This window comes from Aporhodopirellula aestuarii (genome assembly GCF_023701485.1).
Lineage (GTDB): Bacteria > Planctomycetota > Planctomycetia > Pirellulales > Pirellulaceae > Rhodopirellula > Rhodopirellula aestuarii.
On sequence record NZ_JAMQBK010000043.1, the window covers coordinates 1 to 115,343 of the forward strand.

Sequence of the window (115,343 nt, forward strand, 5' to 3'; positions counted from 1 at the left end):
GGAAAAAGTCGAGCTTAGAATGGCCCTGCAGAAAGATTGATATGGAATCTCCTCGCGTGCCGGCCGCGTTTCTCGTCAATCGTAGCTTTCTCCCTTGACGCGAAACTCTTCCGGCGGTGCATCGTTTAACTCCGGATGTTCCTTCAGCAATTGCTCGATATCGGACGCGCTGTAGGTTCGGGCCGGTTTCTCGTCCGCACAGCCCGCGAAGCCTACCACCGACAATATCAAAACAAGAAAGGAACAGATGCGAATCTGCATGACGAACTCGAGGCTAAAAAAGAGTAAGAAGATAGGCCAGTTCTAGAGGGACGAATCGGATTCCGTCGCTCTGCGGCACAAGGAAACATAAAAACAATCGTTGGCACGCAGGCGTGCCCGGTGATCCAGGCACGCCGTCGACAGGTTGGTGCGTCGCGTCAAAACGCTTCGCTGATTACTTCCGAGGAAGCGCGAGTTCCAAGAGATCCCCATAGCCCGAAGGGGCTCGCTGAACCGGCAACCGACAATGGGTCCGTGTTGACGGACGCGTCTGAGACCATGGCTCGGGTTGACGGGCTTCCCGCCTCGATGGAGTCCGTGATGAATTTCACGGCACCATCGCCCATCAAGATATGAGCGCCCCCTTGGTGTCGGCTGCTCGGTGGGCACAATCCCTCGGACTGGTACCAGTCCTGGTCGAAACACAACTCACGGTTGGGAGGCAGGACCGTGTAGACCCCGGTGTGGATATGCAGTCCCCAGGCCCAGCGATAACCACGTCGGTTGTCGACGTTTGGATTGCTGGCGAATGGTGCACTGGGGCCCCAAAACAAAGGTCGCTCAGGATCGACAAACGACTCGCAAGCGATCGCGCCGCCGGGCGATTTGATCGGTCCCGTTGCCCCGGTTGTGCCATTCACATGCCTTGAGCGTTTGTCATCATCGCCAAGGTCGGTAATGAACTCGCCCATCGCGATCGTGTTAGACAAGCCATCGAGCACATCGCGAAATGAGGATTTGAGCTGGCACTTGAAAAAGCCTCGATTGCTGACATTCGCGGATTGGATGACTGCCGACGAATTCATCACCCCATAGATCGAGTACGCTGCCCCGTAATTAGTCCGGTGCACCGAGTCTCCCATGCACACCCCGTAATTGGTGCGTCCCATCGCGGGAAGCCCGATACCAGGGTCGCTGGGGCATCGGAAGGTTGGGACATCTGATTCGTAAGGATCGTACGGACCAGCCGTCGCCGTAACGAGACGGCTGAACACGCGGCCGGGGTAAGGCCCCATGGGAGCGTAGATGTTGCCAGCACCAATTTCCCCAGCGGGGACTTGGTAGGGATTCGAGATTTGCTCCCAGAGTGCTTGCTGTTCAATGAACGGCGTAAGCCCGACCAACGCGGATAGTTCAAGACTATTGCTTCCGGGGGCATATTCTCGCCTGGTACTGGTGTAGGTCCCTCCGCCTTGGTTCGGCAACTGCTGATAGGTCGAGTGGTAATTGTGTATCGCCAAGCCGATCTGCTTGAAGTTGTTACTACAGCTCATCCGTCGGGCCGCCTCGCGAGCGGCCTGAACCGCGGGCAGCAAGAGCCCCACGAGCACGCCAATAATCGCGATCACCACTAGCAGTTCCACCAACGTGAAACCACGATTCAGTCTTTTTCTAGCCACGATTCACTTTCCGCAAAAACAAGTATTAGGGTCGAAACGAGCGAATGCTCTACGTAATGCGAAATCTCAGCCTGCTGTGCTAAGGACCGTGCGACTTGGGGGCGAGGCACTAAGTCGAAAGAACTCGAAGGTTGCAGTTCGACATCTTCGCTCAATTTAGGTTGGTGCCTTACTTTCATATTGGATGAATCAATCGGTTCCTCGCATAGATGCGCACACCGGAGATGCTTGGTGCGCAACCAGCGTGAACGCGCGTCTAGCGATTGGTCGGTGCAGCTTCCCAACGTCCGTTTGTAAGGCAGTTTCAGAACGTGTCCAACGTATCCGTCATGCAGCACGTAACAGGTTCGTGCTCACCCACCGTCGCCCATTTGCTCCGCAAATGGAATCTAGTACGCCGCCCAATCGCCCCAGACATGGCCGCCGTAGCAAACAACACAACTTGGCATAAAAGAATACGTGGCACCTTTTGGTGACGCTGTCGATGACACACGTCCACTTCCGCGGCATCTGTGCGCTATGCCTCACTCACGGTTTTGGAGAGGCAGGTCTTCCGCCCACTCTCTCACCGTATACTGAGCACCATGGGCGATTGCAAATCAGTTACTCGTGGGGCGTTCCGAATGGCGACAGCTTCCGATTAAAACGGCGAGAACACTTCCCGAGTCATCGGGCCAGCCAAAGATGTATTCGGCTTTGACATCCCTGAAACCGAGCGATCGGCTCCCCACGCGGCGTAAATTCCATCGTTCGACGAGTGCGTTATTGTTCGGATGAGACCACCACGAAGGATTCGAAGAGCACGAAGGATGGAGTTCGACGGTCCCTTGAGACGCGTGTCGAATTTGCGTCGAGGAGCATCATGCGTTGGACCTGGGCTTGGCGACTTGGGCGGAAGCGGGTTTGAGCCACGTTGGGCACAGAGGTCACCGAGGATCCAGTCTCGCCTCTTCTCGGTGCTCTCCCTGTGTCCTCTGTGGCGGATTCGTTCCCAGAGCCGGCGCTGAGCTGTCGATACGCCTGAATTTGCACTGCCTGCGGATTCTGCGGTAAGATCAATCGCCATGACGGTCAGCGGGCGTTTTTGCCACCGAAGACAAATAACCAACGGCAGACAATCGAAAGGTGCCGAGCGACTGAAGGGTGGGACACTCGCTCTCCGCTCACCCAGCAGGCCGAGGAAACATGGCCCGATACCTGGAAAAGTTTCTTGGCACTGGTTGTTGTCAGGACGCAAACGGCGGCGAATCAATCAGTGCTGTTTCGCAATAACGAATCCATTCAACTGGCAATCCAACAAGACCATGACGGAAAGTGATCGTACCCTAATGAAACGCTTGCTCATTCTATTTCCTATTCTTCTCCAGCTAGTCGTAGCGTCCATCTGCTCCGCGGAGCAGACTTCGACGGATGTTTGTGTCTATGGCGGGACTGCGTCAGGAGTCGTGACTGCCGTGCAGGTTGCCCGCATGGGCAAGAGTGTGGTTTTGATCGAACCCGGACAAACGATCGGAGGCATGACGTCGGGCGGTTTGGGCAACACGGATATTGGCAAACAAGCCAGCATCGGTGGCGTGACTCGTGAGTTCTATCAATCGATTCGCGATTGGTATCAGGACCCGGCACACTGGAAGTTTCAGGACAAGGATGAGTACCAGTGGAAGGGGGACCGGGTCACGGAAGATGCTTGGTTCGTGTTCGAACCCCATGTTGCGGAACTCAAACTCAACGAGATGCTTGAAGAAGCCAGGGTTCCCGTCGTTTATGGCGAAAGACTCGATCTGAACGATGGAGTCAAAAAGGAAGGGGCGAACATCGTCAGCATTCGAATGGAATCAGGGCGGGAGTTCGCCGCCAAGGTGTTTATCGACTGCAGCTATGAAGGCGACCTAATGGCTGAGGCGGGGGTTTCCTACACCATCGGACGCGAGCCGAACTCGCAGTACGGCGAAAGCATCAACGGCGTCCAAGCGACCGAACCCCCTCGTCGCGGCCCCAAGCCACTGGACCCTTATGTCATCCCCGGAGATCCGAGCAGTGGCATCATCAAGGGGCTTCAACCCGATGTTGTTGGCAAGAATGGAGACGGCGATAAGCGAGTCCAGGCTTACAATTACCGGCTTTGTCTAACCAGTGTGCCAGAGAATCGGGTGCCGTTTGAAAAGCCCGAAGGATATGACGAATCGGAGTACGAATTGCTGTTGCGTTGGTTTCAAGCTGGAAACACGCGAAACGTTCCACTTGGCTCCAACCCCATCCCCAACAACAAGACCGATACTAACAAGGCGGGCTGGATTTCAACCGACTACATCGGCATGTGCGACGACTACCCGGATGCCGACTACGAGAAACGCAAGGAAATCACCGACGCTCACATTCGCTATCACAAGGGTTTCCTCTGGACGCTGGCGAATCATCCACGCGTCCCGGAGAACGTCCGACGCCGAGCCGCGAAACTCGGGTTCGCCAAAGATGAGTTTGTCGACAACGGGCACTTCCCGCATCAATTGTATGTTCGCGAAGGGCGCCGGATGTTGGGCCGGATGGTGATGACGGAACACGAGCTGCGGAAAAAACGCAAGGTCGAGGATCCAGTCGCTCTCGGGTCGTATGGGATGGACAGCCATCCGACTCAGCTTTGGGTCGATGCGGACGGAGCCCTGCACGCGGACACGCCAAAATGGACGGGCGTCGGTGGTCCTTATGGAATCAGCTATCTCGCGATCACTCCCAAAGCCGAGGAATGCTCCAACCTGCTCGTGACGACCTGTATCTCCGCTTCGCACAGCGCCTATGGATCGATCCGAATGGAGCCGGTCTACATGATGCTCGGACAGGCCTCGGCGACAGCGGCGGTGTTGGCCATCAATGGCGATTCATCCGTTCAAGATGTTCCCTATGAAAAATTGAGTCAGCAGCTTCTCAAAGACGGGCAGATCCTCGTGCCGTAGTAACGAACGGTAGAACAAGTGCTCGAATGTCGTGGATCGCTCTGCCGATCCACGATAATAAACGCACGAAGGCCACCAAGATTCCTATCGCGTCTCTTCTCGGTGCTCTCCGTGTTCTTTGTGGCAAATTTTCTCTGTGGCAAATTTTTGCCCGGAGCAGCTGTTACGCGGTCGCGGTGTTCGAATTTGCACTCTTTGCAGATTCCGCTGTAAGATCCATCGCGATGGCCGTCGACCAACGTTTTCGCCACAAATGACGATGGAATTATGGCATCACCCCAAGTGATCGATCCGGTTCTTGGGGCGGTAGAAACCAATTGAAGGTCGAAGGTCGCTCGGTTCTGCTCGCCGTTGGCCAGCAAAGGAATACTTGCAGTCTCGTGTCCACTCGCCTCGTCATCGTGTGGATTCTTTCGTTGGTGGGTTGCTCCGACCCGCAGGCTCAAAAGGACGTCTCCACAGCACAGCAACTCAGCAACGACAGATCCTGGCATTCCAGTTGGTGTGAAAACCACTTGGCCAGCGACCGTCAACACGCAGAAGAATGAAATTAGAGCGATCAACCAATTGGCTGACGCTGTCATGGTCACCTACTATCCGCTCAATAACGATTTTACGGTTCGGCCACCAAGCGTCATTGGCAACGAACCCGATCAGTTGGTACAGATTGCTGGCGACAGATCGGTGTACCTCCTGGAAGTCGGGTACCCGCGTGGAAGGGACAGCAAGAGTTTCTAAACAGCAACAAGCAGAATTCATCGACGCCATCTTCGCCGCGTGGGACAAACACGTTGACTCCAACCAGATGGTCAACTTCGTCTGGCTTTGTGACATGCCCACGGCGAAAGTCAATACAATGACAAAATACCATCTCGTGAAGACGCCAGCGTTCGCATCATTCCTGGCAACCCTTGGCCTAAAAACGTACGAAGGAAAGGACAAGCAAGCGTTCTTGCGCGTCAAAGAGTGTGCCAAATCGCGAGGCTGGGAATAGACACCAATGCCACAACAGCATATTGAAGAACAATTAGGTGAGCCGGAGCCAGGAATCCGGTGACATCTGAATACAATACGTAACGTTGCCGCCCGGTTTCGTGGTCGCTCAGCGACGGACGAGACGACCTCTGATGGAGAAGAAAGTGAACAGTACGGCTAAGTTTTCAACGATCACGCAAAGTGCGTTGATCCTCCTTGCAATCATCTGCGTACCGCGTCTGGTCAGTGCTGCCGAGATCTACCTGACCCCGCATGGCGCTGGACGCAACGACGGCACGAGTTGGGAGAATGCGTTCGACCAAGATTCACTATCTAGTGTGGTAAACGAAACGATGGAGGCTGGCGACCGGTTGTTGTTGGGTGGGGGGACGTATAGAGACGTTCGGCTGACAATCTCCAGCGGTGGCGTTCCGGGATCGCCGAAGACCATCGTCGGCGTGGACCGCGGGGAGGGGCTGCCCGTCTTCGTATCGTCTTGGTCGGAGGAGAAGCCGGATAAAGGGGCGACGGCGGTACGCATTGAGCCCGGTGTCGGGCATGTGGTTTTTGAGGGGCTGCGAATCGAAGACTACGAGATCTGTGTGCTGGTGCCTGCGGCCAAGAATGGAGCAAGCTGTGAGCAGTTGGTCTTCAATGACGTGGACATGAAAAGATTTCGGCATGGATTCTACCTTTCCGATTGCGACAACCTGCGGCTGCAGGACTGCGACCTCCGCCGGTACACCAAGCATGGTTTTCGCTTTGACCAAGGCTGCAACCGTGTCGTTGTGCGACGGTGCACGGCAGACTGCTCCGAGGGAGACAGCGATTGGGAGACGAAGACAGAACTGTTTCCATTCGGTTTTATCGTGAATAATGGTGGCGCTGCTAACACGGAGTTCCTGTTCGAGGACTGCCTTGCACGCAACAACAGAATGCCGCTTCAGAAGAAGAGGTACAAAAACGGCGATGGCTTTGTGGTCGAAGGAAATGCGTCAGACGTCCGCTTCGTGTGTTGTCGGGCCATCCGCAACCAAGACGGCGGGTTTGACTTGAAGGTCAACGACGTCCGGCTCGTCGACTGCGTGGCGCTTGGCAACTCAAGAAACATCCGGATCTGGAAGGCCGCCACGCTCGAGAATTGCTTTTCCGGGTGGGCATCCTGTGGGCTGTGGTGCAACGGCGGTCCGATCATGGTTCACCGGACAACCTTTCACGAATTGCGCCAGGCGGCCGTGCAGACCGATGATCAGGCCAGGGAACCGGTGACGCTCAGTGAATGCCTCGTTTCATCCTGCGGGCAGGTCCATCGCAAGACTGCGCGGGGAAAAGTTGTCCTTAACGAGACGACGGTCGTCGAAGAAGACGCTGGGCAGTCACCGGACTATGTGCAGCCGAGTCCCGATTGGGACGGGCTGGGAGATTTACTGAACAGCCGCACTCATCCCAACATTGGATACCATCGGTCACGATCCAGTAACGCCACTCGCTGAACGTAACGCCGGAGCAACGTGAGCCACGGACACGCGGTGGTTCCCGTCACAAACCCGAGTTAGGCAACCAACTCACCGGAGTTTAGGAAGCTCAGTTGCTGACGGACATGTCGCTTTGAGGCGAGGAGGACGGGGGCTGCTCCGTTTCAACGCGGTCAAACTCAAGGGCGGGATCAAATGGTGCGTCTTGTGATCTTTTTGCCTTCGCGTTCTCCGTGGTTTGCCCTCTTCTCTGATCGGACGTTGACTGAGGTGCCCTGAGATCGTCCGAGCACGCGTATTCGATATCGGTTGATATCGAGACGCAGCTCACATAACACTTCGCTGTGTTGGACCATCGGACTTCCAGTGATTGCCCCGCGAAACCTTCGGTCAGCGTCCGGCGGAACTGCTACGCGGTCAATTGAACCGCAGAGGGCACGAAAGTCACCGAGATTTCTGTCGCACCTCATTTCTGTGATCTCCGTCTAAGAAAAGATACGTGGACTCAACTACGGATTTAAGTCATGAAAGCTTTTACGGTTTGCAGCACAACAAATGCCCCGCTGCAAAACACGTTCATCGATTCCGTTTTCATGACGTTGCGTGATGTCCGATTGAGTGACTGAGTTGCCTGCCACGTTCGAAGATCCGATCTACTCGTTCTTAATTAGTTCAACCATGGCTTTACCCATGCCAAGGGCGACGTTCATGTACGTCTTCGCGTTTCCGCCATAGTGACTATTGGAGGCACCACCCATGCTCAGCGGATTGGTGTAAACCGTGGCGACATCGCCCTCGAGGACCGGATACTTTTGCGGGTTACTGATGGCGAACATGGCGTCGATGATCAGCTTTTCGTTTCCCTCTGCTTTTTCCTTATCCGTTTGACCGAGAGTTGCGCATACGAACTTAGCTTTAGGGGCATTGAAGTCTTTTCGCAGCGAAGCGATCAGGTTATTTAAGTTCTTCTCGTACATTGCGGCGTGACCGGTGTTGTATCGGTCCTTGTCTCCCTGCCACCAGAAGAAGCCCACGATTTCGTAGCCAGTTGCATCGGGGTAGAAGTCATTCAGGTTTTTTAACACATCTTTCGCACGAGCGACATCGCCGTCGTACTGCACGCCTGCCTTCCAGCCGATCGGTTTGGGCTCGGTCCCCTTTTCCCACTTATCCGGACTCTGACCGTAGCCGGCGAAGACAAACGTCGTCTTCTCTAATTGCTTTGTCTCCCGGTTCTTCACTTCCATCTCGAATTCGTACGATGGGCTGCCTGGTGGAAGCAGATCCCAACCGAGGCTGCGATTGCCGATCGAACTTTTAAGAATCAGCACCGGTTCGTCCAAAGCGTTGCCGAGGTGATGTCCGATGCCGGTTTCGATACCGATCTTGCCGCCGGAAACGGTCAGCCAATCGTTTCGTTTGACGCTCGTCTTGCCGGGGCCACCACTGCCCATCACGTGCACGTTGCGAACGTCTTTGCGGACGGTCCAGTTGCCCGAGTCGTCGACCATGAACGGGTAGAGTTCTTCGACTTTGACCGCATGCTCGAGTGAGCCTTCCGCGTCGCCTTTGACCTTGCCCATTTCAAGCGTGTTGGACTGGCCCATGATGATGAAAACCTTCACCTTCTGAGTCATGTCCGCAGGTTTGCCGTCGGGGTCGGGGAGCTCGTTGGCGGTGAGGGGTATTGTGAAAAGGATCGCTGTGGCAACGAATATCGACGCGATCGAAAGTTGCTTCTTCATAGTGAAATCACTTGTAGCCAAGGTTGGTGTCAGACGATGTTTTGCCAAGTGGAAAGAAGCCCGCAACACCGTTGGTGATGTTCTATGCGCTGCAGTTCGCTGACGCTTTGGTTTTTCATGCATGTTCAATCGGGCTTATCATAACATGCTGAACCATCGGTTTTGGGGAAACAACATCGTCTTTGTCAATGCAATGCGGACCCCCCCTGCGAATTTGAGTCCTAGAGCGTTTTGTGGTGCGTCCGGGTAATCAGATGAACCAGGGAATCGACGTACATTTCCCCTTTGCGAGATCGTTGACCAGCAGCCGTATCAGTTTCAATTCATCCGTTGATGCGGGCTGCATCGAAAGGGCTTGCACAGCAAGTTTTGCGGGTGATCCCTTGAACGCCAACGAGAGCAGGTGTTGCACTCATGGCCGCTGCGTCGACTCGGCCGCACATGACGCTCGATCGACGTGCGATGGATATGATTCATTGTGAACGACAAGATCTTTGTCTGTTTCGTCTTACAGGATTGCCAATTTCAAAGTACAGGCGGTCTCGTTCGGAAACGCTTTGCCCATCGCGGGTCCGCCCGTTCGCAAAATCTGCAGGAGCTTTCATTCCCTATCGGTGGGATTGGGGGATCCGGGGTTGAATGCCTCTTCGTGGTCATTCGTCTAATAGGCGACGTCTGGCGTAGGGACTCATCAGCAATCGTCGTCAAGAGAGATCAATTGCTTCGGTTCGCTTGGTCCAACCTCTATTCCAGTTAGATCATCAACAGCACGATACCGGTGAGGATGCCGAGTACGCAGGCGGCTTTGTGGAAGATGTTGACTTCGCCTGCCATGCGACTGCCAAAAATCAGTGCCACCACGACGCTGGAGCGACGGAGTGGTGAGACGATCGAAATCAGCGCGTCGGGGTCGGCGAGGGCAGAAAAGTAGGCCATGTCAGCGGAGAGCAGCAGCGGGCTGATCAGCAGGACGGAGGTTCGCAGTTCAAAGCGGATCTGTTTTTCCGGCGCACCGTGTTGTTGCACGCGATACCATCGCAGCGCCAGCGGCACCATCACGGGGACGAGATAAACGCTGAACCACGCCTGCACCGTCGCGGGACGCAAGCCGAATTCTTGGAGCAGAAGTTTGTCGTAGACCGAACTGCATGCACCCAAAACGGTTGCCACGATCATCCACCAAACGGCGCGGTCGGTGCGGAATCGGATTCCCTCTTTAGCGCCGACGAGGGATAAGGCCCAGAACGACCCGAGCACGACGGCGATGCCGATCCATTGCAGAGGTGCGGGCCGTTCGGTCAGGAAGACGATCGCAATGAAAAGTGTCCACAACGGGCTGGTTGCTCGGATTGGTGCGGCGATCGAAAGCGGCAGATTTTTAAGTGAGAAAAACGCGAGGATCCACGACGCGCCAACCAGGACCGCTTTCGCCGCAAGCGCGAGATGTTCGATGCCATCGATCGCATCGACTTCTAGCAAACGTGGGAACTTAATCGAGGGGAGGAAGGTTTGCACCAACAGCATCACCGTCCAGATGATCGCGCTAACGCTGACACTGACCAGGAGCACCATGGGAACGGCATTTCCACGAACGGAAACTTTCTTGGCGACGTCGTATAGACCCAGCATCAACGCTGAAACGAGCGTCAGGATCATCCATGACATATTGGGCTACGGTGCTGAATTGAGAGGGTGGTCGGCGAGCGTCGGGTTCTTCGTCTCAACCGGTGTGCGTTGGCGATTGGCTTCAAATACCGTTTCCCACCACAACGCGGAGTCAGCTTGGTTCCATCGGCTCGATTCAGGCAGGGCGTCGAGCCGGGCAACGAGTTCATTCACCGAGGAGGGGCGTGCTTCGGGATGCAGCGAGAGGCACTCCATGATTAGGTCTTGCAGGCCATTGGGCAAGACGCGTCCGAGTCGGGTTTCGGGACGAACCGGTGCGCGTTCGAGTTGTTTTAAGCACAGGTCAATCGCAGAGTCGCCGTCGTAGGTTGTTTGCCCGGTAAGCAAGGCGTATCCCACCGCGCCGATCGAATACAAATCGCCCGACATGCTCGCCGCGGAAGGATCGCGAATCGTTTCGGGCGCCATGTAGAGTGGTGTGCCCGTGATCGCGTCACTGCGAGTCATCGTGATCGCCACGGTGTCTTCGACCCGGCCGAGGTCCTTGACCAAACCGAAGTCGAGCACTTTGATGAAATCCCAAGAGTTCGTTTGTGCGCTAAGCAGGATGTTTGCGGGCTTAATATCACGGTGGATCAGGCCAGCGTCATGGGCTTCGGCAATCGACCCGCAGATTTGCAACAACAGGTGAACCACACGGGCGGGATTTTGAGGTCCGTAGAAATCGATGAGTTGTTGCAGCGAAATCCCATCGATGTATTCCATCACGTAGTAGAACACGCTGTCAGTGTCGTGTGTCCCCTTGGGCGAACGTTCCGCAAACAGTCGGTGGGCTTGCCCGTAATCGTAAATCGCGATCGTGTTGGGGTGGCGGAGCGTCGAGGTCAGTTGCACTTCGCGGCGGAATCGTTCGATCGATTGTGGTGAAAGGTCTTCGCCTTCGAGTACTTTGATCGCAACGTCGCGGCGGAGGTATTGATGGCGACCGCGGTAGACCGAGCCCATGCCACCGGCGCCCAGAAGTTCGGTTAGTTCGTATTGTCCTAGACGCCGTCGACCTTGGTCGCGGTCTTGTAAACGCTGTTGCAGTCGGGCGGACCACAGTGCCAATCCGGCGACGCATAGCCCGGCCAAGGTGAGCAATCCGAACAGACCGACGATCACACGTTGGAGAATTTTGACGGGGCCGAATGCTTCGTCCGCATCGATCTCCATTGCCATTCCGAGGTCGTATTCGGGCAGCCACTGCCACGCACCCACGACTTGAACTCCTCGGTAGTCATTGTATCCATCGGTGTCGACGCCAGAGGAACCGCGTGTCGCTCGGTCTGCCATTCGGGTCAACGGTCGATCGGCGAGTTCCTCGGGCGAAATTTCGTCCGGTGAACTGAGGTAGGTGCCGGGGTCGCGAATGAGGACGGGGGGCCACGGCGTGGCGGAGCCCGGAGGGACGTCGGTCGAAACGAAATGCGACAGTCGGTCTTCGAATCGGCTTCGGGTCAGCATGCGGGCACGTCTGTCGAACAGGTAGGTTGCGTCCGTCGGAGTGATCGACATGTGGGCGCTGAGGTATCCGCGAGGATTGATTACCCATCCGAAGGTGCCGATGAGTTGGCTTTGCTCGATCAGCGGTGACAGCACCATCAGCGTCGGTTGGACGGGAGCGTCGACCGGGGCGGGCGGCAGGACGAGTGTGGAGACGTCCCGGAGCAGATGGTTTCGATTGAGATCGGACCAGTGGCAATCTGTGCCGATGCGTGACGAATCATTGGACGCGACAGTGTGTCCGTCGCGGTCTGTCAGGACCCACCCGATTGCTCGCGGGTGCGGTGGAATCAGTTTGTCGAGTTTCTCGACGTAGGCAGATGATCCGTTGGAAAGGGCGTCTTTGTCGCTCGCTTCGAAGTCGGTAAGCGATTGGGTGAACGCTTGCCGAATCGCTGGTTTTGCGAGGAGTTGTTCCGCCTCCCGCTCGAGTTCGACGAAGTGCAGTCGAACGCGAGCCACGTTGCCAACCAATATTGACTGGATTGAACGCCCAGCCAGTCGTCGCATCGAACGATCTAAGACTTGGGTGACCCAAATCATCGTCGTGAACATCACGACGAGATAGGCTGCCGCCAGCCACGACACCAATCGACGATTGGTACCGGTTTTGATTCGGGCTCCCAGCGTCTCGCTATCGTTAGAGCGACGCGACTCCATCTAATCCTTCTCTTGTAGTTGCGCAATCGAGGCGAGGTCTTCAAGGGTGGAAGTGTCGCCTGCGAGTTCACGTCCGGCGGCGACATCGCGCAACAAGCGTCGCATGATTTTTCCGCTCCGCGTTTTGGGCAATGCCGATGTGAAACGGATGTCGTCGGGTTGTGCCAACGCACCGATCTGTTTTCGGACGTGGAGTTTGAGTTCCTTTAAAAACTCGTCGTTGATCTCGCGGTCAGTCGTTGTGACGAAGGCTGCAATGGCCTGACCTTTGAGGTCGTCAGGGCGGCCGACGACAGCAGCTTCACAAACGTTCGGGTGCGAAACCAATGCGGACTCCACCTCGATCGTGCTCAGCCGGTGCCCCGAGACATTGATCACGTCATCGATCCGTCCCATGATCCAGTAGTAACCGTCGTTGTCGCGCCGCGCGTTGTCGCCGGTCAGGTATTGTCCCGGAACGTCCATGAAATATTGTTCGACGAATCGTTTGGGATCACCCCAAATGCCACGCAGCATTCCCGGCCATGGTTGGGAGATACAAAGTTTGCCGCCGTTTTCGCTGTCGACTTCGTTGCCGATTTCATCGACGATTTTTGGGATGACTCCGGGCAACGGTTTGGTACAGGACCCCGGTTTGGTCGGAGTGATGCCGGGCAATGGGCTCATCATGATGCCGCCCGTTTCGGTCTGCCACCATGTGTCGACGATCGGGCAACGGCCACCGCCGATCTTTTCGTGGTACCACATCCAGGCTTCGGGGTTGATGCCTTCGCCGACGCTGCCGAGCAATCGCAGGCTCGAGAGGTCGTGCTTGTCGACGTGCTCGTCGCCCCACTTGATGAAGGCGCGGACGGCGGTCGGTGCGGTGTAGAGAATGGTGACTTTGTATTTTTCGACGAGTTCCCAGAACCGGTCTTCGGCCGGATGGTTCGGGGCGCCTTCATACATCAGGCAGGTTGCGCCCGCGGTTAAGGGGCCGTACACAATATACGAGTGTCCCGTGATCCAGCCGCAGTCGGCGGTGCACCAGTAGATATCGTCGTCGCGGTGATCGAAAACCCATTCGAACGTTCGGCGGGCCCACAAATTGTAGCCCGCGGTGGTGTGGAGGATGCCTTTGGGTTTTCCGGTGCTGCCGGAGGTGTACAGGATGAACAGCGGCGTTTCGCTTTCGAGCGGTTTAGCGGGCAGTTTGCCGGGTTGCGAGTCGACGACGTCATGCCACCACACGTCACGTCCGGATTGCATCGGGGTGTCATCGCCACCGGTGCGGCGGAGGACCAAACATTTTTCGACGGTTGTGGATTTTTCGAGAGCCTCGTCGACAGTTTGTTTGAGAGGCAGGACTTTGCCGCGACGGTACAGGCCGTCGGAGGTGATCATCAGTTTAGCGGAGGCGTCGTTGTTGCGATCGGCGATCGACTCGGCGCTGAACCCGGCGAAAATGACCGAATGGATCGCGCCGATTCGGGCACAGGCGAGCATCGCGATGGCGAGTTCGGGCGTCATCGGCATGTAGATGCTCACCACGTCGCCTTCGCCGATGCCGAGTTGCTCGTATGCCTCGGCACATTTAGCGATTTCGGTTTGCAGTTCGCGGTAGGTCAGCGTGCGTTGGTCGCCCGGTTCGCCTTCCCAAATGATCGCAACCTTGTCGCCGCGACCGGCTTCGACGTGGGCGTCGACGCAGTTGTAGCTCGCATTCGTTTTTCCACCGATGAACCATTTTGCGTCGGGCGCCTCCCATTGGCAGACATCACCGAACGGTTCGAACCAGTGCAGGTGCTCGTTGGCTTGGTCACGCCAGAACGCGTCGGGGGTGTCCCTGGCCGCTGCATAGAGCGATTCGTACTGCTCGACAGTCGAAATGACGGCGTTTTTGGCGAATTCGGCGGATGGCGGGAACAAGCGGTCTTCGGTCAAAACGTGGTCGATCGAGCCACCTTGAGAAGCGTCGGCGGGCGTTGCGGACATCAGCAATCTTGGGGGAGAGGGAGAGGCGGGAAATGGAAAGTTCACAGTCTAGCATCTGGCGCGAAAAGCATGGGGTAGGTAAATCAAAACGAATGTTTGAAACAGGTGTTTAACTTTTGGCTCCGGCTAGTCATGCTATGTCTGTCAGCGCGTCCCAACGACTCCTTTCCTCCTCTTCCGCGTTCAGCATGCCTTCATCCCAGCACGATCCACCCGTTTCCGATGAGGCGTCTGTTACCGACGATCTCGCCATGGCCGGTGATCCGACGGCCCGATTGATCTCGGCGGCCGGTCCGGTTTTCGCCCAACGCGGTTTTGACCGGGCGCCGGTGCGAGAAATCGCCAAAGTTGCGGAGGTGAACGTCGCTGCGGTCAATTATTACTTTGGCGACAAGATGGGGCTTTATCGTGCCGTGCTGGCGGATATCCGAAATCGACGTCAGCGTGAATTTCCGGCTCCCATTGTCGGAAACGATCCTCCTCAGGAAACTCTGCGGAAGCTCGTCCGCACATTGCTCTCCCGGATGCTCGCCGCCGACAACGGATGGGAAGCGATGTTAATGATGCGAGAAATCCAGCAACCCACCACCGCATTGAGCGAGGTGATCCGCGAATATTTCCAACCGATCCACGACGCACTTTGTCAGACGATTGAGCAACTGATCGCTCCCTTGAACACGGCCGACGCGGAGCCGACGCGGTCTTGGCAAAGTGAGGCGTTGGTCTCGCAGACCGCCTTCGGGGTGGTCGGGCAGTGCTTGCATTACCTCGTCGGAAAACCGGTCATCGAACAACTCGTCGATTCCGAAACGCGGGCGAAGTACTACGACCCGGAATCGCTGTGTCGACAGATCACCGCCGCAACGCTCGCCGCTTGTGGGCGGGCCGACATTGTCAGCGTCCGCCAGCAAATTGACCGCGACAGTAACTCGGACCACGGCAACGAGCACGATTCTGCTCAGCCGGCAACAGGTCACACGGCCTAAAAACGAACATCAACGAAGCGTTTAGAAACAAAAGAAATGAGTCGTCATGAGTATTGAATCGACTGAAGAACAATCACCCTCACCGGCGGTCGGGAAACCGTATGGCGGATCGGACAAGAGGTTGCCCGAGGACGCCAAACACTCGTCATCTTCGGCGAACGGCGACGCTGTGAAAGCGAGCCTTGCGGGTGAGGCGCCGGTTGAGGTGCACAATCCGGACTTGCCGGTTCATCCCACTCGGAATTTGCCGAAGTGGTTGATGTTCAATCTATTTGTGCCGATCGCGTTGCTGGCCGCCGCCTTTGGCCTCGTCTGGTATCTCGGCACGGTCGAATCGCCCGCGCGGCCGCCGATCGACGATACTCCCGTCGGCCGGTTGTTTGCGTTGCCTGCCGTCGATGTCGTTCCCGTCCGGTCGCTTAAGAGCACCGGCGAGAAACTGCATTTGAGCGCCGATGGAACGGTTGTTCCGTTTCGCGAAGTCAGTTTGGCAACGGAAGTGGCCGGGCAGATCGTTGAGAAATCCCCGCTGTGTGAAGCCGGGAAATACGTGACCAAAGGTCAGGTGCTGATGCGAATCGATCCGACCGACTATGAGCTCGAGGTCAAACGTCTGCAGCGCCAACGGCAACAGGAATACGAGGCCCTCGGCGAAGTCGATCAGGAAATGGTCAACACGAAACGTTCGATGGAGCTCGCCCGCGCCGACATCGAATTGCAACGACGCGAGCTGAAGCGTCAAGAGGCGCTTCCGAATCAGTTCGCCAGCCAAGGAGAATTGGATCAGGCCAGGCGGGCCTTGTTGGCAGCGGAACAGCAACTGGTCTTGTATCAAAACCAACTCGACCTTGCACAAAAACGTCGAACGCGATTGGAGTCGGCTGAACGTTTGGCGGCGATGCAACTTGAAGCGGCGGAAAACAATCTGCGCCGAACCGAAATCGTCGCGCCGATCACCGGCGTGGTTGTCAGCGAGCAAGCGGAAATAAACACGTTCGTCGCTCGTGGCAGTCCGGTCGTGACGATCGAAGACACGTCCAAAGTCGAAGTGGCTGCGAAGCTGCGGATCGATCAGCTTTACTGGGTCCTCAATCAACGCAGCACTGGCAGCGGCTCATCGGATCCGCTCGACCCGGCGTCGTCTGGTTCACAAGACCGAGGCTATCGATTGCCACCCACGCCGGTCGTCGTGAGCTATGTCGTCTCCGGCCGTGAAGGATTGGTCTACCAGTGGACGGGTAATTTGATCGGCTATGACGGCATCGGGCTGGACCAACAAACGCGGACGGTGCCGGTGCGGATCGTGGTCGATGATCCTCAAGACTTTCATGTGATGCGCGATGGCAAGATGGTTCAGAAACTCAACGCGTCGGACGTGGTCGCCGGCCCAACCGCTTTGGTGCGAGGTATGTTTGTCAAGTTGAGATTGGAAATTGACCCGGCCGTTGAGCTAGTTGTGCTGCCCAGTGAGGCACTCAAGCCCGGAAATCGAATTTGGCAATTCGTTCCCGATGCGAGCGTATTAGACGTTTCGATTGCAGCACCGGAGGAAGAGTCGCCGGGCGAAGAGTCCAGTGGCGAGCAGCAAGGCGACACCGAGGTGACAAAAACTTCCGCGAGTGAGACGGTTGCAATCGGTCCGCAACCGAACACAGCTGAACCAACCGATGCACCGGAAGCTGAAGGATCCGAAGCCGATGTGGAAGCGAAGGAGCGACCGGACACCGATCCGTTGGCGCACTTCGACGCAAGTGCTTGGATTCCCGGGAACCTGGTGATTCGTCAAGGGATTCGCCCGGTTGATAAATTTATTTCAACAGAAGAGTTCAATTCGGCAATGGTCGCCGGGGACTCCGACGAAGAAGACGACGGCTCGGGGCAATGGTGGATTTGTGAGGTGCCAGACAACACGCTCGTCCAAGGTTCGTTTGTCGTGGTGTCGCCAGTCGGCAATTTACGTAGCGATGTGTTTCCCGTTCGTGCGTCATCGGAAGTGGTCGGTGAAGTCAAATCGGCATCGGGTGAACTCGCAGAGTTGACTCTCCAAGGCCCGGCGGTCGTGTCGGACGATAAAAACGGAACGTCGTCCGGATCGGGAGCGAACAGGGAGGCCGCTGCTGCGGCTGACAAATTGAACAATGCCGTGACGGGGGTGAGTCGATGAGACAAGCCATCGCGTGGGCGATCCACAACGCGCCCGGTATGAACGTGGTGATGTTGGCACTGGTGTTGATCGGTGCCGGCGCGTTTATGACGATGCGGCGGGAGGTCTTTCCTGAATTCGAACTCGAGGTCGTGATGATCTCGGTGCCGTATCCCGGTGCGACGCCGCAGGACGCCGAAGAGGCGATCTGTCAAAAAATTGAAGAAGCGATTCGTTCGATCGATGGGATTAAGAAGGTCACTTCGATCGCCCTCGAAGGCACGGGGTATGTTCTCGCTGAATTGCGTTCGGATGTCGAAGACGTGCAGAAGGTGATGTCGGAGATTGACCGCGAAGTCGACCGCATCCCGAGTTTTCCCGATCTCGCCGAGGATGCGAGCGTGGAACAAATCACGTTTCGCGATACGGCGATCCGCGTCGGCGTCATCGGTCCGAATGACCGTTCGCGTCGTGGCGAACTCGCGCTGCGTGACGTGACCGAGCGGGTGCGAGCGGAGATGCTGCTGTTGCCGAGTGTTTCGGTCGCCGAACTGATGGGCACGCGTGATTATCAGATTGATGTGGAAATCCCCGAAGCGACATTGCGTTCGTATGGGCTGACCTTGGACCGCGTCGCCGGCATCATCCGTGCACACAATATTGAGTTGCCGGGTGGGCAACTGAAATCGCAGGGGCAGGAGATTCTGCTGCGGGCGAAGAATAAGGGCCGCGTCGGGCCTGAAATCGAAACCATTCCGTTGATCACCGAACCCGGAGGCGTGGTCCTGACGGTTGGTGATCTCGGTGTCGTTCGTGACGAGTTCGAAGACGTCACCGCGGTGGGTGAGATCAACGGTGAGCCGGCGCTTGTGATCAACGTGCAGCGTACCAAGAGCGAAGATTTGCTCGCGTTGGTTGACGACGTGCGGGGGTATGCGGAGAAAGCGGAGTTGCCGTCTGGATATCGTCTTGTTCTGTGGGGCGATACGAGCGTGGACGTGCGTGACCGGATGTCGTTGCTGCTCCGCAACGGTGCCCAGGGTTTGGCACTGGTGTTCTTGGTGTTGGCGCTTTTTCTGGAAGTGCGTTTGGCGTTCTGGGTGGCGTTGGGGATTCCGATTTCGATCATGGGTGCGGGTGCGGCGCTGTCCTACGGCGACCAAACGCTCAACATGTTGTCGTTGTTTTCGTTCTTGATCGCACTCGGCATCGTGGTGGACGATGCGATCGTGATCGGCGAAAATATCTACGCTCACCGGCAGATGGGCAAAACGCTCATGGATTCGGCGGTGGACGGTGCGACAGAGGTGTTGCCTAGTGTGACAGCGTCGATCGCGACGACCGTGATCGCATTTTCGCCGATGTTTTTTGTTTCGGGCGTGATGGGCAAATTCATGGCGGTGATCCCCTTTGCGGTGATCGCGATGTTGATCGTGTCGCTGCTGGAGAGCACGTTTGTGCTTCCGTGTCACTTGGCTCACTCCCACGCCGGGTTCTTTCGTTTTGCCGCGATCCTGACTTATCCGCTGCGTCCGTTCATGTTGTTGCTCTTGTGGGTAAACTCGCACGCGAGCGATGCGATGGAGTGGTTCGCCGAACATATCTATGTTCCGACGTTGAACTTTTGTTTGCGTAACCCGGTGTTGCCGATCGCGATCGCCGTTGGGATGTTGGTTGGTACTTTTGGGATGGTTCGTGGTGGCATCGTGCAGAGCGTGTTGTTTCCAAAAACGGATAATAACTATCTGCAGGCGACTGTTGTGTTTCCCAATGGGACGCCCGCGGCGGCCACCGACATGGCGACGCGGCGGATGGAAACTGCGTTGGCAAAAGTCAGCCGTCAGATCGCCGAAGAGCGTGCCGCGGAAGAAGGCCGTCCAATTGAGGCGATCTACCCACCGGCACAAGGCAGCTACGTCGGTCCGGTGCGGTTGGCCTACCGTGAGGTCGGCGCGATTGCCAATACCCAGGGGCCGATGGGCGGACAGAACAACAGCGGCAGTAACGCGGGGCAGATTTTCGCGGAACTGCACGGCACCGAAATCCGCGGTGTGCACAGCGATGAGTTGATCAACCGTTGGCGACGCGAAGTCGGCGAAGTTCCCGGTGTTGAGAAGATGACCTTTGGCAGCGTTGGCACTGGGCCCGGCGGGAAACCCATCGAATTCAAACTGCTCGCCTCAAGTGAGCACATCGATGAGTTGCTCGAAGCGACCGAGACGATGAAGACGCGAGTCGAAAAATTTGCCGGCGTGTATGACATCTCCGATGACAATACGCCGGGGAAATGGGAGTTCCAATTCCGCGTGAAAGACAGTGCGCTTTCGACCGGAGTGACGCCAACGGATCTGGGGCAGACGGTACGTAACACGTACTACGGAGCCGAAGTGATGCGTCTGCAACGGGGCCGCCATGAGGTCAAGTTGATGGTCCGGTATCCCAAAGACGAACGCGCGTCGTTGGTCAATTTTCGAGAGATTCGGGTCAGCGACAATAACGGCACGATGCGGCCGATCGGTGAACTCGCGGAGATTGATCTCAAACGCGGGTTCTCAGAAATCAACCGTGTCGATCAACAACGCAGTATCACGATATCGGCGGACCTCGACGAAACGACTGCGAATGCGGATTTGATTATCGGTGAACTCAAACGGGATTATCTGCCTGAGTTCGCACGGATGTATCCCAGCGTCTCGATCCGCTGGGAAGGGCAACAGGAACAGAGTCGTGAATCGGTGGGCAGTTTGTTGGTCGGATTTGCGGTCGCCATCCTTTGCATGTTTGTGCTCTTGGTGTTGCAGTTCCGTAGTTACGCCCAGCCGCTTTTAATTTTGGCGATCATCCCGTTCGGTATGATCGGAGCGGTGTGGGGGCACGCGGTGTTGGATCTGCCGTTGACCCTGTTCAGCATGTTTGGATTGGTCGCGTTGGCGGGCGTTGTGGTGAACGACTCGATCGTGTTGATCGACTTCATCAATTCACGCGTTCGCGCCGGCGAACCACCGCTCGAAGCGTTGTTGCAGTCGGGCCAACGTCGTTTCCGGCCGATCATGTTGACCAGTTTGACAACGATCGCTGGACTCGTGCCATTGTTGATGGAGAAGTCGTTTCAGGCGCAGCTGTTGATTCCGATGGCAACGAGTCTGGCGTTCGGCCTGATGGTGTCTACCGTCTTGGTCCTGTTGTTGGTGCCGGTGCTCTACATGCTCTACCTGGTGGTGTTGCAAGCATTCAACATTTCATTTGTGGAGATTCAGGAGTAATGCGGAGTCGAGAAGTCGGCGCATTTCCGCGACGGCTTCCTTCATTCCCACCATCACGGCGCGGCTGACGATGCTATGGCCGATGTTGAGTTCACGCATGCCTTCGATGGCTGCAACCGGGCGAACGTTGGCGTAGGTCAATCCGTGGCCGGCGTGCAACCGCATACCGGCTTCAGTGATTTGCCGGCCAACGGTTCGTAGGCGTTCAAGTTCCGTGGCCGCTTGCTCACGCGAAGCCACCGCGTACGGGCCGGTATGCAGCTCCACCGCTTGGACACCTAGTTTGGCCGCGGCTTCGATCTGTCGTGGATCGGGATCAAGAAAGAGACTCGTTTGGATCCCGGCGTCGGCGATTCGTTTGACCGCATCACTGACGCGGCCTCGGTCGGATGCGACGTCCAGCCCGCCCTCCGTCGTGACCTCTTCGCGGCTTTCGGGAACGAGCAACGCCCAGTCGGGTTTGAGTCGACAGCAGATGCCGAGGACTTCATCGGCACACGCGAGTTCGAAATTGGTGCTGACGCGGACCGTTTCCATGAACAGTTCGACGTCACGGTCTTGGATGTGGCGTCGGTCTTCCCGCAAGTGAAACGTGATTCCATCGGCGCCGCCTTGTTCGGCCAATGCGGCTGCGATTACCGGATCCGGTTCGGTTGTGCGACGCGCCTGACGCACGGTCGCAACGTGATCAACATTAACACCTAAGGAGATGAAAGAGGGCATGGTTTTGGTGGGGCTAGGTATTGGCTGTGGGGACAGGTTGCAGGGCAACGGCAGGCGAACGACCTGAAACCTGTTTGCCTGCGTTCACCTCTAAAATAACTATTTCAATAGCCCATCGACATAGTCGATCTCATACGCGATGTCTCGGGCCATCGCTTCGTTGCGTGACATCGAGTCGTCGATGGCGAGTGCGCCGGTCCTTTCGGAGTTGGGGAGGACCGACCAAGCATAGGTCTCGACTTCGAGGTGGCCGGTGAACTCCAGCACAGCGCGGTTCGATCGTGAGCCTTTGGGCAGGGGAGTGGCGAGTTGCTCGACCGCATCGAGGGCTTCGTTGATTTGATCACGCGTGGTGGTCAATTGTCCGAACTTCTCAAGAAAGACGGGGACGTGAAAATGGATCAACCAGCGTTGATCGGTAATCGGAGTCGAAGAAACGCTGTCGAGCAATTCTGGTAGGTCTTGTGATAATTCGAACTTCCCGTTTGCGGTAAGGCGTCCGGTTTGATGGAGGTAGCGGTCTTCAGCAAATCCGCGCAATTGATCCAGGACAGCCTGGTGGTCGGAAGGTTCGATGTTTTTCCAATCGGCGACGATCGCGCTACTGATTTGGACTTTGCCCAACACAATCCCTGCATCGGCGTAGCGTTGCAGCGTTTCGCGTTGGTCCTCCATCATTACCGCCGAATGACAAACATCGTGGCAAACGCCGATGTAGCGACGGTGCGTCGGGTCGGGGAGTTCTTTTTTGAACCATTTGACGATCTCTTCGGATCGTTGGAGCAGGCAGCCCGGTTCGGGTTCGATCGCGACGATGATCCGTTTGCCGGTCCGGTTCTCGAGCATCCGCAGGTCTTCGGCCAAGCGGCGGAGGTTGGTGCCGGCGTGAAGTAGTTCGTCTTCGCTGACATCTCGCCAGATCGTTTCCGTCTCGGTGGATTCGAGTTCGTCGATCTGGCGGGGCCAGCCCAGCGGCAGGGTGCTGATCGTGCCCGTCGTCACGTCTTCGGGGAGCAGTTCGCCAAGAATTTTGGCTAGATCGCGTGTGTAGACGACGCGTTCGTCCTGCCACCACGTCGGCTGATAGACAGCGTGCTTGACGCGGTCGCCGTGAAAATCGTCGAATGGGAATCCGTTGATGGTGTACGCGAGCAGTTTGTTTTTCTTGATCGCGTTTTCCAACGGCGGCATGCCGTGACGACGCAGTGCGACCGAGGCTACCGAAGGGATCCACAGTCCGATTCCCAATGGTCCGGTGGACTTGGCGCGGCGACGGGCGACTTCGGCGGAGACTGATTTGAGGTTATCGCAAATCGCGTCAACTTCAATTCCTGGATGGATGTTCGTGCAGTAACCCAGTGTCCAATGGGAGCGAGGTGCAGATGGCATGGATGAATTGGTTGGCGAAGTGGTGATTCGTGCCTCCGACCTGTTCGGCAGCGAGTGGTAAAGGGTAAGCTGCCGAGGCTGACTTGTCGCCCCGCCATCATTTTTCCTTTCTGCGTGGATTCCCTATGTCTCACCTAAACGCTGAAATCATCGCCATCGGTGACGAAATGATTAGCGGAGCCCGGATCGATACCAACACCGCTTGGTTGAGTCGCAGGTTGGCAGAGTTGGGCGTTGATGTGCACTACCACAGCACCGTGGGCGATACGTTGTCACATAACACGGATGCGTTTCGGATCGCCGTCCGGCGTGCGGACATCGTTGTCGCGACAGGTGGGCTCGGGCCGACCCGGGATGATCTGACTCGCGAAGCGATCGCCGAGGCCCTCGGACGTCCCCTGCAACTCGACGAAGCCTCTCTGAAACATATCGAATCCATGTTCTCCAAGCGTGGGCGTGACATGCCCGAACGCAATCGGTGTCAGGCGATGTTCCCGATCGGGGCGACGCCGATCGTGAACCCACAGGGAACGGCCCCTGGTGTCGAGGTTGCCGCGACGCGGGCGGACGGAACAGAGTCACACATCTTTGCACTGCCGGGGGTGCCCGATGAGATGAAAACGATGTTTGACAACTCGGTCGCTCCAGCGATCCTCTCGCTCAACCACGGGGGACGCCACATCCGCCACAGCGTGATGAAGTTTTTCGGTATCGGCGAAAGCGATATGGAAGAACGACTCGGGGACATGATCGATCGTGCGCGTCAGCCGCGTGTTGGTATCACGGTCAGTTCGGCGACGATTTCGCTGCGGATCAGCGCGATGGCTGACAGCGTAGACGAGTGTGAAAAAATGATCGCGTCGACGCGTCAGGAGATTCTCGAACGTGTCGGCGATCTTTACTTCGGCGACGGTGAAGGTTTCGAACAACATGACGCCGTCGAAGCGATGCTCCGAGAGCAAGAACGGCGTTTGGTTGTGATCGAGCTTGGTTACGCCGCGCCGCTGGGCGATTGGTTCGCTGCGCTTGGTGATTCACCGGTGTTGGCCGGCGGGTTATCGCTCGTCGGTAGCGATGATCTGTTGCGATTCGCGGGCCAAGGGGTGACAGCGCAAAGTGTCGAGACGTCGGGAGCGGACAATCGTCAAAGCGAGTGTTTCAAAGTTGTTAGGGAGCGATTCAACGCCGACTGGATTCTGATGGTTGATGGCTATCCCGACCTCAACGCACCTATGAACGGTGTCATGCCCGCGGCACCAGTCACGTTTACCGTGTGTGATCCACAAGGCAATGTGAGTTCAACGGACAGTCGATTGGGAGGGCATCCCAGTATCGTGCATCCGCGAATTGCGAAGTCGGCGTTAATGTTTCTAAGGGCACAGCTAAAAGAGTTCGCGGCCTAGAGGGGCGACGTGTTGTGCGTGATCAATCGCGTCGTCGATCGCTGAACTGTGACCTGTTTCAGGAAAGCCAGTGGAGTGATTTGAGTTGGGCGTTCAACTCACGCGACCGGACGTTGTTCCACGAGGGCGGTGGCGGGCATTCGAACGTCATCATTTCACGCTTCGTCGGGTGTTCGATCGTTAGCCGAAAGCTGTGCAGAGCGATGCCGGATTGCCACGCCGTTTGGCTGCCGTATTTTCGGTCGCCGACGATCGGCCAGCCACGGGCGGCGAGTTGAACGCGGATTTGGTGTTTGCGACCGGTCAGTGGCGCCACGGCGATCACGTTTCGGTCATCACCCACCGTCAGCGTTTGATAGATCAGCGAAGCCGGTTTCGCACCCGCTTGGTGCGTGCGAGTTGCTCGCATCCGGTGTGCTTGGTCATCTTTGTAGATTAGGTCATCGAGCCGGCCCTCGGGGGCCAACGGCGCCGCACGGTTCGGTTCGGGGCGTGCGACGGCAAGGTACGTTTTGCGAATCGACGTCGGTGCGACTACTTTCTTGCCACTCTGGTTTTCCAAGTGGGCGGCGTGTTGGGAGAATTGCGAGTTCAGTCTCGCGGCCGCTTTGCTGGTCCGGGCGAGCACAATGACGCCGGAGGTTACCGAATCGAGGCGGCTAACGATGCCGACGTAAACGCCATGCGGTTTGTTGTATTTTTGCTTGAGATAGGCCGCTGCGAGAGAGTGCAGTGTGACGCGATCGCCGTCGCCCATGGTAGCCAGCCCGGCGGGTTTATTCACGACGAGCAGATGGTTGTCTTCGTAAACGACGTCGAGATGCGATTCAACCGATTCGTCCAATCGATTAGGCAGAGGTGGCATCGTTACTGCTGCTAGGGGTCGTGTCAGCGTCGCTCGATTGCGAGCCAGCGTTATCGTCCGCCGGTGAGTTTGCGATCAACTCGAAGCGGTTGCTGTGGATCCATCGTTCCCAAAATCGGGCTTTGTGAAGTAGGGGATCGTCGGCAGCGACTTGGTGACGTTTTCCGCGTCGGGTGCGGAGCAGCAGGGTGCCGTCATCGCCGACCGAATCGATGACCCAGAATTTCTCAACGGTGTAGCGGTACAGGTTTCCCCGGGGTGCCGCGTGGATGTTTTCCGCCCGCGGCCCAGGGCTCGTACTGCTTTTTTGCTTGCGGTAGATCACCCAATCGCCAGGTTGATAATGGTGTTTCGACGTCATCTGTCTATCCAGGTTTCGTAAGTACGCGAGCTTGTGTTGTACCCTCAGCGGCGGGGGGACGCTACGGTTCTGATTTGTTGAGGCGTGTCATCCGATTTAGAGTAGACTATATTTCCGGTCTTTCCGAAGCCTTTCACCTTAGCTGAATCACCGTTTCCACATGATCTACTTCATCTGTTGGGTCGTCTTTCTCGTCGGGGTCATTCTTTCCGTCATCATCGCACACGTGATGGGCAATCGCGGCAAGAAACCATCCGATCCTCAATTGGCCGAGGGTGGTGGATTCAATGAAGCGATGCCGATGGACGAAGATGGCGATGTCATCGAAGAGCCGCAGGCGTTCGAGGAAGTCGTTGAGTTTGACGCCGCCGGTGGCGAGCCGGCCGACGACTTCGCAGCCTTTGAGCAAGAATTCAAATAAGATAACGAACCAGATCGAGTGATATCAACATCGCTTACTGGTCGTCACGCCAAGTCGGGCGTTTCCGCCGCGCACGCGGGTGGTGGAAGACAATTTCGTACGGCGAGTCGCTCGCTTTGAGTTTTCGCCCAGCCGGTCGGTGAGTCGGGCGGACTACTTTCGCTCGCAGCTTTTTAGTCGCTTCATAATGATCGTCGTCGAGTTCGAATTCGACGTACATCTCGATCTGCGGGACGATTCGCGGGTCGGATTCCCAGGCCATTTTGTGAAAAAACACGTCTTCACGAAAATCTTCGGCGCGGATGAATCCGAATTCGTTGTCCTCGCGGATGAATTTGATCTCACCTAGCCGTTTCTTTTGGATCCGAAACGGCTTTTCAGGTTGGTCCTCGTCGTCTCGACGGCGTTTCGATGAGAAACCAGATAGCGGACGATCGGACACGAGAGACTTCGCAGAAATGAGTCAGAGGCTGGATTGGGCAAGCCAAAGATCTTAGTTCAGTTGGTGAGAGTCGGCAACGTGTTCTACGCCTAACCAACGTGACACGCTGCTCGCCGTCGCCGAACGGATCAGTTTCGGCCATAGCCATTCGTCGGCGGTCGAGAGAATGTCGGCTTTTGCAGGGATGCGATGCCAGACGCCGGCGGCGATCTCATCGGACAATTGTTGTTGCGTCCAACCGAGATGACCGACGATCAACCGGTACGGGTGTGGCTGTCCAGCTTGCATCAACGCTTCCAAATGGTCTCGTTGGGCGGCGACAAAGATCCCTTCACCGGCTTCCGCTTCGCCCAATTCGGGAGCACCGTGGACGGCGACGATGGGGCCGGAGAGCGGACCGCCGAAGTGGAGCGACTTTCCGAGGAGCAGTTTGCCCGCATCGCTGTCGGCGGAGGGGCCCACCAACGCAACGAATGGTTGCTGGGGCGCATCGCCCTCGCGGATGACTGCCTCAGCTTCCGCAGTCGCGTCATCTTGGTAACAGAACTCGCTCTCGGCGGCTTCGTCTTGGTCCAGCAGATGGGCCAAACGATGCGAAGCCGAGACCGGGGCCGATTCACTGGCGGGGGGAGACGAGGGCGCATTACTCGCCGGTTCCCCGGTCGCTTTGATGGCGATCGGAGCAAGGTGGAGTGGACGATTAAGCATCAAGCCGATCGCTGTCTGCTCATCTTCATAAACGAGCAGACACACACCTCGATTCAAAATCGTGCCATCTACGTCTGTGGATGCGACCAACAGATCGCCCACCTGTGAATTTCGCATTACAACTTTTCCAAACGGGGACACGGCTGACAACAACAGTCGCTAGGTTTTCAAACCGCAAAAACACACGGCTACAAACCCGTTTTCTACGCGTGTTTTTGCCGGTTCGTCTGATGGCCGCCATGAGCGAAAGGCGTCCTGGACCATGCCACCTTGGCAGACACGGAAGAACTATTTCCTATATATGGCAAGCGGCGCGCCAAAGCCGCCCGAATTCGGCCCGAACGGGCACTTCCCCAACAAGCGTAGAGCAATGAATGGATCCAACGGAGACAAGGTCCCCGCCGGTCGAATCGACCAAATGAGAAGAAATTACACACTCGGCGGCCTATTAGAAAAGGACGTCGATCCGGACCCGATGGTTCAGTTTCATCACTGGTTTAACGAAGCGGCCGGGCACCAAGCCACCGCCGATCAGGCGGCCGCGGAAGCCGAAGATGCAACGCCATCCGGGATCCCACCCTGGTTCGAACCCAACGCGATGACGTTGGCGACGGCCACCCCGGAGGGAGTCGTCTCGAGCCGAATCGTGTTGCTCAAGGGCGTTGAGCAGGCCCAGTTCGTGTTCTTCACGAATTACGATTCGATCAAGAGCGAACAGATCGCCGTCAACCCGGTCGTGAGTCTCTGTTTCTTCTGGCCTCATCTGCAACGTCAGGTCTTGATCGCAGGCCGGGCCGAGCGGATTTCGCGGCAACGTTCGGAAACGTATTTTCATTCGCGACCACGTGAGAGCCAACTCGGGGCTCACGCGAGCACGCAATCATCGGTGATCGAGTCGCGAGAGTTCTTGGAATCACGGATGGAGGATTTGGCGAAACAGTACCCCGAAGGCACCACGATTCCACTGCCTGACAATTGGGGCGGGTTCGCGGTCACGCCGACGCAAATTGAATTTTGGCAAGGCCGGGCGAGTCGTCTCCACGACCGGATTGTTTATCAACGCCCACTCGATCAGCCACCGGGAACGCCTTGGAAAATATCGCGGTTGTCACCGTGATGTTTTGCGCGTGATGCGGTTACCGTGCTTGTTTCCATATCGGATGGTTGACGATCACGTTGGTCATTTCGTCAACGAGTTGTTCGATCGGCCGTGCGGTCATTTCCACGCTCGCGTCACGACCGGCTTTTTTGTCATCGGTTGGGACACCATTCGCTTTGGCGGACTCTGCGGGTGTGTGGGTGGCGATGCCGCGCATCTCACCGAATGAGCGGAACCAAGTTTCTTGGCGGCGTGCCAATCGTCGAGTATGAAATAAAATCTGTTCGGCCACCACGCTCCAATCGGGCTCGGTGAGCTTTGGTTCATTGTCCGGGAGCGATTGCCACTGGGCGAACTCGGAGCTCTCGAGGACCTCGCGATAGCCGACCGCGGTGCGTGCTGTTTTCGAAAGCTCGGCGAAGTTCTGTTTGAGTCGCCTGATCTCGTCGACCAATCCGGCGGCGAACATGCGTTCGACTCGTGCTGCGATTCTCCGGTGCAGAACCGCGCGTGGGGTTTGTAAAGTGAAAACCAATCCTTCTTCGGGTGAACGTTCGACATCGAATTGGTGTTGCCGGTGGCTGATCGGTGTGCCGACGTGTCGGGCGAATTCGAGGGCGCGGATCATTCGCCGCACGTCGCTAGCGTCGATGCGGGCTGCCGAGAGCGGGTCGACCTGTTGAAGCCTTTGACGCAACGCTTCGATGCCGTATCGCTTCACGTCTTCCATTACGGAACTGCGAAACGTTTCATCGGCGGGCGGTCCAGGATCGAACCCACGCAAGATCGCCTTGAGGTACATCGGCGTGCCGCCGACGAACATCGGCCGGTTGCCCCGTGCCCAAATTTCTTCGACGCAGCGATGGGCGGCGGTGAGGTACTCCGCGACACTGTATTCGTGGTCCGGCTGCACGACATCGATGAGATGATGAACGACCCGTCGCTGTTCCTCAGCGGAAGGTTTGGCGGTGCCAATGTCCATCTGGCGATAGACGGCGATTGAATCGAGCGAGATGATTTCGATCGAAGGACCGGCCGTCTTTGCGAGAGCTTTCGGTGCCGTTTCATCCCGCGTAACCGATCGATCTGTCAAAGCCTCAGCGACCCGCAAAGCGAGCTGTGTTTTTCCCGATGCGGTCGGACCGGTCAGTACCAACACTCGGTCGAGGAGGGCGGGAAAGCAATCAAGAGAATCTCGTTCGGGCGAAAGTTCGGGCGTCATGGAAGCAAAAAAAGAAAGTCCAAACGGGTGTCGCTGATGTGGTAGAATGAAGTGTCGTGCAGCGGCAGCCTTAGGGAAAGGGTGTTGACGCGGCATCCTGGTGCAAATCGACACGTGTCAGTCTTCGCACCGAGTGACCCACCCCAGGTGCTTTTGGCCCCCCCGTATCAATCTCCTTCTGGATCCGACTTCAATGGGCATGACCTATTTTCGCCGATACCGAATGGAATTGAATCTGCGCGGTTTCCGCGCCGAATGGAACCATGAATCTCTCGCCGGGTCGGGATACCAATTAGTCGGATATGACAACGGTTTGATTCGCGAGCACGCCCAAGCGAAATACCACAGCTTTTGCCGCGAGATTGATGCCGACGTGTTTCCCTGTTTGGGACGCCGTGACGGATGTTTGCGTCTGATGCGCGAGATCACGTCGAGGGCCGCCTTTGTGCCGGGAGCGACCTGGTTGCTACGTTACCACGATCGGCCTGGGGGGCGGGGAATGCCGGTCGGAACGGTCCAAGGGATCGAGCAGGAGGGTTGGGGGGCGATCCAGAACCTCGGGGTCATTACGGAACACCGCGGCCGTGGCTTGGGACGCCTGTTGCTGGTCCGTGCCGCCGCTGGATTCCAAGCCGCAGGTCTCGACAAAATGCACTTGGAAGTCACGACCGCGAACACGGGAGCGATCCGATTGTATGAACAAGTCGGATTTCGCCGCGCCAAGGTGGTCTACAAAGCCTGTGAAATTGTTGGCTGATCCGGTTCCCGGTGCGTGACGTGTTCACCCGACGAACGGTGACGTCGTGCGACATCGACGTTTGTTCGAGTCCGCGTCAGGCCTGCGGCGAATTGCTAAAGATCAATCGCCGGACCATGAGCAACGACTCTCGCTGACCGCCACGCAAACGCTTGGCCCGATTGGCTCGATCGATCGCTTGATCAAATGTGGCGGGCGACAGAAATAGTTCGGCGGTTCTGCCGAGTTTCGCCATCCGGGCAACGTGATCGAGGACCACTCGCTGTTGCAGCCCGATGCGATGGGCGCGGCAGAGTTCCAAAGTCAAGTCATCGGATATCGGAATAGCCGGAACGCGGAGTTGTGCGATTGTCCAATATGCGGCGAACGCGACGACCAGGAGCAGCAGCACGGCGGCGATCACCCACCAAGGAAACGAACCGGTCGGTGCGAGTTCGCGAAACTCAGGTGCGAGTTCACTTTGCCGAGTTTCCGCTAGCAGCAAACCGCCGACGCTCAGGGCGTCGATGAGGTTTTGGCAGATCGGATGGAGAGTCACATGGCACATGTTCATACTGCGATTCCTCGCCGAGATAATGATTCTTTGGCCGCATCCCGAAGCGAGCCGAGGGGTGATGTTGTGAGTTCTTTCAGCAGGTTTGCGGATGAGTCACAAGTGGCCGTGCCCAGTGCTTCCGCGGCGGCCAATCTCGCTCGCTGATGATCGGTGTGGACGATCATTTTGAATGGTTCGATCATCAACTCGACGAGACCGAGCGTTTGGGCAAATTCGATCGCTTCGAGTCGGCGACGCATGACGGCATGACGCAGTCCGTCGCGAACAACATCGAGCGTGCTCGAATCGATCTGCATCAGCATCCTGCCGATCCTCAATCGCACATCGGTACTGAGGGTCGGAAACAGTGGCAACATGTTGTTGATGTTCAATTCACCCAATAACCGCTTGGCCGGTTTTGCAAAACGTGCGTTGGACGATTGGGCCCAGCGGATCAGTCGCAGGCACACTTCAGCGGCACGATCCTCAAACGATTCCGAAAGGGAAAATCCTTGCGCGGCATCGGTTGTGTCTGCGGTAGTTTCATCGGATGCGACGGCACCTGACGCGGTGTTGGGATTTTCATCAGCAGAGGGTTGCAGCATCGCGTCGATCCGTTCGCTGTGAACGGCTTGTAACCAATAGTCCAATTTTGGCACCTCGCAGCGGCTCAAGCAAATCGAGACTGAATCGCATGCGTGTTCGCTATTGGCGGTCGGAACACGATGCCGTTCGAGGATCTCGAGCAGCACCGCGATTGTTTCGGGGGCGTGCTGCATTGCCATGGTGTAGGCATGCGCGATCGCCGAATCTCGATCGGTTCCCAGCGTCCGCAGTAGCGACACGCCTCCACGCAGGCAGTCGGGTAAACCGAATTCTTTGAGGTTGGCGAGCGTCACGGGAAGCGGTTCGGGCGAGATGACCTCAAGCAGGGTTTCGCAGTACATCGCGTCGCAACGTTGCAGCATCAGACCGAGGACACACTCCGGAATCGTTCGTCGGCGGATGAATCCGGCGAGCAGTTCCATGACCGCTTGCAGACGACTGCTTCGAAGTCGACGCAATATCAACGTGCGGCAGGGACTTTCGTTCTCGAGGCAACTGCGCAGGGCGGGATCGTTCCACGTGCTCAGCACCAAGAACGCATCGAGAAGTTGTTCGTTTCTGTGTTTTTGAAAGTTCTTGGCGCAGTCCAGCAAGTGGGCGGTTAACGCGAGTCGCGATCGTTCAACATTCGGATCAGTGCGTTGACCGGCATATTGGCGCCGGGCATGCTTGCCCCACGTGTTGGAGAGCACCAGGACGGTATCAACGCAGTATTCACGAACGACATGCGAAGTGTTTTTCCAGGCCGCATCGATCAACTGCGGCATGGCCTCGCGGATCGCGAGTGCCGACACGATTTGCGTCAACACTTTCGCTCGTTCGATGCCAGCTTCCGCGTCGGCAGTTTTGCCATGGATCAGTTCGGTTTCGAGTTCGGTGACGACTGTTGCGGCGAACCGCTCGCGGTGCGTGGTGGTTGCTTCCACGATCTCGTCACGATACTTCGTCCAATTTTCAATCAGCAATTCGTGAGATCGGTGGCACGGTCGAATCGCGAGCGTCCGGAAGCAGCGTTGACGCGTTTCAGCGTCACCGCCAGCAATGCCACTTGCGAGGACATCGACGGACTCGGGGCGGGTTGATACGGCTAGAATACGGTAAGTGGTTTCGAGCGACATGGTCTTGGTGGGTACCACGAATTGGTTCTGATTGGTTGCGTCGATAGTGAACCGTAGGTTGGCTTCTGGCTACCATCTGCCACCTGTTTGGGGAATCCAGTCGCGTTGAGTTCAACCCGTCGGCATGGCCGTCTTTATCCACATAACCCGCACCCGGACGCCTCGCGATGCACGTTTTCCTGATCGCACTTCTCACCATGGGGATGTGGGGAGTTGCGACCATCGGCCACGTCGGCGCCGGCGAACTGCCGGTCGTTACCTTGTGCGCCGAAGCCAGCCAAACGCATGAAGTAAAAGGTTTTTCGTTCGATGGCTGTGTCGCGGTGCTGCGCAGTGGAGACGCCACGCAGCCTCTCACGGTGAATTTAAAGATCGAGGGTACGGCGGAAAACGGACTTGATTACGAATACATTCCACGGGAGATCCGGTTTGCTGGGGGAGAAAAGGTTCATCGGATTGCGGTGCATCCGATCAGCGATGACCAAAGCGAGGATGCCGAGACGGTCGTCCTGAGTTTGCTGCCTGACAACGAGGCATATCGCCTCGAAGCACCAAGTCGTCGATCGGTTACCGTTACCATCGCGGGCGAAATCGCACGTGAAATCCGGGGCGAAACACTGTTGTTTGAGCAATCTTCGCGAGCGGCCGAGTGGGTGGGGAAACCATCGTCGCAACAACGAATTGCCGTCTTTGAGGACGAGCTCCCGTTCGCGACGGCCGAAGCCGTCCGCGTGGATCACGAGGGTAATCCATGGGAAGTCGCACTCCGGTGGCCGCTCGAGAACACGGTTGGGGTGGGTGACGAAATACTCGTCAATTTGTTTGCGCGAGCGACCAGTGATTCAGGTAGCAACGCGAGCGGGAAGTTCACCGTCCGTTTGCAACACGATCGCCCGCCCTACAATGGCAGCGAGAAGGTTTATTGGGTTGGATCAGAATGGAAACCCATTTTGATGCGAACCACCGTGACCGAACTCTTGCCGGGCGGCGAATCATCGCTCAGCATCCGGCTGGGCTACGGAAAGCAGAATCTCGAGATTGGTGGGTTGCAGTTCTGGAACTTTGGCCGAACACCGCCGCCGCATCTGCCAGAACCGATTCACACCTACGATGGACGCCGCGTGGACGCGCGATGGCGTGATGGTCTGGCAGAACAGACCCAACGCGTGCGATGCCAGCGGGTGCAGTTTCGGCTAGACAAGGATCATGACCCGGCTAGCCGTTACCGATTGCGGTTGGTCAAAGCCGAGTATGAAATCGGCACGGCGGTGAATGCGAACTGGGTCGCTCCTACGACGGGAAAATATTCGTCGACAGAGGACGCGCACCGATACCAAGCATTCGTCAAAAAAAACTTTGATCGCGTGACGGATGAGAACTCACAGCAATGGGCTGCCTGGGAGCAAAACCCCAAACGGGCGATTGAAACGGCCGTCTGGGCGATCGAAAACGGACTGACGCTGAGAGGGCACAGCGTCTTTTGGGGCGATCCGATTAAATGGCCGTCGCCTCCCGATTTGTGGACGGACTATCAAAAGACGCTGGCGTCCCGACGTTACGGGAAGAATGTCGCGATGACGGAGATGCGACGACGAATCGCGGCTCATCTTCGCGAAAACGCACTCGTCGCTCTTTCGGGAAATATTCCTGGAACGCCAGACCCGATCATCGCGCAGTGGGATGTGCTCAATCATCCGATCTTGCATGATCGAATGTGGGAGATCACCGGATGGGAGTTTTTGCGTGCTGCCATTCGTGAAGCTCGAACGCTCGCGAATCCGAAGACGCAGTTTTTTGTTAACGAGGATCAAGTGTTGAGCCGTCCTGGGCATCCCAACGCAGATCCACTGTCCCGTTTGCTGCAGTCGTTTCTAGAGGCGCAAGTACCGATCGATGGTGTGGGATTCCAATGTCATTTTAAGAGCGATCAGTTACCGGCGATTGCGAGCATCCGGTCGACGCTTCAGCGTTTCGCAAAGCTCGGATTGCAACTTCACGTCACCGAATTCGATGTCGACAACGATTCGATTGACTCGCAGACACAGGCGGACTTCACGCGTGATTTTCTCGACCTCCTTGCCGCCGACGATGCGGTGACCTCGACAACCGTTTGGGGCTTTTGGGAAGGCGAACACTGGCGAAGCGAAGAAGGAGCCGCGATGATCGACAAAGGCTGGAATCTACGTCCCAACGGTCAGGTTTTCTTGGACCACGTCGATCGCGGCTGGCACGATTTGCGTCTTCCAGCTCCTGACGCTGGGACACAAATGCGCCACTGCGAATCGACACTTCGGCGGGGAAATTACGATGTCCAGTGCCTCAATTCTGAGGGGCATGTGCAGCAAACTTGGCGAATCACGGTTTCTCGCGATCGGACCGAATTCGACCTGATAACTCAATAAATCCAATTCACGCGGGTGTCGTCGGGGTGATCGCAGGCAGCCGGTCCGGCGTGTTTTGAGTGATTTACCTACCCTTTCGGCGTTATTCGCTTATGGACACTTGGAGGCGAGGAAATTCGAGATCGGGTAAGGTTGATACAACCCGCACAATCATTCGTTTACCGGGGATGATCAGGCTCAATCGAGGCAGCCCCTTCGCGAGCTGCTGTTTCAATAACTAACATGGGGTTTGTAATCCCGGAACCCGATGGCTCCATTCCTTCCTTTTACAATCTGTCACGACTCCATGATTGCTACCGAACCTCAGGCAAATACGACAGCCAATATCAAGCCGATTCGTAAGATTTGTTGCATCGGTGCGGGATATGTCGGCGGACCGACGATGGCGATGATTGCCAAACAGTGTCCCGATATTGAGGTCAAGGTCGTTGATATTAATGCGGCCCGGATCGCTCAGTGGAACAGTGACGAATTGCCAATCTATGAACCGGGGTTGGACGACGTTGTGGCTGAAAGCCGCGGACGGAACCTGCATTTCACAACGGACGTGGATCGCGCGATTGCGGAAGCGGAAATGATCTTCATTTCTGTCAACACGCCCACCAAACACTTCGGTGTCGGTGCCGGACGTGCAGCTAATTTGGAGTTCATCGAAAAATGCGCACGCAAAATTGCGGAAGTTTCAGAGGGACATAAGATCGTTGTCGAAAAATCGACGCTCCCCGTGCGCACTGCAGAAGCGATCAAGACGATCCTCGCGGGTGCTTCGACCGGTGCGACGTTCGACGTACTCAGCAATCCTGAGTTTCTGGCCGAGGGAACCGCAGTCGAAGACTTGATTTCGCCGGATCGAGTTCTGATCGGTGGAGAAAGCAAAGCAGCCGTGGACGCGCTCGTCGATGTCTATGCCCACTGGGTTCCGCGTGAACGATTGTTGACGACAAATTTGTGGAGCAGTGAGTTGTCCAAACTCACCGCAAATGCTTTCCTGGCACAGCGTGTTTCGTCGATCAACTCCATCTCCGCGTTGTGTGAAGCGACCGAGGCGGACGTAGACGAAGTTGCGATGGCGATCGGGATGGATTCGCGAATCGGGCCGAAGTTCTTGAAGTCTTCGGTAGGCTTCGGCGGTTCCTGTTTCCAAAAAGATATCCTCAACCTCGTTTATCTCTGTGAATACTTCGGGCTGCCCGAGGTTGCGGAGTACTGGGAACAAGTCATCAAGATGAACGACTACCAAAAGAGTCGCTTCGTCAATCGCATCGTGCGAACGCTATTCAACACCGTATCGGACAAGAAGATCGCAATTTGGGGCTTCGCATTTAAGAAAGATACCAACGACACGCGTGAATCGGCGGCGATTTATGTTTGCCGCGATCTCTTGCGGGAGCGTGCGAAGCTATCGATCTATGATCCGCAGGTCGACGCGGAACAAATCCGTCGCGAACTCGCCGACGTGATGCGAAACGGCGATTCCGAACTGAGCGCCGCATCGGCAAAACTGATTGAAGAAAACGTTGAAATCGTCTCGGACGTCGACGCCGCCTCGAAGGATGCCCACGCGGTCGCGGTACTGACGGAGTGGGACGAATTTGTCGACGCCGATTTTGAACGGATCCACGACGGAATGAAAAAACCAGCGTTCATTTTCGATGGACGCAATATCCTCAAAAACCTGCCGTTGGCCGATATCGGATTCATCTATCAGGGCATCGGTTTTTCGCGATAATGGGTGCTTGGTCATCTGAGTCTTCAGCCATCACGGTTGGCTGTCGAATCAGATTGGTTCCCCGAAACCGTTGAGCGAGAACGAGATGCCGAAGCACGAAACCATCAACTACCTTGAATTTCCGTCACGCGATCTCGAGGCGACGAAGGCATTTTTTGAATCGTGTTTCGGGTGGACGTTCACCGACTATGGTCCAGACTACGCGGCGTTTTCAGACGCTGCGGTCGACGGCGGGTTCTTTCGGTCCGATGCCGTGGCGACCACCGCGACCGGTTCCGCGTTAATTGTTTTCTACAGCGAAAAGCTAGAAGAAACACTCGAGAAGGTGCAGCAATGTGGCGGCACAATTCTGAAACCAATCTTCTCTTTTCCTGGCGGTCGACGATTCCAATTCGCTGAACCATCCGGCAATGAGTTGGCGGTTTGGTCGGACCGCTAGTCGAGTGAAGCGGACGCGTTTGGAGAGACGAGCAGTTTAGCTGACCATCATTTGAATTTCGGTGAGATACTTTTTGGGGTTTCCCCGAAAGATCATCCCGGGGCCTTTGTGATAAATCTCGCGGGTGGGCATTTTGATTTCAACGCCTTTGGCTTTGGCGTGTTCGAGAATCTTTTCGTATGAGCGGCCGAGTTCCTCGTAGGGACCTAGGTGCATGAGTGACAGACAGTCACCTCCGGCGAGTTCGCGGACGGAGATTTCATCCGTTGATTCACCGCGTTGGATCGGCATCACGACTTCGAAATTGGCGTCGTCGACGCGCTGCTCGCTGTCGTGATGCAGCAGCATCGGTTTGCCGCAAATGAATCTACCGAATTTGCTACTGATCTTGGCGAAGCCGGTACCGCAATCGCTGTATTTTCCCTTCATGCGAACGCTAGCGACCAGCATCGGATCGATTCGTTTCTCTTCGACTTGGTAGGTCGCCTGTTGCATTTTCGCGGTCGCCTGAGTTCAGGCGAGTAGGTCCTTCACGACCTCACCGTGGACGTCGGTCAATCGGAAATCACGACCTTGGAACCGATAGGTAAGACGTTCGTGATTGAGCCCGAGTTGATGTAAGATCGTGGCTTGCAAATCGTGAACATGAACCGGTTTTTCGGCGACGTTGAATCCGAGTTCATCGGACGCTCCGTATTCGAATCCGGCCTTCATGCCGCCGCCGGCCATCCACATCGTGAAGGCGTCAGGGTAGTGGTCGCGTCCGAAAACGTTGCTACGCGCGGTGCGGCCTTCACGGAAGGGGGTGCGTCCGAATTCTCCGCCCCAAACAACGAGCGTGTCTTCGAGGAGCCCGCGTTTTTTCAGGTCCCTGATGAGTGCGGCGATCGGTTGATCCATCGTGGCACATTTTTGCGTCAACCCATCGGTGATGCCTCGGCTGGCATTTGTTCCATGGAAGTCCCATCCCCAATCGAACAACTGGACAAATCGCACGCCGGACTCAACCAAACGCCGCGCCAGCAAGCAATTGTTTGCGAGGCTGGACTCGCCAGGCTTGGCCCCATACTCGTCGAGGGTTTGTTGGCTCTCTTGCGAGATGTTCATCACATCGGGAACGGAAGCCTGCATTCGAAACGCCAGTTCGTACTGGGCGATCCGTGTCAGTGTTTCGGGGTGCCCCATCTTCGCGGCTTGCATTTCGTTCAGATCACGAAGTGCATCGAGGCTTTTGCGACGCAGGTCACGATTCATGCCCGAAGGGTCGGAGGAATACAGCACCGGATCGCCTTTGGATCGACACTGCACGCCTTGATAGACCGAGGGAAGAAAGCCGCTGCCGAACGAATTGCTGCCGCCGTTGGGTTGCACGCCGCTGGAGATCAAAACGACAAAGCCCGGTAGGTTTTCGTTTTCGCTGCCCAAGCCATACGTGACCCACGACCCCATCGAGGGCCGTCCTGATCGCGGCGAACCGGTAAAAACGAGCAGTTCCGCGGGGGCGTGGTTGAATTGGTCGGTGTGCATCGAGTGAACCACGCACATCTCGTCGGCCACGTCGTGTAGATGGGGGATCGCATCGGACATCCACATCCCGGCTTTGCCCACACGTGACCACTTGCGTGGAGAGCCCATGAGTTTTGGCACACCCGACGTGAACGCGAACTCTTTGCCTTCCAAGAACGCGTCAGGGCAATCCTGGCCATCGCGTCGGACGAGTTCCGGTTTGTAATCGAACATGTCGAGGTTCGGCGGTGAACCGGTCATGTGCAGATAGATCACCCGCTTTGCTTTGGGAGCAAAATGGGGCGGTTGCACCGCAATCGGATTATCAGCCGGGCGGCCGGCGTCGGCAGAATCGGCGAGCAGACTCGCCAGTGCGATGCCACCCAATCCTGCGGTGGATTGCTGCAGGAAATGTCGCCGAGTATTTAGATGAAGGGATTCGATTCGTGGGTCCATGATTTCGCCTTATCGTTTCATCAACATTTCATCGAGATTCAAAATCACGTTGCTCAACACGGTCCATGCGGCATACTCAATCGCTGCGGATTCGCTGTCGGACACGCTTTGTGGCAATGGCCCCAACGGTTCGGTAGCCATCTTGATCGCCTCGTTAGGGCGATCCGAATAGAACGCGATTAGTTCATCAAGCAACTCTTCCAAGCGAGCCGTTTCCGATTCGCTCGGCTCACGCAACAGTGTCTGGTGAAACGCGAACTGGATTCGTTCGGAGTCCGCCTCGCTCGACGGCACGGTGCGTCTCGCCAATCCCTGGGCGGCTTCGATGTAGACGGGGTCGTTGAGCGTGACGAGTGCTTGCAGTGGGGTGTTCGTCCGGATTCGCCGCACGGTGCAGACCTCTCGGTTCGGCGCGTCGAACTGGGCCATTGAAGGGTACGGGCTCGATCGTCGCCACATCGTGTAGAGGCCACGCCGGTAGCGATCTTCGCCGTTGCTCGTTTGCCAATCGGTAGCCGAACCGAAGGCCGCCTTGAGTCCGAGGTCGGGCTGCACGGGCTTAACCGGAGGCCCGTACATTTTGGGGCTGAGCAAGCCGCTTGCGAATAACGCTTGGTCGCGAACGAGTTCCGCGGATGCGCGGAAACGTGGGCCGCGTGCACAGAGCCGGTTGGCCGGATCTCGCTGGAGCAGTTCATGCGTTGCCACCGAGCTTTGACGGTAGGTCGCCGATGTCACCATCAGTCGCAGCAACGCTTTCAAATCCCAGCCGCCATCGCGTAGTTGCACGGCCAAGTAGTCCAGTAATTCGGGGTGCGAAGGCAACTCGCCTTGCGAGCCGAACTCTTCGCTGGTCTCGACGAGGCCGATGCCGAAAATTTGCTCCCAGTGTCGGTTCGCAATCACGCGCGGTGTGAGCGGATTGTTTTCATCGATCAGCCAACGGGCGAGGTCCATGCGATCAGGTCGTGAGCCGTGCGTGTCGTCGGGTAATGGATGCAGCGAAGCCGGGACCCCTTCGCTGACTTCATTGCCAGGGCTCAAGTAGCTGCCGCGAAGGTGGACGTGGGTGGTGCGTCGTTTTGATTCGGGCAACTGCCGCATGATGGGGACGGTCGTGTCCGGTTTCATTGCGGCGAGTTTCGATTCCAGCTTTTGGATTTGCGCACGTTCGTTTTTGAGCAGCGGTGTGATGCTGCGGAAGTATTTGCTGATCTTTGCGTCGTCCGTTGAGGTCTCGTTCTTGGTTGCGAGGATGCGATTGCGAACGTCTCGTGGAATCACGGCCCATTGCGAGAAATGTTCGTCCGACGTTGCGAGCAATTGGAACTTGGTCGTGCCGACCGGGATCGATGCCAACTCGATGGTAACGGTGCCGCTTGATCGATCATTCGGTGGGGCGATTGCGAATGATTGCTCGGAGACGGTGGTTCCGTCGCCGGATAGAGCTTCAACCGGAGTGAGTTGCAAGTTGACTTTGCCGTCGGTGGCGTATTCACCTTTCGGGGCAGGCGTTTGTTCCGGAGTATGCGTCCAAACCGTTTTTCGGTTCTCATCGAGCAACGAAATCTGGAGCCCGGCGAGACGCCCCGCAATCGCTTTGCCGCCATCGGTGCGATTCCATATGGCGACCGATTCGATCGGCTGAGTCGAGCCGAAATCGACTTCGAGCCAAGGGGCATTTTCGATCTCGGTGTGGGTGACGGAACCCGCTTTGAAATCACCGTCCGTATTTCCGTCGATGGCGTACTGGACGTTTCCACCCGAACGCGTCGAACTTTGTGTCGCGGTGCCGCGTGAGGCAACGTTGTCACCGCCGACGAATGCTTGAACCTCGGCGAGATGCAAAATCTTCTTTTTGCCGGGCAATTCAATCCGGAGATATCTCGCGTCGATCGTTGAGAGATGGTCGGGTTTCCAGAAGGCAGAGATCTGTGTGGGTTTAAAGAGGTTTTTGTATTGCTCAGGGACGCGTAGTTTAAATCCCGTCATGCGCTCCGTCACTGGAATCTGCACCAGGCACCGCGAGTTTGCCGGCGTATCGTCCTCGGTGGTCACCCAACCTGCTTCGTCAACGCTGAGAGAATGTTCGGGCAATGTTGCCGAGACGGGGCGAAGGACTTTCCAGTCGGGCTGGGCCTTTACGGAGGCGAGCCATTCGTTCTGGGCGTTTCGCAGTTCGGGTGTGGGGCGGTCGAGGTTCGATTCAAGTTCGGCGATGCGTTCTTGCAGTTCTTGCTTGGTTCGAAGTCGTTCGTCGGCCCAAACATCCAACACGGGGCGTTCGTCTTTGCGATCCGCGTCTTCGGTGTTGTTGAAGAACGCGAAGAACTGAAAGTACTCGTCGTGTGTAATCGGGTCGTACTTGTGCGTATGGCACTGTGCGCACGCGATGGTCGTTCCCATCCATACCGCCATGGTTGTGTTCACGCGATCGACGACGGCAACGTTTCGGAATTCCTCATCGTTCGTGCCGCCTTCGTTGTTGGTCATCGTGTTGCGATGGAAGGCGGTCGCAATGAGTTGATCCGGCGTGGGGTTTTCGAGCAGGTCACCGGCGATTTGTTCGATCGTGAATTGATCGAACGGTTTGTTCTCGTTAAGCGACCGGATCACATAGTCACGATATGCCCAAATCGTTCGCGGCGGGTCATCGGCGTAACCGGATGAGTCGGCGTACCGGGCGAGGTCTAACCAAACGCGTGCCCAGCGTTCACCGAACGATGGCGAAGCGAGTAGTTGATCGACGAAGCGTTCGTAGGCGTCAGGACGGGGATCGTTGGCGAACGCGTTGGCGTCTTCCCAGGTCGGAGGTAAACCGGTCAAGTCCAACGAAACGCGGCGGGCTAAAGTGAGGCGATCGGCACACGGCGAAGGCGTCAAACCTTCGGCTTCGAGTCTCGCGAGTATGAATCGGTCGATGTCGTTGATCGGCCACTCATTATTTTTGACCTCGGGAAGCTCAGGTGGCTGGGGTCTGACATACGACCAATGCTTGGCGTAGCTGCCGCCTTGTTCGATCCACCGGCGAACGAGTTCGACTTCCTCGGGTGCGAAGGCACGTCCTTTGCCCTCTGGTGGCATCCGCAGGTCTTCATCATCGGTCGTGAGTCGTTCGAGCAGCTCGCTGTCTTCAGGTGCACCGGGCACGATCGCGGCGTATCCGCCGAGGTCTTCTCGCGAACCTTCTTCGGTATCGAGTCGCAGACCGGCGGCACGCTCTTCTTCATCGGGGCCGTGACAGATCAAACAGTTGCCCGAAAGCAGCGGGCGGATATCGCGATTGAAATCAACGGCTTCGTCAGCGATGCAAGGCATCGCATATGTGATCGATAGAGCGACCGCGGATAAGATCCGACAGCGACGCGTTGTTATTGAAAACATTGACAGAGCGGTGGGGGGGAGGCAGGGGCGGGTGAGGCAGGCGGTGGGCACTCTCGCGTAATACGAGTGGAACGGCAGGTCAGTAGCTCTCTTTCACTACTACCGTGGTGCGGCAAATTATACCCGCAAAGTTCCAATTTGACGCTGAATTCGCGGTTAACGCGTTGAAACCACAATACTTTGACGGGTTTTGAAAGTTGTCGCTGGAAAGAAATCGAAAAATCCTGGCGACTGTGGAGAAGGCGTTTTCCGGTCGCTGCCGCGTCCGAGCCTCACTCAGGCGGGAAGGTGAAGTCAAAAACGCAACTTCAAAGCACGCGAGTCGCGTCGTTTCTATTTTCGGCGTAGTGATCCGAAAACGAACGCGTGGAGAAACACGCGTCAAAAGAAACCCCGCCAGACATGAGCATCTGGCGGGGATTTGGAAATCGTATCTGTCGATACTCGATTGTTATGCTTCGTCGAGCAAGTCGACTGCGGCGAAGGATTGCCCTTCGAGCATCGCGAGTGAGGCGCCGCCACCGGTGCTGACATGACTGACTTGATCAGCGAAGCCGAGTTGTTCGACTGCCGCGGCGCTGTCACCACCGCCAATGATGCTGGTCGCGTCGCTGTCTGCGACGGCTTGAGCAACCGCTTTGGTTCCGGCATCCATCGGTGGCTTTTCGAACACGCCCATCGGGCCATTCCAGACGACGGTCTTGGAACCTTTGATGATGTCGCTGTATGCCTTGGCGGTTTCAGGGCCGATGTCGAGACCTTCCATGCCGTCCGGAATCTCACCGGCTTTCACAACGACTTTGTTGCAGCCAGCGATGTTTCCAAAATCATCGCCACAGTGCGTGTCAGTTGGCAGGTGGAGTTTGCCGTCGGCTTTGGCGAGCAGTTCTTTCGCCAACTCGACTTTGTCTTTCTCGACGAGGCTGTTGCCCACCTTGCCGCCTTCGGCCAGTGAGAACGTGTACGCCATCGCACCGCCGATCAGCACCGCGTCGCAGATGCCGAGCAAGTTATTGATCACGTTGATCTTATCGCTGACCTTGGCACCGCCGAGGATCGCGACGAAGGGGCGTGCCGGGGAGCTGATCGCGTCGGAAAGATACGCGATCTCTTTCGCGACGAGGTGACCGACGACTCGTGGTTTGCCTTCCATGGCTTCGGGGACTGCGACCATCGAGGCGTCTTTACGGTGGCAGGTTCCGAAGGCGTCGTTGCAGTACACGTCGGCCATCGCGGCGAGTTTGCCGGCGAATTCGGCATCGCCTTTTTTCTCGCCAGGATTGAATCGAAGGTTCTCGAGCACGAGAACTTCACCGGCGCCGAGGGCGGCGGCTTTGGCTTTGGCGTCGTCACCAACGGTATCCGAGGCGAAGTGAACGGGGCTGCCGAGCATCTCACCCAAGCGGGTGGCGGTGGGGCGGAGTGAGTATTTTTCATCGCCTTCTCCGCCGGTGGGGCGTCCGAGGTGGCTCATCAGGATGAGTTTACCGCCACGCTCGATCACGCTCTTGATGCTGGGCAGGGCCATGCGGATGCGGCGGTCGTCGGTGATCGAGTTCTGCTCATCGAGCGGGACGTTGAAATCGACCCGCATGAGGACAGTTTTGCCTTGGACGTCGGTCTGGTCGATTGTTTTCTTGGCCATCGGAAGGAGTGCTCCGGTTTCTTGGGAAAAAGCGAGTAAGTTCGAAATTGGATTGAAATTCATTCGAGCGGGCGGCCCAGTATCGGACAGATTCCCGTGGTCGCGAAGGGGCCGATGGTTTTTCGATATCCTCGGCACGGTTTCCTCACGTCTTACCATCCGCGTAACCGAAACCAGAGAGTGCATCCCTGCGGTTTGGTTGGAATGAGCCGCAACCGGTGCCGGTCTGTCGCGACTTTGGTGGAACATGTCGCGATCGTTCCGTGAAATGAACGCAAAATCAATGCAAGTTAGGGGGCGGTGCTGGTGATATCCACACCCATGATGGACGATTCATGCACGCGCTTTACGAAACGAACGGTTTGGGCGCTGGTCGCCGGATGTTCGATTTGGCTGATCCTTGCCGGAGATTTGCATGCACAAAACACCCCAGCGCGTCGCTTTCCGAGCGTACCGGGCTGGGGCGGCAACTCCGATAGCGAGCCTCGCGTGGGCTCGGTCGCCCACCGCCGGGCAATCCTGGACTCCCTGCCTCTGGATCGTTTGACTCCAGCGGCTCGTACCCAGATTCTACAAATTGCCGAGAACCCGACACTCTTTCGCCAGCTACCTAGCCAAGCGATCAGCTGCGATCAGGACATGTTCCTATTCCTCACCCGCAATCCCGACGTTCTGGTCGGTTTGTGGGATCTGATGGGGATTACGAACGTGCAAAGTCGACGCGTCGGCCCGTATCAAATCGAGGCCAGTGACGGTGTCGGGACGGTGTGCAAAGTGGATCTGGTCTATGGCGACACGAAGCAGCACATTTTCGTGATTGACGGTTCCTATGACGGCAAAATGACACCTACGCCAATTCGGGGGAAAGGCGTTTTCGTCCTGCGGTCCACCTACGCCCAAGGATCCGACGGGCAGACCACGGTTTCGGGCACGCTCGATTGTTTTGTTCAGCTCGAAAGCCTTGGCGTCGACCTGATCGCTCGCACGCTCAGTCCGATCATTGGTCGATCAGCGGACAGTAATTTCATGCAGACCGCCCATTTCATCGCCCAGGTGAGTCAGTCAAGTAGCCACAATCCGTCGGCGATGCTCGACATTGCCGATCGGCTACCACAAGTCGAGCCGCCGGTTCGCAAAGCGTTCGCCGAAACGATCGTGACCGTTGCCCGCCGCGGCCAGTCGGGAGCCCATTCCCATTCGGCGCGACAGGCGGCCGCGGGCCAAAGTGGCTCTGAAACGCGGGAAATGGCTCGTTCGCGATCGGCAAACGACGGATACAATCGCTAGCGGATCGTGAGTGACCGCGTCGATTGACCGCAGACTTCAGTCGCGTCGCTGATCGAGAATGACCACGTGATTCGGCGGAAAATTGTCCATCGGTGGCCAACTGCGCAGCGTCACTGTCCGTCTTTGGCCATCTCGGTGTGTTCGCATTTGATCCGCAGGATCTCCGCCAGATCCAATAACTGCCGGAGTGAGTCGCAGTGGGCGGTGAAGCGGAGACGTGGACGAATCGCGTCGGTCAAGGCACGTCCGCCGACAAACAACGCCACCTCATCGCTGAGTGAATCGGCCATACGGTTTTGGTCGGCGATGAATTTTTCTTCGTCTTCAATGGTCGAAACGCTGAGCCATACCAGTTTCGGTTTGCAATCGGCTGCCGCTTGTAGAAAACTCTCAAGTGGTAGGTGATTGCCCAGGTTGGTCGCTTTCCATCCAGCTTCTCGCAGCGTGAGTTCGACTAACGCCGTTGGCAACTGATAGGGATCCCCTGCGGGCGAGCCGCCGATCGCGATTGGCGCGTCAGGACAAACAGCGGGCAGCGACTGATAGAGGTCGAAAATTAGGCGAAGTGCAATCTCGCAGGCACGTCGTTCCTGATAAACGTCGATACTCTGGCACTGCCATGCGCGGCCCAGCCCATACATCGCGTCGGCGATCAGACACTCGGCCGCCTGGCTTCGCGTCGCCCCTTCAGCAATGTACTCGTGCAACAGGTTGCAGCAAGCGCTGTATTCACCACGGGCGAGCGCGTCGCGAAATGCCTGATTCCTAGGAGAATTTTTTCCCTCCAAGCGAACCGTTCGCGATGGCGGCATTTTCGGTAAACCCAGCGATTCCGGGCTGCAAAGGCTTCGTTGAGAGTGTGTGAGAAAACGCTGTAACGCCTCGAGTGAAATCTTTCGGTGGCCTCCCGCCGTTTTTTCGATGGAAATGGCACCGCAATCGCACCAGCGTTTCACAGACGACTCGCTAACGCTTAAAGCGCAAGCGACTTGTTTCGGCGAAAAGAGAGGTTGTTGTGCAGCCAATTTTTCAATTTTCGAGAAGTGAATGACGGCCCCGCACTCCAAACGGTCATTTTAGAGTGAAGTACCTACAAAATGAACGTTTTTGGCGTTTGATTTCGTGCAGATGATCAAGTGTAACCCATCGTCAAATCGGATCGAGCCTCAGACACGAGCCAGACATAAGTCAAGAACTTTCGCTGTTTTCAGTATTTTCCTCCATTCCGCTTGCTTTGGTTCCCTTCCACGGATATATCTAGATCAGGTGAACGTTTTTGTTTTAGAAAACGTTCATTGGTCGAGGTGATCGCGAGCCATGGGTTCCATGTCCGCCAGAGTTTCCGTCCTAACGAGCAGCTTTAGGTAAAAAATCATGAGTTCATCCACCAAGTCCAAGACGCGGAAGGCGGCAGCGGCGCCACAGCGGTTCGAAGGGGTGACGGCCTCGTCCTTGGCGGCACGTTTACCTGCGTGGTTGCAGTCTCCCGAACTGGAGGTGGCGATCGCCGAGACTCGCGAGCATGTTCGTGATTTGACGGACGCCGATACCAGCGAGCTTCGAGCGTTGACGAAGCAACGCCTTCGTCAAGAAATCGACTTCATTGGCAATGAACGATTTCGTTCGGCTCGCGAAGGCAAGCGGATCTTTTCGGCAGAACTTGGACTCGCCGAGCGTCAGACGGCATTGGGGATCGCAGCGATCCGCCGCAGCGGAGTCGATCTTCCGATTCACCTGGGGCGTCTTTGCGAGGCCCCGCTATTGACTCCCGAGCAAGAACGCCTGCTGTTCGAGCGAATGAACTACTTGTTGCAACAAGCCGCGATTCATCGCAGCGTGTTGAATCCCGAGCGACCTTCGCGTCAACGCCTTGAGCTGATCGAGTTGTACGTCGCGCTGGCGGATTGGCACCGTGACCGGATCGTCGAAGCCAACCTGCGACTGGTGTTTTCGATCGTCAAGAAGTTCGTCAATGCGAACAACAGCTTTGACGAATTGTTGAGCGACGGGATCATCGCGTTAATTCGCGGCGTGGAGAAGTTTGATTTTGACCGTGGGTTCCGCTTTAGCACGTATGCGACGCAAGTCGTCCGACGTAACGCCTATCGCACCGTCGTGACGAGGCAGCAGGAACGCCAGAAAGTAGTGGGTGGGTTGCAAGACATGGACATTGATATCGGTGAAGAAGAACGGACTTCGGCTATCAGCGAAACTCGTTGGCATGAACTGCGAAGTCGACTAAGTGTCATGCTCGGCGATTTGGATCGACGCGAAAAGTTCATCATCCGGGCGCGTTTCTCGCTGGGGTCACACCGTCGCGTGCACACCCTGCAGTCCCTTGCCGATCGCTTGGGTGTTTCGAAAGAACGTGTTCGACAACTCGAGCGTCGGGCCATGGACAAACTCCGGGCAATGGCAGGCACGACCGATCTGGCAGAGCTCGAAAACTAACCGACAACTCCCGGTGGCGGGAAATCGATGAAAGTCGCACCGACGTTCGCCACGCGGACGTTGGGACGCGATTGAAAGTTGAAGGGGTGCCTGGCTCAGGCGAGGATGCCTTCGACGATGTGGCCGTGAATGTCGGTGAGTCGCATGTCGCGGCCGCTGTATCGGTAGGTGAGCTGGGTGTGATCGAACCCGAGCAGGTGCAAAATCGTGGCATGCAAATCGTGCACGTGCATACGATCTTCCACGGCGGTTAAACCAACCTCGTCGGTGGTGCCGTGGATATGTCCCGCTTTGACGCCACCGCCTGCCATCCAAATCGTGAAACCGTCGTCATGGTGGTCACGTCCCGGTTTGGGGCCGAGTGGTAATTGAACCGTGGGCGTTCTGCCCATCTCACCACCCCAAATAACGAGGGTGTCTTCGAGCATGCCGCGTTGTTTGAGATCCGCGAGCAATGCCGCAAGCGGTCCGTCGCATTCCGACGCCAAACGGCGATGGCCGGCTTCGAGATTGGCGTGGGAATCCCATGGTTGTCCGGCACCATGATAGACCTGGACGTAGCGAACGCCCCGCTCAGCCAAGCGTCTGGCGATCAGCAATTGTCGCCCTTGTTGGTTGTCGCCGTAGGCTTCCAAAACGTGTGCCGGTTCGCGGCTGATGTCGAACGCATCGGATGCTTCGTCTTGCATGCGAAACGCGAGTTCGAGTGATTGGATGCGAGACTCGAGCGAGTGGTCGCCGGGGCGATCGGCCAAATGCAACGCGTTGAGTTGTTGTACCAATGAGATCTGTTGTTTTTGCTGTTTCGCTAGCAGGTACTCGTTTTGAATGTTGGCGACAAGGAGGTCGGGATCGTTGTACTGCGAATCGACATACGTGCCCTGATAGATCCCGGGCAGGAATGCGCTTCGCCAATTGGCCGTTGCCGCGGTGGGCAATCCCTTCGGGCACATCGCAACGAATCCGGGAAGGCTTTGGTTTTCGGTCCCCAATCCGTACAACGCCCACGATCCGACGGCGGGGCGTGGGCGCACGATGTCGCCGCAGTTCATCATCATTAGCGCCGGTTCATGATTCGGCACATCGGTGACCATCGATCGGATGACGCAGAGGTCGTCGGCGTGTTGGGCCAGTTGGGGAAACAGTTCGCTGATCGGGATGCCTGCCTGTCCGTGCTGTTTGAACTTGAACGGCGAGGCGTGGGCGACTCCTCCGAGACGGCGGTTCTTTTCGAGTTTTTCCCCTAGCGTTTTGCCCTGCATCTTTTTCAGCATCGGCTTGGGATCGAACGTGTCGACTTGCGACGGCCCGCCGTTGGCGAAGACATGGATCACGCGTTTGGCGCGAGCCGGGTAGTGAGGTTGGCGGGGCGCGAGCGAACCGGCGCTGTCATCGGATGCTTCCTCGGCCAGCAAGCTGGAGGCGGCCAGCATGCCGAATCCCATTCCCGACTGCCGGAGCAGCGAACGTCGGGACAACGTGAGCGGTTTGTGATCAGTGAACATCGCAGATCAATCCAGATAGAAGAATTCGTTCGTCAGCATCAATGCTTGGGCAAGCTGTTCCCAACCATCGAGTTGCGGTGCGGGTGGCGGTGAAAAGTCTTTGGCTGCGTCCCAACGTTGTCCCTTTGCCGGCCCGGCGATGCAGCGGATTTGAGGTGACCACAGGAAGTTGTCGTTGGACGCGCTCTTGCCAGCTTCCACGATAAAATCAATCACCGTTCCGACCTGCACGTCAACCTTCTCTACTTTCGTTTCCGATTCACTCGCAAACGCGGGCCACGACGGAACCGTTTCAAGTGCGTCGCTTGCAATTTTTGCGATGACTCCATCCCCCTTGTCTCGCGAGTGTGTCAGTTTGCCGGTGATGGTGACGGTGCCTTGGATTGGGGACACCCATCGACGTATCGTTGCTTTGTCGGTCGTCCGTGGAGTGTTTCCGCCTAGAGCAGTCAGACGGGCGTACCCGACCTGCGGATCGGGAAGGGTACTGCTGAATTGATAATGTTGGCCGCTCCAGTGATTGAGCGGATGGAAATCGACATGGGTTCGGTCCACATTGCCGAGGCCGTATTGCCAAACAGCAGGACGTTCACCGCCAACGGTCCCCGCGTTTGTTAGAAACTGACGCACGAGCCGTTGTTCATCGTCCGTGGCATTTCGGGCGAGCACGTGTTGGTAGATCGCATCGATCGCCGCCGCGGTTTCGGATTCGTTTTCTGGATGGACCAAGCTTGCCAGTTCTCTCGCACACTGCACGACGAACGGATGGTTCATCACGAAGAGAGATTGTTGTGGGACCGTCGTCACGGATCGTTCCGCGATCGAGGTCGTTGGCGTTGCGAAGTCAAAAACGCGTAGCATTGGGTCGAGCTCGACACGATCGATGTACGCATAAATGGTGCGGCGCGTCGGATATGGAGTTTGGGAAAGTCGTACGCTGCGTCCGCCGATTTGTCGATCGAGCGTCCCGCTGACGGCGAGCATGGCGTCACGAGTGGCTTCGAAATCGATGCGTTTTCGATTTTGATGGCTCAACAAAACGTTCTCTGGATCTCGTTCGCTGGCTTCCGCTCCGGGCTGGCTGCTGCGTTGATAGGTCGCCGATGAGAGGATCGTTCGGTGTAACCATTTCAGCGACCATCCGTTGCGAATGAATTCAGCGGACATCCAGTCCAGCAATTCGGGATGCGAGGGAGGAGGTGATCGCAGGCCGAAATCGTCAGCGGATTCCGCGAGCCCACGGTCGAAGTATTTTGCCCAGACGCGATTGACGATCACGCGCGGAGTCAACGGGTTTTCGGGGGAAACGATCGCGGCGGCGAGATCGGCGCGGCCGCTTCCTGTTTGAAACGGTTTCGCATTTTTTCCTGCGATGATGGATACGAACCTGCGTGGAACTTGATCGCCACGTCGTGCGGGCTCGCCTCGCAGCATCACGTATGGTTTGATGGGAGCATCCTTGTCCGTGATGACCATGGCCTTGGGAGGGGCGCCAGGATGCGTGGCGTAAACCTCGCCGATCGCTTTCTCAAGATCACCTAGATTTCTCCGCCCGCTGCCGAGCAACCGTGACGCATTGACGACTGCGTCTTCGTTGAGATCAAACAGACCATCTTCGCCCAATAGGGCTTGCCAGATTGCTTCCTGCGAGCCGGTGGGCAATTCGGTGGCCTCCGGATCGTTCTTGAGTGTTTGCTGCCACGCGTCGAGGACGGATTGGAAAACGCCGGCGTAGGCCACGATAAGGTCGAGCCGCGTTTGCGGGGCGGCCTCGATCAACGCGTCCCGAATGAGCGGATTGAGTTTTGACTTCTTCGCATTCCAGCTCGCGATCGAGTCGCTGCGTTTGGCCTTATACTCAGCTTCGGATTGGTTAAGTACGGAAACCCAGGGGCCCCATACAGGATGATCGGCTAGGTTTTTGCGCCGCGTGTATTTGAGCAACTCGGCGGCGAGTGGTGTCATCGCGGAATGCTCGACTTTGCGTTTGCTGACGACTGCACGGATCTGCATTTGGCTCCCGACGTGCATGTCGTAATAGCCCAGGAAATAGGGTTTGCAGTTCTTGGTGAGTTTTTCGATCGCATCGGCTCGCAGCTCGCGACGGTATTTCGTCATCGCGTTTTGGGCTTTGGCGAGTTGCCGCTGGAAATCTTCTTGCAGTTCCTCTGGGATCTCGCCACCAGTGATGTTCGGAAATTCGTCCGGGACTTCGCAACTTGCCATCACTCCGTAGAGCGAATAATAGTCTTCGATAGGGATCGGATCGTACTTGTGGTCGTGACAGCGGGCGCAGGCGACCGTCAGCCCCATTAGCCCTCGTGTGACGACATCGATTTGGTCGGCGGCCCGTTCCAAACGGTCGTTTCGAAATCGGGGGCCGACGGTGATGAAGCCCAGTGCGGCCAGCTCCGGTGCATCATCTGGCATTCCCAGCGAGTCGGCGGCGATCTGTTCTGCGACGAAGCGATCGTATGGCTTGTCTTCGTTGAGCGAACGAATGACGTAATCCCGGTACGTGTACGCGAACGGATACCGAATATCCGCTTGAGCTTGCCAATCTTGCGTATCCGCATAGCGGGCTAGGTCGAGCCAGTAGCGCCCCCATCGCTCACCATAGTGTTTTGACGCGAGCAAACGATCGATCACTTTGTCGAACGCAATCGAATCGGAATCCTTGTCATTGACGAAGGCGGCGATTTCATCGGGAGTGGGGGGCAATCCGATCACATCCATCGTCGCCCGTCGGATCAAAGTTCGCCGATCGGCGGGTGGGACAGCGGAGAGTTCTTGCTCGGTGAGTTTCGCATTGACGAACGCGTCAATCGGATTGTGGGTCGGCAGTTCGGGTTGCGATTGAGGAATAGCGGGTAATTGGATCGGTTGAAATGCCCAGTGGTTTTGGGCGATCTTGTTGATGGCGACTTGATCTCCGAGCGCCGCCGCAGCCGGTGCCGCTTCCTTTGGCCAAGGCAGCCCCATCATGATCCACTTGTTGAAGACTTCGACTTCCTCATCTTCGAGCGGTGCGTCGGGCGGCATCTCCAAACCCTCATACAGGACGGCCTGCATCAAGAGGCTTTCGGCGGGATCACGCACGATCGCTGCCGGTCCGCTGTCACCACCTCGCAGCACGCCCGAGCGTGAGTCGAGTCGCAATCCGGATTCTTGTTTGGCGTCACTGTGACATTCGTAACACTTCGCGATCAATAAGGGACGCACGCGTGCTTCGAAAAATCGTTCGCGACGAAGTTCGCGGTCGTCAAGTTGAGCGAACGCTGTGGTCGCACAGAGAGTGAAGCAGGCAAGAGCAAGCAGGGATCGTTGCATCGGTCAACGCTTCGGCGAGTGTGGGGGAGGGACGGCCTGGGGACATTGATTTAATTACTGCGGGATTTCAAATGTAGCGGAACGGCACGAGCCGTCCGGTGACTCGGGACCGGATGGCTTGCGCCGTTCCGCTAGAAACAGCATTAAAACAATTAACGCCCCGGGGGCGTGGAGGGAGGGATTGCCGTCCGCTATTTTAGCAGAACGCGGATGGAAAGTGTGCAATCAGAGGAACACGCGGGCTGATTGAGGTTTCCAGATGTAGGCTCTTGAAACGAAGGCGAACGCCGCAGCGTGGGGGCGATTTGACACGGCCGTTGGGATGCTCGACAAAGAGACTCGTCGAAAGCGAACTTTGAAATCCCTTTGTGTTCCTTTGCCTGCGATCGCCATGTCTCGCTCCACGCCTGTTTTCTTCGCCGCTCTTATTTGCCTGTCGAATCTCGCGTTCTCGCAAGATGTTGAAAGCCGCGTCCGGGCGCTCGCCGAACCGTTGATCAAGGCGAAACGTGCGATGGGGATTTCCATCGGCGTCATTTCTGGAGAAGAACGATTCTCGGTCCATCTCGGTAAAACAGGAGATGGGGAGGAAATGCCGAATGATCAGACGGTCTATGAGATCGGATCGATCTCGAAAGTTTTTACCGGATTGATGTTGGCCGACGCGGTCGTCGGGGGGAATGTGCGGCTGGACCAACCGGCCGGTGAACTCTTACCCGACGACGTCGTGATGCCGACCTGGAACGAAACGCAAATCACGTTACTGCAGCTTTCGACGCATCGATCTGGGTTGCCACGTTTGCCCGATAACATGACCGAGGTTACGTCCGACAATCCGTATGCGGGCTACACATCGAAACACATGTACGAGTTCTTGAATGCTCATACGCTTGGCCGGGCTCCCGGTGAGAAGGGCGAATATTCCAATTTCGCGGTCGCGCTACTGGGGCATCTGATCTGTTTGAATTCAGAACGATCTTACGAACAGGTGTTGCAAGAAAAGAATACTGGTCCTTTATCGATGGATTCAACGGCAGTCGAGTTAACTGACTCGATGCGGTTTCGGATGGCGACGCCCCATGATTCGGGATTGAACCCGACGAGTAACTGGGAATTCGCTGACGTGCCCGGTGCCGGAGGTATCCGCAGCAGCATCGAAGACATGTTGAAATTCGCCGCGGCGAATCTGAATCCACCTGATGGCGAGTTGGGGCAGGCGATTGAACTCGCGTGGAAGCAGCATCAGCCGAGCACCGGCGGAAGTTTTGCGATGGGGCTGGGATGGCATCTCGCTCGTGACGGACAAACCCGCTGGCACAACGGCGGCACGGGTGGATATCGGACGATGCTCATGATCAATCGTCCATTGCAAATTGCGGTGGTCGTGCTGTGCAATACGGCCTGTGGTGAGGTCGATGCGTTGGCCGAACAAATGGTGCAAATGTTAGCAGGTGCCGAAGTAAGACCGGTGACGTTTGCAGACCAAACCGAAGTCGACGTGCCGGTCGAAAAAATGAAACGACTCGAAGGCCGCTATCAACTCGTGCCCACTTTTATTTTTGATGTCAACGTCCGCGACGGCAAACTCATGGTCGGGGTGACCAACCAGCCCACGTTTCAGGTATTCGCGAAGTCGGAAACCGAGTGGTTTTACAAAGTCGTGCCGGCGAGTTTGACGTTTCGGCTTACCGAGTCAGGCGAATGCACAGCCCTCGAACTGTTCCAAAACGGAATCCGTCAAACGGCGAAGCGTGTTGATGAGTGAGCCGGCAACATCCGGTTTGGCTATGCGTTGGATTGCATCAAACGGTTCGTTTGTGTGAACGTCATCATGGCCTCAGGCGGTTGAAGAAGCCGTTCGCCGTATCCGATCGTGTCGAACTTAACGGGCCGCTTGGATCGCTTCGTCGAAGTTGAGTTGCAGTTCGAGTTGGGTGTCGCGATCGTCGTAGCCGAGTTCGCGGTGCAAGAGGCTCGGCTGGATGTCGGTGCTGTTTTGGTATTTATCTTCGTCGCACGGTTTGCATTTACCGATCAGTTCGTGATACGAGATTTGGCAAACTTGCATGCCGGGATAGATCCGAACCGGTTGGATGCAGTGCAGTTCGAGGGTCCAGGTTCCGCAGTAACCGGCTTGGCCGAGGCTACCGCCCGGGTTGAGGATCACACCCAATCGGCCGAGCGAGGAGCGAGAGTGGAGCACTGGAACGAGGCCGTTGGTCTCGGTGTGTTCGATCGTCCGGCCGAGATACAGCACACCGGGTTGCAGAGTCAGCCCCTCGGCGGGGATTTCTATCCTGCGGTACCGGTTGGGGCTCGCCGCATCAAGGACGACTTCCTCGTACACCAGCAATTCGTCGTGGAGCGAGAGGTTGTAGCTGTTGGCGTTCAAACGAGACGGATCGAAAGGCTCGATCAAGATGTCCTCGCCCATCCGAGACAACAATTCTTGACTGGATAAAATCATGCTCTGACGCTCGTCCGATGCGGAGGGTCGTGTGTGTCGATCTACGAATTGTAATTTAACGAGTTTCGGTCTGCAGTAGCGGGTGTCGGGCTGCATTATTCGCTATATTTCAGCGTCGATGTACGATTTGTAACGTTTCGCACACCAGCAAATATCAAAAATTCCCTGATCAATCGGGGGGATCCTGAAGGCTTTCGGCATGAATCCGTTTTCTGACGTGACCCAGCTACCGGACGATTTTGATGGCCAAGTGCGATTGTTCCCGCTGCCGGGGTTGGTGTTGTTTCCCCATGCGATGCAGCCGTTGCATGTGTTTGAGCCGCGGTACGTTGAAATGCTGCGTGAGGCCCTCGCAACAGACCAACTGATCACGATGGCGACGTTGCTAGACCCGTATGCGGTCCCCGTCACGTCTCCGCCGGCTGTCGCCAAGACGGTTTGTATCGGCAAAATCGTTTCTCATGCCGAGCTGGCTGGCGATCGGCACAACATCCTGCTCGTCGGAGTGCGGCGTGCGAAGATCCGGCGGGAACTCGAAACGACTCGCCCGTTTCGGTCGGCCCAGGTCGATTTGATTGACGACTTTTACGTCCCTGCGGCAACTGCCCAACGCAACGAACTCAAACGCAGGCTGCTGACTTCGTTCGGCAAGATCATTCCGCCGAAGGCCGGTTCGCAGAAAAGTTTGCACGACTTGATGGCTGGGCAAATGGGGGTGGGGCCGATCACCGACATTATCGCGTACACGCTGCCGTTCGAGCCCGAAGACAAACTGAAGTTGCTTGAGATGAGCGATGTCGACGCCCGAGCAGAGCATTTGATACGTTTGATCGATCGCGGCGACATTGATCTGCAGTCGGTTAGCTCGGGGGAAAAGGCGATGGAATCGCACGAGAACCCGCAGCGACCGCTTGATAATCGGTTCCCTCCGCCGTTCAGTGTGAACTGAGCGAACATCACGCTCCTGGGGACTGTCCGTAGCGGGATTGGTCTGCAGGAAGACGCCGGACCGGTCGCCGCAGCACCGGGAGTAGGAAATTGCATCGGTGATTGCCAAAAAGCCGTCTTGGCGGCTAAAGTGGTCAACCCAGGGATTCCCTCGCGGTGAGTCCCCGACGCGCCCGTAGCTCAGCTGGATAGAGCATCGCACTTCTAATGCGACGGTCGCAGGTTCGAATCCTGCCGGGCGTATCTGTTTCCTGTCGCACGCGATCTCGCTGCGGAGTGAAGATTCGTTGTGAGATTGCTCTCACGCAATGAATGGATATCGATGCGTGGTCTCTAGTCAGGTAGCCACAGCGAGGATTCTTTTGCTGTGGATGCGTCAGGTGACGAGCGGTGCGCCGAGGCGGTCCGACGGGCTTTGATGCGAACGTAGGGCGCGATCACTCGGGCCCGGTCGGCAAAAGTGTCTCGAGCGGCATCGGAGGAGGCGTGCATCGGTTCGACCAAATCCTCGACGACGAATCCGGATCGACACAGCCCGCCGATCAATTGTTCCCAACGGTGCAGGAACTCGACGGCACCAGGCTCACGCAACCGACGCGAAACGGGCGTGGTGGTTTCGGGCGGCGGGACGGGATCGGTTCGGTAGTAATCGTGCCGTAGTTCGTAGTGACCGTTGCCGCGGTGCATCGACGCCTGCAAGCTAACTGGAGTCTTGTGCTGACTGACATACAACCCACCCGGCCGCGTCACCCTCGCGACTTGGGCGTAGATTGCCGTGATGTCAGGCAGGTAGCAACTGCTGACCGGGTGGATGACCAAGTCAAACGATTGGGGCGATAACATTGAGAGGTCGTCCATCGATCCTTCGAATAATCGCACGGGGTATTTCCGCTGGGCGGCGGCTTGGCGATCCAGTTCCAGCATCGCGGGGCTAAGGTCGACGACAGTGACGTCCGCACCCGCCGCCGCGTACAGGCAGCTTTGTCGCCCGCCCCCGGCAGCCAAACAGAGCACTGTCCACCCGCGGATATCGCCGCCGAGCCAACCGATCCGGTCGACCGTCTTGAGCGGGTTGGCGAGTTCCTCGTCAGACACGATCCGGCACAGCGGTGCGTCGGCTGCTGTCATCCGCTGGTAGCACTCGCGGTTCGATCTCAGGACGTTTTGGCGATTAATTGTCAATGAAATTTCCTGGGGATGCTGCGGGAGCGAAGGGGGATGTTGTGGCGACAGAGTACGGATGATGCGGTCGTTAAGGGGTAATGCACCGCCCGTGGGGCGATTGCGTGGCCGAGGGGCCCGTCGAAATCTTGGATTTTCTCTGCTACAAGGGGGATTCAGCGTCGAGATTCGGGAGGGTTTTCCCTTAATTTAGGAACTTTTCCTGAGTAGTGGGCATCTCAGCATTGTCAACCGACACGGACGTTTTCTGAAACCACATGGAAGTGCCGCGCCGAATCCTATCGAGCCAAATTTGCTCCGGATTCCAATGCCGCGCCCCGAATCTTGAGACCCGACAGTATGTCAGCTCCTATCCCCGATTTTGATCAACTTCTCAGCGACCATCTTGACGGACGGCTCGACGAGAACGATACGCACCTGCTCGAAGCGAGGTTGCGCGAGGACGCTGCGTTACGATCTCAATACGAATCCATGCTCGCAGACCGTCAGGATCTCAAAACGCTCTTCGCGGTATCTGAGAAGTCTCAACCACGGTTACCAAAAGATTTTGCCGCTCGTGTTGTCGCCGAAAGTCGCCGGCGTGGTTTGAAGGTCGCGTCCGATTCAGCGATCGAACCCGCAACCGTTTACCGTCGCGCGAATGCCGACGTGGCTGCCCGTGGTCGTACGCGAATCGTCTTAGGAGTCGTCGCTGCTGCGGCCGCCGTCTTGCTTGTCATTTCGCTGAACTTCAGCGGCAAAACTGACGTCAACAACGTCCAGTCGGTCGCTCAGAACTCCCCTGGCACAACGTCGACGACCGACGGGCCGATCGGTCTCAATGCCGATGAACCCAAGCCTTCGGCAATCGCCTCAGCGTCCGTCGAACCGGTTGAACGAAACGTCGAACAAGACACTGAACCTGCATCGACGGGCATCGACGGGGCGATGATGGCAGCGACGCCAGATGTCGAAATACAAGATCCTTCCGTCGACTCAAACATGATGAGCGTTTCGCCGAAGCCGGCCCGAGATGCTTTGGCATCGTCGGAGTCTCGCGGGGCGGTAGACAACTCAGCGAGCGTATCGGTTGGAGCCGAAAACTCACCTTTGTTCGCCGACTCGCCGCTTGCCGGAGCCGTGATGGTTTATGACGTGCGATTAAGTTCGAAGGGACGCGTGACGGGGGCGTTCGCCCAAGCGATGCAGCGAAATGGTTTGGATGAATCAAGCCGCGAAAAGGTCAGTCGTGATGTGATCGCGGCGGCCCAGCGGGCTGACGTCTTCGAGCAAGACGAAAAGTTCCAGATCGTTTTCTTGCAAGCACCGGCGAAGAAAGTCGACCGCTTGTTCTTGGATTTGTTGCGAGACCGCGAGTCGGTTGAATCCGTCGGTTTGTCTCTAGTAACCGATACGCCGATTCTGAAAATGACGGATCAGTTGGTGCGAGTGGATGCGACTCAGGTCAAGCATCGAGACGCTGTGAGTTTGCAATTGGGCAGCGGTGGCAATGATGCGGAGCTGAACAGGCTGCGTGATTTGCTAGGCGAACAAGCCTTTATGCCGCTCAATGCACCAGCACCCAACGTTGACGCAGCCAGCGAGTCGTTGTCGACGACCGGTACCGACGTTATCACACGCGTGCTGATCTTGGTTCGCTAAGAACCGGGCGGAAAACATGCGACAGAGTACATGCTGCCAGCAATCTGCGGTGTGCAGAGTTCTGACGAACCGCATCACCGGATCAGGCAGTGGTGTTCCGCACGACCCCACGTGAGGGCCTATCGGACAATGATGTCGGTTCTCGATCCGTAGCTGCGTTCGCCAGAACGCGGGCAAGCATATGACGCCGTGGCGAGAGCAAAATCAAAATGCTGTCGCCAGTCGCGTGAGAGTTCGGGCAGAGTGCACGGCTCAGAGCCTCGCAGACCCGGTCTACTTACTGATGCGAGCTTGTTGTCGTGGCTACGCCCGGGGCAGTTCGATGTGGCGGCCGGTTCGGATGCTTTCGTAGATCGCTTCCACGCAGATCATGTCGCGTAGTCCTTCTTCACCCGGTACGGTGCTGTCGCGATCTTCGAGAATGCATTTTGCAAACGCGTCCATTTCGGCGGCAAATTGATCGATGCTTTCGAGTTCGATCGGACCTTTGCTGGTTTTGCCCGTAATCCCTTTGTAGCTGTACGCCGGTTCGAGGCCGAACCATCCTTTGTCCGCGTAGGCGTTGTATCGGTTGATTCCGTTGAATGCGTACGACGTGCTGCAGTAGCAGATCACGCCGCTAGGCATCTTCATGGTCCATGTGATTGATTCGTCGACTTCGGCGAACTTCACCGGATCCGTCTTGGTTTCTTGTGCGGAGATCGAAACGGGTTCTTCGCCACTGATGTATCGACAGGCCTGAAGTGCGTACACGCCGACGTCCATCATCGCGCCACCGCCGGCGAGTTTACCATCGAGCCGCCATTGGTTTGGGTCGCCGATTTTGAAACCGAACCCAGCTTCGATCGCCTTGAGCGATCCGAACTTTTCGGAGCGAGCGAGTTCGATGCAGTGTTGATTATGGGGTTCGAATTGACATCGATATCCGATGGCGAGTTTGCGATCGTTTTCCTTGCATGCGGCGATCATCTCGCGACATTCGTCGCTCGTGTTAGCCATTGGCTTTTCGCATAAGACGTGTTTGCCCGCCTTGGCGCCGCGAACGGTGAACTCCTTGTGCATGCCGTTAGGAAGCACGATGTAAACGACATCGATCGATTCGTTCTCACTGAGTTTGTCAAAGTTGTCGTAGTTGTAGATGTTCTCTTGTTTGATGCCATATTTGTCGGCCCAGACTTTTTCTTTGGACGGTGTTCCGGTGACGATCCCGACGAGTTTCGCGTGTTTGGTTTGTTGCAGTGCCGGGGCGAGTTGTTTGGTGCTTAGGGAACCGAGACCGACGAGGGCGAAGTTAACGGTCGATTTGGCGTCGGCCGCCATTGAGGTGTGCACTCCAAAGGAAGTTGCCGCGGTGATGGATGCAGTCGTGCCGAGGAAAAGCCGTCGATTGATCGTCATGGGGACACCTGATGGAAGATTGAGACGGGAGGATTTATTCGTGGGGAGTGAGAATGGAGCGTCATCGCCTGGCGTACGTATGTGCTTTGAAGCTTTTCTTTGCCCGCGATACCCAGTGTTACGCCTGCGACTTGGCGAGGCAACACTCGGACGTGCGCTATGTGCCTGTCGAGTGCTTGCACCGGCGTTGGGAGTGGGCCAGAATCCTCGGCTGTGAATTCGTAACCAATCGATTGACGAGTGCGTTGCTCGAATGCGCGACGCTCAATGCGACAATTCGTCCGTGTTCGGCGGGCCAACGGAGTAGTTTGGACGATGCAAAACCACCGTGCCTGCCACTGTTGTGGTTTGATTCATCGCGTTCCTAAGTTGACCGATGGCGAACGGGCGGTTTGCACACGTTGCGGGTCGACTCTAGCGACCGGTATCGAATCGCAGGCGGGGGCGAGTCGTACGGCCGCGGCGGCCGTGGCCGCATTTGTGTTGTTTTGGCCAGCTGTGTTACTGCCCATTCTCGAAATCGAACAATTAGGACAACACAGCGAGCAAAGTATCCTGACGGGCACGATCGGGCTGATTCGTCACGGTAGTTTCTTTGTCGGCGGGATCGTGTTGTTGTTTTCGATCATCTTTCCGCTAACGAAGATTGTGTTGTTGATCGAGTTGAGTTTGCTCGAGATCTTGCACCGCAAACACAAAGCATTGACCCTGCGGGCGATGGAGCACTTGGGACGTTGGAGCATGATGGATGTGATGTTGCTCGCGTTCTTGGTCATGTTGGTCAAACTCGGCAATTTGGTCGAGTTCCAATTCGGTCCTGCTGTGATCGCGTTCACGTTGTGCGTCGTGATGAGCATGATCGCGTCGCTGTCTTTTGATCCACACTCGATTTGGGATGAATCACATGAGTGAAACGGAATTTCCTGTGTCCGATGTTGTTGCGCGTGGGCGTGGAATCCGATCCATGACATTGTCGCCGATGTGGATCGTGACGTTGGTCTGTTTTCTGCTCGCCGTGGTTTTAACGTGGGCGGCATTGGATGAGCCCGGTGTGTGGATCAAGATTCGATTCGATCGCGGACACGGGCTGAAGGTCGGCGACGTGATGATGTATCGAGGCATTGAAGTCGGCAGGGTTGGCAAGCTGTCGCTGCGGAGTGACCTTGATGGCATTGACGTTCATGTGATCTTAGAACGTGATGCGGCGAAGATCGCAACGGAAGGATCGCGGTTTTGGATTGTTCGTCCGCAAGTCAACGTGCAGGGGATCAGTGGTCTGGAAACGGCGATCGGTTCGAAGTACCTGAGTGTGATTCCAGGGGATTCGGATCGGCGTCGGCAGGAGTTTGATGGATTGGAGACGCCCCCGCCGATCGGTGCCGATCAAGGCGGGATGGAAATCGTCCTGCGTGGCGACGACCGCTGGGGCGTCAATCCAGGTTCCCCGCTGTCGTGGCGAGGAATCGAAGTCGGGCAGGTGCTCGCCAGTTCGCTGTCGCCGGATGCACGCCACGTCGATACGCGAGTGAGGGTGGATGTGCGGTACATTTCTCTGCTGTCAAAGGATTCGAAGTTCTGGGTGACCAGCGGCATTCAGATGGATCTCGGGATGAGTGGTTTAAAACTCTCAGCAGAGTCTTTGTCGACGATTGCACGTGGCGGTATCGCATTCATCACACCGGCACCGATCATTGCCGAGGAGACGATCGGTCCTGGCGAAGTTTTTCGACTGCATCGCAAGTTGAAAGAGGAGTGGCTCGAACAGGCGGCTGCGATCAATCGGTTTACCGAAGAGCCGCCGCGTGCTGTTCGTGTTGAAACGCAATGGAAGGAGAGTTTCTTTGGAATCTCCCGCTCACGTTCGAGGTCAGCATGGGCGATGGCCGTGTCGACATCTGGCGACAAATGCGGTTTGTTGGTGCCAAACACGCTGCTCGACAATCGAGATGACGCGATCGATGGTTCGTTCACTCTCATGCTGGTGGACGGCGATACGCGTGTGCCGCTCTCACCAACGGCAATTGAGACTGCGGACGGAGGAACGGTCGGGTTTGTGATTGACTCGAAGCTAGCGGCAGGGGAGACGATCGCGGGGGATCGGTTGCGGGACCCGGTTGGTCCCGAAGATGTCTATGCCGTGTCGTGGAGAACCGAAGGCGAACAGCCTCGGGGATCGTCCAGTGACACTGGCATCACGGAGATGATCGGTCGTGATCAGATGCGGCCAGACGAAAACGGATGGCGCGTTTTGGATACTCTACTCGGCGCAGACGTCTGGAACGGTGCTCCAGTGGTGTCGGCAGCGGACGAAAAGATCGTCGGCATGCTGTTGGTCGGAGAGAATGGCACGTCGATCGCGCGGATTCCCGCTGGCGAATTTTGGGTTGAAAAACATCACGCCAAGGAGAACGACTAGCGTTCGTTGGAGAGCATCTAGCGAGAACACTTCAATGCCGTAGCCACCGTCGCCAGACGGTGGACCACGTTCCGGCGAACGCAACTGCCTATGAGACCCCATGTCATTTTTCATAACGCACTCGAAACGGAGTGAGCTTCACCGGCCGCCGTGTGGGGATTCGGTCGACCGGTGTCACTCCTGGTGCAATCCCTTACCGGGATCGCCAAACGGCTCGGCCGGGCTGCATCGCGTTTGGGTCCGCGAAGCATGGACTGCGATCCCAGCCGACCGTTTGAGTTGCGCGACGAACTATGAGCGGTTCTGGTCCGCAACAACGACGACGCGGTCGCCAACCTTTACGGCAACCCCGGTTACCGCGATCTCATCGCCTTTCTGGGGCGCTTCGTTGGCGGAAGCATCACCCATATCGACCGTCAATTTCTTGCCATCGTCGGTTTTAAGTTTAACAACGTGGTGTTCTTTTCCACGAACCTTGGCGGTCTTGGTCGACTCGACGACACCGTTGTATTGGTGCCCGGTACGAGTGATTTTCTTACTGCCTGCATTTGCGATGATGACTTCCGTCGCGAGCAAGACTTCTTTGTCACCGCGTTTCACAATCGGGCCGTGGAATTCCGCTCGGTCGCCCTTGAAAAGTTGGGTGTCGATGCCGTTGGAACCGAGGTCAACCCAAATCTTTTCACCGTCATCACTTTGCACGTGAAGCATCAACGCGACGTTGTCGAGGCGTTTGACCATTTTGTGATCTTCGACGGTTCCGCTGATCGTATGGCGTTTGCCACTGAGTCCCTCTTGCACAGATTGGGCTACGCTACTGGGATGGACTGCGGATTGCGTGGTGGACGACAACTGCTTGTAGTCGTAGGTGTCATACATACCGTCGTTGTCGGTGTCTTCGTAAGTTACGTAGGCATCGTTGAGGTAGTCGCCGTCACTATCGACGTAGCGTGACGATCGCTCGTAGTTGCCGTCCTGGTTGCGATCTTCGTAGGATTCGTAGCTTTCGTTGTAGTCATCGCCGTAGAAGGTTTCGGCGTCAACGATCAGGTCATCGTTGTCTTCGTCGGTGCTGGTTCTTGCATCGTGATAAGACCAGACTTCGTCGTCCCAGCGTCCGATGGCTTCATCGGTTGGATTGTAGTCATTTCCGTCGAACCACTCAGATATGTCGTACCAAGCATCGTCTTCGACCTTGTCACCTTGTTCTTCACGGTCGTAATCGCCGGTTTGGGCTGATGCCTGCTGCATCGCTGCGACGGGGCCGAACGCGATGGCTGCGCAAGCAATTAGCGAACGCAGGTGGGCGCGTTTTTGTAAAAGCGTCTTCATGTTAATCTCCTATCGAATGTTCATTGCGTGGAATGGGGGCACCAGCAATTTCGGATCAGTTGAGCAGGGGTTAACCGTTGGAATCGCAGCGTAGGTGGCGGGCTGCTACTCTGATGAGCAGTCCGCAGCAGACCCGGCAGGTGCACACTACAGGGTGGATGCCTGCGCTACGAAATCGTTAACTCCGCAATGCTTGAATATCGATAAGGACAGACGCAAACGGCATGCCAAGCAGTGGTTTTGCGGAAGCATGCACGGGCATGAATGGTCCGGGGTTTAGTGCTCGTGAGCTTCTTCGAGGAAGTCGCCGGAATAGGGCGTGCCATCGATGACACCGGTTAGCGTGCCTTCATATTCTTGAACCACACCGAGACTTTCGTGTGTCCCAATGAACCGTGATGATTTTCCTGCCGGGTCGCTTTCAAGCGGCGAAGGCGTCAACGTCACAAGCACCTCGGGGCTGACGATGCTTAGCTCAATTGATTCGGCAGCGATCGGTTCGGGCGATTTTTCATCACCGCCGAGAACGAACACGGTCGCTTGCTGTTGGTCATGATCTACCGTGAATTCGACGTGATACTTTCCGCCACCCCAATCCGCGAGAGTGCCGTCGTGCGGTCCTGCGCCGTGTCCATGCCCAAGGACACTATGATCGTGTGCTTCGCCGTCGGCGTGGGCGTGATCATGGGTTGAATCAGCGACTTCCGGTGCGGGATTGTCGGTGGTCGTGTTCTGTTTGCAACCCGCGAACACGGCGAGGCAGGTAATGGCAACGCAGACATGGAAGGTGGATGTTCGGCGGGTGAAGGATTGAATTTTCATCGTGGTTCTTTCGTAAGGAGGTCTACGGGGAGGTGTGGTTGAAGATTGGGTCATTTCGAGGTCGCGATTCGTATTATTTCGCGTTTGGTATTGTTTCAATTCATGCCAATTCGTCCTCCTGCGTTTCAAGACTTGCCAGTCGCGCGGCGTCTTTACCGCTGAATTTCCAGAACAAACCGGGATGGATGAGGAATTCACAGAAGGTCGAGGTCATCAAACCGCCCAGAATCACCGTTGCCACGGGATAGAGGATTTCGCGGCCCGGTTCTTGACCGCCGAGCACCAGCGGAATTAATCCGATGCCCGCGGTGAGGGCAGTCATCAAGACGGGGGCGAGTCGTTCCAAGCTCCCCCGAACCACCATCGCTTGCGTGAATTCTTCGCCCTCTTCTTTCATCAGGTGCAAGTAGTGTGTCACGAGCAGGATGCCGTTGCGAACGGCGATTCCTCCCAGCGAGATGAATCCGACAAGACTCGCCACGGTGAGACTTTGTTGAGTGATCACCAACGCCATCACGCCTCCGATGAACGCGGTGGGCAAGGCGTTAAGAATTTGGACGACGATGCGCACCGACGGGAACAGAATCAACAGCACGACAAACATGCCGATAACGGAAACACCGGCGAGCACGATGATCATTTGTGTCGCTCGTTGTTGGCTTTCAAATTGACCTCCGTACTCGATGAAATAGCCGACCGGCAGTGAGACATCATCATCGACGCGGCGTTTGATTTCTCCGACGGCGCCGGCCAAATCACGACCTTCGGTGTTGCAGCGAATCACGATGCGTCGACGCGCGTTTTCGCGATTGATCGAATTGGGACCGGTGCCTTCGTAAACGTCAGCGACTTCGTGCAATTCGATTTGTCCGCGTTCGGGTTCGATATCCGTGTGTGGAAGATCTATCCGCAGGCGATCGAGATTGGCGTAATCGGTTCGGTACTCCTCTTCTAGTCGGACCAGCAAATCGAATCGGCGTTGGCCTTCGAGAACTTGGGAGACGACTTCACCCTGGAGTGCTGTTTGCAGAACGTTGGCGACATATTCACGGGTTAAGCCGTGAAGTGCCAAGTCATCGGCTCGCAAGCGGATATGGAGTTCCGCGGTTTCTTGAATCGGTTCGACGATGGGTGGTGTGATGCCGGGGACGCTTTCGATCGAGTCCTTAACTTGCTCGGCGAGACGCTGCAGTGTGTCGAGATCGTCGCCGTGGATCTTGATCGCGATCTGAGCGTACACGCCCGAGATCATGTGGCTGATCAGGTGAGCGAGCGGTTGCTCAACTTCGATGTCGACACCGGGAGCCTCCTCACTGATCTTTTCTCGGAGTCGGGCGATGATCTCATCGCGTTGAGTGTGTGACTCGGGATTCATGCTGAGGATGTATTCGCCGAAGTTGACTGGCGATGCGTGTTCGTCCATTTCGGCACGTCCGGTTCGGCGAACGAAGTGCAGAATTTCGCCCTCGGCGTTTTCTTCCGATTTTTGCATTGATAAAAAGACCGAATCGATTGCTCGTGACACTTTGTTAGACGCATCAAGAGATGAGCCCGGTGGCAACGTTACGTTGACCTGGATGCTGCCCTCGTCAAACGGAGGCAGAAAGTTTTTGCCGAGTTGAGACATCTGCCAAGAGGCGATTCCGACGCCGATCCATGTGAGAATCAACAGCGTCGACGGCATGCTCATGCTGAGCCGGATGAGCGGCGTGGCGAGTCTTTTGAGACCACCGAGCAGGAAGCCATCTCCGGTGCGATGCGTGGCACCTGAATTAGGGAGGAGGTAAAACGACAGAACCGGAGTGACTGTCATTGAAACGACGAATGAAGCCAGGATGGAAACGATGTAGGCGAAACCCAACGGGGTGAACAATCGACCTTCGACGCCGGAAAGCGCAAAGAGTGGCAAGAACGATAGGATCACAACAGCGGTTCCGAACACAATCGAACTGCGGATTTCCCTGCTTGCGTCGAACACGATGACGATGGATGGCTGTTGCCTTTCGATGGGGAGGGCGTGATTCTGTTTCAACCTTCTGAAGATGTTTTCGACGTCAACAATCGCGTCGTCGACCAGTTCGCCCATTGCGACGGCAATGCCGCCAAGTGTCATCACGTTAATCGACAGCTCGCTGCCGCTGAGCAATCCGGTCAGTCGAAAGACGAGCGTTGTTAAAACGAGCGAGAGTGGAATTGCCGTCAACGTGATGAACGTGGTGCGGAAGTTCAGCAGGAACAAGAACAGCACGATGATGACCAAGACGGCCCCGATAACGAGGGCCTCGCCCACGTTGAAGATTCCTCGGTCGATGAAGTTCTTGAGGCGGAACAGTTTGCTATTGACGATGATGTCCGCCGGTAGAGACGCTTCGACTTCAGCAAACGCCGCGGCGACGTCATCGGTTAGTTGCCGCGTATCGATGTGCGGTTGTTTGACGGTCGTGAACACGATCCCCGGTCGACCATCGACGCTTCCGTCGCCACGTTTTAATTGTGGCCCTTCGGTTACCCTCGCGACTTGTTCGAGTAGAACGGATCGTTTCGGATTGTTTCCCACGGGGATTTTTTTGAGTTCCTCGACGACCACTCGGGATTGGGGGCCGAGTCGGCCGAGCACACGGATCGGACGTTCGGTTTCGCCGGTGACGGCGAATCCGCCACTGGTGTTGATGTTGCTTTCGCGAAGCGCTCGTTCGACATCTTGCACGGTCACGTCGTAGTCGAGCAGTGCGGCCGGATCGATCAGGATTTGATATTGCTTGCGATCGCCGCCGAGCATGAAAACTTCCGCGACGCCGGTCACTTTTAAAAGACGTGGGCGAATGATCCAGTCTGCGACTGTGCGGAGTTCGAGTTGCTGCTTCGCCGCGGTGTAAAAATTCGCTTCGTATGTTTTTCCGTCGATTTCGACCGTCGCCGTCCCGATCGGTTCGGTTGGTAGGACATTGTCGTTCTGTGGAGTCGCGTCGTTGGACGCAGGTGTACGTGTTGCATCTGCGATGGAGGGCGTCCAATGCAGGTTTGTTGGTTCGATGCGGTTCCATGTCGAATAGTCGTGACGGTTTCCCGGTTGCCAAATTTGAATTCGGGTCGAGTCGTCCGGACTATCGAGCATTTCGGCCATCATGGACGTTGTGCCGACTTGCGCCAGTCGACCGCCGTTGGGTCCGTCTTGTCGATAGATCCCCGCCACGACGATCTGTCCCATGATCGACGACGGTGGCGTCATCTGTGGTCGGATTCCGTCAGGCAAAATGCCTTCCAGTGTCGTCAACCGTTCTTGGACGGTTTGCCGAGCGGCACGGATTTCCGTTGACCAATCGAACTCGATATAGATCACGTTCAGGCCCGCCGTCGATTGGCTGCGAACGGCTTGCACTCCGTTGGCTCCCATCAATGCGATCTCGATCGGTTGCGTGACCAGCGTTTCGACTTCTTCGGTCGCGAGGCCGGGTGCTTCGGTGATGATGACAACTCGCGGACGGTCGAGGTCAGGAAAAACGTCGATCGACATTTGCGTGGCGAGGTACGATCCATACACCAACACTGCCAAACTGATGGCCATCACCAGCATCCGGTAGCGGAGCGAAAATCGAATGATGGAATCGAGCATAAAATGTCTATTGAAATGAATCGGATCGGATAGGTGGGGGAATTCGCCGTGCGTGCAAACTCAAGTCAATGGGCGGCGTGAACCGTGCCATCGGCGTGGACATGCATGCCTGGTTGGGCCCCGCTGGCCGTTTGAGATTTCAAGACGCGGTTGAGAGACGCGGCTGAGCTTTGAGCCAAGTAGCTCGACCTGGGTATGCTGCCGTCGTTAGCGACGACGATGTGTGTTCGGTCTTCGTGCAGAATGTGCACGGAGAGTCGTTTGAACAGATCTCCGTTTTGGCGAAAGACGTATGCCTCGGGCCCCTCGCGAACGACGGCTTCGGATGGCAGCACGTAGACGTTCTCCAATTGTTCCACTGGGACTCGGATTCGCACTCGCTGTCCGGGGCGAAAACGCCAGACGAGAAATTGCTTGTCGAGTTTCGAGTAGGCGTGTGATTGGTTCGATAGCGGGATGAAGAAGTCAAACGTTCGGCTGTCGGGGTCGACCGAATTGGCCAGATGTCGGATATGGAAGGTTTGGTCGATCTCGGGCCAGTCTGCATTGTCGTCTTCGGTGAACTCGATTCCGACGTCGCGATTCTCTCGGGCGGCATCTTCCAAAAACGAGGCTTCACGCTTGAACGCGTGGCCGACCACGTACAGAGATTGATGGTTCGACAATTTCGCGAGTAGTTGCCCGGCTTGCACTTGCTGCCCCATTTCGACGTTCAGTTCTTGGACTTCATACGCGACAAGTGACGGCTCGGAACCGGTCACCGAACTTGCCAGACGCACGAGTTTGGCGGGAGCGTCTCCTGAAGCGGCCTGTGCGGTCAATGCAGGCGGGGCGGCGACTTCGATGGTTGAAACGAATTCACCTTGCTGTTGCACGCGGTCGATCTGTTCAGGACGCAGCCCACGGGTGAGCAGGTCTTGTCGAGACGATTGGATGATCGCGTGTTGTCGACTCATGTCAGCTCGCAATTCGATCATTTTTGATCGGGAGACGGCACCCGTGCTGACGGCGTCTCCCAGACGATCGATTTGCTCTTGGATGATTTCGGTTTCCCGGTTCGCCTTGAACAATTGGGTTTGGGTGTTCTGCAAGTATTCGCTGAACAATCGCAAACTAAACAAGGCGTCGCCCGGCCGGATCATGTCACCGGGGAACGCGTGGACCTGAGTCACAATTCCGACCGCGGGTGACGTGACACTACGATCGGATAAACCGGGGCGATCGGCCACGACACCTGGGATCGTCACCGATCGCCAATAATCCTGCGGCCGCGCCGGGGCGGATACCAAACCGAGATTCCTTCTGGCTTGGGCACTGATTTCGAGGACGGTTTGCGTGTCGGCCGAACCATCCTTTGAGGCAGGCGTGGACGATTCGGTCACTGGTTTGCCGCCAGATAACTCGTCTCGGAAGATCCAGATCGTGGCGATGACTCCGACGATTATCAAAGGCCCAATGGAGGCTTTGAGCATAGCGAGCAATGGTTTCATGATGATTTTTCGTGCGACGGATTTTCAGCATGCAACACCGACCGCGCAGCCGAAGCCGGGAGGTGAAACATGGGATGGGGAAAGCGTTTGGGATGTCGGAATTCGATCCGAGATCAGACGCGATTAATGGATGGACAAGAGTCGAAACGAAGCCAGGAGATCGTTTCGGGGCGTGATCAGGTGGATCACGCGGGTGTCCGTTACAGCCGTAGAGAAGCTGTTAGAAGAAAGATCGGTAGCGTCGTGTAACGCTGAGGAGGATGTCTTAAAGGCGGGTGAGATGCGTTGAGATCAGCGATGAATTCCTCGCCGATCAGGTAATCCTGCGCAGTGATGTTCTGAACGTCGCAAACCGATCGCCCAGGCGTTGCTGGCGAATTTGCAAAGTAGATCGCGTCGCTATCGTGATCTTGGACACCTGAAATGACCGCATCCTCGCTTGTAGCGAGCGAGCCGTCCTCAGCTGAGGTTTCGTGTTGAACATGATGAGAATGAGCGTGTTCGGCATCATCGTGGTGATCGTGGCCGTGCTCATGAGCGTGATCCGAGGATGATAGATGCAGGTGCGGTCGCACCGCATGATCGCGAGGCGAATCTACGCCGGTTCCCGCATGCGAGTGAGACAGCGCGTGCCCCAGCATGAACATGGGAATGAGCAGTAGAGTGACCAAACGACGCATAGAATCCTCAGGGAAAGAAGCGTCATTGATCATACGCCGCTGGGAAGCCGAGGGATAGGTCAACTCGCGGCGCAGATTAAATCGACGAAGCTAATTCGGAGAAATCTTGGATCGCGCCGCGGACTCGGCTTCGCGTCGACGTTTGTTTTTTCCAATGCTCGACGAGCTCCGTGAGCCGCTCGCGATCGTCGGTTGTGATCATCGGTTCGCCGCCGAGGTCGCGGCGGACCAACAGCCTTTCGACTTCGTAGAGAAGTCGTTCGGCGGTTTGTCCGACGCTGAGTTCATCGAGTTTTGCGATGCAGTCGTCCAGGCACTGGCTCGCTTCCTCAAGTCGACCGAGGCGGCGATAAGCGGTACCAAGGTCGCCCCATACCATCGCTTGATGGATCGAGTCAGGCGGGATGTGCTGTGTCACCTCCGGTCCGGTGAGTAGCTCGGCGGTTTCTTCGGCGCGGTCGAGTTGCAACAATGCGGCGGCTCGAGCGGCCAAACAGATCGCGATGCCAACGTAATCATCGAGTTGACGGTAGATTTCGAGTGCCTGGTTGAGCGTCTCGCAACATTGCTTGCTGTTGCCCGCGTCGTCGGCGGCGAGGGCTCGGTTATTGAGCGACTGCGCGAGGGTGGGGAGGTCACCGAGTCGACGGCTGATCCTTTGACAACGATCGTAGTCTTGTTCGGCAGATTCGAAATCGCCACTTTCGGCGGACGCGGCGGCTCGTCCGAGTAACGCTTGTTGCAAATGCCGTGGATCGGATCGATGTTCAACGCGTGACTGTTGCCGGAGTGCTTCATCGAAAAGGTTTCGTGCTTCGGCGATGCGGCCGCGTTGTAAGGCGATCTTCCCTTTCTGTACCGTTAATCCAGGGATGAAACTTTTGATGGCATCGGTGATCGCGGCGTCAACTTTTCCACTTGTGATCGGGATCAGTTTGTCACCGGTGACGGATTCCGCGATCGCTTCGCCTTGTTCGAGAAATTCAGTGGCGACGGCGAGATGTCCAAGTCGACGGTTTGTTTCGATCAGTTCCAAAATGACTTCGAGGCGAGTGGCATCATCAATTTGTGATTGGTTGGACGGATCGAGGATCGGTTCGAGCAAGCCCACGGCTTCGGTGCTGCGGCTGTGCCGGAAGAGAATCTGTGACAACAAACAACGGGTGTCCACTTCGAGCCCGAGTAGCCGCGAGTCGCGGGTGGTCGGAACGATGCCGGAGCCGGCAGGATCTGTTGCCGGTTCAATGGCATCGAAGTGTTGCAGCAGGTCACGGCACAGCCGTTCGGCATGATCGGTCTGTCCGGCCAACCGTTTTGCGTCAGCGAGTCTCACCATCAGTTCGATGCGATCTTTCCCCGAACTCAGTGTCAGGCCTTTTTCGATTCTTTCGATCCGCAATCGGCTGTCGAGCTGATCAGCACCTATGTGGTCCGCCGTTAAGATCGCTCGGACACAATTCGCGGCGAGCGATTCATCGAGCGGCTGATCCGTTTCCATCAACCATGAGGCGGCCGTCCACAAATTGGTGGCGAAATGTCGAGCGTCGATTTCCGACGAGGGAGCGGGCTCGTTGAGCAGCGAATCGAGCATCGCGGCGGCGATCGTGTTTCGTTTGTGGACGTCAATCGTTTCCAAAATGTAACGACGAACGGTGTTGTCGGCGTGAATGTGAATGGCCTCGTCGTCGTCACGCAACCGCAGCAGTTGTCGTTCGCGGAGTTCGTCGATCCAGTCGAGCGGATCTTCATCGCAGGAGTCTCCGTCGGGCAACGATGCGATGATGGCGGAGATCAAATTTTCGGCGACCGGCATGGGCACGGGAGAGGGCCAAATCGCGAGAGCCCGCAGCGTGACGAGTTGCCATTGGTCGAGAAGATCGACACTCCACCGGACCACATTGCCGAGTGTTCGGTGTCGGTCCGGGCGATCGACGCGGTTGCTCTTGAGCACACCAAAGGACTGTTGCAATCGAGATCGCAGGTTGGGCAGCGTCAGGACGCCCACGCGGGCGGCAGCCAGTTCGATCGCCAAGGGGTTTCCATCGATCATGCTGCAGATTTCCCGAATGTCCTCGCGCGCAGCGGCGTTGATTTCGAGGCCCGGTTTGACCGCTTCGGCGCGGCGGATGAACAGCTCGGCCGCTTCGTTTGATCCGCTCGTTGCTAACGGTTCGAGCTGGACGATGTGTTCGCCTTGAATCCGCAGCGGCAATTGGCTGGTGATGATCAATCGCAACCCGGGATTTCGGGACAGCCAATCGTTGCTTTGTTCCGCGGCGGTTCGAACGATTTGTTCGACGTTGTCGAGAACCAGGGTGACCGGCCCGCGAACCGCAATGGTTTGTGCGACACGCCGACGGGAGGGTTCATTGGGTTGTTGGGTGACACCGAGGGCAGCCAGCACACCCGAGGCGAATTGGTCCGCATCCATCGCGTTGGCCGAGTCAACCCAAACGATGTCACCGACTAAATGCGAGGCGAGGCGTTTGGCGATCACGGCCGCGGTCTGAGTTTTGCCGATACCGCCGATCCCAGTGAGGGTGAGTAGGCGATTGTTGGAGCTGCTCAACCACTGCACCGCCGAGTCGATCACCTCGTCGCGGCCGATCAGGTCGGGGTCGCTCCACGGGCAACCGATCAACCGACCATGGCGGCTGGAGCGTCCCGAGTGCAGCATCGAACTGAGTGCCTCGTCGGCGAAACGCTGGAGGTCGCCGGCAAGTTCGGCGGCGGTTGCGTAACGGTCCTCGACCCGTTTGGACAAACACCTCATGCAGATCTTCGCGAGCTCATCCGGGATGTCGTCGCGGAGTTGCCCCGGTGGGATCACGCTGCGGGTTTGGATCGCTTCGAAAAGGTGCGATGTCGTCGATCCGCTAAAGGGAAGTTGCCCGGTCGCGAGACGGTACAGCATCACGCCAAGACTCCAGATGTCGCTGCGACCGTCGAGGTGGTGTGTTTCCCCAAAGCTTTGTTCGGGAGACATGTAGGCGGGTGTTCCAAAAACGCGACCGGCGAGCGTTTCTTGGTCGGAGCGACGGATTGCCAGACCGAAGTCCAAAACGGTCGGGTTGGCACGGTCGTCGATCAGCACGTTTTGCGGCTTGATGTCACAGTGAATCAAACCGGACAGATGCGCGTGGTGGACCGCTCGGCTGATCCGGGCCATCACGCCTGCAAGCACACGGTCGTCGGGATTGGATGCGTTTTGACACCACTCCGTCCACCACTCGTCCATCGGTTGGGCTTCGATCATTCGCATGACGAGATGGACCTGCCCGTCGTCAACGATGATGTCATAGATCGTCATCAGATCAGGGTGATCCAACGCCGCCGCCGTTCGCGCTTCGGCGACCATCAGATCGCGGTGAGTCAGGTTGCTGGCGAGTTCCGGGTGCAGCGTCTTGATCGCGACGTGGCGTTGAAGTTGTTGGTCGTAAGCTTTCCAAACGACGCCAAAGCTGCCTTCACCGAGCAGTTGCTCTCGTTTAAATCGCGGCCTCAGCCCACGCCAACTGTCAGTCGGGCTCGGGCCGGTGGCGGACACACCGGAGGAGCCGACAAGTGTGTGAAGGGGATCCTCGCGATCTTCCGATGATGAGTCTTCCGAATCGGCAGCGGTGATGGGACGCGATGCTTCGGGGATCGGTGGTTTATCAGACGCCGATCGACCCGCGCCGGGATTGGATTCGGCGTCGTCCATCCAAATCTGCAGCTTTTGGAGAAACTCCGCGTAGGCGCGTGGCGACTCGAACGCCGTCGACGGATATTCGGCACGCCATTGTTCGATCGTCATCGATTCACCGTGACGATTGCGGAGACGCCATTCGTCTTCAATCAAGTCGGCAGTCAGTGAAATCGACGGATACTCTTGGAGATACTCACGCAGTAATTTGCGTTCGTGATCAGCGGAGCGATAGCGGTATTCCAGGTCGAGCCGTACCAGTTCCACGAGCAGCCGTTGCCGTTCTTCATCGTCCCGAGCGTGAGTATCGAGGAACGAGAGGATGTCCGTTGGCGTCCCGGCGATCCACTGCGATTCGAATTGATCGAGTAATGCTTCTTCGCGGAGGTCGTCTCCGGGGAAAGCACCGTCGTCAAAGGCATCATCGCCGAATGTTACCGAGTTCATGTGGCCAACGTGGCAAGACGTTCGTGCCAGCGTAATCGCATTTTGTCGAGGAGCCTGCGGACGGTGCGCTCGCTGCGGCCAACCTGTTCTGCGATTTCGGTCATCTCGAAACCTTGCATTCGCAACCGGAGGATCTCCACCTGGCAAGCATCGAGATCGCTGGTGAGGTGATCGAACTCTTCCATCACTGCCGCTGCGGCATCGGGGAGAGGTTCCATTGCCGCGGCTTCGAAGCAACGCACATTTTCGTCACCGGGAAGGTTCGCCACCGATTGCTCCGCGTCCATGCCACGCTTTGCCGCTTGGTGATGGGCGACGCGGCGACGCAGTTTATTGAGCGACATCACGACCAGCAAACGCCACAGGTCGCCGGTTTGATCGATGTGGAATTTCTGCTTTTCAACCCCGACAAAAAAACTGCGGAAGGCAGACTGCACGATGTCTTCGGCGTCAACTCGCCGGGTCAGCCGCGAGCTCATGCGGCGATGGACCATCGTGATCAACCGGGCAACATAACGATCAAACAACTCTTGCGAAGCGGCTTGATCGCCTTGGCGACATCGGTCGACGAGGATGACAGATTGTTCGTCCATCGTTGTGCAAATCAGGTAGGCAAATCACGGGACAGGGTGGCTGCCATTGTAGCCCGCAGGTGAACGTTGTGACCCCAGTGACCGAAGAAAAATGAGGTGTCGTGAACATCCTCGGTTGGGCGTGAGGAAATTTCCGATCGCAAGCTTTGCAGCGGCAATCGTTGTTAAAGCGACGATTAGGCGACCTGTGGGAGGGCGGTGAACGGCGCAGCGTGAGACCCAACCCCTCAAAACGCACCGAGTGTCTGCGCCCGAACCCAAAAGCGGCGCCGTCTAGAAAAACACGCAGATGTGCACGATTTTGGAGTGTGTCTTTTGGTGTGGTATTGGCCGCGCCCTGGTTTTTCGTGACTGAGGGGGCTTTCGACGGTTCGAAAGGATAGACAGTTGCGACGTCTGTGGTTCGCTTCTGCGGCGCTAACGTTCATTCCGCTGTTGATCCATCGATTGGACCGGGATACGTCTTTGTCGCGAGATGGCTCCGATCCGGGATCGGCCTGCCATCACCGAGGGCCTCGTCAAGCGACAACGGCGGGGCCCGCAGCGGGAAAGATTCTGGACCGTCGCTGGAGTGGCGTTGTCGGTCATGAAAAAGAAAAACGCGGCTATCCCGGAGGACGCCGCGTTCGATCGACTGGTTAATGACGTATTGGATCAGGTCTGCGGTCAGCGGCTCTGATCGTTTACCGGTCTGCAAACTCGCTTGGTTTCATCGCTCGTAGCCAGATGGGTTTGGCCGCGAGTGGTTCTGAAATCAAGCCGTTGGCTGCCTAGGCAAATGGGCTGTACTTGCCAGGGACCGGGACGGGGTACTTGCCGTCTTCGCCACGGACGACAGGAGGTGTCGATTTCAGGGTGTACTCGTCGATGCCTGGTGCCAAGTCGTGGCCTTTCTCAAGCAGATCGTCCCAGCGAACGATTTTACCTGAGTAGCATGCTTCACGTCCAAGGATCGCGGTGAACGTGGAGTGGGCACCGTATTCACCTTCGTTGTAAACCTCGCCCCGCATCAGAGCTTCGATCAGATCGTGCTGCTCTTGCTGGTGGCCGTTGACGCGTTTGCCTTCGTACTTCCATGCATTCGGGCCGCTGATTTTTCCGCTCGGATCGGAGGTTCCCTTGGTACCTTGGGCGAATTCGCCGACGTGGTTCCAGGCACCCTTGAGATGACGACCTTGGCTGAACATCTTCGTGCCGTCGGCGAACGTGTACTCGCAGAACGTGTGGTCGAAGATTTGCGACTTCGAACCGTCGCCACCTTCACGTTGTTGGTGTCCACCCATGCCGTTGCACTCGACAGGGTAGGCGCCTTTGACCCAGCAACCGACGTCGAGGTTGTGGATGTGTTGTTCGCAGATTTGATCGCCACTCAACCAGTTGAAGTGATACCAGTTGTTGGTTTGGAATTCCATTTCGGTCTGATCGTCGGTCTTGTTCTTGTACCAGATGCCTCCGCCGTTCCAGTAAACTTGTTGCGAGATCACATCGCCGATGGCACCGTCGTGGATCCGTGCCACGGTTTCCATGTAGGACGGTTCGTGGCGGCGTTGCAGACCGACACCGACCATCAAGTTTTTCTTCTTCGATTCTTCAACCGCTTTGAGAACACGACGGACGCCGGGGGCATCGGTGGCAACCGGTTTTTCCATGAAAATATGACGTCCTTTGGCGACGGCATATTCAAACTGTTGTGGTTTGTATCCCGGTGGGGTTGCGATCACAACGAGGTCGCAATCGGTGTCGATCGCTTTCTTGTATCCGTCCAAGCCGGTAAAGATTTGATCTTCAGGGACAGCGACTTTATCGCCGTGGCGACGACCGAGTTGGCTGAGAGCTTCGCGGCATTTGCCTTCGAAAGCATCGTGAACGGCGACGAGTTTGACGTTGCCTTTGGTGTTCATGATGTTGTCGGCGGCGCCTTTACCGCGACCGCCACAACCGATGACCACAAACCGGATCGCGTCGTCGCCGGCAGCGTGGGCGGCGGGAATCGACATCGCGCTCAGGCCGGCGCTGGCACCAAGAGCGGTTCCTGCGAGTACCGAGGAATTCTTAAGAAATCCGCGGCGAGAATCGGCAGATTCGATCGCTGCCTGTGGGGTAATGATTGGAGCGGTAGCGGGAGTCTGCTTCGAGTTTTCCATGGTGTTCTCTAGTCACTGGGGTAGCGATAAATCACCGCCGAGCGTTCGGAGGGATTTGCGGGGGTGGGAAACGTTGGAGGGATGGCCGCACACTTTTGCAATCAGCGATGAGACCAAGATCGCGTTCGAACTCGAGGGAAGCACTTTGGAGAAGTGATCAGGAGCGCCGCGACCTAGCAGGATTGTAAACCAAATCTCGGGCGATGACACCTCGATTGGGGCGAGGTTTCACGGAAGACGGGTGAAAGGGAAGTATATGGATCCACGTCACCGGAAGGCTGAGCTCCATAGACTGCGAGGTTAGGGCTTTACCATGCCGTCATGGAGACGGCTGTTCATTGGTTGTCTCCCCCGACTGGTGTGCGGGGACTGGGGCAACAACAAGCAAAATTAGACGGCAAATTCGGGCTGATGGCGCTGGCAGTCGAACCGGTGCCCAGAAAAGTACGTCTTCAACGGAGTCGGAATGTTTGGTTTTTCGCGATTGTGCCGGTTATTACGAGGATTCGACCCAGTGATGCTGGTGCAAACGACAGATTTCGCTTTGCCGGTCAGCCAATTTGCGTAGACTGAGTGGACAATAGTGGCTTGGCGGTTCACGTTGTACATCCGCGTCACTCTATTCCTTATCCTATCTCGCAATTTCACGCCCACATTTCGATCGTGTGGTCCCGCGTGTTGATTCGCCGCACTGGTTTTTACAGTGATTTTTTGCTCTTCCGAACCTGCAAATCGTTCAACTAAGTGGTGCGCCGCACGCCTCGTGATCGACCGTTGCTTGGTTTTGGCGTTGGCGGCACTGGTTTGGACGGGAGCGAGCTTTTCAAACCTTCATGCTCAGGGCCCAGGGACCTTGCCACCGCCGGGGCTGTTTGAGGAATCCGATCCATGGCCGGAGCAACTCCAAGGAATCCGGCCCGACGCGTTCTTTTTTCAAGATGAATCGAGCACGCCGGTGGTGATGTCGCGGATGTCGTTCGAAGAGATCGACCGTTTGAGAAAACTCGATCAAGGCATGAGATCGGGCGACCGGGTCGCGACGCTCGAGCGGTTGACGATTGATGGCGTCGTTGAGCCGACGCGGGCTCATTGGGATGCGGAATTAATTGTCCGTTTGGAACCGGCCGCGGTGAGCGAGCTGGCGGGACGATCGGTCGTGTTCGATATCGGGTTCTCCGGTGCTCACTTGCTCGAAGCCGCGGAGGTGCGTTTTGTGCATGAGAACCGTGCTGGTGACGGTAACGACGAAGCCCACGGTGCGAGGATTCCCGGAGCTTATGTGCGTTTGCCTCCGCCGTCCCAGTTCACTGTTCGAGGTCGCGCGATTCTTCCCGGCGATGCCGCTGATGCGCCATCATTGACGAGCCCTCTCGTCGGATCGGCTGCAGAGACACCGTCGTTACCATCCCCGTTTCCGAGTCCGCTGCGACAAGCGATCGGAATGCAGCAAGATGCGTGGAACGAGGAAGGTGGCGGATACCAGCTTGTGCTGCCTTCGGAATCGGTATTGGACGAATCAACAACGACGCGAGAATCACCGCTCGTTTCGGTCAAACTCAAAATGTCTGCGAGGTTGTGGGCGACACCGCCTCGCCAAACGTGGTTGCCGATCCAGTTACCCGCAGTCCCGACTCGGATGCAAATGCAGTTGCAACCCGAAGGAAAGGGTTCTGCCACGATCGCTTCGTTAGATGTTGTCGGTTCGGGTCGCGAGGTCGTGCGACGAATCGGTACGTCGAACGTGTTTGTGGTCGAGTGCGATGGGGGTGTGATCGCATTGCGATGGATGACTTCATCGGGCCCGTCGGGTGACACGGGTGATCTGATCGAAGTGGAATCAGAAACCAAACTACAGTGGGAATCGCCAACCGAACCGCCGTCGATGGACGTTCGCTTGATGGCTCGCAATCTACGCGGGCCGCTCAGTGGTTGTGTCATCCGCTTGCCCGCCGCTGCCGTTCTCGTCTCGCCTCCTGAAGTCATCGCGGCGATTACGGATGGTCGCGATGTGACGAGCTCCGGTGCAGCGAGTGGTATGGTTGAGGCTTCGCTGTGGGACATCAGTATCGCGCGGTCCGGTGATGTGAACGGGGCAGAACCTCCTGCGACCCAGAAGAAAAACGCGGCGGAATTATCAGGTGAAAATGACGGTGCCGTTCCGGCCACCAAGATCACGGTCCGGTGGGCGGGTGGAGCCGATAATCGACCGCCGTCGACCGTTCGGTTGCGATTGCAGCTGAGACAATTTCCTCCCGAGGCGACCGCAGCGGAACCGTGGGTACTGACCGTTCCCCAGGTCGCCGGCGCGATCGGTCACCGTGGACAGGTCACGATTCGGACCGCCAGCGATCATCGTTTGCGTTGGCGACCCCGGTTGGGCGTCGACGCCGTCGTGTCGCAGCAGGCCAGCGAGCAGAATGGGGAATTGGTGTACCCGTTTCGTTTCACGCAAACCCGATTCGAATTGCCGGTTTGGTTGTCGGGAAAGCAGCGACAGGTTCGGCTGACTGGCGAGGCTGAGTTGCAGGTGACGCGTCGCGCCGCGCGGGTGCAGATCGATTTGCGTGCCGGTAGTGGAGGGTTTGATCCCAAAGGCTTGCGGTTGGAACCCGGCGCGTGGCGGTTGCTCGGTATCACGACGGACAACCGTGCCGCCGCACTGGATATCAGCACGAGCGGCGATCTCGTCGAGTGGCAGGTGGACACGCCGGATGGAAAGTGGCCTGAGCAATATCGCATTACTGCGGAGCTGTTGGCGTCTGCCGCCACCGCTGATTTTAAGTCGTTGGTGTTGCCGCGGATCATCTCAACCGATTCCTCCACGATCCTGAGTGATGTGCAGTTGACCGTGCTCGATGGACGACGGGAGTCGTGGTTGGTTGATCTCGCCGAAAGCCCCACGCTGCAACGGATTCCCGGACAAGCCGAGTCAAAATTCCGCATCCTCAGCCCGGAGTCGCCTTGGTCCCTCAGCGGTAGTTTTGCGTCGCGTCCGCTGCAACTGCAGTGGTCCGGTGACGTTTCGATTACGCAGTCGAGCAATCGTTGGTTGACTCGATCGGTTTGGACGGTCACCAGCCCGTTGGATCTCGAGGGACGTTTGCGATTCACGCTTCCGGCAGTCGATGCGGAATCCGGTGTGCCAGGTTCCACGTCGAAAAATGCTGCCGGGTCAACGGTTGGCGGGGGAGAAAACGCAACGAAACCCGATGGTAACGAAGCGGAGTCTGCTGACGGCTCACTGCTCGGCGATTTAGATCCCGATGCCTCTGGCGCGGCAGATTCCCTACACAATGCTTCGATGTGGTTGGCGACCGTGGACGGTGGCCCGGCAATTGTTCGGAGCACCGGTGATTCCGCATCGGGCGAGTTTGCGGGCAATCGAACATTCGAAATTGTTTCACCTCAATTGGATTCGGGCACTCATCGGATCGAGTTGGTCTTTCACCAGCCGATCGTGGTTCCGCCTAAAGTCCGCGATCCGAATTCGTTGTCCGATGTCCCCGACAATCGCGGAGAAATCGCAAGTTTGATTGCGTTGCCGAGCCCGGCGGCCGACCAAGTCGATTTGAAGTCGCCGTTGCGGCTCGAGATGCCGATGGGTGTCGCTGATTCGGCCGGATTGTTCTGGCGGGTACTGCCCGAGAGCGACGGTGTGTTGGCGAATCTGCGTGACGCAGCCCGTTTTGATTGGAAGGTGGACCCAATATCGGGCGCCGCCGACGGGGCCGATCTGGCGCAGCGGTCAAACTTGTGGACGTTCAATATCATTCCTGACTTTCCGATCCCCGTTGTTTTGAGAAGCCGTGTCGGGGAGGAACGATTGACCGAGATCCCACGTTCGTTCTTGCGCAGTCTCGTGGGCAAGCAATTTCGGCATGAGCATTTGTTGGCGACGGTTCGCGGCGGCCGGCGGGTGCGGCTGGGGTTGCCGGTCAGGTTGCAAACGATCCGGGTCGAAGTGTTGTTGGATGGTCAGCCGGTAGCAAGCATCCGGGACGCGAGCGGTTTGAGAATCGATCTGCCGGAAACCAACAGCTTCATGTCATCGGGGCCGGATACCGTGTTCCCAACAATGTCAAGCTCGGTGTCGAGTGCGGAGACCGGAGACGCGGCGCGTGGCGAGTCCAATGACGCACAGGGCCGTTCGGATATCCATCTTCTCGACGTTCGAATTTGGACCGAGGAACCGAACAATCCGTGGTGGGCGCGGAGTGAACCTTTAATCCGGTTGCCGGTCGGTTCGGGATTGCAGTATTGGCAGTTGGTTGTGCCGACGGACTCGCATTTGTTCTGGGCTTCGTCGCAATCGGGACGGGCGATGCGGTGGGAGCGAGATCGATTGAGAATGGAACGCGTTCCGGCGATCAGTGACGTGTCGCTGATCCGATGGGCGCTCGACCTCAATTGGCAACTCAGTGACGGCGGTTCGGCTGCGTTCAGCCGTGATACGGGTGTGGCCGGTCCGAGCATTGCAAAGGAGATGGATTCCAGCGGGATATCGGACGACGTTTCTGGAAGCGACAAAGAAGCGGGAGAACGAGCCGGGGCGGACATGATTTTGCAAGCGGCGATTCGCGAGTCCCTGTCCAATTCCACCTTTACAGTTCCCGGCAATCGCTATCTGTTTTTTGCAGGGAACGTGTTTTCGTTTTCAGCCCTGACTGTGTCGCGGACGGTGCTGTGGTTAGCCGTCGGCGGTTTGGTCCTGTTGTTGGCGTCGGCGTTTCAGTGGTTCCCGTCGTTGCACCATCCCTTGGTCGCATTTCTGTTGGCTCTTGCGCTGGCGGGTTTGCTGGTTGTTGCCCCCGACGGGGTCGTGTTAACGGCTCAATTGGTGATGATTTCGCTCACCTTGGTGGCGGTTTTTTATGCCGTTTCGGCGGTCGCGGTTCCACGCACGGGGCAACGCGTCTTGCAACCGCGTCCGGTCGCTCGTGACAGCGTGGTCGGTCGGGGTGAGGGATCACGTCGCGGCGAATCCGAACAGGGAGCGAACAAATCTCCGAGTCGAGATTCACGTGGCGGCCAGTCCGAGACACAAGATTTCGACCAACGATACACGCCCGGGGCAACGGACGCTTCGCCCTCGGGAATTCCGACCACGAGCCTCGCGAAATCGCCGCAGGAACCACCGGGTGAGGGTTCGGCTTCACGCTCAGGCGTCTTTGATGTGTCCGACCCGGATTCATCGGAGGCCGTTCGGTGATGAGGCAATCCCATGCCGTTAAGGGGGCGTCTCGGCTACGGCGGCTGGTTTCGAGGCGGTTCGAACTGGGCATTCCTTTCGCTGGCGTTCTTTTACTGGCGATCTGGTTCGCTCCGGTGACGCACGCTCAAATCGAATCGTCTTCATCGGAAGACGTGGTTGTCGACTCCGGTGCAAATAGTGGTACCGGTGAAGCAGCCGGTGCGGGGGAGCAGAACGGTTCCAATGAATCAATGACGGCTCCGCCAGAGGACAAGCCATCCGAGGATACGGAATCCGAGGACGCGGAATCCAAGGACATGGAGTCGGAGTCGGAGAGGACCGAGCCGGACTCGGATCCGGTCGAGGAGGATCCAAGTTTCCCGGTTGAGTCGGTTACAAAACGTGCTCGCCCCGATCACCCGTTGGCCGCCTCCGAGTGGCGACGCCGCAAGCCACGCTGGATTGCTTTATATGGGTCTCAGTTGGCTGACATGATTCCTGAAACGTTTCGGCCGATCTCGATCGAAGATTTAGCCACAGCGTTACGGGACGCTCCCCAGTCATCGTTGAAGATTTCCGAAGTCCCTGTCAATCGACTGGTGATGATCGCAGAGGTCAATGGGAACGAGCTGGTTAGTCGGGCGAGCCGATTGGAGTTGCCGGATGCGAATGACTCGGAACACGTCGGCCACTTCGATGTCGACGAGACGGCGGATTCATCCCTCTCACTGCTGCGTTACCGGCTTGGCCCGGTGAACGTGAGCCTGATTGATCCGGCCGCTCGCAAGAGAAATCCGGCAGCTGATTCATCCTTATTGGCTGACAATGTTGTGGAGGCCGCTGTGCCGCTGCGTCCGCGAATCGTCAGTGACTTGTCGGGTGAATGTTTTGCGATCGGACCCCTTGGCGGTGTCGTCGATTTTGAATGGTCGGCCCGCTGCCAGCACGTTGCCCGAGGGCGACGATGGGCCTTGCGTCTGCCCAATGCCACCGTCGCCCAGTTCTATCTTCGCGTCGCCGCCGATGAGCGATTGACTGCCGAAGGTGGAGCGATCGTGGAATTGGATCACCCGCCAACGATTGCGGAGATGGAGCTTAAAGACGAAAGGTTCGAGCAAATCCTTGCGGATGCCGATGGCTCGCGGGCGTCCGGAGAAATGCGTGTCGACAAATGGTATTTGATCGAACCAACTCCCGGGGAAACCTTGAGTCTGCTGCTGCAACCGATCGGCGACGTCTCTTCACGCGACGAATTGATGGCGGCGTCGTCCCATTTCGGAGAATCCAACGATCCACCCGTGATGACGGTGGTGCGTGGGTGTCGGATCCAGTCTCGGTGGATGGGGGACCAATTGCGTTGGACGTGTCGGTTGACCATCGACGCGAACGAATCGATCGAACTATCCGAACTCGGTTGGGAAGATGCCGAGATAACCGCAGTGCGACGAGACAATGTTGATTTGCCATTCGAGTGGACCGGAAAACGAGTTCGCTGGACCAACATACCCGTCGGTGAATCTGACGCGCGATCGGGAAGAGTTTTGATAGGCGGGACGGCATCAACCTCGTTGGTGTTCGAAGGAGTTTCCAAGCAGCGGGGCAAGCAGGTTCGTTTGCCGCGCCCGTTGTTTCCAGCCCAGCGTTTTTTTGTGCCCCCACAAACATGGCAGCTCCAGTTGGAAATTCCTTCGTGGAGCGTGTTTAACGAGGCACGGTTGCCGGACGGATGGAACGTCCGTAGCCTGCCGTCTGATTTTTCGCTCGGTGGTGATCGACTTGGGCTTTCCACACTCGAAGGGGATCAGGAGACCGCCGCCACGGAGACGACGGCGACATGGTTGGCATCGGGACCGCCGCCCGCTGCAGGCGATCCGTGGTCGGTTTCGATTTCTGAAAACGACGCACTGGTTTTTGCGAACCATCAGGTGCGTTTCGAGATGGACGAGACTTCGATTCAAGCACGCGGAAAGATTACGGTTGAGATGCCTTATGGCTCGGTGAAGCCGATTCACCTTGAGTTGCAAGATGGTTTTCAGTTTGAGTTTGTCGGTGTCGGCGAAGCGCGGCGGAGCGTGCCGACAGGGCCACCAGCGGGACGTGGTCGCCAATTGATGATTTGGCCGGGCGGCAATGAAGTCGTTGATAATCGGGTTTCGATCTACGTCACCGCGCGGGCACGTCGCAATAGTTTGGCACGTCGGGCCTCAGACAATTCGGCCGAGGAAGGGCAGCCTGCGCCATCCCAGACAGAAGAACAGGTGGTCCAGCCCGGGCGAGATGTTCTCGTCGGAACTGACCAGGCGAAAGAAGCAAAGCCATTGGATGCGAACACGGCGGCGAGTCAGTCGAAACCGAAGGATCCCGCGCCGCCTCGTGCCAGAGGAGTGGTTCCGCCAAGCAACCGTGGTGCCGCGATCGCGGGTCAATCAATTCAATACGTCGGTGCGCTGTGGTTGATCCGAGCGGCCGATTGTCCGGGGCAATTATTGGCCACGATCATTCCGCCTTCCAACTTGAGTTGGTCGGCAAAAGCCGCGATCGAGCCTTCACGCAAAGCGTTCTCGGATTTGTCAGCCGAGCAACGCCGCTTTTTCGCTCCGTTACCCGGAGACGCGATCGTATTTGGCGGCGCGATCCAAGCGACTCCGGTGGTGTCGCTCGAGAAACCGGATGTCAATCTTTCGGTATCGCTGCGAACGCTGTTGCGGGGCGGACATTCGACTCCCACCGCCAAGGTTACGAGTGGGGAAAACTCCATACTGGGATCTTCCACGCGCCCGCGTCCGATCGATCATGTTTGGCAAACTCTCGAGGTCAAGACGGAGGGGACGGCGGGTGAGATCCGGTCGATGCGGCTGCGTTTTGCTGCGGATCCGAATGCGTCCGACGGTAGTTCTAAGTCGACATCGAAGTCGATGCCGCCTTGGTCGGCGATGCAGTGGTCGGTTCAGTTGCAAAGCAATCAACCGGAGTTCGCGCTCGACGACGACGCGATCACGCGGCAATACATTGAAGGGGCACATTCGTGGGAGGTTCGCATCACGCTTCCGCCGCGTTTTTCGAATCAGTCGCTTCTGATTGGACGACGTCGCGAGTCGATCAGACAAGATGGATCGAAGTTGACGATCGGTTTACCCAACGTGCCTGATGCGGCCTCTCAATCGGCGGAAGTCTGGATCGATGCGTCGCTACAATTGAAGCAGCACTTCGAAACTCTCAAAGGTGTCCCCACTCTTGAGAGCAGCAACACCAGTCGCAGCCAATTGCCGGTGCACGCTCAAACACGCTGGTCTCTCCCCGGGGCGTCATCGTTTGGAACTGCCCGGTATCGTTACGAACCGAATGATCGACCGTGGATCGAGGTGATGCCGCGTTGGCACCATTCGCCGACAGGATTGATCGTTGGACAACGGATTACCGCGGTGGCATCGGTCAGTGGCACCGACATCTTGAAATTAAGTTGTTTGGTCCGCTCCGATTCGGAAATGGAATTGACCTATCCGCTCTCGTTGCACCTCGTCGAAGTCCGCCGCGATGGCGAACTGATTACACCGCGAGTTCTTCCGGGACGCGGCATCGTGTTGCCAGCGCCCACGCCAATTGCCACATCGGATGCGCCGCGGGGAATTTCTGCATTGGATGCTGCGGCGATGAAAAAAGCGGTGTGGACGTCGGCGGGTTCGGCACCGCGTTGGACTCGGCTCGAAGTCAGCTGGATTTCACCGACAACGCGCGGCGACTGGTTTCGATGGTTTCAATTCCCGGATATTCAAATCGATCAATTGGTGGTCGATGCCCGGCGGGAACTGTTCGCGGCCACCGGTACGAGCGTGTTTCAGTTTCCTGCCGCGTTTTTGGGAACTTCCGGCGTGTCGATGCCTCTCCTGCTGCCCGCGGGTTTTCTCGGTTCGATCGGTTGGGTGGCGGCGTTCTTTTTAATCGGTCTCGCCCGGCTTGTTGGCTATCGAGGGCTGCCTGCAATCGGAGCGGGGATTGTTTTGGCTGTTTCGGCGGCGTTGTTATGGCCATCGGCTGCGTTGCCGTTGGTTGCGTTTGTGGCGGTGCCGTTGACCCTCGGAGCGTTGCAGCTCACCACATCGGTTTGGCTTCGAGACCGTGAGGAGCCCGCACCGGGTTCCTCGCGTGGCAGTCTTTCGAACGTGAAATCGGCAGCGATATCACGGTCCGCAGATCGAGCTTCGTATCGACCTGACTCGTCGAGGTCGGAAATGTCTCGTCCGCGAGATTTCAAGGCTGGTGACTCGCATCCCTCTCAGACGGGCAGTCGCCAATCGGCCCCCGCTGCCAAACAGCCGCTCAATCCCTTGTCCGCGCCGCCATCGTCTTCGGATTCATGGACACGGCGGTTTGACGCCGGGGAGATTATCTCGAGTGAAGTGCATGCGGAGGAAATCGTTTCGGGAGACGATTCTTCATCGATCAAAAGCGAACGAAAGGATGATGATTCGGAGGGTGATTTCTCGAGTTCGTCGATCGTTCCGTTGCTCATTGCGTTCGTCTTGACGTTTGCCTCGTCGGTCGGGGACGGGCGCGTCGTGCTCGCTCAAGCACCACCAGACGGCATTTCGGCGCCCGTGAATCAAGCGTTATCGCTCAAGGATAAATCGCTGCCGGCGATCGATGTGCTGGTGCCGCTCAAGAGCGATGGGAAAATGCTGGGGAACAAAATCTACATCCCCGAGGCATTTTATAACGAACTCTTTTTCAGCGACGTGAGGTCTCGCATTCAGTCGCCGATGATCCAAAGCGTATCGTATGAGTTAGCATTGCGGTCCCCACTACGTGCAAGCGACCCCGCCGGGGTGGAAGCAGCTGCGTTATCGGGATTCCCGCGGATCGGTACTCACCTGACCGAAGAAGACGGCCTTTTTGAAAGTGGCAGCACGTTGGACCGGAGAGGCGAGTCGGATGCGGTGATCAATCGTGCCACGCTCACCGGGGATCGATTGCGGCAGTCGGGAGCGGCGAAGTTGACCGCGAAAATCGGATTGGTGCTTCCATCGGAATCTCGGCGATTGCGTTTGCCTTATCGATTCGAACAAGTCGCGGGGGTCTCACGCGTCCAGGATGGTGTGGAACGTCAATCGCTCCGTTGGGGTGACGACGGGGACGGATGGGTCTGGGTGGAATTGCCTGCTTCGGAACGCGATCGAGATGAAGTTCAGTCGTCTGAGATCCATCTGACGCTTCATTGCCAATTCGAGTGGGAGGAACCGTGGGTGCTCGTGTCGGCGGTCTTACCGCCTCTGGCCGTCGCCGATCTTCGGATCATGGCTAGCGAAGTCGTCGACTCGGTCATGCTGCAAAACCCGAACTCGAGTTGGCAGTTGGATCTTTATCCCGTCGAAGCTTCTCGCGCTACGATAGGCGAAGCAGCTTCGATCGCGTCCGAATACTCTCAGTCGACCGATGTGATTCATCTCGGACCGAGGGACAAATTGAATTTGCGTTATCAGTTTCAAGACGCTTCATCAACATCCGGCAGGCAGACGACCGATTCCAAGTTACCGTGGGATGAGGAGGACTATTGGCAAAAGCGTTTTTGGGTTCATTCCCAAAGTGGCAAAACCGTTATCGAGTGCGAGATTCAACCGCGCAGCCCGTTGCCTCCCGAAGCGATCGTGGCGATCACGACAACCGTTCCCGAGGTTCATGGTGTGAAAACACCGGACGACCGCGATGTCGGAATCGAATATCGGAACAACCAATCCGACGATAGTGACACCGCGCCGACGAAGGAGGAATCGCAAGCTGAGTCGGGCCGGGGATCGGGAGAAACACCTCGCAACGCCAACGCGACGGTCATACTCGATGATCTCGAGTCGCGGCGGTGCCAATTGCTCACTCAGCACTGGACCAAACAAGAAGTTTCCGGGGCCGAAGATGCTTCAGAGCAGACGTTGCGTCTGATGTCGCTGGCGACTCCCACGCGATCGATTCGATTGGGATGGACGCTCACGACACCGAAGGACGGGGAATGGCAAATACGCATGCCAAGGGTCGAGATCGGCACAGGACGCATCGCGAGCGTTGGTCGGTTGGACGTGCCCTCGCTTGCGACGCAGGATTCCCCGACTTCAGGAGTCGACTCGGTACGACGGCCCGTTCGAAGATCACTGGACGAATCGTTGCCGTGGGTCGCCTGGACATTTTCGGATGACTTGCAACCGGATTGGTCGCAAATCGGCGAACTCGAACCGCTGGCCGTGGATCAGTTTTATGCGAAATGGACGGGGTATCTCAGTTCGATTAATCGTGCTGCGGTCGGGACCGTGACGGACTTGAGGTTGCGAAGGATTCCCAAACCGAAAACGCCTCTTGTCACCCGGCACGAAATCACGATCGACAATGAATCTCAACGGGTCGAGTTCTTCGCTGAGATGAACAAGCCGACCGTCGGCACGCCGGCGGCAGCGGCCACCATTGGAGCGACACGGTACGCGGTGCAATTGCCGGCCGGCGCCCGACTGCTCGATTGGAATTTTGAACCGATTAGTGATGACCCCGTTTCTTCGTTCACAGCCGGTGGCCAAACCGGCGGGGCGGGGGATTTGTCGGGGGTGAGCGAGACGGACGACAATCCCAGGCTCGACTTGGGGCCTAATGCAATCGCAGACACGCCGGCAAACGGGGGTGCCCCGACGCGGCAACCATGGACCGTATTGAAACAGGGCGAGCTGACCACACTCTTGCTGACCAGCGAGGAGGTCGGATTTCGAGTCAAAGTTACCGCGGTTTTACCGTTGGCCGCCGCGGGGAAAGTGAATCGGTTGCCGCTCTTTCGACTCACGAAAATTGTCAATTCCGGAGACGCTGCGAGTACGGACGACGGCGGGACAAATGATTTTGATCAATCGCACGAGCTGTTAATTACTCGCAGTATCGATGCGCTCGTCAAATGGACGAAGCCGATCGGCGGCCAACGGATCGACGCCGGAGTCGAAGACGGTGCCTCTTTGTTGGCTGCGGGGAAGGTGTTGATCGATCGATTCACCGCCACCGGCCCCATTCTCGAAGCGTTTGATGCGGCGCGTTTCCGGGTTCGCCGCAACAGCAAACCTTTTGACGTTGATTCTCGCATCACGCTGCGATGGGAAGAGGGAAGGTGGACCGCACAAACCGATTGCGTGATCACGAGTGACTATTGCCCCGATTATCTGGATATCGCGCTGCCGACTCGGTGGTGTGACTCGTTGCAAATCGTGCCGTTGTGTATCTCATCGCGACAGCCAACGCTCGATCCGGCGTTGCAGGTTTTGCGTCTAGAACTGGTCCGTGAGGTACCGTCCGCTACCGAACCCGCCGTGTCGACTGACGGCGGGCCGGTCTCTGTCGGTGACGAATCAAAATGGGAGCATGTGCGTCGCTTCCGGTTGATTAGCCGACTCGCGGTGAGTGAGATTACCCGCGTGAGTGTTCCTGAAATCCGAATCATGGACGTGCGACGACATCGGATTGACGTGGTGGTACCGACGCGTCTGACAAACGAGCAGGTTCGTTGGCGGAGCAATTTTGCTGGGCCGATCGAAAAGCCACGTTGGCGGATTGATACCTCAGTCGACAGTGATCTCGCCGGTCCCACAGCACTGCCACCATCGCTGGCGTCGTCGACGCAGGAAAATCCCGAACCGAATTCGGAGTTGTCGGTTTATGCCGTGACAAGTCCCGGGTGGTCAATCGACCTTGAGACACTGCCGCGTACCGATCGGATCGCAAGACTAATCCACGCCGATCATCGTGTGCTGGTCCGCCCTCAGGAAGAACAGTGGCTGTTGGTCAGCAGATTTGACGTTGTACCGGGCGATCAATCTTCGGTGCGGTTATCTATTCCGAGTTCGGCGGAGTTGATCGGCGTCTGGGCGGCAACGCGGGCCGCCGACTTGCAACGCCTGCCAGAGTTACCGCGAACGCAACCGACGGACAGTTCGACAAAGTCAATCGACCCGAAAGAACCGAGCGAAGTCATTTGGGATGTGCCCTTGCCGCTGAGCCGATTAAGCCAGACGGTAGAAGTACTGATCGCGTTCCCTGGAGAGTCGCGAGGTGTGCTCCTGCCAACGCTGGTGGATTTGGCGCAAGACGAGACCCCGGCGAGTGTGGATTGGTGTGAACTCCCGGTGCAAACGAGTGCACCGGAGCGGTCGGCGGACCGGTATCGTGAGGTTATGACGGAGCTCAAACGCTACTTGATGGTCCTCGGCGACAAGGCGGATTCGGCTTCTCCGATCAGATCGCAAACGCGGGTGCGTTGGCTCGCCTCGTGTGTCGTCGAGGCGATCAGCTCGTCGTCGGATGCGTTGGCCGATCGACGTGACGAAGAAGTCGCGGTGTGGTTGCGTCCGTGGATTTTGAGGTATCGGATGCTTTGTGATGCCGCGGGACGGCGTATTGGTGCTCCCGTGATTGAAGACCAACCCGATGGTCTCTCCGATGCCGAAAGCGAGATCGCCGAACGTTTATTGAGCTGGGAAGAAATGGACGCCTTCATCCTGGCCCAGGAGACCCGTTATTTTTCGGTAGACACGTTTGGTGATGAACGGCTCCTGGACGCGACCGCTTCACAGGACTCGCTTCGTCGTTCGCAATCGTTGGTGCAACGTAGCGGTGTGTTCAATGCGAAAGTCGCTTCGGCGACGTGGTCGGACTTTCTCGCGGTGTCGACGCCGCCCGGATTCGTCGATCGCTGGACGTTTGCTTGGAAAGGTCGACTGTTGCCGGTGCGATTGTTGGCGAAACAACGTGTTCCGCTCAGCGAATATGCTCGCCAACAGGTGATTCGGGGGGGATTGTTCCTGTCGTTAGCATGCTTGATTTTGGTCGTGGTGATGTTTCCACGGAACCGGACGAGTCCGTCGGATGCCGATCTGTCTCCGCCCACGAAGATGCCTGGTGTGAATTGGGGGCATCCATCATTATGGCTTTTCGTACTCAGCGCGATCGGGTTGGTACTCATGCCGATCCCGATGGCACTCGGATTAATGGTCGCCGCGGTCGTGTTGAGCGGTAGCGAATTGCCTCGTAAATGGATCCAGTCACATTGGAAGCGGTCAAGCAAGGGAATGAAGTAGTGCCGCGGCTGTACCTTGACCACGCGTCGACGAGTTGGCCGAAAGCAACCGGCGTGATTGAGGCGATGACCGATTTCATCCGCGATTGTGGCGTGAGTGCGTCACGAGGTAACTACACGACCGCACGCAAAGCCGGCGAGTTGGTCGCTCATGTACGTGGCCGGTTGTCAGACGCGATTTGTGCCGACGACCCAAGTTGCATCAGTTTTCATGGTGGGTGCACGGTAGCACTCAACGTGGCGATCCATGGGATCGTTCCGGAGCGGGGGCGCAGCGGTGACAACGTGATCACATCGGCGGTGGAACATAATTCCGTGTTGCGGCCGTTGCGGGCGGCGACGCGCGGTACCGGTGCCGAACTCAAAATCATCCCCTGTCAGGATGATGGACACGTTGACGTTGAGGCGATGACTGACGCGATCGATGATCGCACCCGCTTGGTCGCGCTGACTCACGCGTCTAACGTCACCGGCGTGGTGCAAAACGTTACGGAAGTCGGACGTGTGATCGCCCAACGCAATGCCGAACGTGAGCCGTCTGACCGGATCGTTTTTCTCTGCGACGCGGCCCAAACGTTTGGTTATCTACCCGTCGATGTCGCTGGGTTGGGCGTGCACCTGTTGGCGGCGCCGGCGCATAAAGGCTGCGGGGGGCCGGTGGGAATCGCCATGTTGTACGTGCATCCGAGTTTGCATGGGGTGATCGAACCGACAATCCAGGGCGGAACCGGACACGACGGGCTCGCCGAGCAAATGCCCCTGGAAATGCCCGGTCGGCTTGAACCGGGAACGATCAACGTGCCCGCCATTGCGGGTTGGGGGGCTGCCCTCGAACGGTTGATGCCGGTTGCGGGGGCATTCAACGGGCTAGCGAACCGATTGCATGATGGATTGCGATCGATCGACGGTGTGCGAGTAGTCGGCGGGCGCGGGGAGTTGCCGATCGCGAGTATCGATTTTGGACCGATGCTTTCCCCTGCCGAGGCTGCCGCGATCCTCGATTCCGAGTTCGGGATCGAAGTCCGATCGGGTTACCACTGCGCGGCGCTGCTGCACGAGTGTCTCGGCACGCAGGACGGCGGGACGTTGCGGATCAGTTGTGGGCACGGCACCACTCCGGCTGACGTGGACCGCGTGATTCAGGCGGTCAAAGACATTGCGGCCGAATTGTGAGCCGTTTTTCGCACGCGATTCCAGCGATCTGGGACGAGTTTGCCTTCAGCGGTCGATCGTTACGAACCGCTATCGGTCTCGGCCGCGGGTGTGGCTTCCTCGTCTCCGCCAGAACTTGCCACGACGGTTCCGATCACGATCGCGATTAATAGGAACGCCAACGTTCCGCCGAGAATCGCCGCGAGCGCCAGCGGGCTGAGTTTGCCTTTGGCTTTCCCACGAGGTTTCCCGCCATCCTCATCCGGTTGGTCGGCCGGTCCGCCGATGTATTCGCCGAGCGGGTCGCCAGGGATAGGGCCGTGATAAGCCGATCGTGAATACGGGTTGTCGGGGAATTGCGTCACCGCGACGGGGCCGGCGGCCGGAAACTGAATTTGCCCGAAATCAAAGCCCTCGTCTTCGGGCGTCAATAGCTTGCGCTGCCCCGAGGCTGCTGGACGCGCCGCGGTCGGTCTCGCTCCGGCGGCCCCTCCAACGGGAATCACACCGCCACACGCTGGACATTTGATCCGCCCACCCGCTGGCATTTGTTTGACATTGAGCGATTTTTGACAGCTTGGGCATTGAATGACAGGCATGAAACCGAATGTTCTGTCCCCTCTCTGATACGGACAAAATCTGACAGAGAGGGTGAGGTGAGAGGGAAAAGGGCGTAATCGCTGAAAAACAGTGCCCGCATTCTAAACAGTCGACGCAACCTTCGCGACGACGGGCATACAATCGTTGTATCCGCCATCGACGGACCTCGCGACGCGCCACCACCTTCGGTATCGCTCAGATCGTTCGAGTCCAGTCGACAACACGGCTAAACTAAGGGTGTCTGATCGATCGCCGCAAATCAACGCTAGCATGAATTCACCGAATCATCCGATGACATTGCACACGAAGCTCCTCGCATTCCTGACCGTGTTGACGATTTCGCTAATGGGGGACGTGCGTGTGTCGGCCCAGGTGATAGGCCGCACCGGAACCGATCCGATGCAAACGTACTACGAGGCGATGCGTTACTATCGCGACGGTGACATCCAAAACGCGATTCGTGGTTTCGAGTTTGCCGCCCGTGGCACACGGATGGATATCAACGGGAAATGGGTCGACGCGATTCCACCACGTGTCATGCTCGCAGAATGTTACTGGCAGCTTGGACACCTGCCCGCATGTCGACTGCAACTCGATGAAGCCGCACGGATCGCGATCCGAAATCGTGGATGGCTCGGACAACTTGATTTTTCGGGGATTAATCTAGCCGGCCAGATCAAACAAGCGACCAACAACCTCTGGCCGGAAGTCGCCGCGGTTCGGTTGTTGCCGCTGCCGACGAGCATCCCGATCCAACGCGGACAGGCCGTCACCGAACAATCCCTCGCGGCCGGAGGCGTGATCGAAACGCCGAATATCCAAAGCATCGACGCGATCACCATCATGCAATCGATCGCCAAGCTGATGCACCGCCGCCGCGTACTGCTAGGTCCGCTTGGTCCCGACGACACACTTTCTCGCGAAGTGCTCGAAGCGACCAAGATGCCATCTTCGATCAACCATCCGTTGGGCCAGAGTTTGGTGCACGCGATGCGAGGTTGCGAGTATTACGCGATCGGCGAAGACAAGACCGTCGTCGACCGCGCTAGCAAATACGCGTCACCCGGAGGAGCCCACCCGATCACTCCAATCTTGATGTTGTCTGCAATGAAAGTAGCCACCGCGGGCGACGACACGGGAAAGCTCAGCCCGGAGGCTCGCGCGCTGATGATTTCCACTGCCGCACAGATCACCAACGTGTCGGCCGCACTCGACCAGTATGAATGGATCGGGGAAGCGTTGCAGATTGCCGTGGGTGTCGCCGACCCAGCGACTTTAGCCCGAGTCGAACAAACCGCGGTGCTCGCCGGGCGATCGCTCGTTCGGCAATCTCGCCTCGCGTCGTTGCATTGCTATCTGATTGCCGCAGATGCCGCCGTTTCCGCGGGACGAAACGATGTGGCCGCGGAGTACTTGCAGTCTGCACGAACGTTGGCCACTCGTCGCGATGTGGAACTGCCGCGATTGCAAGCCTACGGTGCCTACATCGCCGCGAGATTGGCGGCCCGCAGCGGGCAACCGATCGGTGCGTCGGGCGCCGGTGACATGGCGTCGGCTCTCAAAAGTGTCGCGGACTTTGTCCTCGATCGACGAGATCAGCGACGACCCGTGATCTCGATGCCGTTCATGTATCAAGCCGACATCGTCATGGCGAGTCTCGGCGGCAACATCGGAAACCAATCCGCCAAACGGATGCTTGCCGGGTACTCGGGGACGGTAGGTATCGCGTTGTGGAGACAGGATCCGCTCAATGCCCTCGCGGCGACGTACTACGATGACTCGGCCATGCATGCGGCGTTGATGCGAATGGCATTGATGGAAAACGATGGCCCCGGTGTCCTGCGGCAGTCCGACCGCGTGCTCGCCAAACGGCTGACCTCGCGATTGCCGTTGCAGGGAAGGATGCTGCAACTGCGGACGCTCGCGACCTCGCCAGCGGATTCACTTTGGCCATCTGCTCGAGAAATTCTCGCCGATCCATCGCCCGCGTTCACCCGCTTGCGAGAGAAAACACAGGCGTCACTGATCGTGCCGCCACCGGGCGACAACGTTTCCGTGCGATCGGAGTCGCTGGCGATCGCGATGGAAGCGGAGTTGAGCGATTTAACGCTCTCGCGAATCCATGTTCCCGAACTCAACCCGCCGGCGGTGGCCGCGACCGACGTCGCCGAGGTTCCCGATGGTGTCTGCTTGCTGACGTTTGTGATTGATTCGGGAAAGATCGTTGCGACGGCAACACGCGATGGCAACACACGCGCTTGGGTGATTCCTGCCGCCACTCGGTTGATCCCCATGGTCAACCGTCTGTTGCAAGACATCGGTGCCTCTCGCGTTCGCGGAAAACGATTGCCCGATAGTGATAAAGATTGGAAAGAGGCGGCCTACAAGCTTCGCAGTTTCCTATTGCCCGAGAGTTCAGGTTGGAGCGAAGAGGGGCTCGAAAAGATTATTGTTGTCCCCGATGGGGCCCTGTGGTATTTGCCATTTGAGTTGTTGCCGTCGCTGGCGATTCATGAACCAAAAGCAAACGAGAACGGTGCGACGGAGTTGTCCAGTTCGATGTGGGGCGATGACGTCCGAGTGGAATATGCACCGACACCCGGTTTTGCTCTACGGAATGCCGGTGCCGCGACGACGGCGGATCGCATCGGGATGGTCGCCGGCACGTTCTTCGCCCTGCGAGACCTCGACGCGAATGAAGCGATGCTCAACGACGTTTTGCTGCCAGCGGACAATCCGTTTGTCACAACGCCTGCGAAAGCTCCGCCGACGCAAACCATCGGATTGGAAATTGGACACATGATTGTCGCGGCGCCGCTGACGCCGAACTTAGCAGACCCCCTGTCGACCCACGTCATACCGCTCGATAACTCCGCGGGACGGGCCGCAGGCCGGGGCGATTGGGACACGCTTCGAGATTGGATCCGTTTTCCCGCCAGCGGTCCGAAATCGGTAGTCATCGCTGGGCTCCGCACCAGTGCTGAGACAACCAAACTCGGTGATGGCGGCGAACTGTTCTTCCCGATGGCGGCGCTGCGAGCGTCCGGTGTTCGCGAAGTCGGGCTGTGTCGCTGGCCGACCGGCGGTGCGTCGTCCGCGACAGTGTTGACGGAGATCGTCAATGAAATCCCGCACACGTCGCTCGCGGCGGCACTGAGACGTGGGTCGACGATGCTGCGGCAGGCCGAACTCTCGACGTCGCGTGAGCCTCTGTTGGGGAAACCAGACACGGACACGCCGGCCGTTTCGGGTAACGAGCCGCTGTTCTGGGCGACGTACCTCGGTGCCGGTTCACTCGACCTCGAACCGCCACTCTCAGACGACTAAAGCATTTGCATTTTCGCTGTAGCCACCGTCGCCAGACGGTGAACGACGTTCCGGCGAACGTAGTGACCGTGAAGAACCTACGTCGTTCTCAACAATGCTCTAACCGTAGCGAGTTATGTCGGCGTCAGGCAGAAATCCCCTATCCGTTTCCGCGTGCTCAACCAGATCTTGAGTAGCGGAAACTTAGAAACAACCGATCGTTAAACGTCTGGCAAGCCGTGACTCGAGAGCAGGATGGTTTCGAGATGTTGGCGAACCGCAGGGATTTCGACGCCTTGGACGACGTCGTTGGCAAATGCAAAGATCAACATCTTGCGGGCCAACGGAGCGGCGATGCCACGCGAACGCAGGTAGTAAAGTGCGTTCTCGTCAAGTTCACCGATGGTCGCACCGTGGGTGCATTTGACATCGTCGGCGTAGATTTCCAATTGCGGTTTGGTATTCACGACCGCGTCATCGGATAGCAACAGCGCTTGGTTACTCTGTTTGGCGTCCGTCTTCTGGGCGTCCTGGTGAACAAAGATTTTGCCATTGAAGACGCCTCTGGCGCGATCGTCGAGGATGCCTTTGTACAACTCATACGTGTTGCAGTTCGGTCGGGCGTGGTCGATCCGGGTTCGGCAGTCCATCAACTGTTCGCCGGTCGGCATGTAGAGCCCGTTGAGCGTTGAGACGATCTCTTCGCCATCGAGCATGCAGTTGATCTCGTTTCTCGCCAACAACGACCCGAACGAAAAGTAATGCGACCGAAATTGGCTGCTGTCTTTTTGATCGATGTACGTGGATGCGATGTGCAGCGACTCGGTCTGCTCGTGTTGCAGCTTGTGATGATCGAGGTCGGCCTTTTCGTCCAGCTCGATCTGCGTGATCGCGTTGGTGAAATAGCCGTCGCCTTCGCGGCCGAGGTAGGTTTCGATGACTGCCGCGCCGCTGCCTTTACCGAGGCGGATCAAATTGCGTGGATGACAAACGGTGTGCCCGTCTTCGACGCTGACAAAAATCAAATGGATCGGACGATCGAGCACAACGCCTTCGGGAATGTCGACCACGGCTCCGTCATTGACGAACGCGGAATTCAACGCGACGAACGCGGCGGCCTCGTCGGATGTTTCCAGACCCAGCCGTCCTTGCAGGTCTCGGGATCCGTCGCGGATCGACGAAGCGAGGTTTTCGATTACAACGCCTGCGGGCAGCTCATGTTGTGACGACCACTGCGGCACGTGATGGCCGTTGACAAATACGAGACGATGAAAGGACTCATCGAGTTTGGCGCGTTGCAGCAGTTCTTCGGCGTCGCCGTTGGCCAGAGAGATCGATTGAACGTTCTGGTAAGGCTTCGTCGCGAGCGGTTTCACACTGGTGAAACGCCAATCTTCGATGCGTTTGGTGGGAATCCCCAACTCGGTGAACCGTTCCATTGCGGCTTGACGCAATGCGGTCAGCCATGCCGGCGCAGTCGACGACTGGTCAGTCTGGAATTGGTTAAAGGATTCTTGATACGCGTCGGTTTCGGTGGCAATCATTTTCGTCGTTCGGGTTGGTTTCGGTGTGAGGGTTTATCGCGGTCCGAGAGCGGATTCGAGCGAAGGAGCGTTCTCAGTTGGCGGCGATCGCTTCGGCGCCTTCGCTGAGGAAGCTGTAACCCTTGTCTTCGAGTTCGAGAGCCAATGATTTGTCGCCGGAGCGGACGATCTTGCCGCCGGCCAACACGTGGACTTTGTCTGGCACGATGTATTCGAGCAATCGTTGATAGTGCGTCACGACGATGATGCCACGCTCTGGGCTGCGGAGTGCATTGACGCCTTGGGAAACGATCTTGAGTGCGTCGATGTCGAGGCCCGAGTCGGTTTCGTCGAGAATCGCGAGCTTGGGCTCAAGCATCGCCATTTGCAGGATCTCGTTGCGTTTCTTTTCACCGCCCGAGAAGCCCTCGTTGACGCTGCGGTCCATCATGGATTTGTCCATGCCGAGCAACGCGAGTTTTTCCTTCAACATCGCAACGAAGTCGCCACGGCTGATCAGCGGTTGATCGTTGTGTTTGCGGATCGAGTTGATCGCGGCTTTGAGAAAGTACTTGTTGCTAACGCCGGAGATTTCGACGGGGTACTGGTAGGCGAGGAAGACGCCTTCGGCCGCCCGCTCTTCGATTTCCATGTCGAGCAGGTCTTTGCCTTCGTAGGTGACCTCACCTTCGGTGATCTCGTAATCTTCGCGACCGGCGAGGACGTGAGCCAGCGTGCTCTTGCCCGAACCGTTAGGGCCCATGATCGCGTGGACTTCGCCCGCGTTGACCGTAAGGTTGATGCCCTTGAGGATTTCGGTGTCTTCGCTACGGGCGTGGAGGTTTTTGATTTCTAACATGGATGGTGGTTGAGTGAATCGGGTGATTGGAAATGGGAGGAGCGGAGAACACGTGTTGCCGATAGCGAGCGAATCTGAAGATGGCTCGCGTCCGGCGTAACCGGACCGGAACGCTCACGCTCCACCGCGATGGGGTTGTGTTGGTGCGTTTAACCGACGCTGCCTTCGAGGCTGACGTTGAGAAGTTTGCGGGCTTCGACGGCAAATTCCATCGGCAGCACGTCGTAAACCTCTTTGCAGAACCCGTTGACGATCATGTTGACCGCGTCCTCGGTAGGCAACCCGCGTTGACGCAGGTAATAGATCTGATCTTCACCGACCTTCGACGTCGACGCTTCGTGTTCCACCTTGCCGGTCGTGTTGCGGACTTCAATGTAGGGGAACGTGTGAGCGCCACATTTGTCGCCGATCAGCAACGAATCGCACTGCGAGAAGTTACGAGCGTTCGTCGCGCCTTTCATGATCTTGACTTCACCGCGGTAGCTGTTTTGGCCAACGCCCGCCGAGATGCCTTTAGAGATGATCGTGCTCTTGGTGTTCTTGCCAATGTGAATCATCTTCGTGCCGGTGTCGGCTTGCTGATGATTTGCCGTCACCGCAACGCTGTAGAATTCACCGACCGAATTATCGCCTTGCAGGATCACGCTGGGGTATTTCCAGGTGATCGCCGAGCCGGTTTCGACTTGAGTCCACGAGATCTGCGAATTGTCGCCACGGCACGCGCCACGTTTGGTGACGAAGTTATAGATGCCGCCTTTGCCTTCGCTGTCGCCGGGATACCAGTTTTGGACCGTCGAGTATTTGATCTGGGCGTCTTCCATCGCGACCAGTTCCACAACCGCGGCGTGGAGTTGGTTCTCGTCGCGTTTGGGAGCCGTGCAGCCTTCGAGGTAACTGACGTAGCTGCCTTCTTCGGCAACGATCAGCGTACGTTCGAATTGGCCAGTGTTCTGGGCGTTGATGCGGAAATACGTCGACAACTCCATCGGGCATCGCACACCCTTGGGGATGTAGCAGAACGAACCGTCGCTAAAGACGGCCGAGTTAAGCGATGCGAAGAAGTTGTCCGAGTAAGGAACGACCGAGCCGAGGTACTTCTGAACCAATTCTGGGAAGCGGTGAACGGCTTCGGAGAATGGGCAGAAAATCACGCCGTGCTTTTCCAGCGTTTCGCGGAACGTCGTGACGATCGACACGCTATCAAAGACAGCGTCGACGGCAACGTTGGCGAGCATCTTTTGCTCTTCCAACGGAATGCCGAGCTTCTCGTACGTTTCGAGCAATACCGGGTCGACTTCGTCGAGACTGTTCAGTTTTGGTTTTTGAACGGGTGCCGAGTAGTACACCGACGCCTGGTAATCGATCGGTGGATACTTAACGTTGTGCCACTTGGGTTCCTCGAGGGTCAGCCAGTGGCGATATGCCTTCAGTCGCCATTCGAGCAACCATTCGGGCTCGTTCTTCTTCTGTGAAATCAGTCGCACGACCTCTTCACTCAAACCCGCGGGGATCGAATCGGCCTCGATGTCAGTGATGAAACCGTGCTCGTATTCACGCTGGGCGTATTCTTCCAGCAGCGCGTTTTCAGATGACATTTGTTGTTTCTCCGGTATGGTCATTGGACGCCAGTTCGGGGGAGAGCCGGATCAGGGAAACCGGCGAATCGCTCGCGACTGAAAATCGTTTGAGTATTCTTAAAACTATGAGTGGTCGTAAAGTAGCCCGCTTCTCGCCGATGGTGAACCACCACGACGAGGATCGTGTTAGCTCACTAGAGGTGTTTGTCGGGCCATGGTGGCGTTGAGGTCTCGGAACGGTGCCCAATCTTCCGGTAACCGGTCCTCATGGTAAATCGCTTCCTCAGGACATTCGGGAACGCATGCTTCGCAATCGATGCACTCATCCGGATGGATGTACAGCATGCGTTGGCCCTGATGAAAACACTCCACCGGACAAACCACCACGCAATCGGTGTGTTTGCAGTCGCAGCACGGTTCGGCAACAACGTGGGCCATGGTCGAAGGCTGGCGAAAAAGGGAAGAGACGTAACGAGGAAGATCCATTCAACGTTTGCCGCAAGGTGGCGATGCACCACGGCATGGAACCATCTATGCATCCCCTGTGCCACATCTTCCGGCGGGTGCGTTCCAGCGGGTCGTAAGTGACGCACTACAAACGATTTAAAATGTTTTTTCGGAATGTTTGCCACAAACCGGAGTGACCATATTTGGTCATTGTTGCAGGTGGATGTCTTGCCGCTGCGTTAGTTTTCCAGTGAAACTAGCATTTGGTAAAATGGGCGTGTTGTCGATATTTGGTCATCCGATCATATTATGATGGCTGGGTTCCCTCTTCGTTCGTCCGCAAAGTACCACACATTGGCCGCAGTCTCCCCCACTTACGAACGGCTCGTCGAGCGGATGCTCAAGCAGCTCAACATGGGCCACGGGCTCGATGAGCTGCTCGCTTCCGTGTTCGATCATTTATCCGGAGTCGTGCCGTCGAACCGGATCGCCGTGGCACTACTTGAGGAGCCCGCTCATGTGCTCCGCCTCGTCGCTTGTCGGTCCGATGGGGAAGTGAAGTTGAAGATCGGGTACGCCGCCCGCGTGGAAGGTTCGACACTTGCCCCGCTGCTCGAAACCGGCGCGCCCCGGATCATCTCAGATCTCGACGAGTATCTGCGACAAAAACCGACTTCGAGTTCGACGGAGCTGATCGTTCGCGAGGGAATGAAATCGAGTTTGACGCTGCCGCTGCTCGCCGATGGCAAACCGATCGGGGTGATCTTTTTTTCCAGCCGTCAGAAAGATCGATACACCGACCAGCACGCCGAATTGCTCGGCCGCCTCGCGAGCCCGATCGCGATCGGTGTGGAAAAAACCCGCTTGATTGGCCAGTTGCAACAGACCAACGAGGAGCTCGCCCGGGCAAACTCAGCCAAGGACGATTTCCTCGACACGCTTCGAAAAGAAGTCGACAAACAAACCGAACAGCTTCGGCGGTCCGAGAGCCGCTATCGTTTGCTCGTCGAGATGGGCCAAGTCGTGAACTCGAGCCTCGATGTGCGTCAGGTCTTTCGCCACGCCGCGACCCAGATCCACAAACAACTCGGATGCGACCGAGTTAGTTTGTTGTTGGTGGCCGGACGTGCGACCTCGCGGCATGGATTCGCAATCGAGTTCAACGGCGACCGTTCGCATTGGGCTGAGATCCCGACCCAGCCGCTGCCTGGTTCCGCGTTTGATTGGGTGATGCAGCACCGGGTTCCCCAGGTCGTGCGGTCGCTCAAGCAGGCGCAATCGTTTCCCGAAGATCGCAGGCTGTTCGAAGTGGGATACGGTTCGAAGGTTTACTTGCCGCTGCTTTCGCGTGAACAGAGTGTCGGTGTGCTGGGGATCGTGTCGCGCCGTGAGAACCAACCCGATCACTGGGATCTCGAATTATTGCGGGAGATCTGTGCCCAATTGTCGATCGCACTCGACAACGCTTCGGCGTATAGCGAGATCGATCGATTAAAGAGTGAGCTCGAACAACAGAACGTTTACCTGCGGGATGAAATTCGAACCGACAACGATTTCGGAAGCATCATCGGTGACTCTCCCGCGATGCGGCAGGTTCGGGTCGCGGTCGAGCAAGTCGCACTGACAGATTCGACGGTGTTGATCCTCGGCGAGACAGGGACGGGCAAGGAGTTGATTGCACGGGCGATCCATGACGCCAGTTCCCGCCGTGACAATCTGATGGTGAAAGTCAACTGCGCGTCGCTCGCTCCGTCTTTGATCGCCAGTGAACTGTTTGGTCACGAAGCGGGCGCCTTCACGGGGGCAACGGAGCTGCGTCGTGGCCGTTTCGAGCTCTCGCACCACGGCAGTATCTTTCTCGACGAGATCTCTGAGGTGCCCGCGGAGACCCAAGTCATGCTGCTGCGGGTTTTGCAAGAACGGGTGATCGAAAGAGTCGGCGGCAGCGAACCGATCGATATCGATACCCGTGTGATCGCGGCGAGTAACCGAAACCTCAAGACCGCGGCCGAAGAAGGTCGCTTTCGCGAAGACCTTTACTATCGATTGAATGTTTTTCCCATCGTTGTGCCTCCGCTGCGAGAGCGGCGTGAGGACATTCCGGCGCTTTTGAATCACTTCATCGGCCGCTTTTCGGCGCGAATGAACAAGAGCATTACCCGCGTCGATCGCCGCGGGATGGAAGTGTTGATGCAGTACGATTGGCCGGGCAACGTTCGTGAACTCGAAAACATCATCGAACGGTCAATGATCATTAGCCGCGGCGATACGCTGTCTCTCGATTCGTCGTGGTTGTCCGGCAACGGTGCGTTGTCGGGCAACGAACCGCAAGACACTCATTCGTTCGGCGGCATGTCGTTGGTGGGTGATGCCGATGTGGTTGGCTTCGGTGCAGCGCCACGTTCGGACGCCACGCTCGCGGAGATCGAACGGGGCGCGATCCTCGATACGCTGGATCGGTGTGGCGGTAAGGTCTACGGCCACGACGGTGCCGCGGTCGCGTTAGGGCTCAAGCCCACAACGCTATACGGAAAGATGCGGAAGCACCGAATCAAATCCAGCCGCCAGCACGAGTGAGTCAGCACATTAGCATTTGGATTTTTGCTGTAGCTACCGTCGCCAGACGGTGGACCAAGTTGCAACGAAGGTGGCTACCTAGCCATGTCCAACGTCTCGTTTTAGAAACGTTCTAACAAGATAACGCCACTATTCACGTGGCGTGGTCTCTGCGAGGCCGAGAACTGCGGGCGTTACCCGCCTTAGGAGCGTTGGAGTGGCTGAGCTCGGGGCTAGGCGAAGACTCCGATGCGTCTCTGCCAGAAAGTGACGCTGTTCAACTAACTGCGGGGGGATCGAACGGGGCTCCACATCAGGACAAAATCGCAGTTTTCTGGCCGCAAATTTTTTCTGCGAACTCTGTTTCGTGAATTAAATGGTATGTTTTGTAGGTTGCGAGCGGCCACGAAGGACTTAGGGCCGACACCTACCTGATGACGAGCGGTATTTTTTGATCATGAAGCAACCAGCCACGCGATCTTCCAAAGTATCCACCGCGAAAGCGTCGGTGGCGTCGGTGGACAAGACGTCCGCGCCAGCAGCACGATGGACGTTTCTCACCAATCACGCGCACGTGTTGATCGCGCTCGACGCCAACCCCGATTTGGTGTTACGCGAAGTCGCGGTCCAGGTCGGGATCACCGAGCGGGCGGTCCAGCGGATTGTGCAGGACCTGGAAGAAGAAGGGTTCATCCGCCGCGAGAAAGTCGGCCGAAAGAACCATTATGAAGTGTTGTCAGACCAAACCCTACGGCACCCGATCGAAGCACACCGCACGATCGGGGATCTATTGCAATTGATTCACGGTTAATGCGGCAACTAGCCACCGCGAGTGCCCGCGCCGAGCGGTGCCAAATTTTCGGCGACTCGCTCGAACCTTCTCGGCAGCGATCTGACGTTGCGGTTGTCAGACCAATGCAATCGATCGCGGGCTACAAAATGTTGCCCGGGCGATAGGCGGCGGCGTCGGGATTTGCTGTGACAATCTTTGCGATCTTGGCATTGACCTTCTCGATCTGTTGGGCAGCGTTTCCGATGAATTCGATCGGTGCGCCGATCGCAGCTTGCAATTCTTCGCCGGTCATCGGGATCCGCTCATCAGCGGCGAGACGTTCGAGTAGATCGTTATCATCACGGCCGGTGTCACGCATCGCCAGGGCGGCTGCAACGGCGTGTTCTTTGATCGCTTCGTGTGCCGTTTCGCGTCCGACGCCTGCCTTCACGGCCGCGACGAGGATTTTGGTGGTCGCGAGGAACGGTAAGTAGCGACGCAGTTCCCGTTCGATCACCGCTGGGTAAACGCCATAATCGGCGAGCACGGTGAGGAAGGTTTCGAGTTGCCCGTCGATTGCCAGAAATGCATCGGGGATCGCTACCCGGCGAACGACGCTGCAACTGACGTCGCCCTCGTTCCACTGGTCACCGATCAACCCGCCGACCATCGCGAGATAACCTCGCAACAGCACACAAAAGCCATCGATGCGTTCCGCCGAACGAGCGTTCATCTTGTGTGGCATCGCCGACGATCCGACTTGGCCGGGACGGAAGCCTTCCGTTGCCAATTCGGCTCCCGCCATCAAACGCAGTGTCCGGGCAAAGTTCGCGGGCGCCGACGACAACTGCGTCAGTGCGGACACGACATCAAAGTCGAGCGAGCGAGCGTAGACTTGCCCGACGCTATCAAACACCGACTGAAACCCGAGTCGCTGAGCGATCCGCGTGTCGAGCTGATCCAGTTTGCTGGCGTCGTTCTGGAACAGATCGAGCATGTCTTGCTGCGTCCCGACCGGTCCTTTGATTCCACGCAGCGGGTAGCGAGCAATCAGTTCGTCGATGCGTTGATGGGCGACGAGCAGTTCTTCGGCGATACTGGCAAAACGTTTGCCCACGGTGGTGACCTGAGCGGGCACGTTGTGGCTGCGGCCTGCGATCGCGAGACTCGCGAATTCGGTCGCCCGTTCACCCACCAGCGACAACGCGGTGACGATGCGGTCGCGGACGAGCGTCAAGGCCGATCGGATTTGCAGCTGTTCGACGTTCTCGGTCAAGTCGCGGCTGGTCATGCCTTTGTGAACGTGCTCGTGACCGGCGAGTGCGTTGAACTCTTCGATCCGAGCTTTCACGTCGTGTTTGGTCACTCGCTCGCGATCGTCGATCGATTGCAGATTCACTTCATCGACGACCTTGCGATACGCATCGATCACGTCTGCGGGGATTGTCACGCCGAGGTCGTTTTGTGCTTCCATGACGGCGATCCACAAATGTCGTTCCTGGATCACCTTGGCTTCGGGCGACCAGATCGCGACCATCGCATCGCTGGCGTAACGGGAGGCGAGGACGTTAGGCAAAACGGTGGGCATTGGGGCCGGCACGAAAATCTCCGAAAAAGAGCGGGCAAATAAGCTTGCGAAGGTTGAAAAAATCGCCGTCGGTGCAAAGTCGGGCGACGTCGGCGTGTCCCGGGACATGCGATTGGTGGTGAATATAGTCTCTCGACCGCCGGGCACGAATGACGGGCCCGGTGGGGGATCTACTGGCGATCACGGCCTCAGGGTAAACTCGCAGTTATGACATTGACCAGCCACGCGATCGTCCTTCTGGCGAAATTGTTCAGCGGTTTCACCGTCCGCTGGATCGACTGCCAGCCAGACACCTGCCAACGCATTTACTTCGCCAACCACACCAGCCACCTCGACGCGGTGGTCTTGTGGTCGGCGTTACCGAGGGAGATCCGCGCGTTGACGAGGCCTGTCGCTGCGAAAGACTACTGGAGCGGCGGTTGGTTCAAACCCCACATCGCGGCGAGTTTCAATGCCCTTTTGATCGATCGCAAAGAGATCCGCGTTCACAAGAGCCCGATCGACAGCATGATCCGGCAGATGGGTGACATCTACTCGTTGATCGTGTTCCCCGAGGGCGGCCGGAGCGCGGGCGATGAAATGAGCGATTTCAAAAGCGGCCTGTACTATCTGGGCAAAAAACGCCCAGACTTGGAGCTGGTCCCCGTGTACATGGAAAACCTCAATCGGATCCTGCCGCGTGGCGAGGTGCTGCCGGTGCCGCTGCTCTCGTGTATCACAATCGGGGCCCCGATTTTCTTAGAAGCGGGTGAACCCAAAGCTGACTTTTTAAGACGCGCCCGTCAGTCGGTTTTGCAACTCAAAGATCTTTAGCCTCTCAAATAATGGATTCATCGAATGAGTGATGGAAACGATCTCAATCCCAACCGTGCCCCGTGGACGACTCCGGGTGGAGCCGGCGCGGCGATGAATACTTCCGACGCGTACGCGCCGCACGAATCTGCGGGCGGTCCACAGCCGCCTCAGAAGAAAGGCCTCGGATGTTGGGTGTGGGGATGCCTTGGTGTCGTTGTATTCATGTTGCTCGCGATCGTCGGCATCGGATTCGGCACGTACTACTTCATCACCGTTCAGGTCGCCAAATACACCGACACGCAGCCCGCCGAAATTCCGGTCGTTGAGATGGAGCCGGAGGAGCTGACCGCACTGGAATCCCGTATCGAATTGTTTACCAACCAAGTCCGCGGCCCCGCAGATGGTGTGATGGATGACGACGATGCATCCGCAGCCGAGTCGACGGACCAAGACACCACCACGCCCGTTGACGTTCCTGCCGAACAGCCGCAAATGCGTGAGTTGGTCCTGACGGCGAATGAACTCAATGCGTTGATCGCGTCAAATCCCGATCTCCGTGGGCGAGTTTTTGTAGAAATTGCCGATGGACGCCTGTTCGGAAAAGTCAGTATCCCGATGGACATGTTCCCCGGAGGTGACGGACGTTTCTTCAACGCCGATGCGGAGTTCGACGTGTCGATGCAAGATGGGATCTTGGTCGTGCGATTAACCGATGCCAGCGTTAAGGGCGAACGCATCCCACAACAAATTCTCGAACAATTCTCGAGAGAGAATTTGGCCAAAGACGCCTATAGCGACCCCGATAACGCCGAAGTGCTCCGTAAATTCGAAAGCATCGAGGTGAAAGAGGATTCGATCATCTTGCGATTGCGACAGCCACCCGCCCTCGAGGATGCGAACGCTGACGCAGCAGAAGCCGAAGAAGCCGAAGCAGTCTTCGAGGAAGCGACCCCAGCAGAAACCGCCGCCACGGAAGCCTAACCGCGCCCACCGATTACAGACGGCGACTTAGCGAAGCGCGATTGAAATCCAACCGTCCGTGAAATCGATCGCGGAAACCTTCAACACGCGTCCCGCCAACGCCGGTGCTTTTACCGTGGAAGGCACGGGGAAACTGCGGTGCAGTAGTTCTCGCGGGAACAGATCATTGAAGCTTTTCTCCATGTTGGTCTTGATCGCCGTTTGGCTGATCGTCAACCGACGCGTGCCGGGGAACGACAGGTCGACTTCCTCGTCACGGATCAGCCACATGTTGCCGTCGTCACCGATCACCGGACGATAGGTGGCTGCTACTTCGAGAGTCCGTTTGAGTTCTCGGTCGCCTTGCGAAAACCGTGTTCCTCGCAACCCGATCCGCAGCGATTGATCGACCGCTTCGACGAACACCGGCCGGAAATTTGCCAAGTCAACCTCGAATTCTTCGCGCGGTGGCGGCGTGGTCGCTGCGTCGACGACGGCATCCAAACTGATGTCGTCAATATCAACATCCAAAACGTCTCCGATCTTATCGACCACGGGTGGCGATGCCCCGACCGGAGTTGGCAACACGATACCCATTGCTGTGATTAGTTGATCAATCTTCGCGGGGGAAAGTGTCTGTCCGGCGAGCAAGTTGGCGACCGTGTTATCGAGGATACTCTGGTGGATTTGCACCGCACTGAAGTAGCCGCCCGGATGAACACCAGTTCCGCTGCCTGATCGGATCGCTGACAATGGTGGCGGTTCAAGCAGTGCCGCCAGACCGGTCGGTCGCTGCAGGTTCGCTCTGGCGTAGACCGCCTCGGTCGTCGAACCGATCGTGCGCGTTAGCGGGGGGAAGTCCAAGCGTCGGAACCAAGGATCGATCAGATCGTCGATGCTCGGGAACGTTCGGGCTGCCGCTTCTGCGGTCTGTTCGTCGAACTGATCAAAAATTTGGTTGCGAAGTTTGTCACGAGAAATCGCTTCGGCCAGCGGTCGCTGTTCCGCCGCCTTTCGCCTCGCGATTTTGCGAACGATCTTCAATGGATGATTAATCCGATTGACTCGTGTTGACAAGTCTGCTGTCGCGACGGTGTCTCCGAGAATGATGCGATCCTCGGTAATCGCAAATTGGCGAGCCGCGTATACGTTTCCTGTCCCCGTTGTGTCGAGCGTTATCGGTTTGCTATAGCCCCGTGCATCCGACGTGAACAAACCGTCTATCCGAACCAGCACTCTCACGTATCCGTCTGATGGCAATAGTTGTGCGGTCACGTTGCCCTGGACGCGGGATCGGCCGAGTATCTTCGTCCCGAGAATGCACTCGTTCACGTCCTTGGGATTGTTCACCGGGCGAGTGAGGGCATCGGTAATGGTTCGTCCATCGACCCAGCCACGAAAGTTTGGTTTGCTGTAGTGCGAGCGAATCTTCGCCACCAACCGCTCGGCTTGGTTGGCGTCCGAAAGCCCACCGAGGAGCTGTTCCAACATCGCGACATCGTTGAACGATAACGTGCTCAGCGGTTGCGGTGATGTCGCGGGAGCGGTCGTTTCGCCGTCGTCTGTCGTGCCGGGTTTTTGGGTCGGTTTGGTTTCGGACGCGAATAACTTGGCAATCGCATCAAGCTGCTTTTCGATTGACGCGATCCCACGCTTCGGGTCCGAGTATCGCAGCGCCGCAATGTAACGCTGAATTGCTGTGCGTAATGCGACCATCGGAGCCAATTCCAGGCCCACGTCCAGTCCGCGCAGGCGTGCTTCGAGTTCAACGGCGGGCCTGCCACGCTGTGCGATCGATTCATTCGCCTGGATCGCATCACGTAGCGGATCGAGCTGGAGGTAACGCATCCACGCGTCGTAGTTCGTGGAGTCCGTGTTGCGGCGAAAATAGCCCTCGACGGCAGCCATTCGCTCGATCACTTCCGATTCGGATTGCTCAAGATTCGGTAGACGGTCGACATCGAGTTCCTCACGCGCCCGGTCAATTTCGCGGAGCAAGTCGGCAACTTGGTTGGGGCGGTCGTTATCGACCGTAGCCGTTTCGACCAAGACAGCCCCCGGCGGCAAGGGCGGCGGTCCGCCGCTTGGGATCCCCGAGGAAATTGATGTGTCGATGATCTCGGGCAAATCCGCCTGTGCGGTCGACGGCGACCACATCGACGCAGCGACCTGAGAAAACAGGGCAATGGCGAGGGTGAAGGAAAAACCAGGTTGCTTGAGCATGGATGTTCTGGGCAGGCTGCGGATAATACGAGTTTATGCAGTTTAGCTAGTTTTGCGCCAAAAGCACGACGTGTCGCCAGGAAACCCTGCACGATTAGTGCCAGTCGGATCGTCGCGGCGTCCGGCAACACGCCCGTCGTGGCCGTCAGCTAGGTACAATGTTGACGAATTGTCACTTTCATCCTCTCGAATGGACTCCCGATGGCAGGAACCGCAGTTGCCCAGTCGATCATTCGTGCTGCCAATACTGCCAGTCTGGGGACGCTGGATCGTGATGGTGGTCCCTTCGTGTCGCTGGTGACCGTGGCCGCAATCGGGCCCCGGACATTGGCGATGTTACTCAGTGGATTGGCCCGCCATACCCAGAACCTGCTCGGCCATCCCTCCGCATCGTTGCTGATCAGCCAACCGCATCCGGGCGGTCAAACTGACGATCCTCTCGCGGCGACCCGTGTGACGTTGGTCGGGCGAGTGCAAAAATTGTCGGCTGCTGAAGATTCTTCATCTCGGGAGGCCTTCCTGGCTGCCCATCCATCGGCAGAAATTTATGCCGGGTTTGGTGATTTTGCGATCTTCGAATTCACCGTCACCGAGGCCCATCTCGTCGCCGGGTTTGGCCGCATCGAAACAATCTCGGCCGATGATCTGTCATAATCTATTTCGCTATTTCCTGTCCCTCTTTCGTCACACTAAGGTCCAGCCGCTTATGTCTTCGATGTCTCCGCAGCCCGATGAACCAGATCTCGATAACGACGAGACGGATGACTATCCTGATACTCACGACGAAGCCTCCTTTGACGACATCATCACTGCACCATCGGCGAACCGGGTAACCAACCGCGTCGATAAAGATCAGATCGCGCAATTTGTCACGACGATCAAAAACGCCGAACAACAGGTCGGCGAAAACATCATCATGGCGCTGCAACACGAAGACACGGTCGCGGTGCTAACCACCATCGCGATGGGACCTGACGGCAACCAGCGGGTGATCTCCGCGGCTCTGAACCCGCGTCGCATGAAACTCGTCCAAGAAATCTTGCAGGACGCTGAGCAAGAACGCGAAGACGAGCAACCCTGTTTCGGTTTTCACTGTCTCGTCAAACCGAAAAACCCTGATCCATCAGGGTAATTCGCGAATGCGAAGTTTGCGAAACTGTATCGGCGAGCCTTCGCTTTCCAAACAAAGATAGCCCTCCGCCGGTTCGACTCCCGTGCCACCGGACACTTCTTCGCCGTTGACCCACAACCGCACCTCACCATTGATCGCACGGACGTAATACTGATTCCATTCCCCGTGACCATTCGCTAAATGCTTGCGCGGAAAGCTGCGGCTGCCATCGGGGGAGAGTGGCGGAAATGGCGTCATCTTCACCCGTACAGGAAAGACGTCACCGTTGGTTCCAAACCAAGACGTGTCTTTGCCGCGCGAACGAACCATATCGGTGTATCCGTGATCGAGAATTTGTACTTCGATGCCATCCGGCAAACCTGGTTTGCCAGCCTGGGTCAGCTTCTCGATTGATTCGGGAGTGGTCCAAACAAAACATCCCGAATTGCCCGCTGGTTTCTCGTGCATCCATTCGACCACGAGTTCAAAATTCTTGACTTGCTTGGCCGTTCGCAGCACGCTGACCGGCTTTCCAGTGCAGTGCAACACACCGTCGACCCAGTTCCACGTGTCTTCGGCACTGTTGACATGCACGAAGTCTTCTTCGGTGAGTGAACGCCAACCTGGTTGAGTGTCGTCCATCACCGCTCGCACTTCTTCGGTGGAGGCGGAATCGGATACGTTGTCGTTCGACGGCGTTGCCTTCATCCAACCATTGATTTGCATCCACGCGCGACACGCGTCCGGCCAACTATCGACGGGGCGATCGCCGCGATACATTCCGAAACCGTGGCCGCCGCGATCATAAACGTGCAGTTCACCGGGGACGCCGTGCCTTTGCATCGCGGAGTAATAGCGAAGGCTATTTTCAACCGGTACCGCTTTGTCGTCACCGGCATGCACGAGGAACGTCGGGCAGGTCGTCTTGTCAACTTGCTCGTCACGTGACATTTCACGGACGAGTTCTTCGCTGGGTGATTTACCTAACAGGTTGTTCCTCGAGCCTGAATGCGTGACACCGTCGGCCATCGAAATGACCGGGTAGACGAGAACTGCGTAGTTGATGTCAGCTTCAGCGTCAGTTGCCACGGTGGCGGCGAGGTGACCGCCCGCGGAAAAACCGAGGATGCCCATTCGATTTGGGTCGAGGTTCCATTCAGCAGCATGATCTCGCATGATCGCAATCGCACGCCGTGCATCCGTTAGTGGCACGGGATGCTGGTTCGCCCCGCCGCTACAACGGTACTTCAGCACGCCCGCGGTGACACCATTTTGGGCCATCCATTGCGCAACCGCATGTCCTTCCTTCTCAATCGACAACCCTCCGTATCCGCCGCCGGGACAAATAACAATCCCCGTCCCTGTATTGGATTCCGCCGCAGGGCGATAAACGGCCAAGTTCGGACGATTGATTTTGGTAATCCATCCGTTCGCTACCGGTCGTGCTTCAAAAATTTCCGTGCTGTCGGCTTCGGTGTTTCCAAGTTCATCGTCGGTCCACAGCGAAAACGTTTCGAACGCTGGTGAGGCTTTCACGGCGTCTTCGGCGCCAACCGACACCATACCGAAAGCACTGAATAACAAGGAACAACCGAGGCAGACGCCGCGAGTAAGATCGTGGATGAGCATCGTTTTCGTGGGGAGAGAGGAAGGGAGAGAGGTGGGGCTGGTATCATAGTGCCTGCAAAACCGTGCGTCCAATAATGCTGGCGGTGCCGGAGTGTGAGTCCCAGTGAAAACAGCTGGCTGTTTGGGAGTCAGTCGCGATGGGGGATTGGTGCGATCCCCAATGAAGTATCTGACTATTTAGATACCGCTGTGTCGGTTCGACGCCAAACCGGCCGGGTGTTCGCGGTAATTTCTTTGTCCGCGGCGATCATTCGTGCCTTCAGTCTCTCAGCAATCTCGGGTTCGGTTGCGTAACGGTTGTTCTCTTCGCTGATGTCCTCAGCGAGATTGAACAACAAGTGCTCAACCGTTGTGGTTGTTTTGCCATCTTTGTTTTTGGTCTTCGGCTTTGCGAGCAACTTCCAGTCGCCCACCCGGATGCCTTCCAGTGTTCCTCGCGAGGAATAGAATACGAGTTCGTTGCGTGGCGACTCATCGCTCGTGAATGTGCTCGAGATATCAAACCCGTCGATGGTTGTCCCTTTCGGAAGCGAAGTATTCGTGAGGGCTGCGATCGTGGGCAACAGATCCATTGTTGAGGTAAACGCGTCAGTCGTGGTTCCGGCGGGGATTCGGCCTGGTCCCCACATCACGCACGGCACCCGCTGGCCACCTTCAAACGTCGTGCCTTTGCCATCCCGCAACACGCCCGCGGTCCCGCCGTGGTTTTTAAAACGTAACCAAGGCCCGTTATCGCTGGTGTAGATCACAACGGTGTTTTCCGACAGTCCGAGTTCTCGAACCGTGTCCATCAAACGTCCCACCTCCGCATCAATATGTTCGATCACGCATTTGTATGCGTTTTGGGGATCTGGATCGTAAGCATCCGCTGGCACATACAGCGGAATGTGCGGCATCGAGTGTGGCAGGTATAGAAAGAATGGCTGATCCTGATTCGAGGTCACGAATTCGATGGCACGGTCCGTGTATCGCCGCGTGATCGTTCGTTGGTCGACGGGCAGCTCAATGATCGTTTCGTTTTCGATCAGTGGAGTCTGCCACAGCGTTACGCAAGATTCTTGGTCCGCCCAAAGTTCGTCGGAAGCCATCCGCGGTTTGTTTTGGTTCGCCGGATGGTTCATGTCGTTGGAATACGGAATGCCGTAGTAAGAATCAAAGCCGTTGGCCCTCGGCAGCGTCTCAGGATGGTGGCCCAAATGCCATTTCCCGACGCAAGCCGTCGCGTAGCCGAGTGATTTCAAATGGTCGGCGATTGTGTGTTCGGTTGCATTGAGTCCGTAATCACTTTTGGGGAATAGCACATGTTGATGCATGCCGATTCGTTTCGGATAGGAACCGGTTAGCAACGCGGCACGCGATGGTGAGCAAACCGAACACGCGGTGTAAAAACTCGTGTACGTGTGTCCCTCTGCAGCCATTCGATCAATGTTCGGAGTCGCGATTGTCGTCGAACCGAAGCATCCCAAATCGCCATATCCCTGGTCGTCGGTGAAGATGATGATCACGTTCGGGCGATCAGCAGATTCAGTTGCCGCTTTGGTCGTGCGCTGTGACGCGAAACTGCCAAACAACATGATAAAGAACACGGCAACCGCAGGGAGACGTCGTTGCGAAACGCAATCGACCGTGCAGGCTTGGTGCGAGTCAGGACTGGACGTGAACAATTTCGGGGGCCGGCAAAACATGGGATGATCCTGCAATAGTAGTCGAATGGCTGAGCATTATCGGCGAGGCTACAAGCGGCGTGGTCGGTTTGCACGTCAATCATTCCCACACTCGCTGCAGCCCCCGACAGCATAAACGGCCCAGCGTCGGCCTGCACCCTTGTTGTCTCAATCGGAACGTTTTATCGAGGTCGCTCATCTCGGAAGCATCGGCCACGTCCTTGCCAGTCGCCGGCTACCTTGCCTTCCGCCCCGATAGTGCTCGTTCGCCACGATCCCGGTGCGTACGTCACCGCAAGTCCGATTCATCACTTGCAGTCGCTTTGTGTGGTTTTATTTGGGGGAGGTGTTTGCCAGGTATTCTGCCAGCGTCTTTAGGTGTTTTACCGCGATGGACATTTCGATACTTGGTCCGGACACTTTGCTGTATCGCAATTCGTTTTCGCTCAGCCATGCACCGCGATTGTCTAGTTGATCGATGATGGTTTGAACCACTTTCACACTCGGTGGTCGGCTCGCTCGACCTCGCTCGGCCAACTGTTTTGCCGTCAGTTGCGAGACTCGCTCGTATTGTTTGCGAAGCTTGCCGACTTGGCTTGGGAGTTTGAATCCGTAGTGCGTCGGCACGTCGCTGTCGTCGTACGTCAGTTTGTAATC

At 57.1% G+C, this 115,343-nt stretch carries 74 protein-coding genes and 1 tRNA gene (1 of these 75 running past the window's edge); 32 read left to right on the forward strand and 43 right to left on the reverse strand.

Annotation, left to right across the window (positions count from 1 at the left end; genetic code table 11):
- Positions 1-75 precede the first annotated feature (75 nt).
- Positions 76-261: a hypothetical protein gene (locus NB063_RS16550; RefSeq protein ID WP_250929856.1), complete on the reverse strand. Its 186-nt coding sequence runs from the start codon at positions 259-261 to the stop codon at positions 76-78.
- 158 nt (positions 262-419) lie between these two features.
- Complete coding sequence (locus tag NB063_RS16555; protein ID WP_250929857.1) at positions 420-1,661, reverse strand: DUF1559 family PulG-like putative transporter; 1,242 nt, start codon at positions 1,659-1,661, stop codon at positions 420-422.
- 1,328 nt (positions 1,662-2,989) lie between these two features.
- Between NB063_RS16555 and NB063_RS16560 the strand changes: the two genes are divergently transcribed.
- The 3 genes from NB063_RS16560 to NB063_RS16570 all read left to right on the forward strand — a co-directional run bounded on the left by NB063_RS16560 (position 2,990) and on the right by NB063_RS16570 (position 7,080).
- A complete protein-coding gene (locus NB063_RS16560; protein WP_250929858.1) occupies positions 2,990-4,612 on the forward strand; it encodes an FAD-dependent oxidoreductase in 1,623 nt (540 codons plus the stop codon).
- Between the two features lie 504 nt (positions 4,613-5,116).
- Entirely contained in the window at positions 5,117-5,350 is a 234-nt protein-coding gene (locus NB063_RS16565; protein WP_250929859.1) for a hypothetical protein, read from the forward strand.
- A gap of 389 nt (positions 5,351-5,739) precedes the next feature.
- Entirely contained in the window at positions 5,740-7,080 is a 1,341-nt protein-coding gene (locus NB063_RS16570) for a right-handed parallel beta-helix repeat-containing protein (protein ID WP_250929860.1), read from the forward strand.
- Positions 7,081-7,715: 635 nt separating this feature from the next.
- Here the strand turns inward: NB063_RS16570 and NB063_RS16575 are convergent.
- From NB063_RS16575 to acs, 4 genes are all read right to left on the reverse strand, one after another.
- Positions 7,716-8,807: a sialate O-acetylesterase gene (locus tag NB063_RS16575; RefSeq protein ID WP_250929861.1), complete on the reverse strand. Its 1,092-nt coding sequence runs from the start codon at positions 8,805-8,807 to the stop codon at positions 7,716-7,718.
- 753 nt (positions 8,808-9,560) lie between these two features.
- Complete coding sequence (locus NB063_RS16580) at positions 9,561-10,472, reverse strand: EamA family transporter (RefSeq protein ID WP_250929862.1); 912 nt, start codon at positions 10,470-10,472, stop codon at positions 9,561-9,563.
- A 6-nt stretch (positions 10,473-10,478) separates the two neighbouring features.
- Complete coding sequence (locus NB063_RS16585) at positions 10,479-12,638, reverse strand: serine/threonine-protein kinase (RefSeq protein ID WP_250929863.1); 2,160 nt, start codon at positions 12,636-12,638, stop codon at positions 10,479-10,481.
- Positions 12,639-14,612, reverse strand: a complete 1,974-nt coding sequence (acs, locus tag NB063_RS16590; protein WP_250929864.1) for an acetate--CoA ligase — start codon at positions 14,610-14,612, stop codon at positions 12,639-12,641.
- A 188-nt stretch (positions 14,613-14,800) separates the two neighbouring features.
- Between acs and NB063_RS16595 the strand changes: the two genes are divergently transcribed.
- The 3 genes from NB063_RS16595 to NB063_RS16605 are packed head-to-tail and all read left to right on the forward strand — an operon-like array spanning position 14,801 to position 21,004.
- Entirely contained in the window at positions 14,801-15,598 is a 798-nt protein-coding gene (locus NB063_RS16595; RefSeq protein WP_250929865.1) for a CerR family C-terminal domain-containing protein, read from the forward strand.
- Between the two features lie 46 nt (positions 15,599-15,644).
- Entirely contained in the window at positions 15,645-17,762 is a 2,118-nt protein-coding gene (locus NB063_RS16600; protein ID WP_250929866.1) for an efflux RND transporter periplasmic adaptor subunit, read from the forward strand.
- Positions 17,759-21,004: an efflux RND transporter permease subunit gene (locus NB063_RS16605; protein WP_250929867.1), complete on the forward strand. Its 3,246-nt coding sequence runs from the start codon at positions 17,759-17,761 to the stop codon at positions 21,002-21,004. The genes NB063_RS16600 and NB063_RS16605 overlap by 4 nt, the downstream gene beginning before the upstream one ends.
- Here the strand turns inward: NB063_RS16605 and NB063_RS16610 are convergent.
- Both NB063_RS16610 and eboE read right to left on the reverse strand, forming a co-directional pair.
- Positions 20,981-21,727, reverse strand: coding sequence for a pyridoxine 5'-phosphate synthase (locus NB063_RS16610; protein WP_250929868.1), 747 nt, complete (start codon positions 21,725-21,727; stop codon positions 20,981-20,983). The genes NB063_RS16605 and NB063_RS16610 overlap by 24 nt on opposite strands.
- Positions 21,728-21,826: 99 nt before the next feature.
- Positions 21,827-23,116, reverse strand: a complete 1,290-nt coding sequence (gene eboE, locus NB063_RS16615; protein WP_250929869.1) for a metabolite traffic protein EboE — start codon at positions 23,114-23,116, stop codon at positions 21,827-21,829.
- A gap of 125 nt (positions 23,117-23,241) precedes the next feature.
- Between eboE and NB063_RS16620 the strand changes: the two genes are divergently transcribed.
- Positions 23,242-24,519 (forward strand): competence/damage-inducible protein A, encoded by a 1,278-nt coding sequence (locus tag NB063_RS16620; protein ID WP_250929870.1) that lies wholly within the window; start codon positions 23,242-23,244, stop codon positions 24,517-24,519.
- 58 nt (positions 24,520-24,577) lie between these two features.
- On the opposite strand, the gene NB063_RS16625 is transcribed toward NB063_RS16620, so the two are convergent.
- Both NB063_RS16625 and NB063_RS16630 read right to left on the reverse strand, forming a co-directional pair.
- Positions 24,578-25,384, reverse strand: coding sequence for an RluA family pseudouridine synthase (locus NB063_RS16625; protein WP_250929871.1), 807 nt, complete (start codon positions 25,382-25,384; stop codon positions 24,578-24,580).
- Positions 25,368-25,745 (reverse strand): hypothetical protein, encoded by a 378-nt coding sequence (locus tag NB063_RS16630; protein ID WP_250929872.1) that lies wholly within the window; start codon positions 25,743-25,745, stop codon positions 25,368-25,370. Before NB063_RS16630 ends, NB063_RS16625 begins: the two co-directional genes overlap by 17 nt.
- A gap of 160 nt (positions 25,746-25,905) precedes the next feature.
- Here NB063_RS16630 and NB063_RS16635 point away from each other — a divergent pair, with 160 nt between their 5' ends.
- Positions 25,906-26,166, forward strand: coding sequence for a hypothetical protein (locus tag NB063_RS16635; RefSeq protein ID WP_250929873.1), 261 nt, complete (start codon positions 25,906-25,908; stop codon positions 26,164-26,166).
- A gap of 34 nt (positions 26,167-26,200) precedes the next feature.
- Here NB063_RS16635 and NB063_RS16640 read toward each other — a convergent pair whose 3' ends face one another.
- Positions 26,201-26,608 carry a cold shock domain-containing protein gene (locus NB063_RS16640; protein ID WP_250929874.1) on the reverse strand — a complete coding sequence of 136 codons (408 nt, stop codon included), beginning with the start codon at positions 26,606-26,608 and terminating at the stop codon, positions 26,201-26,203.
- A gap of 51 nt (positions 26,609-26,659) precedes the next feature.
- Entirely contained in the window at positions 26,660-27,433 is a 774-nt protein-coding gene (locus NB063_RS16645) for a YqgE/AlgH family protein (RefSeq protein WP_250929875.1), read from the reverse strand.
- A 253-nt stretch (positions 27,434-27,686) separates the two neighbouring features.
- Between NB063_RS16645 and pdxH the strand changes: the two genes are divergently transcribed.
- Positions 27,687-28,433 (forward strand): pyridoxamine 5'-phosphate oxidase, encoded by a 747-nt coding sequence (pdxH, locus tag NB063_RS16650; protein ID WP_250929876.1) that lies wholly within the window; start codon positions 27,687-27,689, stop codon positions 28,431-28,433.
- A gap of 19 nt (positions 28,434-28,452) precedes the next feature.
- On the opposite strand, the gene miaA is transcribed toward pdxH, so the two are convergent.
- The gene (gene miaA, locus NB063_RS16655) at positions 28,453-29,637 is read right to left on the reverse strand and encodes a tRNA (adenosine(37)-N6)-dimethylallyltransferase MiaA (protein ID WP_250929877.1); all 1,185 of its coding nucleotides are present in this window, start codon (positions 29,635-29,637) and stop codon (positions 28,453-28,455) included.
- Positions 29,638-29,830: 193 nt separating this feature from the next.
- Between miaA and NB063_RS16660 the strand changes: the two genes are divergently transcribed.
- A complete protein-coding gene (locus NB063_RS16660) occupies positions 29,831-30,394 on the forward strand; it encodes a GNAT family N-acetyltransferase (RefSeq protein ID WP_322975234.1) in 564 nt (187 codons plus the stop codon).
- 76 nt (positions 30,395-30,470) lie between these two features.
- On the opposite strand, the gene NB063_RS16665 is transcribed toward NB063_RS16660, so the two are convergent.
- Both NB063_RS16665 and NB063_RS16670 read right to left on the reverse strand, forming a co-directional pair.
- Entirely contained in the window at positions 30,471-30,947 is a 477-nt protein-coding gene (locus NB063_RS16665) for a hypothetical protein (protein ID WP_250929879.1), read from the reverse strand.
- The gene (locus tag NB063_RS16670) at positions 30,944-32,671 is read right to left on the reverse strand and encodes a hypothetical protein (protein ID WP_250929880.1); all 1,728 of its coding nucleotides are present in this window, start codon (positions 32,669-32,671) and stop codon (positions 30,944-30,946) included. Before NB063_RS16670 ends, NB063_RS16665 begins: the two co-directional genes overlap by 4 nt.
- A 149-nt stretch (positions 32,672-32,820) precedes the next feature.
- Here NB063_RS16670 and NB063_RS16675 point away from each other — a divergent pair, with 149 nt between their 5' ends.
- The 3 genes from NB063_RS16675 (at position 32,821) to NB063_RS16685 (ending at position 37,223) form a co-directional block, all read left to right on the forward strand.
- Complete coding sequence (locus NB063_RS16675; RefSeq protein WP_250929881.1) at positions 32,821-35,055, forward strand: endo-1,4-beta-xylanase; 2,235 nt, start codon at positions 32,821-32,823, stop codon at positions 35,053-35,055.
- Between the two features lie 286 nt (positions 35,056-35,341).
- The gene (locus NB063_RS16680) at positions 35,342-36,784 is read left to right on the forward strand and encodes a UDP-glucose 6-dehydrogenase (RefSeq protein WP_250929882.1); all 1,443 of its coding nucleotides are present in this window, start codon (positions 35,342-35,344) and stop codon (positions 36,782-36,784) included.
- An 85-nt stretch (positions 36,785-36,869) separates the two neighbouring features.
- Entirely contained in the window at positions 36,870-37,223 is a 354-nt protein-coding gene (locus NB063_RS16685; RefSeq protein ID WP_250929883.1) for a VOC family protein, read from the forward strand.
- Positions 37,224-37,259: 36 nt separating this feature from the next.
- Here NB063_RS16685 and NB063_RS16690 read toward each other — a convergent pair whose 3' ends face one another.
- The 4 genes from NB063_RS16690 to NB063_RS16705 all read right to left on the reverse strand — a co-directional run bounded on the left by NB063_RS16690 (position 37,260) and on the right by NB063_RS16705 (position 44,214).
- Positions 37,260-37,718, reverse strand: coding sequence for a GyrI-like domain-containing protein (locus tag NB063_RS16690; protein WP_250929884.1), 459 nt, complete (start codon positions 37,716-37,718; stop codon positions 37,260-37,262).
- An 18-nt stretch (positions 37,719-37,736) separates the two neighbouring features.
- Positions 37,737-39,185, reverse strand: a complete 1,449-nt coding sequence (locus NB063_RS16695) for a DUF1501 domain-containing protein (RefSeq protein WP_250929885.1) — start codon at positions 39,183-39,185, stop codon at positions 37,737-37,739.
- A 9-nt stretch (positions 39,186-39,194) separates the two neighbouring features.
- Entirely contained in the window at positions 39,195-42,503 is a 3,309-nt protein-coding gene (locus NB063_RS16700; protein ID WP_250929886.1) for a DUF1553 domain-containing protein, read from the reverse strand.
- A gap of 517 nt (positions 42,504-43,020) precedes the next feature.
- Positions 43,021-44,214, reverse strand: coding sequence for a phosphoglycerate kinase (locus tag NB063_RS16705; RefSeq protein WP_250929887.1), 1,194 nt, complete (start codon positions 44,212-44,214; stop codon positions 43,021-43,023).
- Positions 44,215-44,535: 321 nt separating this feature from the next.
- Between NB063_RS16705 and NB063_RS16710 the strand changes: the two genes are divergently transcribed.
- On the forward strand, positions 44,536-45,501 hold the full coding sequence (locus tag NB063_RS16710) for a hypothetical protein (RefSeq protein ID WP_250929888.1): 966 nt from the start codon (positions 44,536-44,538) through the stop codon (positions 45,499-45,501).
- Positions 45,502-45,611: 110 nt separating this feature from the next.
- On the opposite strand, the gene NB063_RS16715 is transcribed toward NB063_RS16710, so the two are convergent.
- Complete coding sequence (locus NB063_RS16715) at positions 45,612-46,313, reverse strand: cobalamin B12-binding domain-containing protein (protein WP_250929889.1); 702 nt, start codon at positions 46,311-46,313, stop codon at positions 45,612-45,614.
- Between the two features lie 562 nt (positions 46,314-46,875).
- Between NB063_RS16715 and NB063_RS16720 the strand changes: the two genes are divergently transcribed.
- Positions 46,876-47,952 (forward strand): sigma-70 family RNA polymerase sigma factor, encoded by a 1,077-nt coding sequence (locus NB063_RS16720; RefSeq protein WP_250929890.1) that lies wholly within the window; start codon positions 46,876-46,878, stop codon positions 47,950-47,952.
- A 95-nt stretch (positions 47,953-48,047) separates the two neighbouring features.
- On the opposite strand, the gene NB063_RS16725 is transcribed toward NB063_RS16720, so the two are convergent.
- Positions 48,048-49,397: a DUF1501 domain-containing protein gene (locus tag NB063_RS16725; protein ID WP_407652648.1), complete on the reverse strand. Its 1,350-nt coding sequence runs from the start codon at positions 49,395-49,397 to the stop codon at positions 48,048-48,050.
- 66 nt (positions 49,398-49,463) lie between these two features.
- A complete protein-coding gene (locus NB063_RS16730; protein WP_250929892.1) occupies positions 49,464-52,787 on the reverse strand; it encodes a PSD1 and planctomycete cytochrome C domain-containing protein in 3,324 nt (1,107 codons plus the stop codon).
- 391 nt (positions 52,788-53,178) lie between these two features.
- On the opposite strand from NB063_RS16730, the gene NB063_RS16735 reads away from it, so the two are divergent.
- A complete protein-coding gene (locus NB063_RS16735; protein ID WP_250929893.1) occupies positions 53,179-54,552 on the forward strand; it encodes a serine hydrolase in 1,374 nt (457 codons plus the stop codon).
- A gap of 117 nt (positions 54,553-54,669) precedes the next feature.
- Here NB063_RS16735 and NB063_RS16740 read toward each other — a convergent pair whose 3' ends face one another.
- Entirely contained in the window at positions 54,670-55,254 is a 585-nt protein-coding gene (locus NB063_RS16740; RefSeq protein WP_250929894.1) for a dCTP deaminase, read from the reverse strand.
- A gap of 199 nt (positions 55,255-55,453) precedes the next feature.
- Between NB063_RS16740 and NB063_RS16745 the strand changes: the two genes are divergently transcribed.
- Positions 55,454-56,203, forward strand: a complete 750-nt coding sequence (locus tag NB063_RS16745) for an LON peptidase substrate-binding domain-containing protein (RefSeq protein WP_250929895.1) — start codon at positions 55,454-55,456, stop codon at positions 56,201-56,203.
- Between the two features lie 168 nt (positions 56,204-56,371).
- Positions 56,372-56,445: transfer RNA gene (locus tag NB063_RS16750), tRNA-Arg, on the forward strand.
- Positions 56,446-56,535: 90 nt separating this feature from the next.
- On the opposite strand, the gene NB063_RS16755 is transcribed toward NB063_RS16750, so the two are convergent.
- Positions 56,536-57,330, reverse strand: a complete 795-nt coding sequence (locus NB063_RS16755) for a class I SAM-dependent methyltransferase (protein ID WP_322975235.1) — start codon at positions 57,328-57,330, stop codon at positions 56,536-56,538.
- Positions 57,331-57,723: 393 nt separating this feature from the next.
- Between NB063_RS16755 and NB063_RS16760 the strand changes: the two genes are divergently transcribed.
- Positions 57,724-59,025 (forward strand): anti-sigma factor family protein, encoded by a 1,302-nt coding sequence (locus NB063_RS16760; RefSeq protein WP_250929897.1) that lies wholly within the window; start codon positions 57,724-57,726, stop codon positions 59,023-59,025.
- 303 nt (positions 59,026-59,328) lie between these two features.
- Here the strand turns inward: NB063_RS16760 and NB063_RS16765 are convergent, their stop codons facing one another.
- The gene (locus NB063_RS16765) at positions 59,329-60,423 is read right to left on the reverse strand and encodes a Gfo/Idh/MocA family protein (RefSeq protein WP_250929898.1); all 1,095 of its coding nucleotides are present in this window, start codon (positions 60,421-60,423) and stop codon (positions 59,329-59,331) included.
- A 315-nt stretch (positions 60,424-60,738) separates the two neighbouring features.
- Between NB063_RS16765 and NB063_RS16770 the strand changes: the two genes are divergently transcribed.
- Together NB063_RS16770 and NB063_RS16775 are read left to right on the forward strand one after the other, a co-directional pair.
- Positions 60,739-61,335, forward strand: a complete 597-nt coding sequence (locus NB063_RS16770) for a paraquat-inducible protein A (protein WP_250929899.1) — start codon at positions 60,739-60,741, stop codon at positions 61,333-61,335.
- Positions 61,328-62,839 (forward strand): MlaD family protein, encoded by a 1,512-nt coding sequence (locus tag NB063_RS16775; protein WP_250929900.1) that lies wholly within the window; start codon positions 61,328-61,330, stop codon positions 62,837-62,839. The genes NB063_RS16770 and NB063_RS16775 overlap by 8 nt, the downstream gene beginning before the upstream one ends.
- A 291-nt stretch (positions 62,840-63,130) precedes the next feature.
- Here the strand turns inward: NB063_RS16775 and NB063_RS16780 are convergent, their stop codons facing one another.
- From NB063_RS16780 to NB063_RS16810, 7 genes are all read right to left on the reverse strand, one after another.
- Entirely contained in the window at positions 63,131-64,171 is a 1,041-nt protein-coding gene (locus tag NB063_RS16780) for a hypothetical protein (protein WP_250929901.1), read from the reverse strand.
- Between the two features lie 276 nt (positions 64,172-64,447).
- Entirely contained in the window at positions 64,448-64,993 is a 546-nt protein-coding gene (locus NB063_RS16785) for a hypothetical protein (protein ID WP_250929902.1), read from the reverse strand.
- Positions 64,994-65,093: 100 nt separating this feature from the next.
- Positions 65,094-68,606, reverse strand: a complete 3,513-nt coding sequence (locus tag NB063_RS16790) for an efflux RND transporter permease subunit (protein WP_250929903.1) — start codon at positions 68,604-68,606, stop codon at positions 65,094-65,096.
- A 65-nt stretch (positions 68,607-68,671) separates the two neighbouring features.
- On the reverse strand, positions 68,672-70,096 hold the full coding sequence (locus tag NB063_RS16795) for an efflux RND transporter periplasmic adaptor subunit (protein WP_250929904.1): 1,425 nt from the start codon (positions 70,094-70,096) through the stop codon (positions 68,672-68,674).
- 200 nt (positions 70,097-70,296) lie between these two features.
- The gene (locus NB063_RS16800) at positions 70,297-70,776 is read right to left on the reverse strand and encodes a hypothetical protein (protein ID WP_250929905.1); all 480 of its coding nucleotides are present in this window, start codon (positions 70,774-70,776) and stop codon (positions 70,297-70,299) included.
- Between the two features lie 76 nt (positions 70,777-70,852).
- Positions 70,853-74,908 carry a protein kinase domain-containing protein gene (locus tag NB063_RS16805; RefSeq protein ID WP_250929906.1) on the reverse strand — a complete coding sequence of 1,352 codons (4,056 nt, stop codon included), beginning with the start codon at positions 74,906-74,908 and terminating at the stop codon, positions 70,853-70,855.
- On the reverse strand, positions 74,905-75,501 hold the full coding sequence (locus NB063_RS16810) for an RNA polymerase sigma factor (protein WP_250929907.1): 597 nt from the start codon (positions 75,499-75,501) through the stop codon (positions 74,905-74,907). Before NB063_RS16810 ends, NB063_RS16805 begins: the two co-directional genes overlap by 4 nt.
- Before the next feature lie 387 nt (positions 75,502-75,888).
- Here NB063_RS16810 and NB063_RS16815 point away from each other — a divergent pair, with 387 nt between their 5' ends.
- On the forward strand, positions 75,889-76,143 hold the full coding sequence (locus tag NB063_RS16815) for a hypothetical protein (protein ID WP_250929908.1): 255 nt from the start codon (positions 75,889-75,891) through the stop codon (positions 76,141-76,143).
- A gap of 128 nt (positions 76,144-76,271) precedes the next feature.
- Here the strand turns inward: NB063_RS16815 and NB063_RS16820 are convergent, their stop codons facing one another.
- Positions 76,272-77,645 carry a Gfo/Idh/MocA family protein gene (locus tag NB063_RS16820; RefSeq protein ID WP_250929909.1) on the reverse strand — a complete coding sequence of 458 codons (1,374 nt, stop codon included), beginning with the start codon at positions 77,643-77,645 and terminating at the stop codon, positions 76,272-76,274.
- A gap of 763 nt (positions 77,646-78,408) precedes the next feature.
- Between NB063_RS16820 and NB063_RS16825 the strand changes: the two genes are divergently transcribed.
- The 3 genes from NB063_RS16825 (at position 78,409) to NB063_RS16835 (ending at position 93,097) form a co-directional block, all read left to right on the forward strand.
- Entirely contained in the window at positions 78,409-82,854 is a 4,446-nt protein-coding gene (locus NB063_RS16825) for a hypothetical protein (protein WP_250929910.1), read from the forward strand.
- Between the two features lie 116 nt (positions 82,855-82,970).
- Positions 82,971-91,925, forward strand: coding sequence for a polysulfide reductase NrfD family protein (locus NB063_RS16830; RefSeq protein ID WP_250929911.1), 8,955 nt, complete (start codon positions 82,971-82,973; stop codon positions 91,923-91,925).
- A complete protein-coding gene (locus tag NB063_RS16835) occupies positions 91,880-93,097 on the forward strand; it encodes an aminotransferase class V-fold PLP-dependent enzyme (protein WP_250929912.1) in 1,218 nt (405 codons plus the stop codon). Before NB063_RS16830 ends, NB063_RS16835 begins: the two co-directional genes overlap by 46 nt.
- A 59-nt stretch (positions 93,098-93,156) precedes the next feature.
- Here NB063_RS16835 and NB063_RS16840 read toward each other — a convergent pair whose 3' ends face one another.
- A complete protein-coding gene (locus NB063_RS16840; protein ID WP_250929913.1) occupies positions 93,157-93,675 on the reverse strand; it encodes a zinc-ribbon domain-containing protein in 519 nt (172 codons plus the stop codon).
- Positions 93,676-93,967: 292 nt separating this feature from the next.
- Between NB063_RS16840 and NB063_RS16845 the strand changes: the two genes are divergently transcribed.
- Positions 93,968-97,003, forward strand: a complete 3,036-nt coding sequence (locus tag NB063_RS16845; RefSeq protein ID WP_250929914.1) for a CHAT domain-containing protein — start codon at positions 93,968-93,970, stop codon at positions 97,001-97,003.
- A 200-nt stretch (positions 97,004-97,203) separates the two neighbouring features.
- Here the strand turns inward: NB063_RS16845 and sufD are convergent, their stop codons facing one another.
- From sufD to NB063_RS16865, 4 genes are all read right to left on the reverse strand, one after another.
- Complete coding sequence (gene sufD, locus NB063_RS16850; protein ID WP_250929915.1) at positions 97,204-98,526, reverse strand: Fe-S cluster assembly protein SufD; 1,323 nt, start codon at positions 98,524-98,526, stop codon at positions 97,204-97,206.
- 73 nt (positions 98,527-98,599) lie between these two features.
- A complete protein-coding gene (gene sufC, locus NB063_RS16855; RefSeq protein WP_250929916.1) occupies positions 98,600-99,364 on the reverse strand; it encodes a Fe-S cluster assembly ATPase SufC in 765 nt (254 codons plus the stop codon).
- A gap of 149 nt (positions 99,365-99,513) precedes the next feature.
- Complete coding sequence (sufB, locus tag NB063_RS16860; RefSeq protein ID WP_250929917.1) at positions 99,514-100,959, reverse strand: Fe-S cluster assembly protein SufB; 1,446 nt, start codon at positions 100,957-100,959, stop codon at positions 99,514-99,516.
- A 168-nt stretch (positions 100,960-101,127) separates the two neighbouring features.
- Positions 101,128-101,379 carry a 4Fe-4S dicluster domain-containing protein gene (locus tag NB063_RS16865; protein ID WP_250929918.1) on the reverse strand — a complete coding sequence of 84 codons (252 nt, stop codon included), beginning with the start codon at positions 101,377-101,379 and terminating at the stop codon, positions 101,128-101,130.
- A 363-nt stretch (positions 101,380-101,742) separates the two neighbouring features.
- Between NB063_RS16865 and NB063_RS16870 the strand changes: the two genes are divergently transcribed.
- The gene (locus NB063_RS16870; RefSeq protein WP_250929919.1) at positions 101,743-103,965 is read left to right on the forward strand and encodes a sigma 54-interacting transcriptional regulator; all 2,223 of its coding nucleotides are present in this window, start codon (positions 101,743-101,745) and stop codon (positions 103,963-103,965) included.
- A gap of 436 nt (positions 103,966-104,401) precedes the next feature.
- Complete coding sequence (locus NB063_RS16875) at positions 104,402-104,755, forward strand: helix-turn-helix transcriptional regulator (protein WP_250929920.1); 354 nt, start codon at positions 104,402-104,404, stop codon at positions 104,753-104,755.
- 121 nt (positions 104,756-104,876) lie between these two features.
- On the opposite strand, the gene purB is transcribed toward NB063_RS16875, so the two are convergent.
- Positions 104,877-106,304 carry an adenylosuccinate lyase gene (gene purB / locus NB063_RS16880; RefSeq protein ID WP_250929921.1) on the reverse strand — a complete coding sequence of 476 codons (1,428 nt, stop codon included), beginning with the start codon at positions 106,302-106,304 and terminating at the stop codon, positions 104,877-104,879.
- 207 nt (positions 106,305-106,511) lie between these two features.
- Here purB and NB063_RS16885 point away from each other — a divergent pair, with 207 nt between their 5' ends.
- Positions 106,512-107,117, forward strand: a complete 606-nt coding sequence (locus NB063_RS16885; protein WP_250929922.1) for a lysophospholipid acyltransferase family protein — start codon at positions 106,512-106,514, stop codon at positions 107,115-107,117.
- Positions 107,118-107,141: 24 nt separating this feature from the next.
- Positions 107,142-108,080 carry a hypothetical protein gene (locus NB063_RS16890; protein WP_250929923.1) on the forward strand — a complete coding sequence of 313 codons (939 nt, stop codon included), beginning with the start codon at positions 107,142-107,144 and terminating at the stop codon, positions 108,078-108,080.
- 27 nt (positions 108,081-108,107) lie between these two features.
- Here the strand turns inward: NB063_RS16890 and NB063_RS16895 are convergent, their stop codons facing one another.
- Complete coding sequence (locus tag NB063_RS16895; RefSeq protein ID WP_250929924.1) at positions 108,108-110,282, reverse strand: hypothetical protein; 2,175 nt, start codon at positions 110,280-110,282, stop codon at positions 108,108-108,110.
- A gap of 201 nt (positions 110,283-110,483) precedes the next feature.
- On the opposite strand from NB063_RS16895, the gene NB063_RS16900 reads away from it, so the two are divergent.
- Together NB063_RS16900 and NB063_RS16905 are read left to right on the forward strand one after the other, a co-directional pair.
- Positions 110,484-110,936 (forward strand): HugZ family pyridoxamine 5'-phosphate oxidase, encoded by a 453-nt coding sequence (locus NB063_RS16900; protein WP_250929925.1) that lies wholly within the window; start codon positions 110,484-110,486, stop codon positions 110,934-110,936.
- A 52-nt stretch (positions 110,937-110,988) separates the two neighbouring features.
- Positions 110,989-111,414: a hypothetical protein gene (locus tag NB063_RS16905; RefSeq protein ID WP_250929926.1), complete on the forward strand. Its 426-nt coding sequence runs from the start codon at positions 110,989-110,991 to the stop codon at positions 111,412-111,414.
- On the opposite strand, the gene NB063_RS16910 is transcribed toward NB063_RS16905, so the two are convergent.
- From NB063_RS16910 to NB063_RS16920, 3 genes are all read right to left on the reverse strand, one after another.
- Positions 111,406-113,022 carry a family 16 glycoside hydrolase gene (locus NB063_RS16910; RefSeq protein WP_250929927.1) on the reverse strand — a complete coding sequence of 539 codons (1,617 nt, stop codon included), beginning with the start codon at positions 113,020-113,022 and terminating at the stop codon, positions 111,406-111,408. The two genes, NB063_RS16905 and NB063_RS16910, sit on opposite strands and share 9 nt — an antisense overlap.
- Before the next feature lie 173 nt (positions 113,023-113,195).
- Positions 113,196-114,596, reverse strand: a complete 1,401-nt coding sequence (locus tag NB063_RS16915; protein WP_250929941.1) for a sulfatase family protein — start codon at positions 114,594-114,596, stop codon at positions 113,196-113,198.
- Positions 114,597-115,019: 423 nt separating this feature from the next.
- Positions 115,020-115,343 carry the end of a pectate lyase gene (locus NB063_RS16920; protein ID WP_250929928.1) on the reverse strand. The gene runs 1,110 nt beyond the window's last position, so 324 of the gene's 1,434 nt are visible here — the last part of the coding sequence; its start codon lies beyond the right edge, outside the window; the stop codon is at positions 115,020-115,022.

Bases quoted from the DNA above. Each gene is read 5' to 3' on its own strand.
- NB063_RS16575 (WP_250929861.1), bottom strand. From the start codon at position 8,807: ATGAAGAAGCAACTTTCGATCGCGTCGATATTCGTTGCCACAGCGATC.
- NB063_RS16890 (WP_250929923.1), top strand. From the start codon at position 107,142: ATGAGTGATGGAAACGATCTCAATCCCAACCGTGCCCCGTGGACGACT.
- NB063_RS16700 (WP_250929886.1), bottom strand. From the start codon at position 42,503: ATGCCTTGCATCGCTGACGAAGCCGTTGATTTCAATCGCGATATCCGC.
- NB063_RS16595 (WP_250929865.1), top strand. From the start codon at position 14,801: ATGCCTTCATCCCAGCACGATCCACCCGTTTCCGATGAGGCGTCTGTT.
- NB063_RS16745 (WP_250929895.1), top strand. From the start codon at position 55,454: ATGAATCCGTTTTCTGACGTGACCCAGCTACCGGACGATTTTGATGGC.
- NB063_RS16550 (WP_250929856.1), bottom strand. From the start codon at position 261: ATGCAGATTCGCATCTGTTCCTTTCTTGTTTTGATATTGTCGGTGGTA.
- NB063_RS16610 (WP_250929868.1), bottom strand. From the start codon at position 21,727: ATGCCCTCTTTCATCTCCTTAGGTGTTAATGTTGATCACGTTGCGACC.
- NB063_RS16630 (WP_250929872.1), bottom strand. From the start codon at position 25,745: ATGACGTCGAAACACCATTATCAACCTGGCGATTGGGTGATCTACCGC.
- NB063_RS16760 (WP_250929897.1), top strand. From the start codon at position 57,724: ATGTCAGCTCCTATCCCCGATTTTGATCAACTTCTCAGCGACCATCTT.
- acs (WP_250929864.1), bottom strand. From the start codon at position 14,612: ATGTCCGCAACGCCCGCCGACGCTTCTCAAGGTGGCTCGATCGACCAC.
- NB063_RS16665 (WP_250929879.1), bottom strand. From the start codon at position 30,947: ATGAACATGTGCCATGTGACTCTCCATCCGATCTGCCAAAACCTCATC.
- NB063_RS16570 (WP_250929860.1), top strand. From the start codon at position 5,740: ATGGAGAAGAAAGTGAACAGTACGGCTAAGTTTTCAACGATCACGCAA.
- NB063_RS16915 (WP_250929941.1), bottom strand. From the start codon at position 114,596: ATGTTGTTTGGCAGTTTCGCGTCACAGCGCACGACCAAAGCGGCAACT.
- NB063_RS16710 (WP_250929888.1), top strand. From the start codon at position 44,536: ATGATGGACGATTCATGCACGCGCTTTACGAAACGAACGGTTTGGGCG.
- pdxH (WP_250929876.1), top strand. From the start codon at position 27,687: ATGAATGGATCCAACGGAGACAAGGTCCCCGCCGGTCGAATCGACCAA.
- NB063_RS16905 (WP_250929926.1), top strand. From the start codon at position 110,989: ATGTCTTCGATGTCTCCGCAGCCCGATGAACCAGATCTCGATAACGAC.
- NB063_RS16885 (WP_250929922.1), top strand. From the start codon at position 106,512: ATGACATTGACCAGCCACGCGATCGTCCTTCTGGCGAAATTGTTCAGC.
- NB063_RS16620 (WP_250929870.1), top strand. From the start codon at position 23,242: ATGTCTCACCTAAACGCTGAAATCATCGCCATCGGTGACGAAATGATT.
- NB063_RS16780 (WP_250929901.1), bottom strand. From the start codon at position 64,171: ATGAAGACGCTTTTACAAAAACGCGCCCACCTGCGTTCGCTAATTGCT.
- NB063_RS16720 (WP_250929890.1), top strand. From the start codon at position 46,876: ATGAGTTCATCCACCAAGTCCAAGACGCGGAAGGCGGCAGCGGCGCCA.
- eboE (WP_250929869.1), bottom strand. From the start codon at position 23,116: ATGCCATCTGCACCTCGCTCCCATTGGACACTGGGTTACTGCACGAAC.
- NB063_RS16735 (WP_250929893.1), top strand. From the start codon at position 53,179: ATGTCTCGCTCCACGCCTGTTTTCTTCGCCGCTCTTATTTGCCTGTCG.
- NB063_RS16725 (WP_407652648.1), bottom strand. From the start codon at position 49,397: ATGGGATTCGGCATGCTGGCCGCCTCCAGCTTGCTGGCCGAGGAAGCA.
- purB (WP_250929921.1), bottom strand. From the start codon at position 106,304: ATGCCCACCGTTTTGCCTAACGTCCTCGCCTCCCGTTACGCCAGCGAT.
- NB063_RS16690 (WP_250929884.1), bottom strand. From the start codon at position 37,718: ATGCAACAGGCGACCTACCAAGTCGAAGAGAAACGAATCGATCCGATG.
- sufC (WP_250929916.1), bottom strand. From the start codon at position 99,364: ATGTTAGAAATCAAAAACCTCCACGCCCGTAGCGAAGACACCGAAATC.
- NB063_RS16785 (WP_250929902.1), bottom strand. From the start codon at position 64,993: ATGAAAATTCAATCCTTCACCCGCCGAACATCCACCTTCCATGTCTGC.
- miaA (WP_250929877.1), bottom strand. From the start codon at position 29,637: ATGACGCCCGAACTTTCGCCCGAACGAGATTCTCTTGATTGCTTTCCC.
- NB063_RS16875 (WP_250929920.1), top strand. From the start codon at position 104,402: ATGAAGCAACCAGCCACGCGATCTTCCAAAGTATCCACCGCGAAAGCG.
- NB063_RS16900 (WP_250929925.1), top strand. From the start codon at position 110,484: ATGGCAGGAACCGCAGTTGCCCAGTCGATCATTCGTGCTGCCAATACT.
- NB063_RS16605 (WP_250929867.1), top strand. From the start codon at position 17,759: ATGAGACAAGCCATCGCGTGGGCGATCCACAACGCGCCCGGTATGAAC.
- NB063_RS16660 (WP_322975234.1), top strand. From the start codon at position 29,831: ATGGGCATGACCTATTTTCGCCGATACCGAATGGAATTGAATCTGCGC.
- sufD (WP_250929915.1), bottom strand. From the start codon at position 98,526: ATGATTGCCACCGAAACCGACGCGTATCAAGAATCCTTTAACCAATTC.
- NB063_RS16775 (WP_250929900.1), top strand. From the start codon at position 61,328: ATGAGTGAAACGGAATTTCCTGTGTCCGATGTTGTTGCGCGTGGGCGT.
- NB063_RS16600 (WP_250929866.1), top strand. From the start codon at position 15,645: ATGAGTATTGAATCGACTGAAGAACAATCACCCTCACCGGCGGTCGGG.
- NB063_RS16755 (WP_322975235.1), bottom strand. From the start codon at position 57,330: ATGACAGCAGCCGACGCACCGCTGTGCCGGATCGTGTCTGACGAGGAA.
- NB063_RS16625 (WP_250929871.1), bottom strand. From the start codon at position 25,384: ATGCCACCTCTGCCTAATCGATTGGACGAATCGGTTGAATCGCATCTC.
- NB063_RS16790 (WP_250929903.1), bottom strand. From the start codon at position 68,606: ATGCTCGATTCCATCATTCGATTTTCGCTCCGCTACCGGATGCTGGTG.
- NB063_RS16635 (WP_250929873.1), top strand. From the start codon at position 25,906: ATGATCTACTTCATCTGTTGGGTCGTCTTTCTCGTCGGGGTCATTCTT.
- NB063_RS16820 (WP_250929909.1), bottom strand. From the start codon at position 77,645: ATGGAAAACTCGAAGCAGACTCCCGCTACCGCTCCAATCATTACCCCA.
- NB063_RS16585 (WP_250929863.1), bottom strand. From the start codon at position 12,638: ATGGAGTCGCGTCGCTCTAACGATAGCGAGACGCTGGGAGCCCGAATC.
- NB063_RS16810 (WP_250929907.1), bottom strand. From the start codon at position 75,501: ATGGACGAACAATCTGTCATCCTCGTCGACCGATGTCGCCAAGGCGAT.
- NB063_RS16680 (WP_250929882.1), top strand. From the start codon at position 35,342: ATGATTGCTACCGAACCTCAGGCAAATACGACAGCCAATATCAAGCCG.
- NB063_RS16715 (WP_250929889.1), bottom strand. From the start codon at position 46,313: ATGCCGCCATCGCGAACGGTTCGCTTGGAGGGAAAAAATTCTCCTAGG.
- NB063_RS16645 (WP_250929875.1), bottom strand. From the start codon at position 27,433: ATGCGAAATTCACAGGTGGGCGATCTGTTGGTCGCATCCACAGACGTA.
- NB063_RS16795 (WP_250929904.1), bottom strand. From the start codon at position 70,096: ATGAAACCATTGCTCGCTATGCTCAAAGCCTCCATTGGGCCTTTGATA.
- NB063_RS16865 (WP_250929918.1), bottom strand. From the start codon at position 101,379: ATGGCCCACGTTGTTGCCGAACCGTGCTGCGACTGCAAACACACCGAT.
- NB063_RS16800 (WP_250929905.1), bottom strand. From the start codon at position 70,776: ATGCGTCGTTTGGTCACTCTACTGCTCATTCCCATGTTCATGCTGGGG.
- NB063_RS16580 (WP_250929862.1), bottom strand. From the start codon at position 10,472: ATGTCATGGATGATCCTGACGCTCGTTTCAGCGTTGATGCTGGGTCTA.
- NB063_RS16840 (WP_250929913.1), bottom strand. From the start codon at position 93,675: ATGCCTGTCATTCAATGCCCAAGCTGTCAAAAATCGCTCAATGTCAAA.
- NB063_RS16740 (WP_250929894.1), bottom strand. From the start codon at position 55,254: ATGATTTTATCCAGTCAAGAATTGTTGTCTCGGATGGGCGAGGACATC.
- NB063_RS16685 (WP_250929883.1), top strand. From the start codon at position 36,870: ATGCCGAAGCACGAAACCATCAACTACCTTGAATTTCCGTCACGCGAT.
- NB063_RS16705 (WP_250929887.1), bottom strand. From the start codon at position 44,214: ATGGCCAAGAAAACAATCGACCAGACCGACGTCCAAGGCAAAACTGTC.
- NB063_RS16730 (WP_250929892.1), bottom strand. From the start codon at position 52,787: ATGCAACGATCCCTGCTTGCTCTTGCCTGCTTCACTCTCTGTGCGACC.
- NB063_RS16910 (WP_250929927.1), bottom strand. From the start codon at position 113,022: ATGCTCATCCACGATCTTACTCGCGGCGTCTGCCTCGGTTGTTCCTTG.
- NB063_RS16835 (WP_250929912.1), top strand. From the start codon at position 91,880: ATGGATCCAGTCACATTGGAAGCGGTCAAGCAAGGGAATGAAGTAGTG.
- NB063_RS16845 (WP_250929914.1), top strand. From the start codon at position 93,968: ATGACATTGCACACGAAGCTCCTCGCATTCCTGACCGTGTTGACGATT.
- NB063_RS16675 (WP_250929881.1), top strand. From the start codon at position 32,821: ATGCACGTTTTCCTGATCGCACTTCTCACCATGGGGATGTGGGGAGTT.
- NB063_RS16560 (WP_250929858.1), top strand. From the start codon at position 2,990: ATGAAACGCTTGCTCATTCTATTTCCTATTCTTCTCCAGCTAGTCGTA.
- sufB (WP_250929917.1), bottom strand. From the start codon at position 100,959: ATGTCATCTGAAAACGCGCTGCTGGAAGAATACGCCCAGCGTGAATAC.
- NB063_RS16805 (WP_250929906.1), bottom strand. From the start codon at position 74,908: ATGAACTCGGTAACATTCGGCGATGATGCCTTTGACGACGGTGCTTTC.
- NB063_RS16895 (WP_250929924.1), bottom strand. From the start codon at position 110,282: ATGCTCAAGCAACCTGGTTTTTCCTTCACCCTCGCCATTGCCCTGTTT.
- NB063_RS16695 (WP_250929885.1), bottom strand. From the start codon at position 39,185: ATGGACCCACGAATCGAATCCCTTCATCTAAATACTCGGCGACATTTC.
- NB063_RS16770 (WP_250929899.1), top strand. From the start codon at position 60,739: ATGCAAAACCACCGTGCCTGCCACTGTTGTGGTTTGATTCATCGCGTT.
- NB063_RS16765 (WP_250929898.1), bottom strand. From the start codon at position 60,423: ATGACGATCAATCGACGGCTTTTCCTCGGCACGACTGCATCCATCACC.